The organism is Stenotrophomonas sp. YJH_SMC_65, assembly GCF_059369475.1.
In genome coordinates this window covers 281,431-395,760 of the sequence record NZ_JCAFSR010000003.1, presented here as the reverse complement: position 1 = coordinate 395,760, position 114,330 = coordinate 281,431, and the positions used below count along the sequence as shown (strand labels likewise).

Below are 114,330 nucleotides of genomic sequence, written 5' to 3'. Positions count from 1 at the left end.
GACCATGCAGGGGCACTACGACATGGTCGCCGACGATGGCACCGAATTTGCCGCGCCGGTCGCACCCTTCGTGCTGGCCGTGCCGCGTACCCTGCACTGACACGGAGGCCGAACGATGAGTGTGTGGGCGATCGGCGACCTGCAGGGCTGCTATGACGTCACCCAGCGATTGCTGGAGAAGATCCGCTTCGACCCGGCGCAGGACACCCTGTGGTTCTGCGGCGACCTGGTCAACCGCGGCGGGCAGTCGCTGGAAACGCTGCGGCTGGTGCACTCGCTGCGCGAGCACAGCGTGGTGGTGCTGGGCAACCATGATCTTTCGCTGCTGGCCGTCGGTTCGCGTACCGAAGAGGAACAGCGCAAGGTCAACCCGGACCTGCTGCGCATCGTGCAGGCCGAGGACCGCGACGAACTGCTGGACTGGCTGCGCCTGCAGAAGCTGGTGCACGTGGACCGCGAGCTGGGCTGGATGATGGTGCACGCCGGCCTGGCGCCGAAGTGGACCACGCAGATGGCCGAGAAGCATGCCGCCGAGGTCGAGGTGCAACTGCATGGCGCCGGCTACCGCAAGCTGTTCCGCAACATGTACGGCGACAAGCCGAGCTGGGCCCCGAACCTGTCCGGTTACGACCGCTCGCGCGCGATCATCAACGTGCTCACCCGCATGCGCTACTGCACCCCGCGGGGGCGCATCGGCATCGAGGACAAGGGCACGCCGGGCACGCAGGAACAGGGGCTGTATCCCTGGTTCGAAGTGCCCGGCCGGGTCGAGCGCGACCTCAAGGTCGTCTGCGGCCACTGGTCGGCGCTGGGCCTGACCATCACCCAGGGCGTGCACGCCATCGACACTGGCGCGGTCTGGGGCGGCAAGCTGACCGCGCTCCAGCTTGATACCGACGAGCTGCGCGTAGTGCAGGTTCCGGGCCGCGACGTACCGGCACCCGTGCCCAACGCCCGCCCGCCGGCGCGACCGGCGCACGAGCGCCCCGGCGCTGCGACGCAGGGCAAGGAACAGGGCGGCAACGCCGCTGCCACCCCGGGCAACCGTGGCCCACGCCGCCGTCGCCGTCGTGGTGGCGGAGGGGGCGGCGCGGGTGGCGGCACCCACAACAGTCCCCCGCCGCAGGCGTGACGCGGCGCGGCTGGGCACCAGGGACGGTGCTGCTGACGCTGGCCCTGGCCAGCGGCTGCCAGCCCGGCTCGCCGCCTGCTCCCACGGCTGCGGATGGTGCTGCACATGCGCCGACGCAGCCGCAGGCCCCTTCGCCGCCACTGGTGGCCGCAGCCCGCGCGCAGGTCGGCGTCACCACCCGTTACGATCCTGCTTACCAGGTACTGGCCTATCCTGGCGGCGACGTGCCACTGGATCGCGGCGTGTGCACGGACGTGGTGGTGCGCGCCCTGCGCGATCTGGGCCTGGACCTGCAGGCACGCGTGCATGAGGACATGCGCGGCAGTTTCAGTGCCTATCCGGCGATCTGGGGCCTGTCACGGCCGGACCGCAACATCGATCATCGTCGTGTACCGAACCTGATGCGCTGGTTCGAGCGCCAGGGCTGGCAGCAACCGATCACAGCCCTCGCCGCCGACTACGCGGCCGGCGACATCGTTGCCTGGAAGCTCAATGGCAACGGCCTGCTGCACGTGGGCATCGTTTCTGACCGGCGCCTGGCCAACGGCACACCGCTGGTGCTGCACAACATCGCGCGCGGCACGCGCGAAGAGAACCTGCTGCTCCAGCACGCGATCATCGGGCATTACCGGATGCCGTAGGCAATCCTGTAGAGCCGAGCCATGCTCGGCTCCGGGATGTGTCCGCGGAAAGCAGCCGAGCATGGCTCGGCTCTACAGGTGCGTTGCGATCAGCGGCGCACGTAGTGCACGAAGCGGAACGCGTAGGCGTGCCGTTCGTCGGCCGGGTGCGGCTCGCTGCTCACTTCCTGCCAGTCCTGCACGTCCACTTCGGGGAAATGGGTATCGGCGGGGACTTCGGCATCGACCCAGGTCAGGTACAGGTCACTGGCCTGGTCCAGCAACTGGTGGAAGATCTCGCCGCCGCCGATGATGCACAGCTCGCGGGCGCCCTCGCCTTCGGCAATCGCCTTCGCCTCGGCCAGCGACGCCACCGCACGCATGCCCTCGAACGGCACCTGGCCGCTGCGGGTCAGCACCAGGTTGGTCCGCCCCGGCAGCACGCGGCCGATGGACTCGGCCGTCTTGCGCCCCATCAGGATCGGCTTGCCCAGGGTGAGCGCCTTGAAGTGCTTGAAGTCATCCGGCAGGTGCCAGGGCATGACATTGCCCTGGCCGATGCCACGGTTGCGGTCCAGCGCCACGATCATCGACAGCTTCAGGGCGCTCATACCGCCACCGGCGCCTTGATCGCCGGGTGCGGGTCGTAGCCATCGATGCGGATGTCGTCGAACTGGAAGCCGAACAGGTCGGTCACCTCCGGGTTCAACCACAGCTTCGGCAGCGCGCGCGGTTCACGCGACAGCTGCTCGCGGGCCTGCTCGAAATGGTTCGAATACAGGTGCGCGTCACCCAGCGTATGCACGAAGTCGCCCACGCCCAGGCCGGTGGCCTGCGCCACCATGTGGGTCAGCAGCGCGTAGCTGGCGATGTTGAACGGAACGCCAAGGAAGATGTCACCGCTGCGCTGGTAGAGCTGGCAGCTGAGCTTGCCGTCCACCACGTAGAACTGGAACAGGTTGTGGCACGGCATCAGCGCCATCTGCGAAAGCTCGCCCACATTCCAGGCACTGACCACCAGCCGGCGCGAATCGGGGTTGCGCTTGATCTCGTCCACAAGCCACTGCATCTGGTCGATCTGGCGGCCGTCGGCGGTGGCCCAGCTGCGCCACTGCTTGCCGTAGACCGGGCCGAGGTCGCCGTTCTCGTCGGCCCACTCGTCCCAGATGCGCACCTGGTTGTCCTTCAGGTAGCCGATGTTGGTGTCGCCCTTCAGGAACCACAGCAGCTCGTGGATGATCGAGCGCAGGTGCAGTTTCTTGGTGGTGACCAGCGGAAAGCCTTCGGTGAGGTCGAAGCGCATCTGCCAGCCGAACACGCTGCGGGTGCCGGTACCGGTGCGATCACTCTTCTCGGCGCCGTGCTCGAGCACGTGCGCCAGCAGGTCCAGGTAGGGCTTCATGGCTTGCCCTCGGCAGCCACCGGCAACTGCGGCTGCAGCACCGGCGCGCGGCGCGACATCACCAGCAGCACCAGGCCGAAGGCGATCAGCGGCAGGCTGAGGATCTGGCCACGGGTCAGCCAGTCGAAGGCCACGTAGACGCCGTTGTCCGGCATGCGCACGAACTCCACCGCGAAGCGGAACAGGCCGTACATCAACGCGAACAGGCCACCCACCAGGTAGCGGTGGCGCGGCTTGGCCGACACCGCCCACAGCACCACGAACATCACCAGGCCTTCCAGGAACGCTTCATACAGCTGCGACGGATGGCGGGCGTACGGGTTCAATGCGCCGGTGGCGAACTGCGCCTGCAGCGTCGCGTGGTCGAGCTGGTTCAGCGGGGCCGGCAGGCCGGACGGGAACACCACGCCCCAGGTCCCGTCGGTGTACTTGCCCCACAGCTCGGCGCCGATGAAGTTGCCGATGCGCCCGAAGCCCAGGCCCAGTGGCACCAGCGGCGCCATGAAATCCATGGTGTCGAAGAAATGCAGCTTGTGCTTGCGCGACCACCACCAGCAGGCGCCCAGCACGCCCAGCAGGCCACCGTGGAAGCTCATGCCGCCGTCCCACACCTTGAACAGCAGCAGCGGGTTGTGCAGGAAATCGCCCAGCGCGTAGAACAGCATGTAGCCGATGCGCCCGCCCAGCACCACGCCGAGCATGGCGTAGAACAGCAGGTCGGAGAAGCCGTTGGCATCGACGCCCGGCAGGCGCCCCGCGGCAATGCGCGTGCGGCCCAGCAGCCACGCTGCGGTGAAGCCGAGCAGGTACATGATGCCGTACCAGTGCACCTTGATCGGCCCCAGCGAAAGGGCGATGGGGTCGATGTCGTGGAAATAGATCATGGAAAACGCCTGGCGGGAGTACGGGTATTTTAGCGTCCCTGCCCCGCCCGGGGCCGGGGCCGGCACGGGCGGAGGACCACGCCGCAGATCAGGGTTCAGTCCAGGATCTGCGGCGCGTCGGGCAACGCGTCATGCTCGGACCGCGTGGCGGCCGGAAAGTGCCCTTCGATCAGGCTGGAGACCTCGTCGATGGCATCCTGCAATGCCTCGACCGGATGGGCCCCGCGCAGGCCCTCGCGCAGGTGGGTGCAGACCCGCTGCCACTGCGCCGGGCTGACCCGGCCGTGCAGGCCACGGTCGGCAACGATCTCGATCGCGTGATCGGCCAGCAGCAGGTAGATCAGTACGCCGTTGTTGTGGGCGGTATCCCAGGTTCGCAGGCGCGCAAAGGCATGCTCGGCGGCCTGGCGCGGGGTCACCCTGTGCCACAGCGCACCCAGCGGCAGGTCCGCTTCCACCGCGAACATCACCTGCCCACCGTGGCGCTGCTCACCGGCCGCGATGGCCCCGGTGATCGCCTGCAATGTGGCCGGCGGGAAGGCACGCCGCACCGAGGGCGAGAATACATGGCGGAACAGACGTTGGATCATCACCAGCCTCCCGAAGCGCCACCGCCACCGGAACGGCCGCCGCCACCGCCCCAGCCACCACCACCACCGAATCCACCGCCCCCGCCGAAACCGCCTCCGCCGCCCCAGCCGCCACCGCCCCAACCGCCACCGCCGGCAAAGCGACCCGGGTGGCCGGACAGCATCGCCACGATCAGGCCGACCACGCCGGCCAGGCCACTGGCCAGCAGCGTGGAGGTGAACAGGAATGCTGCCAGCGCCGCACCCGCGCCGCCGAGCAGGCCGCGCAGCGGACGCGGCACGCGCGAGAAGACCCCGCGCAGGATGCTGCCGGCGAACACGCCGATGAACAGCGCCAGGAACCAGGTATCGCCACCACCACCGGGCTCGCGCCCGCGATGACCGCTGACCGGTGCCGGCAGCGGTTCGCCGTCGATCAGCTTGACCAGCACCGCCGTGGCATCGGTGATGCCGCCGGCATAGTCGCCGCTGCGGAAGCGCGGGACCAGGTATTCCTGGATGACCCGGTTGGCGATGGCATCGGGAATGGCGCCTTCAAGGCCGTAGCCCGGCTCGATGCGCACGCGCCGGTCATCCTTGGCCACCACCAGCAGCACGCCGTCATCCACGCCCTTGCGGCCGATCTGCCATTGGTCGAAGACCCGCGTGGTGTATTGCGCGATGTCCTCCGGCTGGGTGGTGGGCACCACCAGCACCTGCAGCTGGCTGCCTTTGCGCTGCTGCAGCTCGATCGCCTGCTGCACCAGCGCCTGCTTCTGCGTGGCGTCCAGCGTGCCGGTGGTATCGACCACCGGCGAGTCCAGCGCAGGAATCGGCGCCAGCGGCTGTGCCTGCGCTGCCAACGGCAGCCACAGCAGCAGGGCCAGCAGCGCAGTGGCCAGGCGCATCGGTCAATGGCCCGGCTGCGGCGCCGGCTGCTGCTGCGGCGCGTTGCCGAAATCGACCGCTGGCGCGTTGGAAATCTGCGCTTCGTTGTCCACCGTGAAGTTCGGCTTGGTCTTGTAGCCGAAGATCTTGGCGGTGATCACCTGGGGGAACGAACGGATGTAGGTGTTGTAGTCCTGCACCTGCTGGATGTAGCGGCCGCGCGCAACCGTGATGCGGTTTTCGGTGCCTTCCAGCTGGGCCTGCAGGTCGCGGAAGTTCTGGTCGGACTTCAGCACCGGGTAGTTCTCGGTGACCACCAGCAGCCGCGACAGTGCGCTGCCGAGTTCACCCTGGGCCTGCTGGAACTGCTTGAGCGAGGCTTCGTCGTCGGCGTTGACGTTGATCTGGCCGACGCGCGAACGGGCGTTGGTGACTTCGGTCAGCACGCGCTCTTCCTGGCTGGCAAAACCCTTCACCGTCTGCACCAGGTTGGGCACCAGATCGGCGCGGCGCTTGTACTGGTTGAGCACTTCGGACCAGCTGGCCTTGACCGCCTCATCCTTCTGCTGGATGGCGTTGTAGCCGCAGCCGGAGAGCAGGGAGGCCAGCAGCATCAGGGGCAGGACACGGGTGAACAGGCGCATGGCGGAGGTTCCGGGTGGGCTTGGCGCCGAGCATGCCACGGTCCGGGTGAAAGACCGGCCATCGGGCGCCGCCCCCTCCGCGGTGCTGTGTTTGCTGGATATCGGGGTTGGCCGGGAGGGTGGGTTGGCTGGGGGACGTCGTGAATACGTCCATGTAGGCTCGGTCGCGCCATCCATGGCGCTCACGCCCCCAGCCAACCCACCCTCCCGGCCACGGACAATTTCCTGCGCACCGCGGGAAGATCAAGAGAAAAATCAAAAGCAAAAGCCGGTTCTTCAGGCATTCGTGTCGACCAAGGTCGACACCTACCAGAGCGGGGCGCCGTTACGACAGATCGCGGGAATCTGTCGAAGGCGGGGTGGGTCCGGTTGAGGGGGCGTGAGCCGCATGGATGCGGCGACCGAGCTTACATGGACGTACTTGCAGCGTCCCCCTCAACCGGACCCACCCCGCCAACCCACGGAATGCAGGCTTTTGCCGTTGACGTTGATTCGGCGGGTGCAGGGCTGCAAGCCCTGCCGTAAACCCTCTCCCCTCAGCAGGCCTCAGCCACCGCGGTGCGGGGACGCCCCAGCCACGCCAGCAGCAGGCCCGATGCCGCCAGCAGGCCACCGGCCACCGGAATCGCGGCATAGCCCAGGCCCGAGCTGATCACCGCACCGCCCAGCGCCGCACCCACCGCATTGCCCAGGTTGAACGCACCGACGTTGATCGACGACGCCAGGCCCGGCGCCTCGCTGGCCGCCTGCATCACCCGGATCTGCAGCGGCGGTACGAGGGCGAAGGTCGCCGCGCCGAACAGCAGCACACCGAGGGCGGCGGTGGCGTGGCTCATGAAGGCCAGCGGCAGCACGAACATCAGCACCGCCAGGACGGCCAGCAGGATCCGTGTGGCGCCATCCAGCGACCAGTCGGCCATGCGCCCACCGATGCCGTTGCCGAGGGTGAAGCCGATACCGATCAGCGCCAGCGAGATCGCGATGAAGGTATTGGAGGCGCCGGTCAATTCGGTCAGCACCGGTGCGACGTAGGTATAGAGGGTGAACATGGCACCGGCGCCGAGCACGGTGGTGGCCATCGCCAGCAGCACCGGCGGCTGCAGGATCGCCTTCAGTTCGCGGCGCACGTCCGGGCGCGGCCCCGGTGCAGATGCCGGCAGCGCGAAGCCCAGCGCGGTGATTGCGATCAGGCCCAGCGCCGCAGTACCGGCGAAGGACAGGCGCCAGCCCAGCTGCTGGCCGACCCAGGTCGCCAGCGGCACGCCGCCGATGTTGGCGATGGTCAGGCCCATGAACATGGTGGCCACGGCGGCAGCCTGCTTTTCCTTCGGCACCAGGCTGGCGGCGACCACCGCACCGATGCCGAAGAAGGCACCGTGGTTGAGGCTGGTGACCAGGCGCGACAGCAGCAGCAGCCCGTAGTTCGGCGCCAGCGCGGACAGCAGGTTGCCGACCACGAAGATGGACATCAGCAGCATCAGCGCGGTGCGCTTGCCGAAACGGCCCATCAGCAGGGTCATCACCGGCGCGCCCAGCATCACGCCCACGGCGTAGGCGGTGATCAGCATGCCGGCGGTGGGGATCCCAACGCCCACGCCGTCGGCGATGACCGGCAACAGGCCCATCGGGGCAAATTCGGTGGTTCCAATGGCGAAGGCGCCAACGGCAAGCGCCAGCAAGGCGGCTCTGGAATTCATGGGGGGTTTCCTGGGGGGCGGGAATCGGGAGTGCGTAGCCTGCGCGCTTTGCTGCGCCGGATTAAGCCTCGGCCCGGGAAAACACTGTTGATCCTGATTCACAAGTGGAGGCCGGAACGCCGCCACAAGTGCAAAAACCGCAGCGCCGTTCGTTGTAGAGCCGCGCCCCACAACGCAGAACCCCCGGCCAGGCCGGGGGTTCTGGGTGGCACACGTGCCAATGGCGCGCTTACCAGTTGCCGGCGCCCGGCACGTTGTGTTCGCGGGCGCGGCGGCGCATCAGCAGGTTCAGCCACTCCACCAGCACCGAGAAGCCCATCGCGGCGTAGATGTAGGGCTTGGGCACGTGCACGTCCAGGCCGTCCAGGATCAGCACCGCACCGATCATCAGGATGAAGGCCAGGGCCAGCATCTTCACGGTCGGGTTGGCGTCGATGAAGCGGCCCAGCGGGTTGGCGGCCAGCAGCATCACCAGCACCGACAGCAGGATGGCCGCCACCATCACCGGGATGTGGTCGGCGATGCCGACGGCGGTGATCACCGAGTCAAGCGAGAACACGATGTCGATCACCGCGATCTGGGCGATCACGTAGCCGAACACGGCCGAGGCCTTGGTGGTGCTGGGGTCTTCGTCCTCGCCACCGCTGATCAGTTCCTTGATCTCCATGCAGCCCTTGATGATCAGGAACAGGCCACCAACGATCAGTACCAGGTCGCGGATGGAAATGCCCATGCCGGCCACGGTGAACAGGTTGGCCGCCATGTGCGCCAGGTAGGCCAGCGAGACCAGCAGGCCGATGCGGGTGATGCAGGCCACCGCGATGCCCAGCTTGCGTGCGAACGGACGACGCTCTTCCGGCAGCTTGCTGACCGCGATGGAAATGAACACCAGGTTGTCGATGCCGAGCACGATTTCCAGCGCGCTGAGCGTGAACAGGGTCACCCAGGCATTGGGGTCGGCGAGGAACTCAAAGGACATGGAAACTCTTCAAGGCAGTGGGGGAATGGGGTTTCAGCCGTAGCTGCCGGCCAGCGCGTGCGGAACCACGACCAGCGCCCAGCACAGCAGCACGTTCATCATCAGCACGAACACCGCTGCCGAGCCCATGTCCTTGGCGCGGCCAGCCAGCTCGTGGATCTCGCTGCCGTAGCGTTCGATCACCGCTTCGATGGCCGAGTTGGCAAGCTCCATCGCCAGCACCAGCAGCATCGAGCCGATCAGCAGCGCGCGTTCGACCGGGGTCTGGCCCAGCCAGATCGCGACCGGAGTCAGCATCACCAGCAGGTATACCTCCAGCCGGAACGAGGACTCGTGCAGCCAGGCGGCGCGCAGGCCCTGCCAGGACCAGCGGGCGGCCTGGAAGATGCGGCGCGGACCGCGGGGCATGTGGCCGAACTGATCAGCCACGGGTGGAACATCCAGCAACAGGGGCGCGGCGCAGCGACCGCTCAGACGCACGGCAGGAAATCATGGGTGCACAGGAATAGGCAGATGGCCGCCATTTTGCCACAAGGCCGCCAACCGCACCCCGCACCGGCCCGCTGAACGGCCTGCCAGGGGCAAGCACCGGGCTGGGCCGTGCTTCTATGATGGAGCTCCCCTTGCCTGCTGGAGCGCCTGATGTCCCGTCGCCGTACCTGCCTGCTGATGCTGGGCCTGCTGACTGCCGCACCGCTTGCCCAGGCCCTGAGCCCGGCCAGGCCGCCGCAGGTGCCCGAACAGGTCTCCAATGTGGCCTGGGCCGGCGACATGGCCCGCTTCGCCAGCGCCGACCAGGCCAACCCGCCGCCGCGTGGTGGCATCGAGTTCATCGGCAGCTCCTCGATCCGCTTCTGGGAGAGCCTGGCCACCGACTTCCCCGGCCAGCCGGTGTTCAACCGCGGCTTCGGCGGTTCGGAAGTGCGCGACAGCACCTGGTATGCCGGCCAGATCGTGGTGCCGTATGCGCCGTGCAAGGTGTTCTTCTACGCCGGTGACAACGACCTCAACAGCGGCCGCAGCGCCATGCAGGTGCGAGATGACGTGGTCGCCTTCGTGCAGCGCGTGCACCGCGACCTGCCGAAGACCAGGGTCGAGTACCTGTCGATCAAGCCGAGCCCGTCGCGTGCGCACCTGCTGCCGGCGATCAACGAAGCCAACGCGCTGATCAAGGCTGCGCTGGCCAGGCTGCCCAACACCGGCTTCACCGACATCTACACGCCGATGCTCGGCGCCGATGGACAGCCGGACGCGACGCTGTTCCGCGAGGACATGCTGCACATGACCCCGGCCGGCTATGCGATCTGGACCAAGGCGCTGGCGCCGAAGGTCAACTGCAACTGAGGCACTGTGGACGTCGGGCATGGCCCGGCGCTACCGCACCCCATCCACGCATGGCCTGGATCTACCGACATTTCAGCGGGATGGGGTCAGAGCCGGTTGCGCCGCAACGGGATCCGACCCCGGCAGGTCGCCGCGTTACCGGAAGACCACCGTGGCTTCGGTGCCCTTGCCCGGCTGGCTGGCCAGGCTGACCTTCCAGCCGAAGCGGTCGCACAGCCGGCGCACGATCGACAGGCCCAGGCCGGTGCCCTGCGGGCGGCTCGGCTCGGCGCGGTAGAAGGGTTCAAACGCGCGCGACAGCGCCTCGGCGGACATGCCGATGCCGGTGTCGCGCACCACCACCCGGTCATTGAGCACGTGCACGTCGATACGCCCTTCGTCGGTGTAGCTGCAGGCGTTGCGCACCAGGTTGCTGACCACCACCTGCAGCACCCGCGGCGGGGCGTGCAGGTGCACCGGGCCTTCGCTGTGCAGGTGCACTGACACCAGACGCGTACCCAGCAGTTCGTTGGCGTTGTCCACCTCGTAGCGGACGATGTCGTTGACGTCGAACAGCTCGATCTGGGGTTCGACGTCGGCCTCGCGGGCCAGGATCAGGAACGCGTCGATCACCGCTTCCATGTCACGGCCGGCGCGCTGGATGCGCTGCAGGCTGCGGCGCAGGCGCGGCTGCAGGGTTTCATCGCCCAGGGCCATGTCGCTGGCCACGCGGATGACGGTCAACGGCGTGCGCAGCTCGTGGCTCGCATCGCGGGTGAAATTGCGCTCGCGCGCCACATGCGCGCTGACCCGGTTGGCCAGCGAATGCAGCGCGGCCGCCAGCTGCCGGGTCTCGCCCTGCATGTCCGCGGGCAGCTTGTTCGGTTCCAGGTCGGCCGCCTCCGGGTGGCCCGGGTCCCAGCGCGAGACGCGCCGTGCCAACCAGTTCACCGGCGACACCAGGCGCTTGGAGGCCCGGTAGGTGACCCAGCTGGCGCCATACACCGCCAACAGGGTCAGCAGCACCGGCACGATGCCGAACCAGAACGCCAGCATCTCCGCACGCGAACGCAGGAACACCAGGTACAGGCGGCCGGCCGGACGCACATCGACCAGTACCAGCTGGTCATCCTTGGGCAGCTCGTGGAAACCGGGTTCCAGGTTGCGCAGGTTGGCCGGCAACGACAGCGCCGACTGCCCGCTTTCCAGCAGGTAGCCGCGGATGTTCTGGGTGTTGGGCGGTGGCTGCACCGGCGAGGCCTCGTGCAGCGTCCAGTAATAGGCCGCTTCCTCGCGCAGGGCGGCGCCGACCAGGCTGTGCTTGATCACCAGCGAAACCAGCCAGGCACCGAGCAGGATGCCCAGGCTGGCCAGGACTGCCTGCAGGATGAAGGCGATACGGATCTTGCGCGGCAGGCCGTGCGGCATTGCGGGGTCCCGGTCAGAGCGCTGCGATTATAGGCAGCGCGCTGCGCCGTAGTCGTGCACGGAGGATGACCGGCGGCAGTGCCGGCCGGTCATCCGTGCCCGGTGCGGGGTCGTTGCCCGGCCGGGCCTGATGCTGCACCGGCCTGGCCCCGATCAGGCCATCGGCTGGGCGATATCGGCAATGCGGTAACCGGCGCTCTGCACGGTGTGCAGCAGCGGACGGTCGAACGGCTTGTCGATGATCTTGCGCAGGTTGTACAGATGGCTGCGCAGGGTGTCCGAATCCGGCAGGCCATTGCCCCAGATCTCGCGTTCGATCTCCTGGCGGGTGACCACGCGCGGCGATTCGCGCATCAGGATGGTCAGCAGGCGCAGGCCGATCGGCGACAGCTGCAGTTCGGTACCGGCACGGGTGGCCCGCATGCTGACCGGATCGAGCACCAGGTCGGCGACCTTCAGCACTTCCGAACCCACCTGGCGGCGTTCACGGCGGATCAGCGCGCGCAGGCGGGCTTCCAGCTCCTGGATCGCGAACGGCTTGGTCAGGTAGTCATCGGCGCCGAAACCGAGGCCGGTGAGCTTGTCGTCCAGCGTGTCGCGTGCCGTGAGCATCAGCACCGGGGTGGACTTGCGCGCATCGTTGCGCAGGCGACGGCATACTTCGATGCCATCCAGGCGCGGCAACATGAGGTCGAGCACCACGACGTCATAGCTGTTCTCCGCCGCAAGGCGGTAGCCATCCAGGCCGTCCTGTGCATAGTCGACTTCGAAGCCGCGACCTTCCAGGTATTCCCCGATCATCTCGGAGATGTTGCGGTTGTCTTCGACCACCAGCACCAAGCCGGAGGTCTCCTTCGTCTGACGCATGTGATTCCCTCTAACTTCAGCTTTGTGAAACATGCCGGATCGACGGTGGACGCGATGTGAAGTTCCGTCAAGAGGGTTGTAAATCGTTCAGAGCAGGGGCCGCAGGAGTGGCCAGACGTTGTCCAGCACCCTCGATTGCGCCTGCGCCGTGGGGTGCAGGCCATCGGCCTGCATCATGCCCGGCTGCAGGGCCACGCCCTCCAGCAGGAACGGCAGCAGCGGCACCTTGTACTGCGTGGCCAGCGCCTTGTAGGCCGCCGCCAGGCGCTGGCGGTAAGCGGGCCCATAGTTGGGCGGCACGTCGATGCCCAGCAGCAGCACCCTGGCGCCGGCCTTCTGGCTGGCCTGTACCATCTTTTCCAGGTTGCCCTGCACCTGTGCCGGGGTCAGCCCGCGCAGCGCGTCGTTGCCGCCCAGCGCGATCACCACCACCGTCGGCTTTTCCTTCGCCAACAGGCCCGGCAGGCGGGTCAGCGCGCCGGCCGTGGTTTCCCCGCTCATGCTGGCATTGACGATGCGCGCCGGTGTTTTCGACTGTTGCCTGACCCGCTGCTGCAACAGGCTGACCCAGCCGGCGTCGGCAGGGATATTGTGGGCAGCACTGAGGCTGTCGCCGAGCACCAGCACCGTACCTGCCGGGTCTTTGGCTCCGGCCAGCCCAGGCAGCAGCAATCCCAGCAGCAGCACCATCATCGCGCCGGCTCGCCGGCTCCATCCCGTCTTGCGCATTGGAGTCTCCTCATCGACAGCCTGTCCCCCCGCAGCACGCCCGTCGCCATCGCCGTCGACCAGGTCGGCAAGTCCGTGCAGGGCCCGGAGGGTGAAGTCCACATACTGGACAACATCACCCTGACCGTCCATGAAGGCACCAGTGTGGCCATCGTCGGCGCTTCGGGGTCCGGCAAGACCACCCTGCTCGGCCTGCTGGCCGGACTGGACCTGCCCAGCCGCGGCCACGTCGCGCTGGCGGGCCAGAACCTGGGCGACCTGGATGAAGAAGCACGGGCCCAGCTGCGCGCGCGTGCGGTCGGCTTCGTGTTCCAGAGCTTCCACCTGCTGCCGGCGCTGACTGCCGCCGAGAATGTCGCGCTGCCGTTGGAACTGGCCGGACGCGAGGACCGCGCGCGGGTGGACGAGGTGCTGGCGCAGGTCGGCCTGGCCCATCGCGCCCGCCACTACCCGCGCCAGCTGTCCGGCGGCGAGCAGCAGCGCGTGGCGCTGGCACGTGCCTTCGTCACCCGCCCGCGCATCCTGTTCGCCGACGAACCGACCGGCTCGCTGGACCACGCCACCGGCCAGCACATCAGCGACCTGCTGTTCGAACTCAACGCCGGCAGCGGCACCACCCTGGTCCTGGTCACCCACGACCTGCGCCTGGCCCAGCGTTGCCAGTACATCCACCGCATCGATGACGGCCGCCTGCTGCCGGTCGAGCGTGGGGCACAGGCATGAACGTGCTGCGCCACGCGTGGCGCGCGCTGCGCCGCGAGGCGCTGGCCGGCGACCTGCTGACCGTGTTCGCCGCGCTGGTGCTGGGCGTGGCGGTGATGACTGCGGTGGGCACGCTGGTGAACCGGGTCAACCTGGCGCTGACCGGCAGCGCGGCGGAAATGCTCGGCGGCGACCTCGGCATCGCCGGGCGCGATGATCCGCCGCAGGCATTCGCCGACGAGGCGCAACAGCGCGGCCTGGCGCATACCCGCATCGCCAGCTTCGGCAGCGTGCTGTTCAACGGCGATGCCAGCCAGATGGCCAGCATCAAGGCGGTACAGGCGGGTTATCCGCTGCGCGGCACGCTGCGCGTCCGGGCCACGCCCGGCGGTGCGTTGATCGCCGATGCCGGCATGCCGCCCAAGGGCCAGGCCTATGCCGACCCACGCCTGCTGCAGGGGTTGGGGCTGAAGGCCGGCGATGACCTCGAGTTCGGCGCCGGCACGCTGCGCATCGCCGGCATCATCGAGGCCGAGCCGGACAGCGGTGGCGACCTGCTGACACTCTCGCCCACCCTGCTGGTCAACCGCGCTGATGTGGAGGGCACGGGCCTGCTCGGCCCGGGCAGCCGTATCAACTACCGGCTGATGTTCGCCGGCGCAGCGGAGCCGATCGCGGCGCTGCGCCAGTGGCTGCTGCCGCAGGTGAAAGGCCTGCGCCTGCTGAGCGTGGACGACACCCAGCGTGGCGTGCGCCAGGCATTCGATCTGGCCGGGCGCTTCCTCGGCCTGAGCGCGCTGCTGGCGGTACTGCTGGCCGGTGTGGCCACCGCGCTGGCGGCCAACCGCTTCGCCCTGCGTCGCATCGACCAGGTGGCGATCCTGCGCTGCCTGGGCGCACGCCAGCGCGACATCCTGCTGGGCCTGGCGCTGCAGCTGCTGATGCTGGCGGTGCCAGCCTGTGCGCTCGGCATCGGCCTGGGCATGGCCGCGCAGGAAGGCCTGGTGCAGGTGCTGGGCAGCCTGGTGCCGCAGCGCCTGCCGCTGCCGGAAGCGATGCCGGCGCTGACCGGTGCCGGCATCGGCCTGCTGCTGCTGTTCGGCTTCGGCCTGCCACCGCTGCTGCGCCTGCGCGGGGTGCCGCCGATGCGGGTGCTCAACCGTTCCTTCGCCGCCCTGCCGCCGGCGTCGCTGCTGGCCTATGTGGCGGCGCTGGCGGCCAGCCTGCTGCTGGCGGTGCAGGTCACCGGCGATCTGAAACTGGCGCTGTGGGTGCTGGGCGGCCTGGCCGCGCTGGCGCTGGCGGCCGGTGCGGTCGGCTTCGTGCTTCTGCAGCTGCTGCGCGGCCTGCAGCACCGCCTGCATGGCAACTGGCGGTTGGGCCTGGCCGCGCTGACCCGGCGCCGGCTGCTGGCGGTGATGCAGCTGGTGGGGCTGTCGCTGTCGCTGTGCGCGTTGTTGCTGCTGGCGGTGACCGGACCCGGCCTGCTGCAGCAGTGGCGCGAGCGCCTGCCTGCGGATACGCCGAACTACTTCCTGATCAACATCCAGCCCGAACAACGCGACGGTGTGCTGGCCGCATTGCGTGGACTGGGCGCCGGCGACGCCAGTATCGAGCCGATGGCGACCGGCCGCCTGATCGCGATCAACGGCAAGCCGCCGCTGCGCGTGGACCAGGCCGCCGCCGAGGGGAACGGCGCGAACAACGGCCCGCGCGAGGACGACGACGAGAACCGGCCGCTGAACTTCAGCTGGCGCAGCAGCTTCCCACCCGCCAATGCGCTGCTGGAGGGCCGCTTCTGGCAGGCCGGCAGCACCGCGGCGGAAGCCTCGGTGGAAACCGGCTGGGCGCGGCGCTACGGCGCGCACCTGGGTGATCGCATTACGATTTCCGTAGGCGAGCAGCAGCGCGAGTTCACCGTCACCAGCATCCGCAAGGCGGACTGGAACACGTTCCGCCCGAATTTCTTCGTGCTGTTGAACCCCAATGCGGTGGGCGATACCCCGCACAACCTGCTGTCGGCCTTCCATCTGCCGTCCGGCAACGCGGCCGGGCTGGGCGAGCTGGTGCGCGCGCAGCCGAACCTGTCGCTGCTGGACGTGGACGCGGTGATCTCGCAGGTGCGCGATGTGATGGAGCGCGTGGCGCAGGCAGTGCAGCTGGTGATGGTGTTCAGCCTGCTGGCCGGCGTGCTGGTGCTGCTGGCGGCGCTGCAGGCCACCGCCGGCGAGCGCCGCTACGACAGCGCGGTGCTGCGCACGCTGGGCGCGACCCGGCGCCAGCTGCGCGGCGCGGTGCTGGTGGAGTTCGGCGCGCTGGGCACGCTGGCGGCGTTGCTGGCGGTGGGCGCGGCCGCAGCGATCGGCGTGGCGGTGTCGCAGAAGGTGTTCGAGCTGCCCTTGCTGCCGCCGTGGCCGGGCCTGCTGATCGGCGGCGTGGTCGGCATCGGCTTGAGCCTGCTGGCGGGCTGGTGGGGTACGCGGGCGATCCTGCATACGCCGCCGGCATTGGCGCTGCGCGAGGCCTGAATCGGTTGCGCCTCCGGATGGCGTGCCGAGCAAGCCCGGCCCCCACCGGCAGCCGGTGAATGCGGTGCCGGGTACCCCCGGCACCTCTCTCCATCGCGGCGATCAGCCTTCCTTCGGCGCCTTTTCCACGTACTTGGCGAACACCTCGTCGATCTGCTTGTCCTTCACCTTTTTGCCGGACTGGATCGCTTCGGCCTGAGTGAACAGCGGAATGATCATCGCCATGCCATCGATCTTGGTCTTCAGGTGCACGCCCGGGGCCTGGCCGAGGAAGCCGTCCCAACGCTGGCGCACCTTGGCCCAGTAGCCGGCAGTGGCCTTCCAGTAGTCACGCGCCGGGGTGAAGTCGACCTCGGTGGTCTTCACGTAGTCGTTGAAGCCGAACTCGCGTGCGATCTCCACCTGGCTGCCGTCGGCGTTGCGCTGCACCTTGGTGTTGAACTGCTCGTGGGTCCAGCCATTGGGCGTGAGCGTGTGGCGGTTGACGACGGCCAGCGCGTTGTAGTCGCTGCGCTTGGTGTACTCACGGCGCGGCAACGGGCGCCAGCTGAGGTCGCTGGTCCAGCTCGGCACGTTGTTGGTGTAGGTCCATTTGCCGGTGCCGCAGTAGCGCGGTGCGTCGCTCACTTCGTACACGCACTGGGTCCAGGCGCCCTGGTTCGCCGCCGCGGGAATGCGGCGTACCTGCCAGGTCTGGTCGGCGCTGAACTCGAAACGGTTCGGTGCTTCGTAGACCCAGTCCTGGCGCCAGTGCTTGGTGATGTGGCCGCTCTTCTCGTCCAGCAGCAGGTGCTGCAGCACGATGCGCTTCGGCGTGTCCTCGACCACGATCACCAGTTCGTTGCCGCCGCTGCGCATCGCCGGGGCGCGCTCGTAGCCGGGCTTCAGCAGCACGGTCTCGTCGAATGCGAAATCGACGGTGTACTCGCCCTGCATGGCAAGGATGCTGTCGTGGTCGCGGGCGATGCCGGAGGGCTGCGCGCTGGCCACGCCGCTGGTGGCGAGCAGCAGCAGGACGCTGGCTGTCTGGAGCTTCATCGGGGTCTTCCTTCGGGGTTGCAGATGCAGTGAGAGGCCGTCCGTGGCCGACAGGCGTTCCATCGGGAAAGGGTTACAGCCGGATCAGCGGCAGGTCGCCGGGAACCCGCGGCGCCGAGCGACGTGCAGCATCGGCGCAGCAGCAATCGTCGATCGCCAGCTCGCCTTCGGCACCTTCCAGCCGCGCGATGCGACGCGCGGTGGCTGCGCCCAGCGAGGACAACGTCGACAGGCTTGCAGCCAGGGTGCGGCCGTCGTCGGCGGCATGCAGGCGCAGCGCGCACAGTCGCCAGCGCTGGCCACCGAGATGGCCGGCCAGGCGCCGCCACAGGCGTTCGCCGACACTGCCCTCGCTGTCATGCTCCGGGCCCGGCGGCAGCGCCGCGACCAGCCGGTCCCAGGCCAGGAAATCGCTGTCGGGCAACAGGTACAGCCGCCACACGCAGCGGCCGCGGGCATCGAGGAAGCACAGGCTTTCGCGCACGCCCTCGCTGTCCACGCCCTGGCAGGCATGCACGCGTACTGCCTGGCGCCAGCCACCGAGCTCGTTGCCGTCGGCGCGGTACAGGCACAACACGGTGCCGAGCGTGGCCAGCTGTGCCGGCGTCGGCCAGGCCGCGCTGCCCTGCGCGGCGATGGCGTCGTTCCTGCGTGCGGACAAGGCTCGGCTCATGAGGTCACCAGGAAACGGCAAGGCTGGCGGAGAGGGTGCGGCCCGGGCTGGTATAGCGGTCCAGCACGCGGCTACCCGGCGACAGCGTCGAACCCACGTTGGACCAGTCGATGTAACGCTTGTCGCCCAGGTTGAACACGCCGACGTTGAAGGTGGCGCCCGGGGCGAAGTTCCAGTGCGCCATCAGGTCGGCCACGCCGTAGCCGGCCGGGCGGTACACCGTGGCGGCGGTGACGCGGTCCTTGCGCTTGACGAAGGTACCGGCCAGTTCGACGCCCCAGGTGTCGGTGTCGTACATCAGGCCGACGGTGCCACGCAGCGGGTCGACCGAATCCAGCGGGGTGTCTTCGGTCCTGTTGTCGCCGCGCGACCAGGCCACCGAGCTGCGCAGCGCCCAGCCCTGCAGCGCCGGGCTGATCTGGCCGAAGTCGACGCCGGCCTTCATTTCGGCACCGTAGATGCGCGCATCCGCGATGTTGCGCGACTGGAACACCATCAGGCCCTGGGCGTTGGTGCCGACCAGCGACTGCGACTCGATGAAGTCCTTGTACTCGTTGTAGTAGCCGCTGAGGCTGACGTAGGCCGCTGGCGACAGGAAGCGCAGTCCCAGCTCCATGCCGTCACTGGTTTCCGGCTTCAGGTCCGGATTGGGAATGGCGGTGTAGCCGAAGGCGAAGTTGGTGAAGCCCAGGTTGACGTCGTTGTACGGCGGCGAGCGGAAGCCATGCGAATAGCCGGCAAACAGCGACCATTCGTCGGTGAAGCGATAGACCATGCCCAGCTTCGGCGAGACGCTGGTCTTGGTCAGCCTGGCCACCGCAACGCCGGGATTGTCTTCGGCGAAGATGCTGTCCACCTCCGGCTTCAGCTCGTAGCGGTCCACGCGCACGCCCGGCACCAGCGACAGCTTGCCGTTGGCCATGCGCATTTCGTCCTGTGCGTACAGGCTCAGCTCGGTGGTCTTGCTGATCGGGAAATCGCGCACCGGGAAGGCGTCGGGCAGGATGGTGGTGCTGGTCTGGCCATTGGCCAGCACCTGGTAGCCGTCGCGCTTCTGGCGGATCTCGGTATGCGCGCCCTCGAAACCGTAGGTCAGCGCGTGTTCGACGCTGCCGGTGCTGAACGCCTTGTTGAACTGCGCCTGCAGGCCGTAGACGCGCTGGTCGAAGTTGAACGCGCGGTGGCGGCGGCTGCGGTTGGCGCGGTCCTCATCGGTGATCTGGGTGGTTTCGCTGTGCTGGGTATACAGCTGCCAATGCAGGCTGTCGGCGAAGCCCTTGTCCAGCGCATCCATTTCATGGGCGAACGACACGCGGGTGCGGTTCTGCGTATCGCGCGCCTTCATGCCGGTGGTGGTGGTGCGGTCGATCGAGGACAGCACGTTGGTATCGGTGTTGTCTTCGTTGCCTTCCACGGTCAGCCGGAAGCGCTGGTCCTGGCTGGGTGCATAGACCAGCTTGGCCAGGCCACTGCGACCATCGCGGTCCTGCGGGTTGGGCGCGGTGCGGGTATTGTCGAGGCTGCGTACATCACCCTTGTTGCCGGTTTCCTGGCCCTGGCGATGGTTGATGTTGACCATGCCGCTCCAGTGTTCGCCGCCGAACGCGCTGGTCACGCCGCCGAGCAGGCCCTTCCACTCACCGTCGTAGCCGAACTTCAGGCCGACGTAGCTGTCCTTGCCATCCTTCAGATAATCGGCCGGATCCTTGGTGACGAAGGCGACCACACCCCCGAGCGCGTCGGACCCATACAGCGAGCTGGCCGGGCCGCGCACGATCTCCACGCGCTTGAGCGTATCCAGATCGGTGAAGTTGCGGTTGGCGTTGGAGAACGAGCCGATGTTGAAGCTGGTGGGCATGGCGATGCCGTCGGTCTGCACGCGCACGCGGTTGCCGTCCAGGCCACGGATGCGGATGCTGCCAAGGCCGAAGCGCGCGGCGCTGCGGCTGACCGACAGGCCCGGCTCGTAGCGCAGCAGATCCTTGATGTCCTGCACCAGGTGCCGGTCCATCTGCTCGCGGTCGATGACGTCCACGGTGGCCGCCACATCGCTCACCGCCCGCTCGGTGCGGGTGGCGGTGACCTGCACACGGTCGAATTCGCGCGCATCGGGCGCGGCGGTGGCCGCGGCAGCAGCATGGGCGGACAGCGGCAGGGCCATCCAGACGGCAAGGCAAAGGGCGGTAGGGCGGGTCATCGGGTTCGTTCGGTCAGGCAGGGGAACCCCCGGTTACCGGCACACCCGGAGGGTGCACGCGGTAGACCGAGGGGGAGAGAGCGGGAGCGGACGGGTCGCCCACCCTGCCGGCGCGGCCGGCAGGAGGGAGGGGGGCGGGCGACCAGGCCGCGATTACTTGGTCAGGATCAGCTTGTCGTTGCTGGTGTGCCGCAGGCGATAGAAGCGGTCGCCGTGCTGGATCAGGATTTCACGACGGCCCTTGAGCAGGGCTTCGCTGTCGATGACCTCTTCCGGCGGAACGACACGGACCGGACGATCGCGGAGGGTCAGCGTTTCGGGGCGCAGCAGTACAGGTTGAGCATTCATGAGCATCTGGACTCGTGCGAGGGACGAGTCAAATGATAATGATTCTCAGTTGACAATCAACAACCATTCTCAATTTGATTGATGAGATTAATGATCGAATTCTGAAATTCGATAGATCATGTCAATCAAATGGCGACGCAGCCGTGTAGAGTCGACTCTACCGAGGCCCCCGAGGCCCGGTCGGCCCCCGGGTTCAGGCGAAGGCGGCTTCGACGTCGGCCCAGCCGGCGGCGTCGACCTGCTCCAGCACCTCCAGCGCCTGCAGGTTCTGCAGCAGCTGGCTGACCCGGCTGGCACCGAGGATCACGCTGGAGACGTTCGGGTTGCGCAGGCACCAGGCGATGGCCAGCGTGGCCGGCGCCTGCCCCAGCGCACGCGCCACTTCGCTGAAGCGGCGCACCTGGGCCAGGCGGGCCTCGGCGTCGTCACCCAGCACCAGCGCCTGCAGCCATTCCATGCCCTCGCGGCCCAGCCGCGCATCGGCCGGAATGCCCTGGTCGTACTTGCCACTCAGCAGGCCCGAGGCCAGCGGCGAGAAGATGGTGGTGCCCAGGCCGGCACCGGCATACAGCGGCGCGTACTCGACCTCGACCCGTTCGCGGTGCAGCAGGTTGTACTGCGGCTGCTCCATCGACGGGCCCTGCAGGTTGCGCGCCTCGGCGATGTCCAGCGCCTGCTGGATCTGCACCGCCGACCACTCCGAGGTCCCCCAGTAGAGGATCTTGCCTTGCCGCACCAGGGTATCCATGGCATGCACGGTCTCGGCGACCGGCGCGTCCGGATCCGGGCGATGGCAGTAATAAAGGTCCAGGTAGTCCACCCGCAGGCGCTTGAGCGCCGCATGGCAGGCGTCGGTCACATGCTTGCGCGACAGGCCGCGCTGGGTCGGCCGTGGGTCCTTGGCGCTGCCGAAGAACACCTTGCTGGAGACGCAGATGCCGTCGCGCGGCAGGCGCAGGTCGGCGATCACATCGCCCATCACCTGTTCGGCGCGGCCGTTGGCATAGCCCTCGGCGTTGTCGAAGAAGTTGACGCCGTGGTCCCAGGCGGTGGCCACCAGGTTGCGGGCCTCGTCGCGCGGGATCTGGTCACCGAAGGTCACCCAGGCGCCGAAGGACAGGGCGGAAATCGGCAGGCCGGTGGAGCCCAGGCGACGGTATTGCATGCGAATCTCCTGCTGCGGGCCCGCATCCGGGCCGGGATCGAGCCCCATTCTACCTGCCGCCGCCGGCCGCAAGCCCTTGCCGTTGCTGGCCTGATCGGTACCGATAGATGCGCGCACGCTGCTTTTTCTTGCCCCGGCCCCTGCCCTGCACTAGGCTTCCCGTTTTTCGCGACGCCCCAGGGGAGTCACTCACATGGTCGAAGGTTTGGGCAGGATCGGCTTCGGCCTGTTCGGGTTGGCGGTGCTGATCGGCATCACCTGGTTGTTTTCCAACAACAAGCGTGCGGTTGACTGGAAGCTGGTTGCCACCGGTATCACCCTGCAGATCGCGTTCGCGGCGCTGGTGATCCTGGTGCCGGGCGGCCGCGACGTGTTCGATGCGCTGGGCAAGGGCTTCGTCAAGGTTCTCAGCTTCGTCAACGAAGGCTCGGGCTTCATCTTCGGCTCGTTGATGGACACCAAGAACTACGGCTTCATCTTCGCCTTCCAGGTGCTGCCGACCATCATCTTCTTCTCGGCGCTGATGGGGGTGATGTACCACCTCAACGTCATGCAGGCGATCGTGCGCGTGATGGCGTGGTCGATCACCAAGGTGATGCGCGTGTCCGGCGCGGAAACCACCAGCGTCTGCGCCAGCGTCTTCATCGGCCAGACCGAGGCGCCGCTGACCGTGCGCCCGTACATCGCCAGGATGACCCAGTCCGAGCTGCTGACCATGATGATCGGCGGCATGGCCCACATCGCCGGCGGCGTGCTGGCGGCCTATGTGGGCATGCTCGGCGGTGGCGACCCGGCGCAGCAGGCCTTCTACGCCAAGCACCTGCTGGCAGCGAGCATCATGGCCGCACCGGCCACCCTGGTCGTGGCCAAGCTGCTGATTCCGGAAACCGGCACCCCGCTGACCCGCGGCACGGTGAAGATGGAAGTCGAAAAGACCTCCAGCAACATCATCGACGCGGCCGCTGCCGGTGCCGGTGACGGCCTGAAGCTGGCGCTGAACATCGGCGCGATGCTGCTGGCCTTCATCGCCCTGATCGCGCTGCTGAACGCCCCGTTGACCTGGATCGGCGAGGTGACCGGCCTGGCCGCTGCCATCGGCAAGCCGACCAACCTGTCGACCATCTTCGGTTACGTGCTGGCCCCGATCGCCTGGGTGATCGGTACCCCGTGGGCTGATGCCACCACCGTCGGTTCGCTGATCGGCCAGAAGGTCGTGATCAACGAATTCGTCGCCTACACCGAACTGTCGCAGATCGTGAACGGCCAGGTGGCCGGCGTGAGCCTGTCCGAGGAAGGTCGCCTGATCGCCACCTACGCGCTGTGCGGCTTTGCCAACTTCAGCTCGATCGCGATCCAGATCGGCGGCATCGGCGGCCTGGCCCCGGAACGTCGCCACGACCTGGCCAAGTTCGGCCTGCGCGCGGTGTTGGGCGGTACCATTGCCACCTTCATGACGGCGACCATCGCCGGCGTGCTGACGCACTTCAGTTGAACCCTTGGTTGAGAAAAGATTCCCTATGAGCAGCAGTGTCGTTGTCGTCGGTTCCTTCAATGTCGATCACGTGTGGCGGTGTGAGTCGCTGCCGGCACCGGGTGCGACCATTGCCGGCCGCTACAGCACCGGCCCCGGGGGCAAGGGCTTCAACCAGGCGGTGGCGGCCTGCCGCGCCGGTGCCGACACGCACTTCGTGTGCGCGTTGGGCGATGACGCCGGTGGCGCCACCGCGCGTGAACTGGCTGCGCAGGATGGCTTCGCGCTGATCGCCGAGGCCAGCAGCGAACCGACCGGCACCGCGGGCATCTACGTGGACGCGCGTGGCCGCAACACCATCGTGATCGGCCCGGGTGCCAACGCCGCGCTGGGCACCGATTTCCTGCAACAGCAGCAGGCCCTGCTGACCCGCGCCAAGGTGGTGCTGGTGCAGCTGGAATCGCCGGTGCAGACCATCGAAGCGGCGCTGGCCACGGCCCGCGAGGCCGGTGTCACCACCGTGCTCAATACCGCACCGGCCGATGCGCCCTCGACCATCGGCCTGCTCAAGCTGGCCGATGTGATCACCCCGAACGAAACCGAGTTCGCTGCCCTGCTCGGCCGCCATGTCGGTGAGCGCGTGGATGCCAACGACGTCGCCGCGCTGGATGGCGCCAGCCTGCACGCGCTGTGCCGCAAGCTGGTCGGCAACGGCACCGTGGTGGTGACCCTGGGTTCGGTGGGCGTGTTCGTGTCGCATGCCGACGAGAACCTGCGCGGCGATACCCAGCCGTACTACCGCGTGGGTGCCGAACAGGTGCAGGCGATCGACACCACCGGTGCCGGTGACGCCTTCAACGGTGCGCTGGCCGCGTCGCTGGCGCAGGTGGCCGACGCCCCGTTCGCCCGCCACGTGCGCTTCGCCAACCAGTTCGCCGGCCGTTCGACCGAGAAGGAAGGCGCCGCTGCGGCGATGCCGCGCTTCACCCCGGCCGACGCTGAAGCCAGGTAATTCCACGCCACGCGTGGATGACAAGGCCCGGGTGTGCAGACACCCGGGCCATTCTTTTGCCCATTGCCCAGCCCCTGCGACCGCCTGTCGCATTGCCCACATCCTGCCCCTCGCCCACCATCCGCGCAGCTTCCTCGCACGGGCAGGACATGGACGGATTCCCCTGGCTGCTGGTCGCGGCCGCCGGCAGTGCCGTGGCGGCGCTGCTGCATATCGGCTGCATCGCCTTCGGCGCCGCGTGGTACAGGTACTTCGGTGCCGGCCAGCGCGTGGTCCGGCTGGCGCATGCGGGGCACTGGTGGCCACCGCTGATGACCGCCGGCATCACTGCCGTGCTGGTGGCCTGGACCCTGTACGCACTGGCCGCCGCGGGCTGGCATTCGCCGCTGCCGGCCAGCCGCCTGGTCCTGCCCGGCATCGCCGCGCTGCTGTTGCTGCGTGCCGCGATGGGCTTCGGCCTGGCGCTGTTCCGGCCGGGGTACAACGGCACGCGCTTCTGGGCGGTCAGCTCGCTGGTCTGCCTGGGCCTGGGGCTGGCCTTCGCGCTGGGTACCCGCCAGGCCTGGCAGAGCCTGGGGTAGCCGCCCACCATCGCCCGCCCGTGGGGGCGGCGGAAGCAACCGTCAAGCATCTGCTGATGCCGGTACGGCATGAGGTCGGTGCCGATCGGCCTGAACCGGACCGCGCGCGGCACGGCCGCACCGCCGCCCGCACCCTACAATGGGCGCATGCAGATCGGCCCGTACACCATTGCCCCCAACGTCGTGCTGGCACCCATGGCCGGCGTCACCGACAAGCCCTTCCGCCTGCTGTGCAAACGGCTGGGTGCGGGACTGGCCGCCTCGGAAATGACCATCAGCGACCCGCGCTTCTGGAACACGCGAAAGTCGATCCACCGCATGGACCATGACGGCGAGCCGGCCCCGATCAGCGTGCAGATCGCCGGCACCGAGCCGCAGCAGCTGGCCGAGGCCGCGCGCTACAACGTCGACCACGGCGCGCAGATCATCGACATCAACATGGGCTGCCCGGCCAAGAAGGTGTGCAACGCGTGGGCGGGCTCGGCGCTGATGCGCGACGAGCAGCTGGTGGCGCGCATCCTCGAAGCCGTGGTCAACGCAGTGGACGTGCCGGTCACGCTGAAGATCCGCACCGGTTGGGACTGCGACCATCGCAATGGCCCGGTGATCGCCCGCATCGCCGAGGCCAGCGGCATCGCCGCACTGGCCGTGCATGGCCGCACCCGCGACCAGCATTACACCGGCCAGGCCGAGTACGCCACCATCGGCGAGATCAAGGCTGCGCTGCGCATCCCGGTGATCGCCAACGGTGACATCGATTCACCGCAGAAGGCCGCCCACGTGCTGCAGCAGACCGGGGTGGATGCAGTGATGATCGGCCGCTCCGCGCAGGGCCGGCCGTGGATCTTCCGCGAAGTGGCGCACTACCTTGCCACCGGCGAGGAACTGCCACCGCCGTCGCTGGCGGAAGTGCGCGACATCCTGCTCGGCCACCTGCATGCGCTGCATGCGTTCTATGGCGAGCCGCAGGGCGTGCGCATCGCGCGCAAGCACCTGGGCTGGTATGCCAAGGACCGGCCGGAGAACGCCGCCTTCCGCGCCGTGGTCAACCGTGCCGAAGACCCGCAGGGCCAGATCGCGCTGACCACGGAATACTTCGACCGCCTGATCGCCGGGGAACCGGCGCTGTCTTCGGCCGCCTGACCGCCCCCGCCGCGTCGCAACGTCGAGCCTGCTCGACCGAATTGAACTCCGAGAGCCCGCCTCCATGACCCCGCCGATCTCCTCTCCGACCTACCTGCACGGATTTTCCGGCACCGAACAGCAGCGCCTGATGACCCAGGCCCGGCTGCTGGAATCGAGCATCTTCGGCCAGATCGACTACAGCGGCGCGCGGCGCCTGCTGGAAGTCGGCAGTGGCGTCGGTGCGCAGACCGAGATCCTGCTACGCCGCTTCCCCGAGCTGCACGTGACCGGCGTGGACCTGAGCGAAACGCAGCTGGCCACCGCGCGCGAGAACCTGGCGCGCACGCCGTGGTGCAGCGACCGATACACCCTGCAGCAGGCCGACGCCGGCGAGCTGCCGTTCGAGGCACGCAGCTTCGACTCGGCGTTCCTGTGCTGGGTGCTGGAACACGTGCCTTCACCGGCGCGGGTGCTGAGCGAAGTGCGCCGCGTGCTGGCACCGGGTTCGCCGGTCTACATCACCGAAGTGATGAATGCCTCGTTCCTGCTCGACCCGTACTCGCCGCACATCTGGCGCTACTGGATGGCCTTCAACGACTTCCAGTACGACCATGGCGGTGACCCGTTCGTCGGTGCAAAGCTGGGCAACCTGCTGCTGGCCGGCGGCTTCCGCGACGTGCACACCGAGATCAAGACCATCCACCTGGACAACCGCGAACCGGCGCGTCGCAAGACGATGATCGCGTTCTGGGAACAGCTCCTGCTGTCGGCCGCCGACCAGCTGCTGCAGGCCGGCTCGGTGGACGAGGAAACCGTGGAAGGCATGCGCCGCGAGTTCCGCCTGGTGCAGAACGACCCGAACGCCGTGTTCTTCTACTCGTTCGTCCAGGGCCGCGCCACGGTGTATTGATCCGGTGTTCTGCTGCCGATCGGGGCCGTAGAGCCACGCCATGCGTGGATCCAGTGATCAATGCACGGCGGTGTGGTCGGCCGCGCCCGGCGCCGCCGCCGGCTCCTGCCAGATCCGCTGCCACATCGCCGCCAGGCGGCGACCGGCGTCGGCACGCGCGGCGGGACTGCTGTAGTCCACCCGCACCTGCTTGGGAACGATCGCCCGCCACTGCCCGTCGGCCTGCCCGGCCACGACGAAGTTGAAGGTGTAGTCCGGCTCCAGCCCCATGCGCAGGTCACTCAGCACCAACCGGCCGTCAACCACCTGCGCACGCATGAAACCGCGGTTGAACCACGTCAGCTGCTGCACCGCCGGGATGGCCTGCGCTTCGCGCAAGGCCTGTACGTTGGACGCATGGCCTTCGAACCGCATCGGCCCGTGGTCGGCCACCAGCGAGCGGTCACCCACCACGTAGCCATTGGGCGTCATCGCCACCACCCGCCACAGCAGGGTGTTGAACGGCATCGGTACCGAGAAGCGCGGCGCATCGCCCAGGCCCATCGCGGCCAGGCTCTGCTGTGCGGCACGGTCGACCTGTGACTTGGCGATCAGGCCCCAGCCCAGGTAGCCACTGCTGAGCAGCAGGGCCACGCCCAGCACCCTGCCCGCCCAGGGCCGGGCGCGGCCGAACCAGGCCAGCACGCAGCCCAGCAGAAGCCACACCGTATACCCCGGGTCGATGATGAAGACACTGGATCCCATGGTCGGATGCGGGCGCAGCGGCCACCACAACTGGGTGCCATACACGGTGAACGCATCCAGCACCGGATGGGTGACCAGCGCCAGCTGGATCGCCCAGAACCAGCGCAGCGGTGACTGCGCGACGCGGCCATTGCCGAAGCGCTTGAACAGCCACCAGATCAATGCCGCCACCCATGGCAGTACCAGCAGCGAATGACTGAAACTGCGGTGCTCGATCATGTTCGCCACCGGATCGGCTGCGGTGAAACCGAGCCACAGCGCGTCGAGGTCCGGCAGGGTGCCAAGCGCGGCACCAGCGAGCAGGGCCGCACGGCGATGTCCGGGCGGGGCGATGGCAGCGGCGACGGCGCCACCGAGCACGATCTGGGTCAGGGAGTCCATGGGCCGATGCTAGCGGCTTGCGGGTGGTGCATGTAGAGCCGAGCCCATGCTCGGCTGCGCTTCGTTCTGCGCCACGTCAGCCGAGCATGGGCTCGGCTCTACAGTAGGACAGACGCGCGTTACGCCGCCTGCGACAACCGCGCGCCTGACAGTTCCACCAGGGTCTGGCCGTTGTGGTCGAGCAGGCGCAGCGCACCATCATGGTCCTCGGCCAGTGCGGTCAGGCTCTCCACCCAGTCGCCGTCGTTGGCGTAGACCAGGCCATCGCGTTCGACCAGCGCCGCGCGGTGGATGTGGCCGCAGACGATGCCATCCAGGCCGCGCCGGCGCACGTCGTCCAGCCCGGCCTGCACGAAGCGCTCGATGTAGCGTTCGGCGGCCCCGCTGCGCTTCTTCAGGAACTCCGACAGCGACCAGTAGCGCATGCCAAGCCGGCGCCGTACCGCGTTCAGCGCCTGGTTGCCGGTCAGGATGCGGTAGTACAGCCAGTCGCCGAACTTTTCCTGCAGGCCACCGAAATGGGTCACGCCGTCGTAGTCGTCGCCATGCGCGACCAGCAGCCGGCGGCCATCGGCGGTCACGTGGATGGCACGGCGGCGCACCTGCATGGCCGGCAACATCAGCCCGCACACCTGGCGCAGCGAGGCATCGTGGTTGCCGGGAATGTAGATGATCTCGGTCCCTGCACGGCGCAGCGCGTGCAGGGCCTGGATGACTTCGCTGTGCGACTGCCGCCAGTTGGCGCGGCGATGCGCCATCCACCACAGGTCGATGATGTCGCCGACCAGGTACAACCGCTCGCAGCGCAGCTGCGAGAGGAACCGCGCCAGTTCGGTGGCGTGGCAATGACGTGAGCCCAGGTGCACGTCGGAGACGAACACTGCGCGCCGGTGCGGCGACAGGTTCGCCAGCGTGCTCATGCCGGCGCACCCGCGTCGCGCAGGTAGCGTTTGCGCTTGTTCGGCCGGATCGCGCACAGGTCCACTTCGATCAGGCCGTCGATCGAATCGCTGAAGTCCGGGTCCACGCCGAAGGCGAGGAAGCGCGCGCCGCCGGGTTCGCACAGATCGGTGTACTGGCGGTACAGCGTCGGCACGCCGGTACCCAGTGCGGCCAGGTTGGCCTTGAGCACATCGAACGCGGCACCCGCATCCAGCTCGCCGAAACTTGGCGGTGCGGCGAAGTACTGGAAGGGGCGGTTCGATTCGGCCAGCCCGGCGGTTCCGCCGTAGTAGCGCTGGTAGTAGGCCACCAGCTGCTCGCGCGCATCGCGCGGCAGCGCTGCGCTGATCGAGACCGCGCCGAACAGGTAGCGGATGCCCGGCCGGCACTGCAGGTAGGCGCCGATGCCCTGCCACAGGTAGTCCAGGCTGCGGCTGCCCCAGTAATCGGGCACCACGAAGCTGCGGCCCAGCTCCAGGCCCTCGGCAATGTGGGTGATGGCATCGTCGGAATAGCGGAACAGCGACGCGCTGTAGAGCCCGGACAGGCCGTGCCGGGCCAGGGCCTGGGCGCCGCGCATGATGCGGTAGGCACCGGCAATGCGCTGCGCCGCCGCGTCCCAGATCACGATGTGCTCGTACTGCGGATCGTAGGCGTCCAGGTCGCGGCTGCGCCCGGTGCCCTCGCCCACCTGGCGGAAGGTCAGCTCGCGCAGGCGGCCCAGTTCCAGCAGCAGCGGTGAATCGGCGGTACAGGTCGCCAACAGGATCTGCTTGCCATCGGCGGTCTGGCCCAGCTGGGTGGCCGCAGCAATGCCGGCGGCGACCTGCGAAGGCGGCACCGGAGACGCCAATGGCTCGGGGCCTGCGCACGCAGCGGCATTGCCGGCCGCGCCGTTGCGGCCCAGCGCGTACAGCGCGCGGCGCACCGCCAGCAGCTGTGCGCCCGGGTCACCGCCCTTGCCCAGCTGCATCGGCTCGCCGATGCTCAGCCGCAGCGGGCGGCCACGACGGGCGAACATTTCGCGCGCCAGCAGCGCGGTGCCGGCCGGCTTGAACAGGGTCGAGGCGCCGTAGAACAGCGCCGAGTTGCGCGCTTCCACCCGCACCGGCAGCACCGGCGCAGCGGCCGCGCGGGCAAAGCGGACGAACCCGCGCTGCCAACGGCCATCGCGGATGCCGCGCAGCGACAGGCGCGAGACCTCGCCGGCCGGGAACACGATCACGCACTGCTCGGCGGCCAATGCTTCCTCCACCGCATGCAGGCTGCCGCGCCGGGCCTTGCCACCGAGGATGCGCACCGGCAGCAGCAGGTCCTGCAGCGGCGCGATCGCCCCCAGCAGATCGTTGGCCACGATCCGCACGTCGCGGCGGATACGGCCAACCGCGTCCAGCAGTGCGAGGGCATCCAGTGCCCCGGAGGGGTGGTTGGCGACGATCAGCAGGCGGCCGGTGGCCGGGATCCTGGCCAGCGCGGCCGGATCCACCTGGTACTGGCCGCCGATGAATTCCAGGCCGGCGGCGACGAAACCGAAGCCGCGCAGTCCTGAGCTGCGCTGCAGGAAGGCTTCGATCTGGTCCAGGCGCGACCAGCGCCCGACGCTGCGCAGCAGCGGCCGCGCCAGTTGGCCGCGACGGCCATGGAACCAATCGGGGAAACGTTGCTGGAGACGCTGTTCGAGTTCCTGCATGGCGGATCCACTGATGCCCGGCGGCCGGATTGGCCGACAGCCTGCGCCCGGCAGGCGGCAGCCAGATGGCGGTTTCGGGGCAGAACGATGACGGCCGGCCCGCCTTCGCGGCGAGGTCGCCGCCTGCGCGGTCGGGGCCGGCAGCCGTCCCGTCTGTTGTCACGCTGGTGGAACACTGGGCCTCAAGGCTGGGCCCCAATCCCCAAGGGACGGCCCCTCCAGGCCTACGCGGGCTTAACCACCGGCAACCGGCACAGGTTCACAATGCACAGGCGGCGCACCCCGTGTATCATGCGCGCCCATCTTTCCATCCGAATCAAGGGATATTACGCCTGATGTCCAGCTATCTCTTCACCTCCGAGTCGGTCTCCGAAGGCCATCCGGACAAGGTTGCCGACCAGATCTCCGATGCGGTGCTGGACGCGATCCTGACCCAGGACCAGCGCGCCCGCGTGGCCTGCGAGACCATGGTCAAGACCGGCGTTGCCATCGTGGCCGGTGAAATCACCACCAGCGCCTGGATCGACCTGGAAGCGCTGACCCGCAAGGTCATCACGGACATCGGCTACGACAGCTCCGACGTCGGTTTCGACGGCGCCACCTGCGGCGTGCTGAACCTGATCGGCAAGCAGTCGCCGCACATCGCCCAGGGCGTGGATCGCAAGAAGCCGGAAGAAATGGGCGCTGGCGACCAGGGCCTGATGTTCGGCTATGCCACCAACGAGACCGACAGCTACATGCCGGCCGCGATCCACCTGTCGCACCGCCTGGTCGAGCAGCAGGCCAAGATCCGCAAGAAGAAGAACTCGCCGCTGTCGTGGCTGCGTCCGGACGCCAAGAGCCAGGTCACCCTGCGCTATGAAAACGGCGTGGTCTCGGCCATCGACGCCGTGGTCCTGTCGACCCAGCACGCCCCCGGCATCAAGCAGAAGGACCTCATCGAGGCCGTCCGCGAAGAGATCATCAAGCCGGTGCTGCCGGCCAGGTGGCTGCACAAGGGCACCAAGTTCCACATCAACCCGACCGGCAAGTTCGAGATCGGTGGCCCGGTGGGCGACTGCGGCCTGACCGGCCGCAAGATCATCGTCGACACCTACGGCGGCTGGGCCCGTCACGGTGGTGGTGCCTTCTCCGGCAAGGACCCGTCCAAGGTCGACCGTTCGGCAGCCTACGCGGCCCGCTACGTCGCCAAGAACGTGGTGGCCGCCGGCCTGGCCGACCGTTGCGAAGTGCAGGTCTCCTACGCCATCGGCGTGGCTGAGCCGACCTCGATCTCGGTCACCACCTTCGGCACCGGCAAGATCAGCGACGACAAGATCGAGAAGCTGATCCGCAAGCACTTCGACCTGCGCCCGTACGGCATCATCAAGATGCTGGACCTGGTGCACCCGATGTACCAGCAGACCGCGGCCTACGGCCACTTCGGCCGCAAGCCGAAGGAGTTCAGCTACCTCAACGGCGAAGGCGAGACCGTCAACGCCACGGCCTTCTCCTGGGAGAAGACCGACCGCGCCGCCGCCCTGCGCGCCGATGCGAAGCTGAAGTAAGAAACACGAAGGGCCGCTCACGCGGCCCTTCTGCTTTCTGGTAGAGCCGGCCGCTGGCCGGCTTTTTCATGGCCTTCGGGAAACAATCGCGTGATTGCCGGCCAGCGGCCGGCACTACCCGGTTGCCGATACAATCGCCGCATGTCGACCGAACTGAAAACCCACCAGCTGTCCATGACCGTGCTGATGTCGCCGGAGATGGCCAATTTCTCCGGCAAGGTCCACGGCGGCGCCATCCTGCGCTTGCTCGACCAGGTTGCCTACGCCTGCGCCAGCCGTTACGCCGGCAGCTACGTGGTCACCCTGTCGGTGGACCAGGTGATGTTCCGCCAGCCGATCGCGGTGGGCGAGCTGGTCACCTTCCTGGCCTCGGTGAACCATACCGGCACCTCGTCGATGGAGATCGGCATCAAGGTGGTGGCCGAGGACATCCTCAAGCGCAGCGTGCGCCACGCCAACAGCTGCTTCTTCACCATGGTGGCCGTGGATGAGGAAGGCCGGCCGACGCCCGTCCCGCCCCTGCAGCCGGCGACGTCCGACGAGAAGCGCCGCCAGGCCGCCGCGCAGATCCGCCGCCAGCTGCGCCAGGAAATGGAACAGCGCCATCTGGAACTGCTGGCATCGAATCCGCCGTCACCGGAGGAATGAGGTAGTGCCGGCCGCTGGCCGGCAACCTCGCGCGCGCTGCCGGACATCATGAGGTTGCCGGCCAACGGCCGGCACTACCATTGCGAATTCGCCGGGCCATGCCCGGCGGATGCGGATCAACCGGTGTTCTGCACGCCCTGCGCAACACCGTTCACGCAGGCCACCAGCGCGCGCAGCAACCCGTCATCCTCGCGCCCGCTGGCCCGCCAGCGCTGCAACAGGTCCACCTGCAGCACGCTGATCGGATCGACGTAGGGATTGCGCAGGCGGATCGACAGCGCCAGCCGCGCATCGTGGTCGAGCAGCGTCCGCTGGTCCATCAGCGCCAGCAGCCAGTGCCGGGTGAGTTCCAGTTCGCGCTGCACCTGCGGGAAGAAGTGCCCGTGCCGTTCACCCGACAACAGCGAAAACTGCTCGGCGATGGTGATATCGCCCTTGGACAGCACCATCGCGATGTCGTCCAGGAAGGTGCGGAAGAACGGCCAGTCCCGCGCCATCTCGCGCAGGGTCTGTTCGTGGCCGGCAGCAACCGCCGCCTGCAGGCCACTGCCCACGCCGTACCAACCGGGAATCACCGCGCGCGCCTGGCTCCAGGCGAACACCCAGGGAATCGCACGCAGGTTGCCCAGCGCGGCGTCCTGGCCGAGCCGGCGCGATGGCCGCGAGCCCAGCGTCATGCGTTCGATCACGTCGATCGGCGTGGCGGTGCGGAAGTAGTCCATGAAACCGGCCTGGCCAACGAACGCGCGATACACCTCGCTGCTGGCCGATGCCACCGCGTCCATCACCGGTCGCCACTCATCCTCGCGCGGCTCGGCGGCACGCGGGCGCAGGCTGGCACGCAGCACCGCACCGGTGGCCTGCTCCAGCGAGCGCAGGGCCAGCGCACGGATGCCGTACTTGCGATGGATCACCTCGCCCTGCTCGGTCACCCGCAGGCGGCCATCGATGCTGCCGCGCGGCGATGCGTCCACCGCGTGCGTGGTCTTGCCGCCACCGCGGCTGATCGAGCCGCCACGGCCATGGAAGAAGGTCAGGCGGATGCCGGCCTCGGCCGCCACCTCCAGCAGCTCCACCTGTGCACGCTGCAGGCCCCAGCGCGATGCGGCGATGCCACCGTCCTTGCTGCTGTCCGAATAGCCCAGCATCACCATCTGCACGTCATCGCGCGCTTGCAGGTGCGCGCGATAGATCGGGTCGGCCAGCAGATCACGCAGGGTCGCGGTGCCGCGCTTGAGGTCCTCCACCGTCTCGAACAGCGGCGCGATATCCAGCGGTACTGATCCGTTCTCTTCCACCAGGCCGCCACGGCGCGCCAGCGCCAGCACCGCCAGCACGTCGCTGCGGTCATGTGCCATCGAGATGATGTAGCTGCCCAGTGCATCGCCACCATGCCGCGCACGGGCATCGGCCAGCGCGGCGAACACGGCGTCCAGTCGCCGGTTGCCTTCGTCGTCGCCCTTCGGCAACGGCGCGTCACCACTGGCATGCGGCGCCAGCAGGCGTGCGCGGCCCAAGGCATCCAGACCGTCCCACGCTGCGTCGCCGCCCAGCACCGTGGCCAGCGCGCGCGCGTGCACGCTCGATTCCTGGCGCACGTCCAACCGCGCCAGGTGGAAGCCGAAGGTCTTCACCCGCCACAGCAGGCGCTGCACGGCGAAGCCACCGGCATGTTCGCCGCGGTTGGCGCGCAGGCTGTCGAGGATCAGCTGCAGGTCGTCGATCAGTTCGTCCGGGCCGGCGTAGGCGCCCTCGCCATCGTCCAGCGTTGCCTGCAGGCGTGCGCGCATGCGGTCGTTGAGCAGGCGGTACGGCATGTCGGCATGGCGCGGGCGCGACTGCACCTGCGGCAGCAGCTGCTGGTAGTGCGCCACGCGCGCCTGCAGCGCCTCGCTCACGCCCACCCGCTCGGTGGACTGGCTGAGCAGGCTGGCCAGCTGCAGCAGTTCCTTCTGGTAGCGACCCAGCACGGCCTGCCGCTGCGCGTCCAGCGTAGTGCGGATGGTGTGGGCATCCACGTTCGGGTTGCCGTCCATGTCGCCGCCCACCCACGTACCGAAGCGCAGCAGGCGCGGCAGCGGCAGTTCTTCGCCGTAGGTATCGCGCAGCGCCTGCTGCAGCGATTCGTACAGCACCGGGATCACCCGGTACAGCACCTGCACCAGATAGAAGCCGACGTGCTCGCGCTCGTCATCGACGGTAGGCCGCACCGGCGAGGAATCGGTGGTCTGCCACGAAGCGGTCAGCGCCATGCGGAAGCGCGCAGCATCGGCGGCCGCTTCCCCCGGCGTGCGCTGGCCGTCGAGGTTGTCGACCAGGCTGGCCACCATCAGCTGCTCTTTCTCCAGCAGCGCGCGGCGCACCGCTTCGGTCGGGTGCGCGGTGAACACCGGTTCGATGTCGATGCGCGGCAGCCACTGCGCCAGCTCATCCAGGCCCACGCCCTGCGCCTTCAGATGCTGCAGCGCATCCTGCAGGCCGTCGGGCTGCGCCCCGGCGGTACCGGCACGCTGGTAATCACGGCGGCGGCGGATGCGATGCACGCGCTCGGCGATGTTGACCACCTGGAAGTAGGTGCTGAAGGCCCGCACCATGGTCTCGGCCTGCTGCGGCGTGCGCCCGGCCAGCCCTTCGGCCAGCTCCGACAGGGGCGCCTGGTTCTCGCGGCGGGCAATGGCGCGGGTGCGCACGTCCTCGACATCGTCGAGAAAAGCGGCCGAAACCTGTTCGACCAGCAGGTCACCGACCAGTGCGCCGAGCCGGCGCACGTCATCGCGAAGCGGAAGATCGGGGGAAGCAAACTCGATGCTGCTGCGGTACTCGTTCATCGGCGACGCACAGGCCTCGGTCAACAGATCCAGACCCCAAGCCTATCCCAGATCGGGCGTCGTGCTGCGATGCAAGAATGGTTTCATCTGCACGTATCCATGGCGGACGCAGCCGAGCATGGGCTCGGCTCTACAAGCGTCATGGCGCGTGACACCGTGTAGCGCCCGAGCCCATGCTCGGGCGGCGGCGCAGCCGCACAGGCGGCCGCTGTTGCAGCGGCCACCCTCATGCACGTATCAGCGCTTCTTCTTCGCCGTGCCCTGCTCGGCCGGGCCGATGGTCTGCTCCAGCCAGCGCTCGCTCTCGGCCAGCATGGTCATGATCGATTCGCGTGCGCGGTAGGCATGCGATTCGTTGGGCAGCATCACCAGCCGCGCGGTGCCACCCAGGCCCTTCACCGCCGCGAACATGCGCTCGCTCTGGATCGGGAACGTGCCGGAGTTGTTGTCGTCCACGCCGTGGATGAACAGGATCGGATCCTTGATCCTGTCGGCGTAATTGAACGGCGCCATCTTCTGGTAGACGTCCTGCGCCTGCCAGTAGTTGCGCTCCTCGGCCTGGAAGCCGAACGGCGTGAGCGTGCGGTTGTAGGCGCCGCTGCGCGCAATGCCCGCCTTGAACAGGCGGGTGTGTGCCAGCAGGTTGGCCGTCATGAACGCACCGTACGAATGGCCACCAATGGCGATGTGATCGCGGTCGGTCACGCCACGCCGCACCACTTCATCCACGGCCGCCTCCGCATTGGCCACCAGCTGTTCGATGTAGGTGTCGTTCGGCTCCTTGTCGCCCTCGCCGATGATCGGCATCGACGGGCTGGCCAGCACCACGTAACCCTTGGCCAGGAACGCCTGCGGACCCCAGTAGCTGACCGCATTGAAGCGATACGGCGAATCGGTCACCTGGCTGGCCGCGGCCGCGCTCTTGAACTCGCCCGGGTAGGCCCACATCAGCAGCGGGCGCGGGCCGTCGCGCTTCGGGTCGTATCCCGGCGGCAGCAGCAGGGTCGCGGTCAGGTCGACGCCGTCCTTGCGCTTGTAGCGGATCTGCTCCTTCTGCACACCCTTCAGCTGCGGCAGCGGATGCGCGAAATGGGTCAGCGCGCGCGGTGCGCTCCCAGCATCGACCAGCGACTGCACGTAGAAGTTGGCCGGCTCGTCCGGGCTCTCGCGGCTCAGCAGCAGCGAACTGCCCTGCTTGTCCAGCAATGCCACCGGCAGCGCATAGCTCGGTGCCTGCGAGTGGAACAGGCGCGTTGCCTTGCCCGTGGCGATGTCGAAGCGGTCCACGAACGGACGGTCGCCTTCCGGCGAAGCACCGGCGCCGGCCAGGTACAGGCTGCCGCCATCGGCGCTGGTCTGCAGCAGCGAACGGCCGCGCTCGTCGCTGGCCCGCAGCGGCCGGCCCGGATCGGCGTAGCGGTCCTGCGCATCGCGATCCCACAGCAGGCGCGGTTCGGCGCTGGCATTGTCCGGGGCGATCAGCCAGGTCTTGGTCCTGCGGGTCTTCCACCACGATTCGGTCAGCAGGGCCAGGTCGCCACGGCCCCAGCTGATACCGGCCAGGCGGCTGCCCAGCTGGGCCAGCGTCACCGGCGGTGTGTCGAACGGCGCGGCCTGCATCAGCACCGCATCGCGCACCTTGGCATCCCTGTTCGGGTCGCCACCATCCTGCGCTTCGGCCCAGACCAGGGTCGCGTCGGCATCACCACGCCAGCCGATGTCACGCACGCCGGTCACTTCGGCGTCGTTGCCGGTCGGCAGGCCTTCCACCAGCGGACGCACGGCGACGGTATGCACCAGCTTGCCGCTGGCACGGTCGATCACTTCAATGCGGCGCGGGAAACTGCTCACCGGCACCACGTAGGAATACGGGCGCTGCACCGGTTGGCGCAGCACGAAGCGGCCATCCGGCGACACGGAGAAGCCCATGAAGATCCCGGCCGCGCCGATCGGGCGGGTGCTGCCATCCAGGCTGACTTCCACCGGCTGTGTGGTGGCGTAGTAGTCGAACTGGCGCGCGTCAGCCTCGTTCTTCAGCAGGTCCTGGTAGGTACGGATCGACACCACGCCATCGCCCCGGCGGGTCTGCTGCACGGCCGGGCCGGTCGGGATGCCGTCGGTGGCCGGGGCCGCACCGAGGTTGGCCGGGCGGGTGAACACCACCAGCCCGCGGCTGTCCGGCAGCCACTGGTAACCGCTGCCGATCACCGTGTTCAAGCCGGCAACCAGGCGGCGGGCGCTGCCGGCGGCCACGTCCACCAGCCACAGTTCGTTGGCGCCGCTGGTGGCGTCGACCTGGTTGAAAGCGAGCCACTTCTGATCCGGAGACCACATCAGGCTGGCGATCGACAGCGTGGCCGGCAGGCCGCTGATCTGCCGTTCCTTGCCAACGGCCACGTTCATCAGCCACAGCTTCTCGCCGAAGCTGAAACGGCTGTCGGAGAACGTGCGCGGGTTGATGCGCAGGCCGGCCAGCTTCAGTTCCGGCTGCGCCACCACCCGGATCGACGGCAGCGACGGCATCTGCATCAACGCGGCCATGTCGCGGCGAGGCGACAGGTGCAGCGACGGCGCGCGCGGTGCGTCGACCACCGCCTGCAGCGCCGCCGAGGGCAGTTCGTAGCCATTGGCACCCTGCGCCTGTGCTGCAGCGGGCTGTGGGGCCAGCGCCCAGGCCAGCGGGGCCACGGCCAGCAGTCCCATCGACAGGACCAGGCCGGTCCAGCGCCGCGTACGGCGCGCGTGCATGCTCATCGTTCTACCTGCGTGATGCGTGAAAGCACCGACCTTAACAGGCCGTGCACGCGCCCCCATCTGCCGATGGTTGGGTCATCCGGATGTCATGCCGGGGCCGCGATATAATGGGGGTTCTCCCCTGCCGAGGGGCGCTGCGACCGGATCCGATGAGGCCCGGCCAGGCTCGGTAAGGTGGCTTTGTAACAACGGCGCCCGGCTAGATGCGAGCACCCGCTCGCCCACAACCGGAGCACACGAATGAACGCTGTTGCCAAGACCTTCTCCACCGAAGGTGATTACAAGATCCGCGACATCACGCTGGCCGACTGGGGCCGCAAGGAACTGGACATCGCCGAGCACGAAATGCCGGGCCTGATGTCGATCCGCCGCAAGTACCAGGCCGAGCTGCCGCTGAAGGGCGTGCGCGTGACCGGCTCGCTGCACATGACCATCCAGACAGCGGTGCTGATCGAGACCCTGAAGGACATCGGCGCCGACGTGCGCTGGGCCTCGTGCAACATCTTCTCGACCCAGGACCACGCGGCTGCCGCCATCGCCGCCACCGGCACCCCGGTGTTCGCCTGGAAGGGCGAGACCCTGGAAGAGTACTGGGACTGCACCCTGGACGCGCTGACCTTCACCCTGGCCGACGGCACCCTGACCGGCCCGGAACTGGTGGTGGACGACGGCGGTGACGTGACCCTGCTGATCCACAAGGGCTACGAACTGGAAAACGGCAGCGACTGGGTCAACACCGCGTCCGCCTCGCACGAAGAACAGGTCATCAAGAACCTGCTCAAGCGCGTTGCCAAGGAGCGCCCGGGTTACTGGGGCCGCGTGGTCAAGGACTGGAAGGGCGTCTCCGAAGAGACCACCACCGGCGTGCACCGCCTGTACCAGCTGGCCCAGGCCGGCACCCTGCTGATCCCGGCGATCAACGTCAACGACTCGGTCACCAAGAGCAAGTTCGACAACCTGTATGGCTGCCGCGAGTCGCTGGCCGACGGCCTGAAGCGCGCGATGGACGTGATGCTGGCCGGCAAGGTAGCCGTGGTCTGCGGCTACGGCGATGTCGGCAAGGGCTGCGCCGCGTCGCTGCGTGCCTACGGCGCGCGCGTGATCGTCACCGAGATCGACCCGATCTGCGCCCTGCAGGCGGCGATGGAAGGCTATGAAGTCAACACCATCGAATCGACCCTGGGCCGTGCCGACCTGTACGTCACCACCACCGGCAACCGCGACATCATCCGCATCGAGCACCTGAGCGCGATGAAGGACCAGGCCATTGTCTGCAACATCGGCCACTTCGACAACGAGATCCAGGTCGACGCACTGGTGTCCTTCGCCGGCATCAAGCATGTCAACATCAAGCCGCAGGTCGACAAGTACATCTTCCCGAACGGCAATGCGATCTTCCTGCTGGCCGAAGGCCGCCTGGTGAACCTGGGCTGCGCCACCGGCCACCCGAGCTTCGTGATGTCCAACAGCTTCGCCAACCAGACCCTGGCACAGATTGACCTGTGGGCGAACAAGGACAGCTACGAGAAGAAGGTGTACCTGCTGCCGAAGAAGCTGGACGAAGAAGTGGCTCGCCTGCACCTGGAAAAGATCGGCGTGAAGCTGACCACCCTGAGCCAGGAACAGGCCGACTACATCGGCGTGCCGGTGGAAGGCCCGTTCAAGCCGGACCACTACCGCTACTGATCGTGCGCGGTGCCGGCCAGCGGCCGGCACTACCGGCGCAGGCGGGGTCGGATCCCTTTCCGCAGGAAAGGGCGCTGACCCCGGCAACAGATGCAGACAGAACGGGCGCCTTCGGGCGCCCGTTCTGCGTTGCGTCGCCCCGCAGCAGATCCGCGCGCCCTGTCACAGTGCCCTAAGAAGCCGCTTGCTAGTCTCTATGCCCCCATGGACTGCCAACTGCAGGCCATGCGCCGGGACGCAGACAGCAAAGGACAGGACATGCCGCGCAACAATGACCGAGTGACCCGGGCGATGAAGCCCCTGATGATCCTGTGCTGGGTGGCCCTGCTGGCCGCCTGCAGCCCGCCTGGCAGCGATGCCGGTGCCAGCGCACCGGCAGCGAACACCGGCCAGGCAAGCACCGACGGCAAGGCAATCAGCACCCCGGCAGCGGCCACGGGCAGCAGCGCTGCCTGCGCCGAGGGGGCATCACAGGTGCAGACCCTGATCTGCAACGACCCCGCCCTGTTGCAGCAGGAAGCCGAGCTGGCCAAGGCTGAAGCCTCCGCACGCGACACCCTCGATGCCGCCGGCAAGGCCAAGCTGCAGGCCGAGCAGCAGCGCTGGATCCAGCATACGCGCGACCTGTGCGGTGACGCGCACTGCCTGCAACAGGTATTTGCCGATCGCCTCAAGGTGCTCTCGGCCACGCGCGACGGCCTGGTCGACCAGGACGCCTGCGAAGTGCCCGACGGCCAGCAGCAGTGCGTGGACCTGCTGGTGCTGCGCGACCCCAACAGCCAGTTGGCGAACTTCAACACGCTGCTGGGAGAAAACGGCCAGGAAGGCCGCCTGCTGGGCTGTACGGCCGCCACCAACGTGGGCGGTGGCCCCAACGCCGTGCTGGCGGCCAACTGCATCCAGGAAACCACCGCCGGCAAGCGCAACGTGCAGTTGTGCAGCAACCAGATGGTCGGCCAGTTCGCCCTCGTACCGGCATCGGCCGCCTACGGCACCCAGGCCGTCCGCCAGCTGCTCGGCTTTACGCAGCAGCACTGCGCCGGCTGACATCCGCTGGGTGCGCCCGGCGCTTTTTCCCACATTGAAGGACGATGACCATGGCAAAGGATTCCACCCTTACCCGCGAACAGCTGTCCACGCTGTTCCTCAACACGGAGCTGGGCGGCAACACCCGCCACCTGGACCACTTCTCATACGCGCAGAAAGGCGCAAGCACCTACTCGTTTGGACTGGTGCAGTTCGATGTCGGCGGCAATCCACAGGCCAGGCGTTTCCTGCGCGACAACGGCTTCACCGCCGCTGACATCGAACTGCTGTCCCAGCAGGGCGGATTGAGCACCCGGCAGCTGGCGGCGCTTGACGCCAAGTTGCAGGCCATTCCGCAGGCGAAGATGGACCAGCTCACCAACGACAAGCTGGACAGCGCCATCGAGCGCGTCGATGAAGCCATCGCCAAGGTGCGTGCCACCAACCCGGCCGCCGCCGATGCCATCGCGGCCAACCCCGAACTGCAGCTGGCCATGGCCGACTATGACAACCAGTTCGGCGGCATGGGCCCGCAGTTCATCAGCTATCTGGCCGGCAACGCGGAAAAGCTGCAGGGCGGTACGGTCCAGGCCGGCAATCCACCGACCCGCGGCGACGTGCAGAACTTCGTCGATGCCACCAAGTACGGCATCCAGTCGCCGGCCGCGGTGACCAGCCGCGATGAGCGCTTCGACCGGGCCATGACCCAGCTGGGCATCACCCCCACCCATGCCCCCTCGCACGGGTCGCCCGGCGCGCCCGGCGCGCCCGGCGGCAACGGCGTACTGGTCAGCGGCGCCAGGGGCGATGAGGTAAAAGCGATGCAGCAGAAGCTGGCCGACCTGGGCTATCTGGGCAAGGACGGCAAGCCACTGGTAGCCGATGGCGATTTCGGGCCCGGCACCCTGGAAGCGGTCAAGCAGTTCCAGCGTGAGCACCAGCTCACCGTCGATGGCAAGGTCGGTGCCACCACCCTGGGTGCGCTCGACAAGGCCATCGCGCAACAGCAACAGCAGGCCGCCGAACCGACCATGGCCACCCCCGGCCACGCCGACAACCCGCGTTACCAGCAGGTCGTGGAAAAGCTGGAAACGCTGGAAGAACAACGCCGCCAGGGTGGCCTGGCGCCACTGTTCAATGACCGCAGCCAGCTCGAGAACGCCGCAGGCCTGGTGGCTTACGAGTCCAAGCTGGCCGGCATGAGCCAGGTCGATACCGTGCTGGCGCGGCCGGACAACCAGGGCGTGTTCGCCGTGCAGGGCCAGCTTGGCGATCCCGCCATGCACCGCACTTACGTCGATCTGTCGCAGGCGGCGAACCACACGCTGCAGGACAGCACGCGGCATAGCCAGGCGCTGGACAACGAACTGTCGCAGCGACAGACCCAGGAACAGATTCAGACGCAGCAGTCGATGTCGCGCTGACGCGGGATGCCGACGATCACAGCCGGGACGGGCGCCTTCGGGGGCCCGTCCTGCGTTGATGCGCGAGTTTCGGTCAAGGCAATATCCCTACCTCGCGCTAGGATGCGCCCATGACCCCGGCCATCAACCTGCTCAAGCGCGAGAAGATCGCCCACACCGTGCGCAGCTACGTGCACGACGCCCACGCCGAATCGTATGGCGGCGAAGCCGTCGACAAGCTCGGCCTCGACCCGGCCCAGGTGTTCAAGACCCTGCTGGCCAGCACGGAAGCACACGAACTGCTGGTGGCGATCGTGCCGGTCGCCGGCCAGCTCGACCTGAAGGCGCTGGCCGAAGCCGCCGGCTGCAAGAAGTGCGAGATGGCCGCCGCCGATGCCGCACAGCGCGCCACCGGCTACCTGGTCGGTGGCATCAGCCCGCTGGGGCAGAAGAAGCGCCTGCGCACGTTCCTGGACACCAGTGCCGAAGCGCTGCCCGCGCTGCATGTCAGCGCCGGGCGCCGTGGCCTCGAGGTAGAACTGGCACCGGCCGATCTTCTGCGCCTCACCGCCGGCCACTACGCTGCCATCGGCAAGTCACGCTGATGCGCTGGCCGTGGTCTGCAGCGCCGGTACCCCGGCTCGACGATGCACAGGCCGACGTGCTGCTGCAGGACCTGCTGTCGCGCGATGCCACGCGCATCACCGATGCCGCACGCACGGTGGCACGGCTGTTCAGCACCGCGTCGTTGGACGCGTTGGTCGCACATGTGGATACGATCGAACGCAGCTGCGAGGGCATCGCCCTTGGCGGCATGCTGATCAGCAACCAGGCGCACCTGAAGGCGGCCCTGGAACGGCTGCGCTACTGGCGGGCGCGTGAGGGGTGCCTGTGCGCACTCTACCCTTCCTATGTGTTCTTCAACCCTGCACCGCTGCTGGAACAGGGCCACGTGCTGCTGCTCGGACGAGGCGAGGCCGAGGATGGCTGGGGTGAGTGCTACCGGGTGACGTGCACGTCCTGCACGCAGCCGTGGAGCGCCACCGAGCGTGAATACCACTACCCGTGGTGGGAGTGGAAGCGCCTCTGACAGTGATGCAGCCACGCACGGCGTGGCTCCGCTGCGGTACGTCCAGATCCATGCCATGCGTGGATGACGCTCACTCCACGAATTCATACCGCATCGGCATGCGCACGAGGGTCAACGCCGGCACCGTACCCTTCGCATCGGCAAGGCTGAAACGCCAGCCCTGCAGCTCCTCCGCTGCAGCGTCATCCAGCAACGCATGACCGCTGGAGGTCTCCACGATCACGGCCGCAACGCGCCCCCGCGCATCGACCAACGCCTTCAGCATGCTGCGGCCGGACAGCCCCTGCCGCATGGCCTCCACCGGATAGCGCGGCGACACGCCGTGTGGAGGCAGCCAGGGAATACCTTCACCCGCGAACAGATCCCGGTTGCTGCGTGCCGCGCAGGACGTCGGCAGGCGCAGCTGCAGGGATACCTGCACCTCATTCACGGTCACGTGCGCCGGCGCGGCGCAGGCATGCTGCACCAGCGCCTCCAGCATTCGTTGCTGCCGACGCAGCGCGTTGCCATTGGCCGCCGCCACTTCAATCACGCAGCGGCCGTCCTGCGGCTGCATCGACAGCGCGGTCACGCCCGCATCGCGCAGCCCGGGAAGGCGTGCCATGGGTTCGCAGGCCATCCCGGCAGAGGGCTTCGCGGCCAGTACCGGGGTGGCGGGCAGCGTGCCCGCCAGCAACATCAGGATCATCCTTGCCCAGACCGCCATGCCCCGCCCTCCTTGGGTTTGCCTGGCCCGATCATAGCGCGCGCCTGGGATCGGATCCCCTCCTCAGGGAAAGGCTTCGACCGGGGGCTCGAATGATCGGGTCAGAGCCCTGCGATGCGGGGATCCGACCCCGGCCGCCAGTTGGCGTTGTTCTCCCAGAACTCCACCGAGCGCCGGTAGGCCTCCTTGTCCAATGGCACGCCGGAACCGCCCTCCTCCACGCCCAGCGCATTGCGCATCATGGTGATCGGCGCCATCGGCACTTCTTCCGGTTCGGCGGTGTAGATGCAGCCGACGATGCCCCAGTCGGCTTCGATCGGTGAGCCTTCCCTGGCCAGCTGCTCGGCGTTGTACAGGATCACCACCAGGTAGTTCGCGCGCGGCGACTCCACGCCCTCGAACCAGCGCACCAGTACCGGCAGTTCCTCGCGGTTGCGCGCTTCGTAGCCGCTGCGCAGCTGGTGGCGGTTGGCCTCGGTGACCGGCACCGTCAGGCAGCGCGTGCTGGTCCAGTTCTCGTAGACGAACAACTTGCAGAACGGGGCGTAGCCGTCGAGCACCTTCAGCGGCGCGTGCGCATTGAGGTGTGCCTCGAACTGCTCGGCAGTGCAGTCCTGGATGGTATTGCCGCGTGGCACGCGCGGGAACAGGCGGGGACGGGCGAAATCGGTGAGGACGATGGACATGGCGCGGCGTGATCTGGGAATCCGCTGCACAGGGTAACCGCTGGCAGCACCTACAACGCCATCCGCTCGCGCAGCTCGCGTGCCTGCCGCCGCGATACCTCCACCTCGCTGCCATCATCCAGCGTCAGGTCATAGCCGTCGCCGATGCTGGGCGACACCCCACGGATACGGCGCAGGTTGACCAGTGTGTTGCGGTTGGCGCGGAAGAAAAGATCCGGCGGCAGACGTGCTTCCAGCGCGCTCAGGCTGCGGGTCAGCAGTGCGTTCTGGTCGCGGAACCACAGCCGCGTGTAGTTGCCATCCACCACCAGCCGACGGATCTCGGAGACTGCCACGAACCAGCAGCGTTCACCCTCGCGCACGAACACCTGGTCGTGCGCGCCCAGCGTGCCGCGCGATTCCGGCACGTCGGCCGCAACCGCCTCGCACTGCCGCGCCCGCTCGAGCGCTTCCAGCAGCCGCGGCGCCTCCACCGGCTTCACCAGGTAGTCCAGCGCGTTGGCCTGGAACGCACGCACCGCATAGGTGTCGTAGGCGGTGACGAAGACCACGGCCGGCACCGTGTCCAGGCCGTCCAGCACGTCGAAACCACTGCCGGAGGGCATCTGCACATCCAGCAGCACCAGGTCCGGTGCCAGCGTGGTGATCGCCTCGCGTGCGGCGGGCACGTCGTCGGCCTCGCCCACGCACTGCACCCACGGCAGCGCCGACAGCAGCGTGCGCAGCTCCTGCCGGGCCAGCCGTGCGTCATCGACGATCAACACGCGCAGCATGCCAGTCATTGCGGAATCTCCAGCAGGGCCTGCATGCGGTCACCGGCCGGTTGCAGCACGAATCGGCCACGCATGCCCAGCTGCGCACGCAGGTAGGCCAGGCCGACGCCATGGCCATGGGTGGGTTCGCTGCCGGTTGGAAGTGGATTGTCCACCTGCAACCGCAGCACGTCATTGTCCAGCGTGGCGCGGATCTGCACCTCGCCGCCGCCGGGTCGGCTGGCGATACCGTGCTTGATCGCGTTCTCCACCAGCAACTGCAACGCCATCGCCGGCAGCTGCGCCTGCGTGGCATCGGCATCGATCTGCTGCCGCACCTGCAGGCGCTGTTCGAAATGGACCGCCTCGATGGCCAGGTAATCATCGACCACCGCCAGTTCCTCGGCCAGCGTGACCTGCTCGCTGCGGTTGTGGGCGAGCGCCTGGCGCAGCGTGCGCGACAGGCGGGTGACCATGTCACGGGCCCGTTCCGGGTCTTCCAGGATCAGCGCACGCAGGTTGTTCAGCGCATTGAACATGAAATGCGGATTGAGCCGCGCACGCAGTGCGTCACGTTCCAGCGCACTGCGTTCGGCTTCGGCGCGCAGGCGTGCCAGCTCGCTGTAGCGTGCCCGCCGCAGGCCGTGCAGGCCCGCCCACAAACCGGTCCACACCAGCAGGAACAACGCGGTGTTCATCCAGTACAGCAGCACCGAAGACCACTGGTAATCCGCATGGCCGCCAGGCAGCTGCACCCAACCCAGCGCCAGCGCCGGCAGCAGCAGCGCCGCCGTTACCGCCTGTGCGACGCTGGCCCCGAGCACCACGCCGGCAGCCAGTTTCAGCACCAGGCTGCCCAGGCTGCCCTCCCACCAGCGCTGGCGCAGTGCAACCGAACGCAATGCGCCGCTGCACAGCCAGAGTGAGACCGCCACGCTGACGGTGATCAGCACGATGCCACTGAACACGATGCCGCCACCGATCCGCATGCCGACCCACAGCCCGTACAGCGCATAGCCGGCCCATGCCAGTGCATTGAGCGTCCAGAAACGGCGGGAAGGCGTGGTGGCGTCCATGCGGGCTCTCGGCGGTGGCAGGAGGGCGGACAAGGGTCAGGGATGCGCGGCGAGGAATCGCTGCACCTGTTCCTGCAACCAGCGCGGATCATCCCACATCAGGAAGTGGAAACCCTGCGCGCTCATCGCGATCTGCACGCCCTGCAGGTTCGCGTACTGGGCCTGGAACACCGCACGCGTGCCGTCCTCGGTGCCGCCCATCGGCTGGTAGCCGGCCCAGCTGCCGAGCACCAGCGTCGGCGCGGTGATCGAAGCGATGCTGTCGCGCAGGTCGGTGGTCATCAACGCATGCATCGCATCGGCCGTGGTCTGGCGGTCGCTGGCTTCGCCCCAGCGGCCCAGTTCGGCCTGGCGCCGCGGATCGCGGGTCATGCCCGGCAGGCCCGCCTTCAACTGCGCCTGCCATTGCGCGGCATCGGCGGCCAGCATGCCCTTGCGCAGCTGGTCGGCCATCGGCCGCACGCTGTCAGCGGTGGCACTCGGGTCGCGCGCCGCCGGCAGGAACGGCAGGGCATCGACCACCACCAGTGCGCTGATCGCCTTCGGCTCGGCCTGCGCCATCTGCAGGCCCAGCACGCCACCGAGGCTGTGGCCGACCACCACCACCGGCCCCAGGTGCTGGTCATGCAGGTAGGCCAGCAGCTGCCTGCGCATCGCCGGCAGGAAGCCGGCCGGGCGCGGGTCGGCCGCTGCCGCGCCAGCAAAGCCCGGCAACTGCACCAGGTGGCACTGCACGTCCTTCAGGGCCAGGCAGGTCTCGCGCCAGGCCTCGGCGCTGCTGTTGAGGCCGGGGATCATCAGCAGCGGTCGCCCCATGCCGACCACCTCGACCTGTACCTTGCCAGCGGTCGAGCCGGTGGCGGCATGCGCGGAACCGGAGCCGAGCACGGCCATCGCCATGCCGATCATCGCCAGCCGGGCCAGGGCCTTCATCGCGTACCAGAGTGCCAGGAAGATCTTCATCGTGTGCTCCTTCATCAGGTGGGGGGTGCCGGGATGGGAGCAGCGTGTGCCCGGCTACGGCAGCCAGGTTGCGATTCCGGAGCAACGGCCGCAGACCCGGGCAAACGGTCGCCGGCGGCGGACGGTGCCAGTCCATGCAGCCAACTAACATCCATCTTGATGAAGCGATATACTGACCCGCACCCGCCGCTGCCGCCCGTGCCATGACCGCCATCAGCTTCGAGTTCTATCCGCCCAAGACCGACGAACAGCGCAGCCAGCTGGACCGCGCCGCGGCCAGGCTGAAGGACTACGACCCCGAGTACGTGTCCTGTACCTTCGGCGCCGGTGGCTCGACCCTGAGCTATACCTCCGAGACCGTGCGCCACCTCAACCAGCACCACGGCTTCGAGGCTGCACCGCACCTGTCCTGTGTCGGCGGCACCCGCCAGGAAATCCGCGAACTGCTCAAGCTGTACCGCGCCATCGGCTGCCATCGCCTGGTCGCGCTGCGTGGCGACCTGCCCTCCGGCATGGGCTTCCCCGGTGACATGCGCTACGCCGCCGAGCTGATCGACTTCATCCGCGCCGAACACGGCACCGCCTTCCGCATCGAAGTCGGTGCCTATCCGGAGACCCATCCACAGGCCTCCGATGCACTGGCCGACCTGAAGCACTTCAAGGCCAAGATCGATGCCGGCGCCGACGCGGCGATCACCCAGTATTTCTACAACCCGGATGCGTACTTCCACTTCGTCGATGCCGTGCGCCGGCTCGGCGTGCAGGTGCCGATCACGCCCGGCATCATGCCGATCGCCAACTTCAGCCAGCTGCGCCGCTTCTCCGAGCAATGCGGTGCGGAGATCCCGCGCTGGATCAGCCGCAAGATGCAGGCCTATGGCGATGACGCCGAATCGGTGCGGGCGTTCGGTACCGAAGTGGTGGCCAAACTGTGCCAGCGCCTGATCGAGGGCGGCGCGCCGGGCCTGCACTTCTACACCTTGAACCTGGCCAAGCCGACCACGTCGGTGTTGAAGCTGCTGCACGGCTGAAAGCACGCCATGCCACCGCGATCGGCGCTACCCTGCGCCGATGAACCGGTTTTCCTTCCTGCTGTTGCTGCTGTCGTTGTGTTCGGTATCGAGCATTGTCCATGCGCAGTCCCCGCGCTTGAACCGCTGCACCGATGCGCAGGGGCAGAGCGTGTATACCGACCGCCCCTGCGACAGCGTTGGCGCCCGGTCGCGATTGCCACCGCCCGCGCCCACCGGCAGCACCCTGCCACGCGACACCCTGGGTGCGCGCTGCCCACGACGCCTGAGCGAGCTGGTGGAGGCACTGCGCACCGGCATCGTCAGCAACGATGTGAACCGGCTGTCCTCGCTGTACCTGTGGGGTGCGGTCTCCGATGCCGGCGCGCAGCGCATCCTCGGCCAGTTGGAATCCTTGGCACGGCGGCCACTGGTGGACGTGGTGCCGGTGTATCCGCCACAGGGGCTGGCGTCCTCGCAGGAAGAGGGTCAGAGCCCTGCGGCGCAGGAATCCGACCCTGAGCCGCCAGCGCCACGGCATCCGGTCGGCCTGCGCCTGGAGCAGACGCTGCCCGGCAGCGCGTCGCGAGCATCCACGGTGCTGGGATTGCGGCGGCAATACGGATGCTTCTGGATCACGTTGTGATCGGGAGGGGTCGGATCCCTTCCCAGCGGAAAGGGCTCCGACCCCGGATTGCCGCGATGGGGTCAGAGCCCTGCTGCGCAGGGATCTGACCCTGCATGCCGGCTCACGCCGGCCACAGCCCACGAATCGCAGCGATGCCCTGCCCGCCATGCCGACGCGCTTCGGCGATATGGCCGGCGGCCATGCCGCCCAACGCGTAGATCGGCAGCGATACCTGCGCGCGCAGCGCAGCGAAGGCCTCCCAGCCCAGCGGCACTGCCCCGGGATGGCTGGCCGTGGCCTGCACCGGGCCGAGCACCGCGAAGTCGCAGCCCAACTGCTGCGCCGCCTGCAGCTGCTCCAGGTCGTGGCAGGACGCGGCGACCAGCTGTCCTTCCGGCAAGGGCCGCTCCTGCAGGGCCAGCAACTGCTCGCTGCCCAGGTGCACGCCCACGCCCAGTGTGCGGGCCAACGCGACATCGCGGTTGAGCAGCCACTGCACGCCGCGACGATGCGCGCGCACGGCCTGTTCGATCATCGCCTGCCGTTGCGGATGCTCCGGCGGCAGGCGCAGCTGGATGCGCTGCTGGCCCGCCGCCACTGCCTGCTGCAGCCGTTCATGCCAGTGCTGCACGCCGCCGGCATCTTCGGCCGGCGCCGGCGTGATGAGGTAGCGATCCGGTTGGCGCAGTGCGGCCACCACCGGCAGGTCGGCCGGCGGCATGGAATAGCGGCCCAGCTTGTCCTGCGCCACCCAGGTGATCGCCTGGCCCTCGCGCCCGCGCGGTGTGCCCTTCCAGCTGCGCACGTGGCGCACTTCCAGGGTCAGGTGCTTGTCCGGATAGCGCTGCGGCACATCCATCAGCCAGGGCCCGACATCGGCCTCGATGCCCAGCTCTTCGCGCAGTTCACGCACCAGCGCCTGTTCGGAGGTCTCGCCGGATTCGCGCTTGCCGCCGGGGAACTCCCACAGGCCAGCCATGTCGCGGTTCTCGGTACGGCGGTTGAGCAGCACGCGGCCACGGGCGTCGGTGATGACGGCGGCCACGACATGGATCGATCGGGTGGGAGAAACCATGGGGCCAGCATGCCCAGAACAGGGCGGCCAGCGCAATCACGAATCCGCGCCGGATCGCCCGCGCCAAAGCAGAAGGCCCCGCTTGCGCGGGGCCTTCCGGGGTCAGCTCAGCTGGCCGTGGCAGTGCTTGTACTTCTTGCCACTGCCGCACGGGCACGGATCATTGCGGCCGATCTTCGGCTCGTCGCGCTGCAGCGTGGCCACGCCCTGCTGGGCGGCTTCGACCTGCGCGGCTTCCTCGTCGGCGCTGTAACCGCCGGCATCCTGGTGCTGGAACTGCGACTGGCTCAGGCGCGCCTGCGCCTGCTGGCGCTCGGCCGCTTCCAGCGCCTGCACTTCCTCGTCGCTGCGGATGCGCACGCGGGCCAGCAGGGTCACCACTTCGCGCTTGACGTTCTCCAGCATGTCCGAGAACAGCTCGAAGGCTTCCTTCTTGTATTCCTGCTTCGGCTGCTTCTGCGCGTAACCACGCAGGTAGATGCCCTGGCGCAGGTAATCCATGCGCGCCAGGTGCTCCTTCCAGCTCTGGTCCAGCACGGTCAGCATCACGTGCTTCTCCAGCGCGCGCATGGTTTCTTCGCCCAGGCCGGCTTCCTTCTCGGCGAAGTGCTGGTTGACGCGCTCCTGGACCTTGGTGGCGATGGCCTCAGCGTCCAGCTCTTCGTGTTCCTTGACCAGGTCGGTCAGCGACATCTGCAGGCCGAAGTCCGACTCCAGGGTCGCTTCCAGGCCGCGCAGGTCCCACTGCTCGTCGATCGAGTTCGGCGGCACGAAGCGCGCCACGATGTCGAAGATCACGTCGTCGCGGATGCCATCGACATTCGCCTTCACCGACTCGGCATCCAGCAGCTCGTCGCGCTGGGCGTAGATCACCTTGCGCTGGTCGTTGTTGACGTCGTCGAAGTCCAGCAGGTTCTTGCGGATGTCGAAGTTGTGGGCCTCGACCTTGCGCTGCGCCTTTTCGATCTGCCGGCTGACCAGGCGGTCCTCGATGACGTCGTCTTCCTTCATGCCCATCATGCGCATGGCCTTCTGCACCCAGTCGGAGGCGAAGATGCGCATCAGGTTGTCTTCCAGCGACAGGTAGAAGCGGGACGAACCCGGGTCACCCTGGCGGCCCGAACGGCCGCGCAGCTGGTTGTCGATACGACGCGATTCGTGGCGCTCGGTGCCGACGATGTGCAGGCCGCCCGCCGCCTTCACTGCCTCGTGGCGCTTCTGCCATTCGGCCTTGACCGCTGCCTTCTGCTCGTCGGTCGCGTCCTCGCCCAGGGCGTGGATCTCGGCTTCCAGCGAACCGCCCAGCACGATGTCGGTACCGCGGCCGGCCATGTTGGTGGCGATGGTCACTGCGCCCGGGCGGCCAGCGTTGGCGACGATGGTCGCTTCGCGGTCATGCTGCTTGGCGTTGAGCACTTCGTGCTTCACGCCGGCCTTGCTCAGGTGCTCGGACAGCATTTCCGAGGTTTCGATCGAGGTGGTACCCACCAGCACCGGCTGGCCGCGCTTGGCGCACTCTTCGATGTCGGCCAGCACCGCATTGAACTTGCCCTTGCGGTTGAGGAACACTTGGTCCGGGCTGTCCTTGCGGATGGTCGGGCGGTTGGTCGGGATCACCACCACTTCCAGGCCGTAGATGCTCTGGAATTCGAACGCTTCAGTGTCGGCCGTACCGGTCATGCCGGACAGCTTCTTGTACATGCGGAACAGGTTCTGGAAGGTGATGCTCGCCAGCGTCTGGTTTTCGCGCTGGACCGGCACGCCTTCCTTCGCTTCCACCGCTTGGTGCAGGCCGTCGGACCAGCGGCGGCCGGCCAGGGTACGGCCGGTGAACTCATCGACGATGACCACTTCGCCGTCGCGCACGATGTAGTCCACGTCACGCTGGTAGATCGCGTGCGCGCGCAGGGCGGCGTTGAGGTGGTGGACCACGGTCAGGTTCTGCGCCGCGTACAGGCCTTCGGTCTCGCCGTCGAGGATGCCGGCTTCAACCAGCAGCTGCTCGGCGTGCTCCATGCCCGCTTCGGACAGGTGCACCTGCTTGCCCTTCTCGTCGACCCAGAAATCGCCTTCGCCGTCTTCCGCTTCCTGCTTGACCAGGTGCGGCACGACGCGGTTGACGCGGATGTACAGCTCCGGGGAATCATCGGCCGGACCGGAGATGATCAGCGGGGTACGCGCTTCGTCGATCAGGATGGAGTCGACTTCGTCGACGATGGCGTAGTGCAGGCCGCGCTGGTAACGGTCGGCCTTGGACAGCGCCATGTTGTCGCGCAGGTAGTCGAAGCCGAATTCGTTGTTGGTGCCGTAGGTGATGTCGGCCGCGTAGGCCTCGCGCTTGTCGCTGTGCGGCATGCCCGGGTACACCACGCCCACGCTCAGGCCCAGCCAGTTGTACAGCTTGCCCATCTGCGCGGCGTCGCGGCGAGCCAGGTAGTCGTTCACGGTGACCACGTGCACGCCCTTGCCTTCCAGCGCGTTGAGGTACACCGGCAGGGTCGCCACCAGGGTCTTGCCTTCACCGGTGCGCATTTCTGCGATCTTGCCCAGGTGAAGCACCATGCCGCCGATCAGCTGCACGTCGTAGTGGCGCATGCCCAGCACGCGGCGGCCGGCTTCGCGGCAGACCGCGAACGCTTCCGGCAGCACCTTGTCCAGGGCTTCACCGCCGGCGATGCGCTGCTTGAACTCCGGCGTCTTGGCCTGAAGCTGCTCGTCGGAAAGCTTCTCGATCTCCGGCTCCAGCGCATTGATCTTGGCGACGATGCGGTTGAGCTGGCGCAGCTGTCGTTCGTTACGACTGCCAAATACGCGGGTAAGCAGGCTGTTGATCATTGAAGGAACCGGGTTGGATGGACACGACGCCCGGCCTCCCCCTTGGGATCCGTCCGCCGCAAACGAAACAGGGCGCCTGGCGCCCTGTCGATGGCAACACCCATTGTAGCTTGGGACGGGCGGCTGAGGTTTCAAGCGCCAATCCGGTCGCAATCGCCCCGGATTCGGCAAAGAAACACGGATGCGGGGTCGGACCCCTTTCGCCATGGCGAAAGGGCTCTGACCCCAGCCCTCAACCGAATCGGGTCAGAGCCCTTCCGCGGCGCGGAAGGAATCCGACCCGGGCATCAGCCGCGGCTGACGCGGCCGACCGGCGTGTTGCCGCCGTCGCCGAGGAACTTGCGCGGGTTGACCACGTTGCCGTTCTCCCACACCTCGAAGTGCACGTGGGCACCGGTCGAACGGCCGGTGGAACCGGCCTTCGCCACTTCCTGGCCGGCGCGGACCAGGTCACCGGCCTTCACCACCAGGCGCGAATTGTGCGCGTAGCGGGTGACATAGCCGTTACCGTGGTCGACATCGACGACGTTGCCATAGCCGCCCTTCACACCAGCGAAGCTGACCACGCCTTCGGCCACGGCCATCACCGGGTCACCGACCTTGGCGTGGAAGTCCATGCCCTTGTGGGTGGCGGCGCCGCGGCCGAACGGGTCGGCACGGGTGCCGAAGCCGGAGGTCACGTAGCTGTTGCGGATCGGCATGCGCGACGGCACGGCGTTCTGCTGCAGCTGGTGGTCGAACATCAGCGATTCCATCACCGACAACTGGCGGCCTGAAGCAGCGAAGCGCTGCTCCAGCACCTGTAAGTCGGCGTTGACGTCCTTGACCGGGATGTCGCTGGTCGGGCCGCCGGCGTCGCCGTCACCGAGGCCGGGGGTCTCGTTGAAGTCGAACTCGCCATCTTCCAGCTTGCCCATCTGGGTCAGCCGTTCGCCGAGGGCGTTCAGGCGGGTGGCCTGCGCCTGCAGCTCGCCGAGGCGGGCGGCCAGCGCGTTGACCTGGGTCTGCGCATCGCGCTTGACCTTGGCCAGCTCCGCATCCTGGCGCTCGACCTTGGCCTGCAGGCGCGAATCATTCAGCGCACTGGCGCCAATGCCGCCGGCAAGGCCGATAATGCAGCCTACCCCGAGCACGCTGCCCAGCAGGGCGCGGGGGCGGTCCTCGAAATAGAACCGCAAACGCGTGATCGGCGACGCCTTGGCCTGTCCTTCACGCGTTTTGATTACGATCTTTTTGAATGCCATCAGTGAGTTTTCATGTCTGAGCCGAAATCCAGCGTTCGCCCCGCGTCAGTGCCGAAACCGGCGCTGGATGCGGTAATGGCGGACAAAAGCGGGAACCCGCTGCGTCGGGCCTTGTGGCTCGACGCGCTGGACCGGCAGTTGCGCCCCCAGTTGCCGCCACCTCTGCGCAGCCGCTGCCGGCTGGCCAATGTGGACGGGGAACACCTCGTTTTTCTCGTCGGGTCCCCGGTCTGGCATGCCAAGTTGCGGCTTGCCGAAGCCCAGTTGCTCGACGCGGCCCGTTCCATCGGGCTGAAGGCCACCAGGGTGACCATCAAGACTGCGTCCACCACTCCCTCACGCTCCCCAGCGATCGACAACCGGAATGGCCCCCACGCAGTTTCAGCCGCCACGCACAAAGGGCTACGCGACGCCTTGGCTTGCCTGCAGGACGTTCCCTCGAAGCCGAAGAAGCGATCCTGATGGCAACGGAGCATCCGGCTCCGCTCCCCGTCGCGCGTGTCACCACGGCGTGAAACATTTCGGGGGCCGGGTCGCATCCTAGCGGCCATCCGGGGGCCTGTCGTTAGATTGAAGTTAAAACTTCGTTAAATTCAGGCTTCCGATCCAACAGGTTCACAAAACCGTGACCTTGAACCGGCCTTGACGCCTTTCAAGCACGCTGAATGCGTCGCAAGCGCCGGAAACAACGACGCCGCCCTGGAAGGCGGCGTTTTTATCTTGAAATTCAACGATCTACGGAATCAGGCGTAGGCCGGGGTGGCATATTCCACCGGATCCGGGGTGGTCGGCGAGTCGAAGCTGACCCATTCCCAGGCGCTGGCGTCGGCCATCAGGGCCCGCACCAGCTTGTTGTTGAGCGCGTGGCCGGACTTGAAGCCCTCGTAGGCGCCCAGCACCTGGCCACCGGCCAGGTAGAGGTCGCCAATGGCGTCAAGGATCTTGTGGCGCACGAACTCGTCGGCGTAGCGCAGGCCGTCTTCGTTGAGCACGCGGAACTCGTCCAGCACGATGGCGTTGTCCATCGAACCGCCCAGGCCCAGGTTGCGCTCGCGCATGTATTCCAGGTCGCGCATGAAACCGAAGGTGCGCGCGCGGGAGATTTCCTTGGTGTAGGCCAGCGTCGAGAACTCGATTTCCTGCCGCGACTGCTTGGCCGGGATCATCGGGTGGTCGAACTGGATGGTGAAGCCCAGCTTGTAGCCCTCGTACGGGGTGAAACGGGCCACCTTGTCGCCCTCGGTCACCTCCACGGTCTTGAGCACGCGGATGAAGCGCTTGGGCGCATCCTGTTCGATGATGCCCGCCGACTGCAGCAGGAACACGAACGGGCCGGCCGAACCGTCCATGATCGGCAGCTCGGCCGAGGACAGTTCGACGATGATGTTGTCCACACCCAGGCCGGCCAGCGCCGACATCAGGTGTTCGACGGTCTGGATCTTTGCGTCGTTGCAGGTCAGGCCGGTGCACAGGGTCACTTCGGTGACCAGTTCGGCCTTGGCCGGCACCTCCACGACCGGGTCCAGGTCCACGCGGCGGAACACGATGCCATGGTTGACCGGTGCCGGGCGCAGGGTCATGTAGACCTTGTCACCACTGTGCAGGCCAACGCCGGTGGCGCGGATCGTGTTCTTGAGGGTGCGTTGCTGGATCATGGGGGATGGACCGGAAGTGACACATTAGATTAACACGCGCACTCCCCTACCCCGGCTGAAACGCCAGTTGCAGCCACCGGCAGGATCCACCGGCACGCCGCTGGAAAGCGCGTGAAGCAGGGCGGCCGGGCCCATCCTGGCCCGGCGCCCGCGTTTTCAGGACATGGTGGCGCAACCCGGGGAGGACAACCCCGGGCCGCCCCGCTTAGTCCGCCTGGCGGCGCAGGAACGCCGGGATGTCCAGGTAATCGTTCGGCAGTTCCGCCGCCGCCGGGGCCGAAGCGGCCGGGGCCGAAGGGGCGGAGGCCGCTGCGGTATCGCTGCTGGCGCGACGCAGGCCCAGGCCCATGCCACCCACCGCCTTGGAGACGGCATCGCCGCCGTTGTCGAACTCGCCGAACTCCGGCTGGCCGGTGGTGGCGTTGCGGACCAGCTTGATCGGCGCACGCTCGCCCGGACGCTGGGTCTTGCTGGCCGAGACGCGGTTCAGGCCGGTGGCCACCACGGTCACGCGCACTTCGTCCTGCATGTCCGGATCGAGCACGGTGCCGACCACCACGGTGGCATCTTCGGAAGCGAAGCCATCGATGGTGCGGCCGATCTCGTCGAACTCGGCCATGGTGAAATCGGCGCCGGCGGTGATGTTGACCAGGATGCCGTTGGCACCAGCCAGGTTCACATCGTCCAGCAGCGGGTTCTGGATCGCCGATTCGGCAGCGGCCTGGGCGCGGTCATCGCCACGGGCGGTGCCGGTACCCATCATCGCCAGGCCCATTTCGGACATGACGGTGCGCACGTCGGCGAAGTCGACGTTGATCAGGCCCGGACGCACGATCAGGTCGGCGATGCCCTGCACGGCGCCCTGCAGCACGTCGTTGGCAGCGCGGAAGGCCTGGATCATGGTCGCGTTGCGACCCAGCACGGTGATCAGCTTCTCGTTCGGGATGGTGATCAGCGAGTCGCAGTGCTGGCTCAGTTCCTCGATGCCCTTCAGCGCCACCTGCATGCGGCGACGGCCTTCGAACGGGAACGGCTTGGTGACCACGGCCACGGTCAGGATGCCCATTTCCTTGGCCAGCTGTGCCACCACCGGCGCAGCGCCGGTACCGGTGCCGCCGCCCATGCCGGCGGTGATGAACACCATGTCGGCGCCCTGCAGCGCGTCCATGATGCGCTCACGGTCTTCCAGCGCGGCTTGGCGGCCGACTTCCGGGTTCGCGCCTGCGCCCAGGCCCTTGGTCACGTTGGTACCCAGCTGCAGCTGCAGCTTGGCACCACAATTCTTGATGGCCTGCGAGTCGGTGTTGGCAGTGATGAATTCCACGCCATCCACCGCCGAGTTGACCATGTGCGCCACGGCATTGCCGCCGCCGCCGCCCACGCCAACCACCTTGATCACCGCATTGGGTGCCATCTTTTCGATCAGTTCAAAATGCGCCATGTCCGTGTCCTCGTTGTATCCGCTTTGGCTGGCATGGGCATTCGGGCATCCTGCCGTCCTGCTGCATGCCGACGTTGCGGCTGTGTGGGTTGTGTGTAGCCGGTATTGCGTTGTGATGCGGGTACTGCGGGTGTTGCGCCCGGGCGAGGCCCGGGTTTACGGGTTCCGCGTCAGAACTCGCCGCGGAACCAGGTCTTGAGTTTCTTGAACATGCTTCCGGCGCGCCCGGTGGGCAGCGACGGCCGCCGCGGGTGCTCGATCTGGCTGCCCATCAGCAGCAGGCCCACGCCGGTGGCGTGTACCGGGTTGCCGACCACTTCGCCCAAGCCGGTGACGTGCTGCGGGATGCCCACGCGCACCGGCATCTGCAGCATTTCCTCGGCCAGTTCGACCACGCCTTCCATCTTCGACGCGCCACCGGTCAGCACCATGCCGGCGCGCACCAGCTCCTCGAAGCCGGAGCGGCGCAGTTCGGCCTGCACCATCTCGAAGATTTCCTCGTAGCGGCCCTGCACGGCCTGCGCCAGCGAATGGCGCGGCATGCGGCGCGGCGGGCGGTCGCCCACCGACGGCACCTGGATGCTCTCCTCGGCCGTGGCCAGCTGGGCCAGGGCGCAGGCATAGCGCACCTTGATCTGCTCGGCTTCCGGGGTCGGCGTGCGCAGCATGTGCGCGATGTCGTTGGTCACGTGGTCGCCGGCGATCGGCAGCGAGGCGGTGTGGCAGATCGCACCCTGCACGAACACCGCGATGTCGGTGGTGCCGGCGCCCATGTCGACCAGCACCACGCCCAGCTCGCGCTCGTCGGCGGTCAGCACCGCCACGCTGGAGGCCAGCGAGGACAGCACCAGGTCGTCCACCTGCAGGCCGCAGCGCTGCACGCACTTGCTGATGTTGGCCGCCGCCGACTGCGCGCACACCACCAGGTGCGCATGCACTTCCAGGCGCACGCCGGTCATGCCGACCGGGTTGCGGATGCCTTCCTGCGAATCGTCCAGCACGTACTCGCGCGGGATCGCGTGGAGGATCTTCTGGTCGGCCGGGATCGCCACCGCCTTGGCCGCGTCGAGCACGCGATCCAGGTCGCCCCAGGTCACTTCACCGTCGCGGATCGGCACGATGCCCGGCGAGTTCTTGCACTGCACGTGGTTGCCGGAAATCGAGGCGTACACCGAACGGATCTCGCAGCCGGCCATCAGCTCGGCTTCTTCCACCGCGCGCTGGATCGACTGCACGGTCGATTCGATGTCCACCACCACGCCGCGCTTCAGCCCGCGCGATTCGTGCGAGCCGATGCCGATCACTTCGATCGGGTTGCCCGGCGAATACTCGCCCACCAGCGCCACCACCTTGGAGGTGCCGATGTCCAGGCCAACGATCAGCGATTTGTCACCCTTGCGATTCATGTCCTTTCCTGCGTGCTTCTGGCCGGGGTCGCCGGCGTTTTCGCCGGCGTGGCCGGGGTACCCCAGCTCAGCGTGAAACCATTGGTGTAACGGAGGTCGGCGCGCTCGATCGGCGCGTCCTGACGGTTGAGCTGCGGCAGTACCTTGACGAAGCGCTGCATGCGCGAGCGCGCGTCGTCGCGGCCGACCACCACTTCGGTGCCGTTGCTCAGCACCAGCGACCAGCTGCCGCGTGCGTCCATCGTCACCCGGCGCACATCGACGCCGGCCGGTGCGAACAATGCACGCGAGTCGCTGTACAGCTTCATCACTTCCGCGGTCTGGCTGTCCGGGCCATCCAGCTCCGGCAGCGCCAGGTCGGACAGCTTCTTCGGCGTGGGGAACAGCTTGCCCTGCTCGGACACCAGGCGGTCGGTACCCCAGCGGGCGAACGGCTTGTGCTCGACCAGGGTCACTTCCAGCACGTCCGGCCACTGCTTGCGGACCTGCGCGCTTTCCACCCACGGCAGCTTCTCCAGGGCGTCCTGCGCGTCCTGCAGCTTGACCGCGAAGAAACCGGCGCGCGCATACGGCAGCAGCACCTGCTGCAGCTGTTCGGCCGGCACCCGCTTGAACTCACCATGCACGCGCAGCTTCGCCAGCGGCCAGCGCTCGGCGCCGACCCAGCCATTGACCACGGCCACCACCGGCAGTGCAACCACCGACAGCGCCAACAGCCAGACGAAGATGCGCAGCACCGCGTTCATGCGTGCGAGGCCTCCAAGGTCTGTTCCAGCACGCGCCACACCAGTTCCTCGAAACCGATGCCGGCCTGGCGGGCCGCCTTGGGCACCAGCGAATGGCTGGTCATGCCCGGCGCGGTGTTCACTTCCAGCAGGAAGAAACGGCCGCTGTCGCGATCGCGCATCACGTCCACGCGGCCCCAGCCACGGCACCCGGCGGCACGGAACGCGGCCAGCGCGATGCGCCGGATGTCCTCTTCGTCGCCACCGTCCAGGCCCGGACACAGGTACTGGGTGTCCTCGGCGATGTACTTGGCGTTGTAGTCGTACCACTGGCCCTTGGGCACGATGCGGATCGACGGCAGTGCGACGTCGCCAAGGATGGCCACGGTCAATTCGTCGCCGACCACCATCTGCTCCATCAGCAGCTGGCCGTCGTAGCGCGCAGCCAGGGCCACCGCTTCATCCAGCCCGGCGTCATCGGTGACCCGGCTGATGCCCACGCTGGAGCCTTCGTTGGCCGGCTTCACCACCACCGGCAGGCCGAGTTCGGCGGCATTGGCGTGCACGTCCTCGGCAGTGACCTTGCGGTACTGCGGGGTTGGCAGGCCCAGCGACAGCCACACCTGCTTGGTGCGGATCTTGTCCATGCTCAGCGCCGAACCCAGCACGTTCGAGCCGGTGTACGGCACGCCGAAGGCGTCCATCAGGCCCTGCACGATGCCGTCCTCACCGCCACCGTTGTGGCCGTGCAGGATGTTGAAGACGCGATCGATGCCACCGGCGGCGAGCGCGCTGGCGAGCGCCGGAATGCCGTCCACCGCGAACGCATCGACGCCACGCGACTGCAGGGCTTCGAGCACGTTGCGGCCCGAATCCAGCGACACCTCGCGTTCGCTGGAACTGCCGCCCAGCAGCACGGCGACGCGGCCGAACTCGGCCGGGTCGGTCACGCGCAGCGGCGGGAAGGTCAGCGTGCTCACGCCTGGCCCTCCCCCTTGAAACCTTCCACCGCGATATGGGTGGCCACGGCACCGATGTCGCCGGCGCCCATCATCAGCAGCAGGTCACCGTCCTGCAGCACGTCCGGCAGCACGCTGGCCAGCTCGGCGGCCTTGCCCACCACCACCGGCTCACTGCGGCCGCGCGCGCGGATGGCACGGGCCAGCGCGTGCGAGTCGGCGCCGGCAATCGGTTCTTCACCGGCCGGGTAGACCTCGCTCAGCACCAGCGCATCAACGCTCGACAGCACGGCGGCGAACTTGTCGAACTGGTCGCGGGTACGGCTGTAGCGGTGCGGCTGGAAGGCCACCACCAGGCGCTTGTCGGCCCAGCCACCACGAGCGGCGGCGAACACTGCCTCCAGCTCGCTCGGGTGATGGCCATAGTCGTCGATGATGCGGACCTTGGCGCCACTGGCGGTGGTCACCTCGCCCAGATCGTTGAAGCGACGGCCGACACCGGCGAAGCCCTCCAGCGCGCGTGCGATCGCGTCCGGGGCCACGCCCAGCTGCCAGCCCACCGCAGCGGCGGCCAGCGCGTTGAGCACGTTGTGCCTGCCCGGCAGCGCCAGCACCACTTCCTGGCTGGTGCCCTGCGGCAGGCGCAGGGTGAAGCGCATGCGCGACCCTTCCTGCACCACGTTCTCGGCGCGCACGTCGGCCTGCGGGCTCATGCCGTAGCTCATCACGTGGCGCGGGGTCCTGGCGGCCAGCGCGGCGACTTCCGGATCATCGATGCACAGTACCGCCAGGCCGTAGAACGGCAGGCGCTGCAGGAACTCGGCAAACGCCGCCTGCACGCGGGCGAAATCGTTGCCGTAGTTTTCCAGGTGGTCGGCATCGATGTTCGTGATGATCGACATCAGCGGGTTCAGGCGCAGGAAGCTGCCATCGCTTTCATCGGCCTCGGCCACCAGCCACTGCCCGCCACCCAGCTTGGCGTTGGCACCGGCGGCCAGCAGCTGGCCACCGATCACGAACGTCGGGTCCAGGCCACCTTCGCTCAGCACCGCAGCGGTCAGGCTGGTGGTGGTGGTCTTGCCATGGGTACCGGCCACGGCGATGCCGCGGCGGAAGCGCATCAGCTCGGCCAGCATCGCCGCACGCGGCATGATCGGAATGCGCTGGCTGCGTGCTTCCATCAGTTCCGGGTTGTCTTCGCGGATGGCACTGGAGACCACCACGCAGTCGGTGCCCAGCACGTTGGCCGCGGAGTGGCCGCGCATGATGCGCGCACCCAGGCTGGCCAGGCGGCGGGTCGCCACGTTGTCGGCGTTGTCCGAGCCGGACACTTCATAGCCCAGCGTCAGCATCACTTCGGCGATACCGCTCATGCCGGTGCCGCCGATGCCGACGAAATGCACGCGCGGGAACGCGCGCACCAGGTCGTTGGTGTCGTGCAGGCGGCGGATCATGCGCGGCCTCGCGCAGGGCAGGCGCGGTGGCATGCCTTCTTCATACAGCTTCCTCGAGAATGATATCGGCGATGCGCTCGGCGGCATCGACCTTGGCCAGGGCACGCGCGGCTTGCGCCATCTGCATGCGGCGGGCGGGATTTTCGGACAGATCGCGCAGCAGTGCGGCAATGCCGTCGGCCAGCGTTCCGTCCTGCTTCAGCAACACCGCCGCGCCGCGCTCGACCAGGTACTCCGCGTTGCGGGTCTGGTGATCGTCGACGGCAGCGGGGAATGGCACCAGCACGCTGCCGACACCGACCGCGCACAGCTCGGCAAGCGTGGACGCGCCGGCGCGGCAGACAACCAGGTCAGCCCAGGCAAAGGCTTCGGCCATGTCGGCGATGAACGGCGTGATTTCCGCCTGCACACCGGCCTTGGCGTAAGCCTCCACCGCTTCGGCATGCATCTTCTCGCCGCTCTGGTGGCGCACCTGCACCGGCAGGCCGGCGCCCAGCGCGGCAATCGCCTGCGGCACGCCGGTATTGAGGGCACGCGCGCCCTGGCTGCCGCCCACCACCAGCACCCGCAGCGGGCCCTGCCGGTCGGCGAAGCGCTGTTCCGGCGGCGCGATGGCAGCGATTTCCGCGCGCACCGGGTTACCGACGAACTCCTCGCCCTTGGCGAAGGTGCCCGGGAAACCGGTCAGCAGGCGACGCGCATAACGCGACAGGATGCGGTTGGTGAGGCCCGGCGCACGGTTCTGCTCATGCACGATCAGCGGCAGGCCATGCAGGCGCGTGGCCATGCCACCGGGGCCGGAGGCAAAGCCACCGAAGGCGACCACCGCGCGCGGCTGGCGCTGGCGGATGATGAGCCCGGCCGCGCGCAGCGCGCGCATCAGCCGCCACGGCGCCGCCAGCAGGGCCAGCTTGCCCTTGCCGCGCAGGCCAGTGATGGCCAGCGTATCGATGGCGATGTCGTGCTGCGGCACCAGGCGGGTTTCCATCGCACCGTCGGCGCCCATCCAGGTCACCGGCACGCCGCGCTGGCGCAGCACGCGGGCCACGGCCAGGCCGGGGAAGATGTGACCGCCGGTGCCTCCGGCCAGGATCATCACCGGGCGCCCACTCTCGGTGGCTGCACTCATGACAGCCTCCCGAAGGTCGGTTCGATGCGCGACTGCAGGCGGCTGGTGCCACGTGCGGCGCTCGCTGCAGCGGACGCGGGTGCGACCGGCTCGGCACGCATCGGCACGCTGGCGTCCACCGCTGCGGCGGGCTTGTCCATCGGTTCGGCCGCGGCGTCTTCGGCGCCACCGATGCGCACGGCCTGGCGGCGCTCGGCGCGCTTGAGTTCATACGACACGCGCAGCAGCAGGCCCATCGCCACGCAGGTCATCAGCACCGACGAACCGCCGGAGGAGATCAGCGGCAGGGTCAGGCCCTTGGTCGGCAGGATGCCCAGGTTCACGCCGATCGAGACGAAGGTCTGCATGCTGATCCACAGGCCGATGCCGAAGGCGATGTAGCCGGAGAAGTGGCGCTTCATTTCCACGCAGCGCATGCCCAGCCAGAAGGTACGGCCGACCAGCAGCGCATACAGCGCCACGATCACGCAGGTACCCAGGAAACCGAATTCCTCGGCGGTGACCGAGAAGATGAAGTCGGTGTGCGCTTCGGGCAGGTAGTACAGCTTCTGCACGGAGTTGCCCAGGCCGACGCCGGTCCATTCACCACGGCCCACCGCCATCAGCGCGTTGGACAGCTGGTAGCCGTCGCCCTGCTGGTCGGCCCACGGGTCCAGGAAGGAGGTGATGCGGCGCATGCGGTACGGCTCGATGATCGCCAGCGCGCTCATGCCGACCAGGCCGATGATCACCGGCATCGACATGCGCGGCATGTTCACCCCGCCCAGCACCAGCATGCCGGCGGTGATCGCCAGCAGCAGGGTCGAGGAACCGAAGTCCGGCTGCAGCAGCAGCAGCACCACCAGCGCACCGGCCACGCCCAGCGGCTTGAGCATTGCCGGCCAGGTCGCATTGACCTCGTCGCGGAAACGCACCAGGTAGCTCGACAGCCAGACGATGTAGAGCACTTTCACCGCTTCGACCGTCTGGAACTTGGAAATGCCCAGGTTGATCCAGCGGCGCGCACCGTTGACCGTGCTGCCCAGTCCCGGTGCGAACACCGCCAGCAGCAGTACGAAGCAGCCCAGCAGCAGCATCTGGTTGTACTGCTCGATCGACTTCAGCTCGGTGCGGGCGGCAATGACCGCCAGCACGATACCCACCGCCAGGAAGATCAGGTGGCGGTTGAGGTAATAGAACGGGCTGCTCATCAGCGCGATCGAGCTGGAGGCCACCATCACCACGCCGACACCGGTGAGCGCGATGATCGCGCCCAGCAGCCACTTGTCGTAGCTGCCTTCGATGGCTTCAAGGCGTGTTGCCTGGCGGGACAGGTCGTTCATCTCAGCGCACCTTCAACGTGGCCAGGCCGATCAGCACGAGCACGACGGAGATGATCCAGAAACGCACGATCACGCGCGGCTCCGGCCAGCCCTTCAGTTCGAAATGGTGGTGGATCGGCGCCATGCGGAACACGCGCTTGCCGGTCAGCTTGAACGAGGCGACCTGGATCATCACCGACAGCGTTTCGATGACGAACACGCCGCCCATGATCACCAGCACCAGCTCCTGGCGGGTGATCACCGCGATCGTGCCCAGCACCGCACCCAGTGCCAGTGCGCCGATGTCGCCCATGAAGACCATGGCCGGGTAGGTGTTGAACCAGAGGAAGCCCAGGCCCGCGCCGGCGATGGCCGCACAGATGATGACCAGCTCGCCGGCGCCCGGGATCTGCGGGATCTGCAGGTAGTTGGCGAACACCACGTTGCCCGAGGCATAGGCGAACACGCCCAGCGCGCAGGCCACCAGCACGGTCGGCATGATCGCCAGGCCGTCCAGGCCGTCGGTCAGGTTCACCGCGTTGGAGAAACCGACGATCCAGAAGTAGGCGATGGCCACGAAGCCGATGCCGGCCAGCGGCAGCGCGACCGACTTGAACATCGGGATGTAGAAGGTCAGCGCCGCCGGCACGTCGGCCGTGTAGAACAGGAACAGGCCCGCAGCCAGGCCGAAGATCGACTGCAGCAGGTACTTCCAGCGCGACTTCAGGCCGTTCGGGTCACGGCGGACGATCTTGATCCAGTCGTCATACCAGCCGATGGCGCCGAAGCACAGCATCACCGCCAGCACCAGCCACACGTAGCGGTTGCGCAGGTCGGCCCACATCAGCACCGACAGGGTGATGGTGAGCAGGATCAGCGAACCGCCCATGGTCGGCGTGCCGGCCTTGGAGAAATGGGTCTGCGGACCGTCCTTGCGGATCGGCTGGCCGCCCTTGAACTGGGCAAGCTTGCGGATCATCGCCGGGCCCAGCCACAGCGACAGGAACAGGGCCGTCAGCGCGGCAAGGATGGCGCGGAACGTCTGGTAGTTGAACAGCCCGAACAGGCTCTCCAACTGCTGCAACCATCGAGCCAGTTCATACAACATGCGGGGATTCCTCTCCTTGCGCCAGCAGCGCTTTGACAATCGTGTCCATGGCGCTGCCACGGGAACCCTTGACCAGGCAGCGCACGCCGGCGTGCAGCTCGTCCTTCAGCGCCTGCGACAGCGCGTCGTGGGTGGCGAAATGGCGGCCGCCTTCGCCGAAGGCGGAGGCGGCAGCGGCGCTGAGCGGGCCCAGTGCATACAGGCGCTTCAGGCCGGCAGCACGTGCGCGGATGCCGGCCTGCGCATGCAGCGCTTCCGCGTCCGGGCCCAGCTCGCGCATGTCGCCCAGCACCAGCCAGCCCTCTTCCGGCGCCGCGGCCAGGGCATCGATGGCTGCGGCCAGCGACCCGGGGTTGGCGTTGTAGCTGTCATCCACCAGCACCGCGCCATTGCGCAGCTGATGGGCGATCTGGCGACCCGGCACCGGCTGCGCTTCGGCCAGGCCGGCGGCAATCAGCGCCAGATCGACACCGGCGGCCAGCGCCAGGCTGGCGGCGGCCAGCGCATTGCTGACGTTGTGGCGACCCGGCAGGCCCAGCACCACGCGGGCTTCGCCGGCCGGTGCGACCAGAGTGAACTGGCTGCCCTGCGCACCGGCGCGGATATCGCGCGCGGTCACGTCCGCCGAGTGTTCCAGGCCATAGCGCAGCACGCGGCAACGCGCCGGGGTGCTGATGAAATGCTGTTCGAACCAGCGGCCATAGGCATCGTCGGCGTTGATCACCGCCACGCCATCGGCCGGCAGCGCGGCGTAGATCGCGCCCTTGGTCACCGCCACGCCGAGCAGGCTGCCCATACGTTCCAGGTGCGCCGGGGCGATGTTGTTGACCAGCGCATAACGCGGGCGGGCGATCTCGGTCAGGTAGGCGATGTCGCCCGGCTTGCCGGCGCCCATCTCGTAGACGGCGTAGTCGGCATCTTCCGGCGCATCGATCACCGCCAGCGGCAGGCCGATCTCGTTGTTGCGGTTGCCCGGGTTGGCGTAGACCACCTTGTGCGCGTGCTGGGCCACTTGCTGCAGGATCGACAGCAGCAGGCTCTTCACGCTGGTCTTGCCATTGCTGCCGGTGATCGCGAACACCTCGGTGCCACGGTCACGCTGCATGCCGGTGGCGATCTTCGCCAGCGCCAGTTCGCTGTCGGCCACCAGCACCTGCGGCAGTTCGACCGGCAGCAGGTGCTCGACCAGCAGCGCACTGGCACCGCGCGCCTGCGCGTCGGCCGCGAAGTCATGGCCGTCGAAACGCTCGCCGCGCAGCGCCACATACAGACTGCCCGGACCGAGATTGCGGGTGTCATTGCTGACCGCATCGATGGCCACGTCGTCGCCGTGGATCTCGCCGCCGGCCCAGTGTGCGATCAGCGAAAGCAGGGTGCGCTTCATGCGGCGCCCTCCCCGGCCTGCGCGCTGAGCACACCGGCCTTGGCCGCCAGTGCAGCGGCGGCCACTTCGGTGTCGTCGAAGTCATGGCGCACGCCATTCACTTCCTGGTACGGCTCGTGGCCCTTGCCTGCGATCAGGATGATGTCGCCTGCACCGGCACGCTTCACCGCCAGGCCGATCGCACGCGCGCGGCTGCGCTGCACGGTCACGGCATCGGCGTTCTGGAAGCCGGCCAGGATGTCGGCCACGATCACGTCGCCATCCTCGCCACGCGGGTTGTCGTCGGTGACGATGACCTGGTTGGCCAGGCGCTCGGCAATCGCCGCCATCTGCGGGCGCTTGCCGGTGTCGCGCTCGCCGCCGCAGCCGAACACGCAGAACAGCGTGCCCTGCAGGTGCCCGTGGAGGCTGTCCAGCGCCTGTTCCAGCGCATCCGGGGTGTGCGCGTAGTCGACCACCACCGTCGGCAGTCCGTCTTCACCGCCCAAGCGGTTCATGCGGCCGCGGATCGGCTGCAGCGCCGACAGCACTTCGGCGATACGCGGCAGCGGCTGGCCCTGCGCGTGCAGGGTACCGGCCACGGCCAGCAGGTTGTCCACGTTGAAGCGGCCCAGCAGCGGCGACTGCACCGCCGCGCGCTGGCCGTCGATGACCAGCTCGAAGGCGATGCCACGACCGTCCAGCTGCAGTGCCTCGGCGCGCACGCTGGCGTCAGTGGCACCACGCGAGCTCAGCCCGATCGCCTGCACGCCGGCCGGCAGGCCCGCGAACAGCTGCCGGCCGAAGGCATCGTCCAGATTGATCACCGAGGCCTTCAGGCCCGGGCGATGGAACAGCCGCGCCTTGGCCGCCCCGTAGCTGGCCATGTCACCGTGGTAGTCCAGATGGTCGCGGGTGAGGTTGGTGAACACCGCCACGTCGTAGTGCACGGCGTCCACGCGGCCCTGGTCCAGCGCATGCGAGCTGACTTCCATCGCCACCGCGCGCGCACCGGCGTCGCGCAGCTGGGCCAGCAACGCATGCATCTGCAGCACCAGCGGCGTGGTGAAGCCGGTCGGCTCGACCGCACCATAAAGTCCGGCACCCAGCGTGCCGATACTGCCACTGGGCGTTCCGAGCAGATGCCAGGCCTGGGCCAGCAGCTGCACGGTGGAGGTCTTGCCGTTGGTGCCGGTCACGCCGACCATCGCCATCGCCCGCGATGGCGCGCCATGGAACTGGTCGGCCATCGCGCCCATGCGCGCGCGCAGGCCCGGCACGGCGATCGCATCAGCCGGGGCCGGCAGATCGGCCGGTGCCGGCGGTTCGAACAGGATGGCACTGGCACCGGCAGCGCGCGCCTGCTCGACAAAGCCCAGGCCATGCGCGCCGAAACCGGCGATGGCGACGAAGGCGTTACCGGGGCGCACGGCACGGCTGTCCAGCACCAGGCCGGTCAGAACGGGATCATGACCCGCCAGGGCCACGTCCGGAAGCAACTGCGAAAGCAACATCGAAGGACTCATTGCGTGCCTCCCGTAGCGGGCGGCGTCTGGGCTTGCGCGCTTGGCAGCGCAGCGTCGAATTCAGCGGCGGCATCGACCGGCAGCGCGGTCTCGGCCGGCGGCGCAGGCAGGATCGAGGCCGAATGGCCGACCTTGCCCGACTGCTGTGCGGCCAGCCACGACTGCAGGTCGTCCAGCGGCACGTCCATCAGGCGCAGGGTGCCTTCCATCACGTTGTGGTAGACCGGCGCCGACACCAGGCCGCCGTAGAACTTGCCGGCCTGCGGGTCGTTGATGACGATGACGGTGGCGAAACGCGGGTTGGTGGCCGGCACCACGCCGGCGAACAGCGCGTTGTAATGGCCGCGCTCATAACCGCCCGGGCCGGCCTTGCGCGCGGTGCCGGTCTTGCCGGCCACGCGGTAACCCAGCACCGCCGCCTGCTTGGCGCCGCCCTGGGTGACCACCGTTTCCATCATCGCCACCACCTGCCGGGCGACGTTCTCGTCGATGATCTGCTGGCCTTCATTGCGCTGGCCCTTGACGAAGGTCGGCGCGATCAGGCGCCCGCCGTTGGCCAGCGCCGAGTACGCGGTGGCAATCTGCAGCGGCGTGACCGACAGGCCGTAGCCATAGGACATGGTGGTCTTGGTGGTACCCGACCAGCGTGCCGGACGCATCACCACGCCGGCCGATTCACCCGGGAAACCGCTGTGCGGCGCCGAGCCATAGCCGAAGCGGCGCACGCCGTCGTAGAAGGTCTGGTCCGGCATCTTCGCCGCAACCTTGGCCGCACCCACGTTCGAACTGCGGGTGATCACGCCGGTCACGTTGAGCACACCGTTGTTGCGCGGCACGTCGCGGATGGTGAAGCGGCCCAGGGTCATGTAGCCCGGGTTGGTGTCGATGATGGTGTCCTTGGTCACCGCACCGGCCTGCAGCGCGGTGGCGATGGTCAGCGGCTTCATCGTCGAACCCGGCTCGACCAGGTCGGTCACCGCGCGGTTGCGGCGCGTATCGGGGATCGCGCCGGTCAGCGAGTTCGGGTTGTAGGTCGGCAGGTTGACCATGGCCAGGATCTCGCCGGTGGTCACGTCCATGATCACCATCGAACCACCGGCCGCCTTGTTGGCCACCAGCGCGTTGCGCAGTTCCTTGAAGGCCAGGTACTGGATGCGGCGGTCGATGCTGAGGGTCAGGTCCTTGCCCGGCTCGGCGGCGCGCAGCAGATCGCTTTCGACGGTCTCGCCCTTGCGGTTGCGGATCACCCGCTTGGCACCGGCCTTGCCGCGCAGCCATTCGTCGAACGCCAGTTCCAGGCCTTCCTGGCCGCGGTCGTCGATGTTGGTGAAGCCCAGCACGTGCGCCATCGCTTCGCCCTGTGGGTAGAAGCGGCGGAACTCGCGCTGCGCGGCCACGCCCGGAATCTTCAGCGCGACCACCTTCTCTGCCTCGTCCGGATTGATCCGGCGGCGCAGGTACATGAATTCCTTGTCCGACTTCTGCGACAGGCGGCTGCTCAGCTCATCCACCGACATGCCGACCGCCTGGGCCAGCTCCGGGATGCGCTCGGGCGAACGCAGCAGGTCCTGCGGGTTGACCCAGATCGAGGCGACCGGGGTGGACACCGCCAGCGGCTCGCCGTTGCGGTCGGTGATCATGCCGCGCGAGGTCTTGATCGGCAGCTCGCGCAGGTAGCGGGCCTCGCCCTGGCGCTGGTAGAAATCGCTGTTGATGATCTGCACGTAGGCCGCGCGACCCACCAGCGACACCGAGCACAGGCCAAGCGCCAGCGCGACCCAGCGCAGGCGCTGGCGCAGGTTGAAGGCGTTGCGCGGGCGGTTGCGGCCGGTCTTGCTCATGGGCGCACCACCACGATGTCAGCGGCCTCGGGGAACTTCATGCCCAGCTTCTCGCGGGCAATGCGGTCCACGCGGTTGGCTTCGGCCAGGGTGGCCTGTTCCAGCTGCAGGCGGCCGAACTCAAGGTTGATGTCATCGCGCTTGCGCTCGGCACGCGACAGCTCAATGAAGGTCTGCCGGTGGCGGTGGCGCACGAACACCACGCCGATCGCCGAGGCGACGGTGCAGGCCAGCAGGATGATCAGCAGCAGCCGGCTCATGCATCGCCCCCCCGCTTCTGTGCCACGCGCAGCACGGCGCTGCGGGCACGCGGGTTGGCGGCCAGCTCTTCGTCCGTGGCCTTGATGGCGCCGCCGATCAGGTCCAGCGTCGGCACGAACGCAACCGCCTCGGGCAGCCGGCGGTTGGCCGGCGGCGCCTTGGCCAGGCGGTTCATGTACTGCTTGACGATGCGGTCTTCCAGCGAGTGGAAGCTGATCACCGCCAGGCGGCCACCGGGCTTGAGCCGTTCCACCGCCGCATCGAGCCCGGCTTCCAGATCGGCCAGCTCGCGGTTGATGTGGATGCGGATGGCCTGGAAGCTGCGCGTGGCCGGGTGGATCTTGTCCTTCCCACGCGGCATCACCGAGGCGATCAGCTCGGCCAGTTCGGCGGTGCGGGAGAACGGCTGCTTCTCGCGGCGGGCCACGATGGCGCGGGCGATGCGCCGGCTCTGGCGCTCTTCGCCGTAGGTCCACAGCACATCAGCGATCTCGCGCTCTTCGACGCGGTTGATCCACTGCGCGGCGCTTTCACCGCTGTCCGGATCCATGCGCATGTCCAGCGGGCCGTCCTTGCCGAAGCTGAAGCCACGTTCGGCCACGTCCAGCTGCGGCGACGACACGCCGAGGTCGAACAGCACGCCGTCCAGGCCTTCGGCCGTCGCGTCCCACTGCAGCAGCTGGGCGAAGCTGCCCCGGAAAATGGACACGCGCGGGTCCGGCGCGAAATCGCGCTCGGCAACGGCGATGGCTTCCGGATCCTTGTCCATGACCAGCAGGCGCCCCTCGGGACCGAGCTGGGTGAGCACGCCACGTGCATGACCGCCACGACCGAACGTGCCATCCAGATAACGTCCGTTTTCGATCACCCTCAGGCCTTCAAGGACCTGGGTGTACAGGACCGGCAGGTGCACCGCCGGCGACTGCGACACCGGAAGGTGACCGGCCTGCGCTTCTGGGCGCATCCGGGCACCCCGGCTCACAACTTCAGGTCGAGCAACCCATCACCCAGATCCTCGTCAGACAACGTCTGCTGGATCAGGGCCCGATGCGCCTGCTCGCTCCACAATTCGAACTTGTCGCCCATACCGAGCAATACCGCCTTCTTCTCAATGCCCACCGCACCGCGGTGGCTGGCGGGGATGCTGATGCGACCGTTGCCGTCCAGTTCCAGATGGGCGGCCGAGCCGACCAGCTTCTGCTGCAACAGGCGCACGACGCGCTGGGTGTTGGGCTTGGACATCACATCGTCGCGGACCCGCTCCCATTCCGACTCTGCATACAGCCACAGGCAGCCGGCTTCGAACGGGTTGTAGGTCAGCACGAGACGGTTGTTGCTGGCGCGCGCGACGAGGTCGCGGTAAGCGGTGGGAACCGCCATGCGCCCTTTGTCGTCAACTGTGATGGCCGTCTCGCCCTGGAACACGACGCCTGCACCTTGTCCTTCGCCCGGTGAAACATTGAACCACGAAAACCCACAAAACACCCGGATTTCCCTCTGATGCCCACCTTAGCAGCGGGCCGAGGGTTGTCAACAACTTTTCAGCGGGGAAATCGCCAGCCGCATCAATGGCTTGCAACAACCTTTAGAGAATTGTTCAAGGCTTATCCACAAGTTGCTGATCCGTCTCAATTTTTGAGATTGAACGGAAGTTCAGGGGCGTGGAGAGGGCGTGAAACATCGGCCGCGCATTCATCCGGAACGGGCCGGAAACGGCGCCGGACTGCGCAAACCGTGCACAATGAGGCCATGTGCCTGCTCGCTCTTGGCTGGATGCACCACCCGCGCTGGCGGCTGGTGATGACCGGCAACCGTGATGAGTTCCACGCCCGCCCGACGGCGGCGCTGGCCCCCTGGCAGGATGAGACGTCCGTCATCGGCGGGCGCGATCTGCGCTCCGGCGGTGGCTGGGCCGGGGTTGGCGCCTCGGGCCGGATGGCGGTGGTCACCAACGTCCGCGACCCGCTGGCGGCCCAGACCGGCCCGTCGCGGGGCGCGCTGGTGGCCGACTTCCTGCGCGGCCGCGACCCGGCCGCTGTGCATATCGACCGATTGGCGACCGTGGCTGGCGCCTATGCCCCGTTCAATCTGTTGCTGGCCGATAGCGACAGCCTGGAGTACCTCGGCAACCATCCCGCCGAACGGCAGACCCTCGGCCCGGGCGTGCACGGCATGTCCAACGGCGCGCTGGACGCGCCCTGGCCGAAGACCCGGCGGCTGATGGCGGCCCTTGAAGCCTGGCTGCAAAAGGACGGGGTCAGATCCCTTTCGCACGGCGAAAGGGATCTGACCCCGGACCTGACCCCACTCTGGAATGCCCTGGCCGACGAACACCGCCCTGCCGACAGCGACCTGCCCGACACCGGCATCGGCCTGGAACGCGAGCGCTGGCTGAGCCCGGCCTTCATCCGTGGCGATGACTACGGCACCCGCGCCAGCACCGTGCTGCTGATCGACGCCGACGGCCATGGCGAGATCCACGAACGCCGCTTCGGCCCGCAGGGCGCTCCCAGCGGCCAGAGCCACGTCATTTTCTGACCCGGTCATGACGGCCCTTGGCCGGATGCTCTTGGCGGGGGGGGGTAGTGCCGGCCGCTAGCCGGCAACCTCTGGATCTTCGGATGCAGCATGAAGTTGCCGGCCAGCGGCCGGCACTACCCGCAGCGTGCTGTCGCGATCCACGCGACGGCAGTCGTCATCGCAGCGGGCCTGAAACGTCATTCAGCTTCCAGCCGCGACCACGATCCGTCCGTGCCACAGGGGTTTCAGCATCACAGCCATCCGACTGTGCCCTTTTCGCAATCGGCACTGTGTCTATAAATGTCGCCCCTGACCTCCCAGGGTGATCGCGCCCGGCACCTCGCCGCGCCATCGACCGCAACCCCAAGGAGGCCCCATGCGTCGCATTCTCATCCTGTTCGCCACCCACCTGCTTGCTCTCGGCCTGGGCTTCGGCCTGGGCATCTATCTGCTGCCGATCCTGATCGCCCCCGATGACCCGCCGGTCACGCAGGTGCAGGCCGCGATGAACGACGCCACCTATCGCACCACCTTCCGTCGCGACCTCACAGGCAGCGACGCGGTGCACTGGGCCGAAGGCAAGGTCAGCGTCAGCGCCACCCAGGTTGCCTTCGACGGCAAGATGGGACCGGGCCCGGACTACAAGGTCTACCTGGTCCGCGACTTCGTCGACAACAAGGCCGACTTCCTGAAGATCAAGGCGCAGGCCCAGCGCATCGGCGAGGTGAAGACCTTCAACCGCTTCCTGGTGGATGTGCCCGCGAACGTGGACGTGGACGACTACACCACGGTGGTGGTGTGGTGCGAGCGCTTCTCGCAGTTCATTTCCGCCGGGCAGTACCGCACGCCGGGCTGAGGACAGCATGGGGTCGGATCCCTTTCCTCCGGAAAGGGATCCGACCCCGCAATCACGGTAGCTCCACGCCATGCGTGGAAGAAGAAGGAGGCGGAGCCGGCCGATAAGCCGGGTTCTGTCGTGGACAGTCATTCCTCTAGGCATTACGTCACCGCAACGCTCAAGCAACCTACCCGGATCCAACGCGGGCCGCGCCAAAGGATCCCTATTTGGTCTTGCTCCAGGTGGGGTTTGCCGTGCCGGTCTGTTGCCAGACTCGCGGTGCGCTCTTACCGCACCATTTCACCCTTACCGGCCTTCCGAAGAAGACGTAGGCGGTATCTTTCTGTTGCACTTTCCGTCGGCTTGCGCCGCCCAGGCGTTACCTGGCACCTTGCCCTATGGAGCCCGGACTTTCCTCGGCACCCCCGAAGGGATGACGCGACTGTCTGGCCGGCTCCGCCAGCGCATATTCTAGCGTACGCAGGTCCTTCCTGCCGTGCTGATCGCGGCGTCCGGTTCATCCATCCACGCATGGCGTGGATCTACTGCAGTAGCGCCACGCCATGCGTGGCTGCAGCAATCCATCAACTACCGTACAACGCCTTGCGCGGCGCGCCGGTCAGTTCCGCGGCCAGTTTGGCGGCGGTGGACGGTGGCAGGTGCTCGCTCAGCTTCGCGTAGACGCGGCGGCCATGTGCCAGCTGCGCTTGTTCGTCATCACCCGCGCCCTGCACCATCACCACGAACTCGCCCTTGCGCTGGTTGTCGTCGGCCTCGACCTTCGCCAGCAGGCCCGCCAGGTCACCATCGAGCACGGTCTCGAACAGCTTGGTCAGCTCGCGGGCCAGCACCGCCGGGCGTTCGCCACCGAAGATCGCCGCCATGTCGGCCAGCGATTCGGCGATGCGGTGCGAGGATTCGTAGAACACCATCGTGCGCACTTCGCCGGCCAGCGCCTGCAGGCGGTCGCGGCGGCCGCTGGCCTTGGCCGGCAGGAAGCCCTCGAAACTGAAACGGTCGCTGGGCAGGCCGGCCACGCTCAGCGCGGCGATGGCGGCACAGGCACCGGGCACCGGGCTGACCTTGATGCCCGCCGCGCGCGCGGCACGCACCAGGCGGAACCCGGGGTCACTGACCAGCGGGGTACCGGCATCGCTGACCAGCGCCAGCGACTCGCCGGCCTGCAGGCGCGAGACCAGGCGCTGCGCCAGGGCCTCTTCATTGTGTTCGTGCAGGGCCACCAGTGGTTGCTGGATGCCAAAATGGGACAGCAGCTGGCCACTGCGGCGGGTGTCCTCGGCACAGATGGCCGCCACCGAACGCAGCACCTCCTGCGCGCGCGGGCTCAGATCGGCCAGGTTGCCGATCGGGGTGGCGACGACGTACAGGGTTGGGACACTCATTTCAGCGGTACTCACGGGGCAAGGGTAGAATCGTAGCGTGTACCCGGCCAAGGCCGCTGCCCTCATCGCATGGACCCGATCATGAACAAGCCCGCCGCACGGTTCTCCGCCCTGTCGTTGTCGCTGATGCTGCTGGCCGGTTGTGCCACCACCAGCCTGACCAGCACCCCCGATTCGCCGGCCCAGGGCCAGGCGCTGGCGCTGATCGAACAGGGCAAGCCGCGCGACGCCGCACTGCAGCTGGAAGGCCTGGCCGCCACGCTGCGTGGCGGTGCCCGCAGCAACGCACTGGCCGATGCGGCCTGGGCCTGGCATCTGGCCGGTGACAGTGCCCGCGCGCGCAGCCTGCTGGGCCAGCTCACCGCCCGCCAGCTGTCCGGCGCCAGCCTGCAGCGCTACCAGCTGACCGGTGCCGAGCTGGCGCTGGCCGACAAGCAGCCGGCGCAGGCGCTGGCCCTGCTGAAGGATCATGCCGACAGCGTTGCGGTCGGCCTGCGCACCCGCTGGCTGCTGGCCCGCGCCCAGGCCCTGCAGGGCACCGGCGATGCCTTCGGTGCCGCCAACGAGCGCGCCCGTGCCCATGCCGGCCTGACCGGCAGCGCGCGCAGCGAGAACCAGGCCGCCATCGCCGGCCTGCTCGGCACCCTCGACGACGCCACCCTGCGCAGCCGTGCCGCCGCGCTGCCTGCCAACGACCCGCTGTACAACTTCGCCGGCCGTGCGCTGATCGCGCGCGGCCTGCCGCTGCCGCGCCCGTTCGACCGCGATGGCGCGGCCCAGTTCGACACCAGCAAGCGCCCGCCGGCGATGAGCGACGGTTACCGCCCGCCGGCCAAGCTGGCCGTGCTGCTGCCGCTCAGCGGCCGCCTGGCCACCGCCGCGCAGCCGGTGCGCGATGGCCTGTTGAGCGCCTACTACGGTGAAAGCCGCCGCCGCCCGGACATCAACTTCTTCGACACCGCCGGCACCCCGGCCGGTGCCCTCGCCGCCTATGACAAGGCGGTCGCCTCCGGTGCCGACTTCGTGGTCGGACCGCTGGGCCGCGACGAAGTGGACGCCGTGTACGGCCGCCAGCAGCTGCAGGTGCCGGTGCTGGCCCTGAACCGTGGCAAGGACGCACCGCCGGCCGGCAGCGCCGGTTTCTCGCTGGCACCGGAAGACGACGGCATCGTCGCCGCCGAATACCTGCGTGGCCGCGAACGCAACCGCGCACTGGTGATCAGCAGCAATGACGACACCGGCCGCCGTTCCGCCGCCGCCTTCGCGCAGCGCTTCGCACAGCGCGGTGGGCAGGTGGTGGCCACCTTCAACGTCAGCGATGCCGTTGGCGATGTCGGCGCGCAGGTGCGCAATGCCGGCCAGGTCGATGCGGTGTTCCTCGCCGTGCGTGCACCGCAGGCCCGCCTGCTGGCGCCGCAGCTGGCGCTGGCCGGTGCCGGTGGCGCCACCCGCGTCGGCACCTCGCAGCTGACCGTCGGCAGCGGCAAGGTGGAAGAAGACGTGGCCCTGGACGGCATCGTCTACCCGAATGAAGCCTGGAACGTGCGCAGCGTGTCCGGCCTGCCCTCGGCCAGCCAGGTGGCCAGCACCCTGCCGAGCGCACGCGGTGCGGCCGGCCGCCTGTTCGCCTTCGGCGCCGACGCCTGGAAGATCACCGCCTATCTGGACAAGCTGTCCAACGAAGGCGGCCTGGACGGTGCCACCGGCACCCTGTTCCTGGACAGCAACGGGAACATCCTGCGCCAGCCGGCATGGTCGACCTTCAATGGCGGCCGGCCGATGCCGATCGTCGGTGGTCGCTGAGCGCAGCCAACGTGGCTCGGCGGTGGAAGCCGCCGCCGAGCAGCATCTGCAACAGGCCGGACTGCAGCCGCGCGCGCGCAACGTGCGTTATCGCGGCGGTGAACTGGACCTGGTGATGGACGATGCCGGCATCGTGGTGTTCGTGGAGGTGCGCTATCGCGCGCGATCAGAGTACGGTGGCGGTGCCGCTTCAGTCGATGCGCGCAAATGCCGGCGCCTGGCGCATGCCGCGCAGCTGTACCTGCAGGACCACCCCGCGCTGGCCAATGCGCCCTGCCGCTTCGACGTGGTGGAAGCCAGTGGCGAACCGCCGCAGCTGCATTGGCTGCGTGACGCATTCCGGCTGGATGATTGCTGATGTGTACTGTCCGCCTTGGTAGAAGCCGACCTTGGTCGGCGCGTCTGTGCCAACCAAGGTTGGCCCCCGCCAGAGCGCAGCCTGGCCGGCACTACCATGGTGCGTGACTGATGCCTTCGATCATCACCCATGCCGCCGTGCCGCTGGCGCTGTGGTGCGCCGCTGATCGTGGCCGCATCCCGCCGCGCCTGCTGGTTGCAGGCGTGATCGCCGCGATGCTGCCCGATGCCGATGTACTGGCCTTTGCGCTGCACATTCCCTATGCGGATGCCTTCGGCCATCGCGGTGCCAGCCATTCGCTGCTGTTTGCCGGCGTGCTGGCGGCATTGGCGGCGGCGTTGGCGTTCTTTGGTAGTCGCCGACCTTGGTCGGCGCAGCACAGCTCCGGTAGTCGCCGACCTTGGTCGGCGGTTTCGTGCCAACCAAGGTTGGCACCTACCAAGGCAGGGCCAACGGTGGCATCGACCGTACAAGCCGCTGTATTCGTCTTCGTCTGCGCCGCCAGCCATCCACTGCTGGATGCGATGACCTCCGGCGGCCTCGGCGTCGCACTGGCCTGGCCGTGGAGCGAACACCGCTTCTTCGCACCGTGGCGACCGATCCGCGTTTCACCCTTCGCCCCACAGTTCTTCAGCGCACGCGGCGTGGCTACCCTGCTCTCCGAACTGCGCTGGGTGTGGCTGCCACTGGCCGGCGCCGTTGTCGCCTGGAAACTGATCCAACCCGCTCCTGCTGCCTCTCGAGATCCGTCATGAGTCCTGCCCTGCCTGCTGCCCTGGTCGCCGAACTGTCCACCCTGCTGGGCGCGGAGGGCTGGCGCATGGATGACAGCGCGCTGGAGGCCAACGCGCAGGACAATTCATGGCGCCGCCAGCGTCCGGCAGCCGTGGCGCTGCCCGCCGACGTCGAACAGGTTCAGGCACTGGTACATGCCTGTCGCGCGCATGGCGTGGCGCTGGTCGCGCGCGGCGCCGGCACCGGAACTACCGGTGCAGCCGTCCCGCAGCCGGGCAGCATCGTGCTGTCGTTCACCCGCATGGACCGCATCATCGAGATCCGCACCGGTGATCGCTGCGCGGTCGTGCAGCCCGGCGTGCTCAATGGCACCCTGCAGCAGGCACTGGCCCCGCATGGCCTGTTCTGGGCGCCGGATCCTTCCAGCGCCGAGATCTGCAGCATCGGCGGCAACCTCGCTTGCAATGCCGGCGGCCCGCGCGCGGTGAAGTACGGCACCAGCCGCGACAACGTGCTGGGCCTGGTGGCGGTGACCGGCACCGGCGAGGTGATCCGCTGCGGTGGTGCCTACACCAAGGACGCCACCGGCTACGACCTCACCCATCTGCTGGTGGGCAGCGAAGGCACGCTGGCACTGATCGTGGAAGCCACGCTGAAGCTGACCCCGTTGCCGGTCAGCCAGGCCGGGCTGCGCGTGCTGTACCGCGATGCCGATGCTGCTGCGGCCGCCGTGTCGCGGTTGATGTCGCAGCCGGTGGTACCCACCCGCCTGGAATTCATGGACGCGCGCAGCCTGGAGCTGCTGCGGCTCAATGGTGCTGACGTGCCGGAGGCCGGTGCGATGCTGCTGGTCGAGGCCGATGGTGACCACGACACCCTGCCCTATCTGCTGCAGGCCCTGGCCAGCGCCGCCGAAGGCGACGGCATGATCGAACTGGACGTGGCGATGGAAGGCCGCGCACGCGACCAGCTGTGGGCGGCGCGCAAGGCGCTGTCGCCTGCGCTGCGCAGTGTGGCGCCGGGCAAGATCAATGAAGATGTAGTGGTCCCGGTGTCGCGCATTCCGGAGCTGGTGGCCGGCGTGCAGGCGCTGGCACGTGACTACACGCTGACCATCGTCACCTTCGGCCATGCCGGCAACGGCAACCTGCACGTCAACATCCTCTACCACCCGGACGATGCCGACGAGAACACGCGCGCGCATGCCGCGCTGCCAAGGATCTTCGAGCTGACGCTGGCATTGGGCGGCACGTTGTCGGGCGAACACGGCATCGGCCTGGCCAAGCGCGATTTCATGGCGCAGGCCTTCACCCCGGAAACACTGGCAACGATGCGCGCGATCAAGGCCGCGCTGGACCCGGACGGCATCCTCAACCCCGGTAAGGTGCTGCCGCCGGCATAGACTGCGCGCACTCCTTCGCGCTCCTGTAGAGCCGAGCCATGCTCGGCTCCTCTTCGACCAGATCGCGATGACGCCCGCGCTGTGCGCGCAAGCCGAGCGTGGGCTCGGCTCTACACCGTCTTGTCGGCTGCGATATCGATCAGGGTCTGCCGGAAACTGGGCAGCAGCACGCGGTTGCCATGCCCGCTCAGGTGATCATTGTCGAAGAACAATGGTTCGCCGTCTTCCACCGCCGAACAGGCCTGCGGCCCACACAGCAGCGGCAGCGGATCCCACAGGGTGAGCGATGGATGGTGCGCTGCCAGCTCGGCCAGCAACGCCATCTGCGGCGCCCGCAGCATTTCCAGATCCGCACGCGGCATGCTCAGACCGCCGGCACACGCCGGATTGCGGCGGTTGAACCAGTCTGAACAGCGGTACGCACCGGCCTTGAACAGCGGCAGCGGTGCGTCGATCACCACCTGTACGCCCAGCTTCTGCAAACGCCCCAGCACGCGTTCGGCTTCGTCGCGTGCAGCCTGTGCATGCGCGGGCGTGCGCTCGGCCAGCAGCTGTCGATAGATCTGCTGTGCATCCTGCCGCTGCCAGTCGAACCCACGCAGTTCCGGCATGCGCAAGGCCGCCAGCAGCACGATGTCACCCGGGCGCGCCTCGCGTTCGATGGTCGACAGCGTGTCTTCAATGAAGTCCTGGCAGTCGGCCGGGCTGGCCCGCAGCAGGTTGACGAAGCTGCAGCCGCCGCGATCCTGCTGGCGCACCTCCATGCCGGTCTGCCGCGCGACCATGCTGGTCATGGTGCGATACGCCGCCGCATGCGAGTCGCCGGCCACGAACAGGCGCCGCCCTTCAAGCGCCGGCGCACTCACCGGTTCCAGCGGGCGCCACGCCGGGTAGCGACGCGCCTGCCATGCGTAGCCGTTGCGGGTGACGCTGAGCGAGACCTGCTCGTGGTACTCGACCGTGGCCCAGGCGCCGGCACCGCACAGCGCCACCAGCGGAAACGCCATCGCCAGCACCTTGGCCGGTGCCAGCCGCAGCAGCGGCGCCGCACTGCGCAGCGGGCGCTCGATGAAGTGGTAGGACGCGGCAGACACCGCCAGCAGCAGCACCGGATACAGCCACAACGCGACGCCATGCAGGCCATACGTCCAGCGCAGCAGCACCAGCAGCGGCCAATGCCACAGGTACAGCGAATAGGACAGCCGGCCCAGATAGGCCAGCGGTGCGCAGCCCAGCGCACGGGCGATGCGCGATGACCCCGCTGTCGACACGCCCGCCAACAGCAGCAGGGTACCGGCCACGGTGGCCAGCACGCCCGGTACCGGCATCGCCAGCTGCGGGGCGATCAGCACACCCGCGGCCAGCAGCGCCAGGCCCGCCGCGGCAGCCGCGTCGCTGCCCTGGCGTGGCGTACGTTTATGCATCCACTGGTAGAGCAGCGCACCTGCGGCCAGCTCCCAGAACCGCGCCGGCAGCAGATAGAACGCCGACGCCGGCGCCGATCGCGCCTGCCAGCCCGCCCACGCCAGCGACAGCATGGTGAGCGCCGGCAACAGCCAACGCGCCCCCGGCCAGCGCTCACGCCCGCGCAGCCACACGAAGAACAACAGCGGGAAGACCAGGTAGAACTGCTCTTCCACACCCAGCGTCCAGGTATGCAGGAACGGATTGAGTTCAGCGCCGGGCGAGAAGTAATCGTCCTGCTGGCCGGCCAGCACGATGTTGCTGAAACCGACCAGCGCGGCCCAGCCGGTCTGGTCGAACTGCTCATTGCGCCACGCGCGGGGAATGAACAGTGCCGACAGTACGAAAGTGGCCATCAGCATCACCAGCAGCGCCGGCAACAGGCGCAGCACGCGACGCCGGTAGAAATCGAGCAGCATCGCACCCAGCGATGCTTGGGCGCGCGAGGCCAGCGACTGGCTGATCACGAAGCCGGATACCACGAAGAACAGGTCCACACCGGTGAAGCCGCCGGGCAGCCACGTCGCGTTGGTGTGGAAAAGGACGACGGCCAGCACCGCCAGTGCACGCAGGCCATCGATGGCGGCGTTGTGGGAACGTTCGGGAGAGGACACGCGGGCAACCGGCAGAAGACAGGGCGGCAGCATCGCCACCGTTTGCGCAGTCATTCAATGGACAATCGCGACAGACGTGGACAACGTTCAGGTCCAGCCCCGGATCGGCGCGGTTGTAGAGCCGAGCCATGCTCGGCTGCCCTTCGTCCAGATTGCAGTGAGCCGAGCATAGGCTCGGCTCCACAGCAGCAACTGGGGGTCAGAGCCCATTGCCTTGCCAATGGGATCCGACCCCGCCGCAGGCGCGCTTACCAGGCCATGCGCAGGCCCAGCTGGCCGCCTACGTTGCGGTAGCCATGATCGCCGCGCTGCACGCTCATGCCACCCCACGCACGCCAACGCTGGCCCAGCCTCAGCTCGGCACCGGCCTGCACTTCATAGCGGTTGCGCGGCACGTCCGCACCCAGCGTGTCGCCGTTGAACTGCAACGTACTGGTGCCGCTGCCACGCAGCCAGTTCACGCCCAGGTACGGCTGCACGGTGTTGCCGGCGGCCGTGCCATGGCCGAACACACGCACGCCCAGGCGCCCGCTAAGGCCACCGGCGTCGGCATGGTCGACCACCGTACCGTTGCTCTCCACGTGGCGATCGGCGCGGAAATCGACATGGCTCAGCTGCAGTTGTGGCTGCACATACAGTGCGCTGGCGGTGTCCTGCCACACATTGAATGTGTAGCCGGACTCCAGTGACGCAGTGGCCATGCGCGAGTCGTAGTGCTCCGGCGCCAGGCCGATGCCCTGCACGCGGTTATCGAAGCGGCCGTACTGCAGGGCTGCATCCACATACGCGCCCCGCGTGCCGTCCGCTTCCTGCATCCAGGTGCCGTACACACCCACGGCGCTGCCACGCACCCGGCCCTTGGCGCTGTAACCGGTCAGATCGGACATTACGCTGCTGTCGGCGCGGCCGCTGCCCAGCATCACACCGGCAACCGCGTTGCCACGCTGCAGCAGGTCAGTGCCGATCTGCAACATCGAGGTGTTGCCATCAATCGACAGCTGGCCGCCGACCGCGCTGAAATCCGCCTGCTGCCGACCCACGCGTGCCCAGGCCTGGCGCTCGCTGCCCATCGAACGCGCGCCATTGCGCTCGTGCATGCGGTGCGCGAACAGGTTGATTGCCGCCGACTGGTTGGCCAGGTATGCCCCCGCTTCCGGGCGCAGCACCGGTGGCGGCAGGATCGGATCGCCCGGATCGCCCGGATCGATCGGATCGATCGGATCGATCGGATCAGTCGGATCGGTTGGATCCGGATCCGGATCCGGGCCCGGATCGACCACGCACCCCGGTGCGGCCGGGTTGTCCTGGCAGATATCGAACCACTGCGAACGCAGGTACCAGTTGCCATCGGAAGGATCGGCCAGGCCGCCCTGGAACAGGAAGTACTCGTACGATCCGCCCACCGCGCGGCCGCTCAGCGTGTAACTCGCCAGCGATGCACCGTCGATCTCGATCAGCGCGATGCCATCCACGGTAGGTGCGCCTACGCCACCGATGTTCTTCACCGCGATCAGCGCGTCGCCGGAGCTGTCGCCGCGCACGTGCAGGCGGTCCATCGCGCTGTCATCGCCGGCCAGCGTGCCCTGGAACAGGAACGTCGCCCCTGCGCTGTGCAGGTCGCCGTCCACGGTGAGCGTATTGAAACGGCCGCTGCCGTCGGACAAGGCCACGCCACTGTTGAGTACCTGCAACTCGCCCACCGTGGCATCACCGGTCAGCGTCCACTGGCTGCCGTTCTCGATCGCCATCGTCTGCACCAGATCCGACGAACCCTGCCAGAGCGAACCATCGGCCAGCCGTACATGCACGTCCGACTGTGGCGGCAGCCCAGCGTCCTCGTCCTCCGGGGTGATGGCGATGTCACCGTCCATCCGCGAGCGGCCCTCCAGCACCACATCGAAGCGCCCGGCCACTGCGGCATCCAGTGCCAAGGCGATGCCATTGCCGCCCGATACCACCGCACCGTTGGACAATGTCAGGCCCGGGTCGCGGCTGCTGCGCACCCACACACCACCATGCTGGACGCTCACCAGCGAGCCGCCGTCGATACGCATCCGACCGTTGTCATTGATCACCGCCGCCCACGCGCCCTCGCCTTCGGTGCGTACATGGGTGTTGTTCAAAGCGATCTGCCCAGCACCACCGGCAATGACACCGTGCGAGGATCGGCCGACGGTCTGCAAGCGGCTGTCGACCAGCGTGACGGTCCCGCCGGTGCGCGCAATCGCCGCAGCAGACCCATCACCTTCGGTCAGCACCTGGGTATCGACCGCCTCGATCCCGGGCTGCCGCCCCGCGCCGCCCTGCGCATACAGACCATGGGCAGAGTGCCCCCCTGTACGCAGGTTGGTACTGAAAAGCTGCGCCCTGCCGCCTCGTGCATCAAGGCCGAGCCCACCGTCTCCCTGGGCCACCACTGAAGACTCACTCAGCACCAGCGTGGAATCGTTCGGCATCCAGATGGCGGTACCTGCAGACGTTGCAAGCGAGCTGCGCTCCACTGTCACGACGTTGCCTCGGCCATTGATATCCAATGCGACCAGCTCGCTGCGGACACTGCTGTCACGCAGGTTCACGCTGCCATTGTCCATCAGCCTCAGTCCCGTATTGCCGGACAGCTCGCTGCTCTGCACGTCCAGCGCACCACCTGACTGATCGACGGCGCGACCATGGGCGCCCTGCACGCTGATGCGGCTGTCGGAAACGTTTACGCTGCCTCCCATCGCCGGACCGACGGCGGCGTCACCGCGCATGTCGATGTCCACACCCTTCATCACCAGGCGCGCGCCGCGATGCGCCGTTGCGGCCACACCCGAATGACCCACGCGTCCAATGCTCGCGTCCTGCAGGACGACCTCGGCCGTGCCGGTCGCCAGGACACCATTGCCCGCGTCACCCGCCATGTCGATGTGGACCCCATCCAGCGTTGCTGTGCCCGCATTCGCATACAGACCGTAAGTACCGTAGCGGTTCACCTGCAACTGAGCGCCCTGAACCTGCAGCGTGCCCCCCATCAACCGCAGCGCATCGCCGCCAGTGCTGCGGACCTGCACGTTTCTCAGCACGGCATCCGCGCCCTGCACCTGTACCCCGTGGGCGCTGTTGCCGCGTGTCTCGATCACTACATCGGCGGCCTCCAGCCGGGCGCCCGTAGCAACTGACGCGCCTGCTGCGGAGATGCCGGTGGTGCTCACCGATGCGCCCTGCAACGAGATCAGGCTGCCGGTACCTTCGGCGTGCGCAGCGTGCGCTCCGCGTCCTTCGGTGGAGAGGTTGACCGGCCCTGTCGGAAGAATGCGGCCGCCGTTGACTGCGTAGAAGGCATGCCCCGACGGGTCGCCCGGCAGCACCGGCTCAGTGGTGTGGTAATCGCCTTCGGCGGGCATCTGGTCGTCGCCGTCGGCCACGATCTGCTGGGCCGAGGCGGGAATGCTTGCAAGCAGTGCAATGGCGAGGGCGGCGGCCAGCGCATGGTGGCGTGGGGTGGGTGTGTGCATGGGGTTGCTCCTGAAAGGAGGCGCCATGCTCGTCATCTCCGTTCACTGCCTCCATCGAATCACTTGCAACTCACCTGCGACAGGCTGTCGCAGTGCTGGCTGAAAGCTGAAGGCGCTACCGGTGTTCAGTGTGCTTTACAACTTTTTGCATGGGTTCGGCCGGGCTGCGCACAGAGACTGGCGCCAGTCCGGTAGAGACACTTGACTTCGCAATTGCCCGCCCTTCACGCCATCTTCACAGAGATGAAGGATATACGGCACGTCGTCTGAATGCGGTTGCGTCGTGTCGCGTCTCTTCCCCTTCTTCGACACAAGGATCCCCCATGAAGCGCACCGCCACCGCCTCCCATCCTCCGACGCCGCGCCTGTTGTTCCGCAGCCTGCTGCTGGCACTGGCATCCCTTCCCTCCGGCGTCGCCCTGGCCGGTGATCTCGATGGCCAGACTGCGGAGGTCGGTGCTGGGGATCCGGTCGAAGCGTGGACGTTGAAGAACGGCTCGCTGCTGACCGTGAATGACGGCGCAACCCACAATCTGACCGCTGCTGACTCGACCGTGGTGCTGTCCAACACTAGTGTGGATGCGACGACGGCGGGCCCCGCTGTGCGCCTCTCCGGCGCCTCGGTCCTGGCGGCTCGATCGACGCAATTCAACGGTGGCGTCCATCTTGTCGACAGCAGCACCGCCTGGATCGAAGACAGCCAGATCTCCGTCGCGGCGGGAGCGGGCGTGCATCCCGGCATTGCCAGCGTAGGCATCGACCTCTCTCCTGCTGGGGGTGCCTTCCCACAGAACGCGTTCGCAACGGTGCGCAACAGCACCATCCGTGTCGAGGATGCGCCCGGTACACCTGATATCAACAGCGGGCTGGGCGTACGTCTGATGGGGGGCACGATCCATCTGGAAGGCTCCCGCATCGACGCCGACAACATGGCCGCACTGCTGGCGCCCTCAGCGGCTGGCCAGCCCCCGATCGAACTTCGTGTTGACCACTCCGTGCTCCAGTCCCGTCGCGGCGCCGCAATCCGCGTCGCACCGCGCGCGCCGGATGCCGAGTACCAGATCACCGTCGCGAACGGGTCACAACTTGTCGCAGGCGACGGGAATCTGCTGCTGATGAGTTCGTGGACCGGCAACCCTGTCGCCGCCGACAGTCGTGTCAGCTTCACAGTGGACGACGCGCGGCTGATCGGTGATGTCAGGCTCGATACGGCAACGGTTGCCAACGGCACGATCAACGTAACCCTGCGCAACAAGGCGCAGATCGACGGCCGCTTCCTCAACGTCACTTCGGCCAGCATCGACAGCGACAGCACCTGGCTGATGACCGGCGACAGCAATGTCGGCCACCTGGCGCTGGGCAACACCGGCACGGTGGCGCTGGGCAATGGCAGTACGTTCAACACGCTCACCGTGGATACCTTCGACGGGGCCGGTGGCACCCTGCTGTTCAACACCCAGCTGGGCGACGACAGTTCGGCCACCGACAAGCTGATCATCAAGGGCGACGCCAACGGCCAGGCCAACGTGCGTGTGCTCAATGCCGGCGGCGCAGGCGCCAAGACCGACAAGGGCATCGAGCTGATCCGTGTGGGCGGTGCGTCCAATGCGCAGTTCGACCTGCAGGGCCGCGCGGTGGGTGGGCAGTACGAGTACTTCCTGTTCAAGGACGCGACCAACGGCGGCTGGTACCTGCGCTCGGAACTTGCCGGGGCGCCGGATCCGTGTGTGATCGACCCGACGCTGCCGGAGTGTAAGCCGGTCGATCCGGTGGACCCGGTGGACCCGGTGGACCCGGTGGACCCGGTGGACCCGGTGGATCCGGTCGATCCGGTCGATCCGATCGACCCCACGCCGGTGTTGCGCCCGGAAGCCGGCGCGTACCTGGCCAACCAATTCGCGATGGACCAGCTGCTGCGCCATGGCTGGCGCGACCGTCAGGGCGGCAACACCTCCGCCATTGATGGCGTGCGTGGCTGGGCCCGCGTGGACGCTACACAGAGCAAGCTGTCGGCGGTGGAAGACCAGCTGGACCTGCGCGTGGACCGCTCGCGCCTGCAGCTGGGTGCGGACATCGGCGTGTTCGACAACGGCCAGGGCCGCGTGGGCCTGATGGGCACGCTGGCCAGGTCCGACGCCACCTCGCGTTCGCAGCTGACCGGCTACAGTGCACGCGGCAAGATCAACGGCGGCGCGCTGGGCGTGTACGGCAACTGGAGCAACGATGCACTGTATGTGGATGCCAGCGTGCAGCGCGGCCAGTTCCGCAACCGCGTGCAGGGCGAAGGCCTGGCCGAGGAACGCTACGACTCGGACATCTGGCAGAGCTCGCTGGAAGCCGGCTACCGCATTGGCATCGGCCAGATCGGCAGCACCGCGCTGAGCCTGCAGCCGGAACTACAGCTGACCTACACCGACGCCAACACCGATCGCCACGAAGAAGCCAACGGCACGGTGGTGCGCAGCCTGGGCGACAACGGCCTGTCCGGCCGCGTGGGCCTGCGCCTGCAGGGTGAAGGCCGCAGTGCCGCCGGTGCGTCGGTCAGCCCGTATGTGGTGGCCAACTGGTACCGCGATGGCGCCAGCAACGGCATGGCGTTCGATGATGAAGCGCTGAAGGCCAGCGTGCCGCGCAACCGCTACGAGTTGAATGCCGGTGCGCGCGTGGACTTCCGTTCCGGGCTGAGTGCGTGGGGTGGCTTCGGCGTGATGCGCGGTGACCATGGTTACCGCGAGGCGACGGCGAACCTGAGCATGTCGTACAAGTGGTGAGGTAGAAGCGCGTTCTGCTTTCTGTAGAGCCGAGCCATGCTCGGCTGCTTCTCGATGAGATTGTGATGAGCCGAGCGTCGGCTCGGCTCTACACGAATGTCGCGATTGCCACGCTGTGGCGTGCGCCGCACGATTGCAACGCTTTCGAACTTTCCAACAATTCTCATTGGCGGCACTGGCGCTTCATGCAAATCATGTAGCGCCACCGACCACGGGTGGCACGGGCTTCCAATCCCGTTCGGTTAATGTCGTTTACGCTTGCCTGCCGGCGTCGCCCTTTCCTTGTTGGGTGGCGTCGGCAGGCATTCTGTCCGCGCACCTATGGCGGGCGGTGCGTGGGGGCCTCGTGCCCGCCGGCGTTTGACGACGTTAGCCACCGGTATTGGAACCACGCACCGTCCGCCACCCTCGCTGTTAAGCAGGGTGGCCCCTTGCCGCTTGCACAAGGACGCCGCCATGACCGCTTCCCCTTACCCGCACCTGTTCGCCACCCTGGGCGAGGCCGCCACGCGCCTGCCCGATGACCTGGCCCGCACGCTGGAAGACACCTTCGTTGCGCTGCAGACCGGTAACAGCCCTGGCGCCATCACCCTGCAGGCCTGCCTGCAGTACATCCGCCAGGGCGATGCCGCCGATGGCCAGCCGTGGCCCGGCAGCAACCGCACACCCGGGCAGCGTTTGGCCTTGGCTCGAATCGACCGCGCCAATGCGGGGCTGAGTTTCCTGCTGGAATTGCTGCACGCCACCGAACGTGTGCGCGTGGACGGTGACGTCGATCAGCAGATGGGCGACGGCGCGCGCGAAGGGCTGTTGCTGGCCTGCCGTGGGCTGGCCGAGTATGTGGATGTGCAGTTGCGAGCAGCGTAAGCACCCAACAAGGAGAAGTGCGGGGTAGCGCTCAGTTCAGTTGCACGCTGCACGCAATTGCAACGATTCCGATGGCTCATCATCACAGGAGCACCAATAGTGCGCACTTCTTTCAGGGAGTGCCCGGATGCACAAGATGATGATTCCGCTTACCCGCTATGCCCAGTTCAGCGGGCGCGCCAGCCGCGGTGAGTTCTGGTGGTTCCAGTTGTTCGTCGTGATCTTGTTGATACCGTCGAATGTGCTGGGCTTCATTGCTGGCTACACCGGTTCAAGCACGCTGGCACTGATATCGACGGGCGTGGGCGCGTTGGTGTGGCTGGCGATCATCGTGCCGATGATTGCAGTGACCGTGCGCCGCCTGCATGACACCGACCGTTCAGGCTGGTGGTACCTGCTGATGCTGGTGCCGATTGTGGGCCTGGTGGTGCTGGTGTTCCTGCTGCTACCCGGCACGCCGGGCAACAACCGCTTCGATACAGCGGTTCCGCACGTGTAACCCCCCCGCGTTGGTGGGTGTCGACCTTGGTCGACCCGCTGTTGGCACGGGCGGCTGACACATCCGTGCCAACCAAGGTTGGCACCTACCAGAGCAACACCGAGGTATTCCCGCCTGGGTAGGTGTCGACCTTGGTCGACACGCTGTTGGCAGGGGCGGCTGACGCGTTCGTGCCAACCAAGGTTGGCACCTACCAGAGCAACACCGAGGTATTCCCGCCTGGGTAGGTGTCGACCTTGGTCGACACGCTGGTTGGCACGGCGCGTCTGACGCATTCGTGCCAACCAAGGTTGGCACCTGCCAGAGCAACATCGAGGTGTTCCCGCCTGGGTAGGTGTCGACCTTGGTCGACACGCTGTTGGCACGCGCGACTGACACATCCGTGCCAACCAAGGTTGGCACCTACCAGAGCGCACCAATGCGCCTACGCTTTGGTAGGTGTCGACCTTGGTCGACACGGAGTTGCCACGCGCGGCTGACACATTCGTGCCAACCAGGGTTGGCACCTACCAGAGCAACATCGATCTGACCCCACACCGGAAGCTTGGCACCCAGCAGTGCAGTACCGCTGCGGCTACGCGAAGTGCTGGTAACCGCCGTCGGCGGCTTCGCCATCCACATGCACGCCCTGCCCTTCGGCAATCCGACCGATGCGGGTGAGCGGCACGTCCAGCGATTCGGCGAGGTAGTGCAGTGCGTCGCGCTGGTCGGCGGCGGCGGTGAAGCACAGTTCGTAGTCGTCGCCCCCGCGCAGTGCGCAGTCGCGCGCAGTGTCGCGGCCGAGCAGCTCACGCAGCGCGTGCGAGATCGGCAGCGAATCGGCATCCACATGCGCGGCCACGTTGCTACGCGTGGCGATATGACCGAGGTCGGCCAGCAGGCCGTCGGACACATCCACCGCCGCGTGCGCGAAGGCCCGCAGGCGCAGGCCCAGGGTCACGCGCGGCGTCGGCCGCAGCAGGCGCAGGCGCAGGCTTTCGTAGTCGGCCAGCAGCGTGGCGGTGGCGATGCTCAACGCACCTTGTTGCCACAGGCGCAGCGCGCCGGCGGCATCGCCCAGCGTGCCACTGATCCAGATGTCATCGCCTGCCTGTGCGCGGTCGCGCCGCAGGGCCTGGCCACGCCCGACCTGACCCATCGCGGTCACCGACAGCGACAGCGGACCGCGCGTGGTGTCGCCACCGATCAGCGCGATGTCGTGCTGGTCGGCCAGGGCGAAGAAGCCATCGGCAAAGGCCTCGATCCAATCTTTAGACGCTTCCGGCAGGGACAGTGCCAGCGTGCACCACGCCGGGCGCGCGCCCATCGCGGCCAGGTCCGACAGGTTGACCGCCAGGGTCTTCCAGCCGATGTCGAAGGCAGGCGTCTCAACCGGAAAGTGCACGCCGCTGTTGAGCGTATCGGCGGTGACCACCAGTTGCTCGTTGGCACGCGGCTGCAGCAGCGCGGCGTCGTCACCGATGCCGAGCAGGATGTCGTCGCGCTCGAGGGTGCGGGCGCGGATGCGGTCGATGAGGGCGAATTCGGCCAAGGACATGGGGCGTTCTGCTTTTTTGTAGAGCCGAGCCATGCTCGGCTGCAGTTCGATCACGCGCCGCATTGCCGAACGCAACCGTGCGCTGCACGGTGAGCCGAGCATGGCTCGGCTCTACAGAAATCGGGTCAGTGACCCGATTCGACCTTGCGCCATTCCACGGCGGCACGATCCAGCACGCCGTTGACGTAGGTGTGGCCGTGTTCGGAACCGAAGCGCTTGGCCGATTCGATCGCTTCGTTGATCACCACGCGGTATGGCACGTCCAGGCGGTAGCGCAGCTCGTAGGCGGCCAGGCGCAGCACCGCGCGTTCGATCGCGTCCACTTCCTCGATGCCACGGTCCAGGTACGGGCCGAGCGCTTCGTCGATGTCGCGGCGGTTGTCGAGCACGCCGTGCAGCAGCGCCTCGAAGTACGCTAGGTCGGCGATTTCACGGGCCTGCTCGTGGGCGAACTGGGCGATCAGCGACTGTGCGTTGCCGCCGGAGATCTGCCAGGCGTAGATGGCCTGCACGGCACGACGGCGGGCGCGCGAGCGCAGCACCGGATCGACGCCATCGCGGCGGACGGGTTTACCGGAGGGCTTGCCCTGGGTGTTCTTGTTCATGGCAGTTGCTCCAGCAGATTGACCATTTCCAGTGCGGCGAGTGCGACTTCCTCGCCCTTGTTGCCGTGGCTGCCGCCTGCGCGCGCCTCGGCGTCTTCAACGCGTTCCACCGCCAGCACGCCGTTCAGCACCGGCACGCCGAAATCCAGCTGCACGCGCATCAGGCCTTCGGCGCAGCGGTCGGCCACGTGTTCGTAGTGGCGGGTGTCGCCACGGATCACGCAGCCCAGGGTGAGGATGGCGGCGTGTTCATGGGCGGCGGCCAGGCGCGCGGCCACCAGCGGCAGTTCCCAGGCACCCGGCACGCGGATCACGTCGATGTTGGCTTCGGTGATGCCGTTGCCGGCCAGGCTCAGGCGCGCGCCTGCGACCAGCGCGTCGGTGATGCGGGCGTTCCAGCGGCTGGCCAGGATGGCGAAGCGCGCCGACTCGGGAGTGCGAAGATCGCCTTCGTAGTGGCTCATATGCGGCTTGGGGACTCGATAAGGGGGTAATTCTAGCGTGGATGGGCCCCGGCCGTGGCTGGCGGGGGCCCGCAGGGTGTGCCGACCAACGGTCGGCACCCACCGGTGGCATGGGGCCGGCACCCACCGGTAGTGCCGGCGGCTGGCCGGCAATCCCCCATTACAGGGTGACCGTCTCCACCACTTCCAGGCCGTAACCGGCCAGGCCAACCTGGCGGCGCGGGGTGCCCAGCACCCGCAGCTTGCCCAGGCCCAGGTCAGACAGGATCTGTGCGCCGGCACCGTTGCGGCGCCACTGGCCCACATCCTTGTCCTTGCCCGGCACCACCGGCGCCGGCTGCTGGCGCAGGCGGGCCAGCAGGGCTTCGCCATCGCGCGGGGCCGACAGCACCACCATCACGCCAGCGCCCTCGGCATCGATCGCGCGCAGGGCATCGGTGGCCGCCACGCCGAAGTCGTCGCGGCGCCAGTGCAGCAGGTCGGCCAGCGGGTTTTCCACCTGCACGCGCACCAGGGTCGGGGTGTCCGCATCCGGCGTGCCACGAACCAGCGCGAAGTGCAGGTCGTGGGCGATGCGGTCGCGGTAGGTCACCAGCTTGAACGGACCGAATTCGGTGTCGATCTCGCGCTCGTCCACGCGCTCGACGGTCTTTTCGGTGGCCAGGCGGTAGGCGATCAGATCGGCGATGGAGCCCATCTTCAGGCCGTGCTCGCGGGCGAACACTTCAAGCTCCGGGCGGCGCGCCATGCTGCCATCCGGGTTCAGGATCTCCACCAGCACGCCGGCCGGTTCCAGCCCGGCGAGCATGGCCAGGTCGACGCCGGCTTCGGTGTGGCCGGCGCGGGTCAGCACGCCGCCCGGCTGGGCGATCAGCGGGAAGATGTGGCCCGGCTGGTGCAGGTCCGACGGCTTGGCATTGGGCTTTACCGCGGTGCGGATGGTATGCGCGCGGTCATGCGCCGAAATGCCGGTGGTGACGCCCTCGGCGGCCTCAATGCTGACCGTGAAGTTGGTCTGGAACTGGGCGGTATTGGCCTGCACCATCGGCGCCAGGCCGAGGTCGGCGGCGCGGCTGCGGGTCAGCGGCAGGCACACCAGGCCGCGGCCGTGGGTGACCATGAAGTTGATGTCCGACGGCTTGACCAGCTCGGCGGCCATGATCAGGTCGCCTTCGTTCTCGCGGTCTTCGTCATCGACGATGACCACCATGCGGCCCAGGCGGATGTCTTCCAGGATTTCCGGAATCGGGGCGAAGTTCATGCTGCGTCTCCCTGTGGGTGCTGACCGTTGCTCGGCACACCCATCAATCGCTCGACGTAACGGGCCACCAGATCGATTTCCAGATTGACCGCGCTGCCCACGCCGGTGGCGGAGAAGGCGGTGTTGGCCACGGTGTGCGGGATCAGGGCGACTTCGAAGCCTTCGTCGTCCACTTCGTTGACGGTGAGGCTGACGCCGTCCACGCAGATCGAGCCCTTCTTGGCGATATAGCGGCGCAGCGAGGCCGGCGCGGCGAAACGCCAGCGCTGGGCGCGCGCGTCTTCATGGATGGACAGCACCTGGCCGAGGCCGTCGACGTGGCCGCTGACCAGATGGCCGCCGAGGCGGTCGGTCGGGCGCATGGCGCGCTCCAGGTTGATGACCGCGCCCTCGCCCAGCTGGCCCAGCGTGGTCAGGCCCAGGGTCTCGGTGGAGGCATCGGCCTGGAAGCTGCTGGCGTCGAACGCGATGACGGTGAGGCAGACACCGTTGATGGCAATGCTCTCGCCCATCTGCACGTTGTCGAACGGCAGATTCCCGACGTTGAAGGTGAAGCGGACATCGCCGCCGATGGATTCGCGTGCGGCCAGACGGCCGACGCCTTCGATGATTCCAGTAAACAAGTAACGTTCTCCGCGAAAAGTGAGCGAAAAACGCCGCAAGGCAAACAGGCGGGCGCAGGGCCGCGAAGGCCCTGTGGCACCGTCTTCTTTCATCCGGACTATGACCGTCGGCTCCGGCATTGGACCGGATCTGCTGACCCCCGGCCGTGGGCCGGGGCGCTCGCGGGCTCGTGCTTGCGCACCTACCGCCGGTGGGGAATTGCACCCCGCCCTGAAGACGTTTGTGTACCGGCGAACCGGCGTGGCTAGTGTACCAGCCCGTGCTGAACGGGGTGGGGATGACCGGGGTCGGATCCCTTTCCGCAGGCAAGGGCTCTGGCCCCGGCCCTCTCGAAATCGCTACGGGTCAGAGCCGTTTCCCGACGGAAAACGGATCTGACCCCGATCCAGGCCCGCTCGCACTCTGATGACCGGGGTCGGATCCCTTTCCGCAGGAAAGGGCTCTGACCCCGGGTCCCCTCGAAATCGCGGAGGGGTCAGAGCCGTTTTCCGACGGAAAACGGATCCGACCCCGATGCAGGCCCGCTCGCATTCTGATGACCGGGGTCGGATCCCTTTCCGCAGGAAAGGGCTCTGACCCCGGGTCCCTCGAAATCGCGAGGGGTCAGAGCCGTTTTCCGACGGAAAACGGATCCGACCCCGATGCAGGCCGGCTCGCACTCTGATGGCCGGGGTCGGATCCCTTTCCGCAGAAAAGGGCTCTGACCCCGGCCAAGCCAGACCAGCTTGTGACGGCCGTCTCTCGCATTTTGTAAAACTTTCATTAAAATCCGCAGCGGACGACATGAGGTCGCCACGGGCAGCCGCGAGGGCAGGCCCGCCAATGGACTGAAATTCACAGGAATTCCCATGCGCAAGATCCTGATCGTGGCCGCCCTGCTGGCCGCTGCTCCGTTCTCGGCTTCGGCCGACGCCCTGAGCTACACCTACGTGGAAGGTGGCTGGACCCAGGTCCAGGTTGACGACAACGTGCTGGACGACCCGAAGGTCGACGGTGGCTACCTGCGCGGCTCGGTCGCGCTGGCCGAGCAGGTCTACGTGTTCGGTGGCTGGTCGCGCACCAGCAAGACCCGCCACTACGGCGAAGACTCGCTGAAGCTGGAACTGAACCAGCCGGAGCTGGGTATCGGCTACCACATGCCGTGGACCGACCGCCTGGACTTCACCGCCGATGCCGCCTGGGTGCGCCAGAACGCCGAATCGACCCTGCGCTACGACGGCGTGCGTTACCACGGCAAGGACCACACCAACCTGGGCCGCGTCACCATGGGTATCCGCGGCAAGCCGTCGCGCATGACCGAAGCCTGGGCCAAGGCCGGTTACATGGATGGCGGCAACAACTACAAGGGCACCTGGGTCGGTACCGTCGGCGGCCAGGTCAACTTCACCAAGACCTGGGGTGTAGTGGGCGAGATCGCCGGCTACCGCGACGTCACCCAGTACTCGGTCGGCGTCCGCGCCAGCTTCTGATTTACCGATCGCTCCTCGTCGTGCGATCGAACGGGCCCCGCAAGGGGCCCGTTTTTTTTGGGCCCGCGCGCGTCGGCAGGCGGCCACAGGCACCAACGGGCCTGCGCAAAGATGCGCTACGCTTGCGCGCCTCTGGAACAGGAAACACCGTCATGAAGACTCCCTTGCGTACCCTGCTGGCCAGCGCCCTGCTGGCGGCCCCGCTGCTGGCCGGCGCCGCCCCGGCCACACTGACGCCCGAACAGGCTTTCGACCTGTACGCACGCGTGCTGCTGGAAGATGACGCCGTGGCGACCCGCGCGCTCAACGATGCACTGAAGCCGGCGTTCGAAGGCCAGGACGCGGTGACCCCGAACCCGGGTGCGCTGGCCAAGGCGCTGGCCGATCCGTGGCAGGTCGTGCTTGCCAGCACCGGCGCAAAGGCCGACGCGGCCGCCAGCGAAGCGCTGTATGCCAAGGCCCTGCGTGATTCGAAGTGCCGCGCCAGCAAGAGCGTGATTGAAGACAACGAGTACGTGGAAGACCAGAAGCTGGCGCGCATCACTTTCAGCTGCCAGGTGCCCGACCTCGGCAAGGTGCGCCCGCTGTTCGCCGCCAGCCTTGCAGCCGACGCCAGCCCGGCCGCGCGCAGGCAGTTCACCGACGCCTACACCCAGGCGCTGCAGAGCGGTGCGCGCGTGCCGGTCAGCGGCACCTTCACCCTGTACCCGGCCAAGGACAACGGCTACTGGTACAGCGGCAACTTCGACGATCTGGTGGGTACCGTGACCGGCGCGCTGGCACCGTTCGAGGACTGGATGCAGGACGCGCAGGCGGCCAGCGCACCGAAGGTGACCGGCGTACCCGGCTGTGACCTGCTGCTGCAGCAGCACCGCGCCTGCGTGGCGAAGATCGCGCCGGACCAGATCAGTGGCGTGGATGCCATGACCGAGGAACTGAAGGCCAAGGCGAAGGTGAAGTCAGCCGAAGACATGACGCAGGAATGCAAGGCACTGCGCCCGATCGCCGAGATGATGTGGACCGACGAATGCGCGTGAGCGGGATGTAACGCCGAGCCTACGCGCTGCCCAGCGTTGCCGACGGCAAGGGCAACTGCATTTTCAGAACCCTTGCATGGCCCTGCGCGGCCTGCATGGTCAATGCTGTTGCCCTCTTCCACCAGGGCAACCGCATGAAACACCGTATGACGTCGACCGCGCTCATGTTGCTGGCGCTGATGGTGTGCTGGCAGGCCGAGGCGTCCAGGTTCAAAGCCACGAAGATCATCGTCGTCCAACCCTCGGTCGCCTTCGAGTCAACGCAGCTGAGCGACAGGCACCTGGATGCGTGGATGAGTGAGGATGATCACTGCCGCGACTTCCTGATGTACCACGACCAGTGTGCCGTGCTGGTACTGCCGGATGAGTACGACGACGGTTTTACGCGTCGCCAGTTGCGGTTCAAGGCGAGGCAACTGCCGGGCGAGGCGCTCGGCGCGTACTGCCGCGACCTGCATGTGCTGTGGAAGCAGCAATGGAAAGGCCAATGCCCCGTTGGCGAAGAAGACGACGAAGCGGCCTGACGCCATGGGCGTAGCCCCCTGCCCTGCGTCATTCCTTCATGGGCGCAGCAGCAGCCTGTTGTCCTCGCCGACCTGGCGCTGGTCAACCACGCGCAGGCGACGCTGCTGGTCCATGGCATCGATGCCGAGGCCAGCCAGCAGCGGGCGGCCGTTGTCGCCCAGCAGCGTGGGCGCCTGATAGAGCAGAAGCTCATCGACCCAGCCAGCGCGCAGCAGCGCACCGGACAGCGTCGCGCCGGCTTCGGTGTGCACTTCGTTGATGCCGCGCTCGGCCAGCAGCGCCAGCACCGCGCCCAGGTCCAACCGCCCCTCTGCGCTGGGCACGCTGGCGAATTCGGCGTCGGCCGCGTCCGGTGCGCTCACCGCCGCAGCGTGCAGGTACAGCGTCGGTGCCCCGCCCTCGCGCACGCGGCTGCATTCGAGCGAGCGCAGGCGCGAATCCAGCACCACACGCAGTGGTGCCATCACTTCGGTATCGGCCAGGCGCACGGTCAGCATCGGGTCGTCGGCCAGCACCGTGTCGGCGCCGGTCAGGATCGCACCGGCGCGCGCGCGCCAGTGCTGCACGTCCTCGCGCGCGGCCGGCCCGGTGATCCACTTGGAACTGCCATCGGCCATCGCGGTACGGCCATCCAGGCTGGCGGCCAGCTTCACCCGCAACCACGGCCGATTGCGCTCCACGCGCGACAGGAAGCCCTTGTTGAGCTCGCGCGCCTGCACCGCCATCAGCCCTTCGGCGACGTCGATGCCGGCATTGCGCAGCAGATCGAACCCACCGCCATCGACCTTCGGGAATGGATCACGCATCGCCGCGACCACGCGCGACACGCCAGCTTCGATCAAGGCCAGCGCACACGGTGGCGTGCGCCCGTAGTGGGCGCAGGGTTCCAGGGTGACGTAGGCGGTGGCACCGCGTGCTTCGCCGCCGGCCTCGCGCAGGGCGAACACTTCCGCATGCGGGCCACCGGCGCGCTGGTGCCAGCCCTGCCCGACCACGCGTTCGCCGTGGGCGATCACGCAGCCGACCATCGGATTGGGGCGGGTGGTATAGGCGGCACGCTCGGCCAGGCGCAGCGCGTTGGCCATGTGCAGGTGGTCGAGGACGGAGAACGAAGTGGTCATGCAGCCATGGTAACGCCGCCGGTGTTGATCCATGCCGTCAGTGCCAACCAACGGTTGGCACCCACCAGTGAATGCGGCCACCGGTGCCCACCAAGGTTGGCACCCCCAAGGCAGAGGCAGTCAGCCCTTCTTCTTCTTGGTCAGGGCGATCACATCGCCCAGCAGCTGCAGCTGTTCGGTACTGGACGGCAGGTCGCGCTCGAGCTTCTCGATCTCCTCGCGGAAATCGGCCACGTCCTCGAAGCTGCGGTAGACCGAAGCGAAGCGCACGTAGCCGACATGATCGAGCTTGCGCAGTTCGTTCATCACGAACTCGCCGACCTTGATCGAGGGCACTTCGCGCTCGCCGCTGATGCGCAGCTGGTGAACCACCGCACGCACCGCTGCTTCGATCTTGTCTTCGGCCACCGCACGCTTCTGCAGCGCGCGGTCGAAGCCAGCGCGGACCTTGCGCTGGTCGAACGCCTCGCGCGTGCCATCGCTCTTGACGATGGCCGGCAGCTTCAGTTCGACCGTTTCCAGGGTGCTGAAGCGCTCGCCGCAGGCTTCACATTCACGCCGACGACGGATCGTCGCGCCGTCTTCAGAGACGCGCGAGTCGATGACCCGGGTATCGGCATGTTGGCAGAAGGGGCAGTGCATGGAACGCCTGGCTCAGGAAAGTACCTATTGCCACGGTCATGGCAGCGTCGCAAAGGTACCTGAGAAAGGGCGCAGCGGCAAATGCTGTCTGCGCGGAAGTACCTGCATTTCGGCCAACCAGAGCGTCCAGTGAGGTCAGCAGGACCAGACGTTCAACCAGGTGCCGACGGCACCGGGGCCGCGCGTGCCCAGCGCAGCCACGCCAGGTGCCCGGCCATCACCAGCAGCGGCGGGCCGAACCCAAGGAAGGCCAGGGTCGAGATTTCCCCATGCTTGAAGGTGAAGTACAACGCGGCGGCGACCACGGCCAACGCGGCCAGCACCCCCAGCGCAAGGCCGACCCAGGCGACAACCGGTGATTGGCGCAGGCCGGCAACACCGCGCCACAGGAACAGGCCGCTCAGCCACAACCACGACAGCAGGCCGATGATTCCAGCCGACGACCACAGCAGCAACCACGTGTGCTCGTCGCCCGTCAGGTACTTGCCGTCCCATACGACCATCAGCCCCAGCACGGCACCCGTGCCGCCTGCCGCCACGGTGGGCAGGCCCACCAGCAGGCCGGCGATCGCCATCCAGCGTTTGTGCAGACGCTCATCCATGCGTTCGATTTCCTTCCATGGGCCACGTCATGCGCGGCGTTTGATCCACACCAGCATCGCAGCCGGCACCAGCATCGACGGGCCCAGCAGCAACAAGCCGATGCCTTCGGCATGCACGGCGATGCCCCACCACAGCGCCAGCCCCAGCGGGAGCAAGGCGGCGAGACCGCCCGCCAGCAGCATCCACCACCAGAGGCGGTGCACGTGCAGCCCGGCACGCCCCTGCAGCAGAAAACCCGCGCTGAGCCACAACCAGGCCAGGCAACCGGCAATGCCGGCCAGGCCCCACAGCGGCATCACCGTCACCGAGGCCAGCGTGCCATGACCGAACTGGCCCAGCCCCATCAGCAGCAGCATCGTCGCCGCCGCGCCGCCCATCACCAGGCTGGGCAGGCCAAACAGCACCGCCAGCGCGGTGTACAGGTACTTGAGGTGGCGCTCATCCACGCGGGCCTACTCCTCTGATCGCGCCGGGCCGGATGGCTCGCCCAGGGCGTCAGCACGCAGCCGCAGGAGGATCAACGTACCGGTGGGCACCAACAGGGACGGCCCGGCGAACAGCCCGCTGAGCACGGACGAACCCAGCTCGGCGAAGTAATACAGCGCCATCGCCAGCAGGGGCAGGCCTGCCAGCACGCCCAGGCCCAACAGCAGCCACCAGCGGCGTGATGCCATGTGCAGCCCGCGTGAACCATCGCGCAGCCAGACGATGCTGAGTGCGACCCAGGCCACGAGGCCGGCGATCCCGCACGATCCCCACGCGAGCATGCCGGCGGCAAACCACAGGTTGTCCGCGTCCAGCGAGACCAGCCCGATCACCCCCATGACCACGGCGATGCAGGCGCCGGCACCGCCGAAGAACAGGCTGGGCAGGCCGAACAGCACCGCCAGTGCGATGTACAGGTACTTGAGGCGGCGCTCATCCATGCGCGGGATTCCTGATGACGGGGTCAGAGCCCTTCCCTGCGGGAAGGGATCCGACCCCTGCGTCGATCCGGAAGGCGGGGTCGGATCCCTTTCCGCCAGGAAAGGGCTCTGCCCCCACTCTCCGATCAGCCGTAGACCGGGTACTTGCGGCACTGCGCGCTGACGGCGTCGCGCACGCGGGCGATGACCGCGTCATCGTTCGGTGCGTCGAGCACGTCGGCGATCCAGTTGGCCAGATCCACGCAGTCCTGTTCGACGTAGCCACGGGTGGTCACCGCCGGCGTACCCAGGCGCAGGCCCGAGGTCACGAACGGCGAACGCGGGTCGTTCGGCACCGAGTTCTTGTTGACGGTGATGTGGGCCTTGCCCAGCGCGGCTTCCGCGTCCTTGCCGGACACGTCCTTGCCGATCATGTCCACCAGCATCAGGTGGTTCTGGGTGCCGCCGGAGACGATCTTGTAGCCACGCGCGATCAGCGTATTGGCCATCGCCTGGGCGTTCTTCACCACCTGCTGCTGGTAGGCCTTGAAGCCCGGCTCCAGCGCTTCCTTGAAGGCCACGGCCTTGCCGGCGATGACGTGCATCAGCGGACCGCCCTGGATGCCCGGGAACACGATCGACTGCAGCTTCTTGACCAGGTCTTCGTCGGCGCCCTTGGCGATGATGATGCCGCCGCGCGGGCCGCGCAGGGTCTTGTGGGTGGTCGAGGTGACCACGTGGGCGTGTTCCAGCGGGCTCGGGTAGACGCCTGCGGCGACCAGGCCGGCGACGTGGGCCATGTCGACGAACAGGTAGGCGCCGACCTTGTCGGCGATGGCGCGGAAGCGTGCCCAGTCGATCACCTGCGAGTAGGCCGAGAAGCCGGCCACGACCATCTTCGGCTTGTGCTCCAGGGCCAGGCGCTCGACTTCGTCATAGTCGATCAGGCCCTGGTCGTTGACGCCGTACTGCACGGCGTTGAACAGCTTGCCCGAGGCATTGACCTTGGCGCCGTGGGTGAGGTGGCCACCGTGGGCCAGGCTCATGCCGAGGATGGTGTCACCCGGCTGCAGCAGGGCGAAGTACACGGCCTGGTTGGCCTGCGAACCGCTGTGCGGCTGCACGTTGGCATAGTCCGCATCGAACAGCTGCTTCAGGCGGTCGATCGCCAGCTGCTCGGCGATGTCCACGTATTCGCAGCCACCGTAGTAGCGCTTGCCCGGGTAGCCTTCGGCGTACTTGTTGGTCAGCTGGCTGCCCTGGGCTTCCATCACCGCCGGGCTGGTGTAGTTCTCGCTGGCGATCAGCTCGACGTGGTCTTCCTGGCGCTGGGTCTCAGCGGCGATGGCCTTGGCCAGTTCGGGATCGTAGGATTCGATGCGGACGTCACGCGGGAACATCGGGTACTCCAGCAGGCAGGGAAAAGGGGTACGGCTCAGCCCTCGATTGTAGCTCCGCACTGGCCCGCTGGGGCCGAAACGGACGGGGCCGGCATCCCCGAAGGAATCCGGCCCCGTATGGTTTCGATCGATAGTTGTGGGGTCAGAGCCCTTTCCGTTGGAAAGGGATCCGACCCCGGCCGCGATCCTCAGCGACTGAGCACGTACTGGGCGATCACACCGGTGGCGATGGCCACCAGCAGCATGTTGCCGCGATCATCCCGTATCCACTGATGGCCGTACGGCGGGCGGCGCAGGTTGTAGCGCGGGTAGTCGTTCACCACGTAGACCGGGCCGCGGTAGTAGTCGCGGTAGCGGTGGCCGACCTTCCAGCCATAGCCCGGGCCATAGGCCGGGCGATAGACCACGCGCGGCGGTGCAGGGCGGTAGTAGCGATCATGGTCACGGTGCCAGTCGCGGCGGTCGCGTTCCCAGTCGCGCCGGGCCTCGCGGCGGTCGCGCTCCCAGTCGCGGCGGTCCTGGCGCCACTCACGGCGATCCTCGCGCCACTCGCGGCGGTCGTGGTCGCGGCGATGGTCGTTGTCGGCGAAGGCCGGGGTCACGGCGCCCAGCGCCAGCACAGAGGCCACGGCGCCGGCCATTACTCGATTGATGCGCATGTCAGACCTCTGCTTGGGTGGGTGGTGAGCCCATATTGCGCAACCGATCTGAACCGTTTCCGGCTGGAAACGCTTCCCGCTGCAGGACTGTGACGGAGTATTCAGGCCACGGCCAGCCTGCACGGCTCCGGCCGGGCGCGGGCCGGAACCGGTTCCGGCTATAATTGGCGGTATTCCATTCCAGTCTGTGCCCGCTGCCGCAACGGGATGTTCCCGTGACGGGTCGGGCGCAGGGCCGCGCCTACGGAGACCGCATGTCCTCGCAATACATCTACACCATGAACCGCGTGTCCAAGGTGGTCCCGCCCAAGCGGCAGATCATCAAGGACATTTCCCTGTCCTTCTTCCCGGGCGCGAAGATCGGCCTGCTGGGCCTGAACGGCGCCGGCAAGTCCACCGTGCTGAAGATCATGGCCGGCGTGGACACCGATTTCGAGGGTGAAGCCCGCCCGCAGCCCGGCATCAAGGTCGGTTACCTGGCGCAGGAACCGGAACTGGACCCGAACAAGACCGTGCGCGAGTCGGTCGAGGAAGGCGTGGGCGAAGTGCTGCAGGCCCAGGCCGCGCTGGAGGCGGTGTACGCCGCCTACGCCGAGGAAGGCGCCGACTTCGACGCGCTGGCCAAGGAACAGGAGCGCCTGGAGGCGATCCTGGCCGCTGGCGACGCGCATACCCTGGAAAACCAGCTGGACGTGGCTGCCGATGCGCTGCGCCTGCCGCCGTGGGATGCCAAGATCGCCAACCTGTCCGGCGGTGAAAAGCGCCGCGTCGCACTGTGCCGCCTGCTGCTGCAGAAGCCGGACATGCTGCTGCTCGACGAACCGACCAACCACCTCGACGCCGAGTCGGTGGAATGGCTGGAACAGTTCCTGGCGCGCTATACCGGCACCGTGGTGGCCGTCACCCACGATCGCTACTTCCTGGACAACGCCGCCGAGTGGATCCTGGAACTGGACCGCGGCCGCGGCATTCCGTGGAAGGGCAACTACACCGAATGGCTGGTGCAGAAGGATGAGCGCCTGAAGCAGGAAGAGAACCAGGAAAAGGCCCGCCAGAAGGCGATCCAGAAGGAACTGGAGTGGTCGCGCCAGAACGCCAAGGGCGGCCGCTCCAAGGGCAAGGCCCGTCTGGCCCGCCTGGAAGAGCTGCAGTCGCAGGATTACCAGAAGCGCAACGAGACCAACGAAATCTTCATCCCGCCGGGCGAGCGCCTGGGCAACATGGTGATGGAGTTCAAGAACGTCTCCAAGAAGTTCGGCGACCGCCTGCTGATCGACAACCTGTCGATGCTGATTCCGCCGGGCGCGATCGTCGGCATCATCGGCCCGAACGGCGCCGGCAAGTCGACGCTGTTCAAGATGATCACCGGCCAGGAGAAGCCGGATTCGGGCGAGATCGTGATCGGCCCGACCGTGCAGCTGTCCTACGTGGACCAGAGCCGCGACAAGCTGGAAGGCAACCACAACGTCTTCCAGGAAATCGCCGGTGGCCTGGACATCCTCAACATCAACGGCATCGAGATCCAGTCGCGCGCCTACATCGGCCGCTTCAACTTCAAGGGCCAGGACCAGCAGAAGATGGTCGGCTCGCTGTCCGGTGGTGAGCGTGGCCGCCTGCACATGGCCAAGACCCTGCTGCAGGGCGGCAACGTGCTGCTGCTCGACGAACCGTCCAACGACCTGGACATCGAAACGCTGCGTGCGCTGGAAGACGCGCTGCTGGAGTTCCCGGGCAACACCTTCGTGATCTCGCACGACCGCTGGTTCCTGGACCGCATCGCCACGCACATCATCGCTTTCGAAGGCGACTCGCACGTGGAGTTCTTCCAGGGCAACTACCGCGAGTACGAGGAAGACAAGAAGCGTCGCATGGGCGACGATGCCGCGCCGAAGCGCCTGCGCTTCAAGGCGCTGAAGTAAGAAAGGAAGAACGGCCGCGCTCTGCGCGGCCGTTCTGCATTCGGGTAGGTCACGACCGTTGGTCGTGACACCTTATTGTTGCGAGACGCCCCATGTCCCTGTTCGAACGCCTGTTCCAGCTGCAGCAGCACGGCACCACCGTGCGCACCGAGCTGCTGGCCGGTGTCACCACCTTCCTGACGATGTCCTACATCGTCTTCGTCAACCCGGAAATCCTCGGCACCACCGGCATGGATGCGGGTGCGGTGTTCGTGGCCACCTGCCTGGCCGCTGCGCTGGGTTCGGCGGTGATGGCGCTGGCGGCCAACTTCCCGGTCGGCATGGCACCGGGCATGGGCCTGAACGCGTTCTTCGCCTTCACCGTGGTCGGTGCCGCCGGCCTGCCGTGGCAGCAGGCACTGGGCGCGGTATTCATCTCCGGCCTGGTGTTCCTGGTGCTGTCGCTGACCGGTGTGCGGGCGTGGCTGGTGTCGGGCATTCCTTCGTCGCTGCGCTCGGCGATCGTGGCCGGCATCGGCCTGTTCCTGGCGATCATCGCGCTGCAGAAGTCCGGCGTGATCGTCGGCAATGAAGACACGCTGGTAGCGCTGGGCCCGTTGAATACGGCGCCGCCGCTGCTGGCACTGGCCGGCTTCCTGCTGATCGCGGTGCTGGAAGCGCGCCGTATCCGTGGCGCGATCCTGATCGGGATCCTGGCGGTGACCGGCGCGGGCTGGGCATTGGGCGACGTGCAATACCAGGGCCTGGTCTCGCTGCCGCCGAGCCTGGCGCCGACCTTCCTGCAGCTGGACCTGCCGGGCCTGCTGCACCACAACGGTGGCGCGCCGATCGCCGTGTTGCTGCAGGTGGTGCTGGTGTTCGTGCTGGTGGAAGTGTTCGATGCCACCGGCACCCTGTATGGCGTGGTCGGTCGCGCCGGACTGCTGAAGCTGCCGGGCGCGCAGAAGCGTTTCGGCCGCGCCCTGCTGGCCGACAGCACGGCGATCGTGGCCGGTTCGCTGCTGGGCACCAGCAGCACTACCGCGTTCGCTGAAAGCGCCTCGGGCGTGCAGGTGGGCGGCCGCACCGGCCTGACTGCACTGGTGGTGTCGGCACTGTTCCTGGCCGCACTGCTGTTCTCGCCGCTGGCGGCGATGGTGCCCGGCTATGCCACCGCACCGGCGCTGCTGTTCGTGGCCGGCCTGATGCTGCGCGAGCTGGTGGACGTGGACTGGAGCGACCTGACCGAATCGGTGCCGGCCGCACTGTGTGCCCTGGCGATGCCGTTCACCTACTCCATCGCGAATGGCCTGGCGTTTGGCTTCATCGCGTATGCGGCGCTGAAGGCCGGCACCGGCCGCTGGCGCGAAGTGCATCCGGCGGTGTGGCTGGTGGCGGTGCTGTTCGCGCTGCGCTACGCGTTGGAATAATCGGGGCGCGATGCCGGCCAGCGGCCGGCACTACCGGATGGTGATTCACCTGCCACCCGGGGCACGATGCCGGCCAGCGGCCGGCACCACCCGGCGCGGGGTTCACCTCCCACCCACGGTGCTCTGGGATGATGCGGCCATGGTTCGGCCCGACCTTCCCACGGATCCGTCTTCGCCGTTGCGCCGCCGGTTGCTGCGCGCGGCAGTGCTGGCGCCGTTGGCCGCTACGCTCGCCACCCTGCCCGGCTGTTCGCTGCCGGTGCAGGTGGATGGCACCTTCCTGCAGCCCTGGCGCAGCCATCTGCAGTGGGGCCCGGCCGACTGGCAACGTTCGTTGAAGCTTGCCCACGCGCTGGGCTGCCGGCAGCTGGTGCTGCAGTGGACCGGCATCGTCGGTGGCAGCGATGGCGACTGGTCGCTGCCGGACAGCAACCTGCAGCAGCTGTTCACCGCGGCCAGCGAGAACGACATCCGCATCCGCGTTGGCCTGCCCTTCCAGCAACGCTGGTGGCAGGCCATCGGCGCCGACGACGCCACGCTGCAGGCGTTCCTGGCCGACAGCCTGGCGCACGCGCGCAGCTGGTTGGCACAGGCGCCGTGGGCGCAGCAGCCCGCCTTCGGCGGCTGGTACCTGCCCTACGAACTGGAGCAGTTCCACTGGGCCGATCCGGCCCGCCAGCAATGGCTGGCGCAGTGGCTGCACGGGCTGGCGCAGGCCGCCAGCGCGCGCGGCGGTGACTGTGCGATCTCCTGCTACTTCAGCCGCCTGCAGACCGACGGCGACCTGGTCGCGCTGTGGCAGGCGGTGCTGGCACGGGCCGCGCTGCGGCCGATGGTGCAGGACGGCGTGGGGGTGGCCGGCGCCGGCAACGTGCAGCAGCTGCAACCGCTGCTCGGCCATTTCCGGGCACAGGGCATCGGGTTCGATGCGATCGTCGAACTGTTCCGCGAACTGCCCGGCAGCCCCGTCGACGGCAGCGCGTTCAAGGGCGAAACCGCAGATGCCGCGCGCATCCAGCGGCAGCTGGCGTGGGCGCACGACAGCGGTGCGCAGCACGTGCTGGTCTATGCACTGGAGCCGTGGCTGACCCAGGACACGCCGCAGGCCGCGGCGCTGCGACGACGTTGGGGCCTGCCTCAGTAGGAGAGGATGGCGGTGGCGAACAGGCCCTTGGCGCGCTGCGTATCACCGCCGCCGATCGCGAAGCGGTACTGCACGGTCAGGTCCAGGTAGGAACGCGGCGTGTTGTAGTGGTCTTCGCGGAACCAGTAGCGCACGCCCACGCCCGGCCCTGCGCCGAGTGACCAGCTACGCCGCGTATCGTTGAGTGCGAACGACTGCGCCGGGAACAGCGGGTAGCGGATGTCGCGCACGCGCGAGCGCTGGTCCAGCCAGTCCGCCCCCACCACCACATACGGCGTGACCACCCAGTGGGTCTGCCCGGCACCAAAGCGGAAGCTGCGGCCGGCACGCAGTTCACCGGCAGCGAACCACTGTTCGCGATGCAGGCGCCCGTTGGCATCGCCCACCCGGCGCACCGGCGTGCCATTGGCATCGAGTGCGTCGAGGGTGAAATGCGCGCTGTTGTCATCCCACGTGTAACCGCCCTGCGCGTAGCCACTGACCATCCACCACTGATTCACGTCGGTGCGCAGGTCGGTGCCGTGGTAATAGCCGTAGGTCAGGTAGGACATCCAGCCACCGGAACCGCTGGCCAGGCGGTAGCGGGCCAGTGTGCTGGCTTCCAGTGGCGGGTTGCGGGCCAGCTGCAGGCTGCATTGCACGGCCGCCGAAGCGGGGTAGACATCGCCCGTGCGGGTGGCGCTGCCGAGGAACTGGCGACGCTCGATGCCGGCGCTCAGGCCGGTCTGGCCGAAGGCGTAGCGCAGGCCGAACGAGGCTATGGTGGACGGCCAGCCGGTGGTGGAACGCGAGCGGCTGAGCCGTTCGGCGCGCGCGCGTGCATCGGGCGTCGATTCGCCGGTGCACGGGTCCACGGCGCGGATCGACTCGTAGGTGCCACCCTCGTCGTACAGGGTGTTGAGCAGCCGCGCGTAAAGCTCCAGCGTGCCGTGCTGGTCATTGAAAGCCGGCGGGCGCCAGAACGCTTCAAGCGTGCTGAACACCGAATCACCCGGCGTACTGATCGCCGCGCCGCCGACATTGGTCGCCGCCTGGCGCGCGCCACGGAAGCCGGCCGAGGCGATCACGCCCCACTCGCGCGAATAGTTGGCGATGGCATTGCGCACGTTGTGGCGCTGGTGCGCATCCAGTGGCAGCTCACCGGCATCGGCACGATCAATGGCCGTCCGCAGCAGGGTCACCGCCTGCGGGTGATCGCCGTTGGCCGCGCTGGCGTAGGCCTGGTCAAGCACCACGCCCTTTGGTGCCCTGCCGGTGGCCTCGGCGGCACGGAAGTCGGCCAGTGCGCGCGCCGGCTCGTGCGCCTTCTGGTTGAGGTAGCCGCGCTGCATCAGCGCCTCCGCATCGTCAGGGCGCTGTGCCAGCGCCGCATCCAGGCGCTGCCGTGCTTCGTCCTGCTGCCTGCGGTTGCCTGCCGCCAGCGTGGTGGTCAGCAGCCCCTGCAGGCTCGCGTCGTCCGGTGCGAGCTGCACGGCCTGCCGCGCCTCGCCGATGGCCTCGGCATAGTCCCGGCGCGCGTAGGCCGCGTAGGCACGCTGTGCGGCACCACCGTCGCCCTGCAGGTCGGCCGGCATCAACTCGCAACGGTTGCCGCTGTCGCCAGACTGGCAGTGCTGGAACGGCGCCGGATAGGTCTGCGCGCTCAAACGCGGACGCTCGCGACTGGAACGGACCGCCTTGGCGCGCTGCTCGATGCCCTGCTGCAGCAGCTGCTGCGCGCGTGCATCGCTGGCATCTGCTGGCAATGCCGCGCGCAGCGGCGCCAGCAGTGCAGCCGCACGTGCGCGATCCCCAGCGGCCAGGGCCGCATCCACCGCCAGCAGGCGCACGTTGCGCTGCTGCGTCGCTGAGCCCGGCATGGCAAGCGCGGCGTCGAAGTCCTCGTTGGCGAGCAGGCTGTTGCCCTGGCGCTGGCGCAGGTAGCCGCGCATCACCCGCGCATTGAGATCCTGGCCGTCGGCCTGCAACGCCTGGTCGGCACTGCGCTCGGCGTCGGCCAGCTGCCCCTGCTGCAGCTGCGCGGTAATCAGCAGCAACCGGTACGTCGCCACCTCCGGTGCCAGCTCGACAGCGGCACGTGCCTGCGCAACGGCCGCCGCATCATCCTGCGTGGACAGCGACCGGTACGCCTGCTGGGCCTGCAGCAGCGCGCGCTGTCGATCCAGCGCCACGCGCTGTGCGCGCAATGCCTCGACATTCGGCGCGCCCAGCTGCAGCGCGGTGGCAATGGCGGCGTCGGCCTGTTCGGGCTGCTGCTGTGCCTCCAGCGCGGCCACCCACAGCATCGCCCAGGCGCCCTGCGTTGGCTGCTGCCGGAAGGCCTGCTCGGCCTTGCTGGCTGCCTCTCCCATCCGCCCGGCGTCATAGGCGGCGTAGGCCTCGGTGGCCAGCGCGTAGGCCTGCTGCCTGGCGCGGTCTGCGCCGCTGCCAGCCACGCGCGGTGGGGAGGGTGCACGCCCGCTCCTGGCATCCGGGGGCGTGCTGCGCGCAGCGGTGGCAGCGGCCAGCGCCGGCAACGCCGGATCCTTCAACCCCGCATCCAGTGCACGACGTGCCTGCTGCTGGGCCTCGGCACCCCGCCCCAGTTTCTGCAGCGCATAGATCTGCAACAGGCGCAGCCGCACCACGTCCGGGCGCAGCCGGATCGCTTCGGTGGACTGCCGGTAAGCCGCCGGGTAGTCACCGCGCTCATAGGCGGCAAACGCCTGCTCGGCGACGCGGTAGGCCGCACCGGACAACGGCAGTGCTGCATCGGCCTGGGCCAGCACCGGCGCGGCCGCCGTGGCCAGTGCCACGGCAATGACGGAGGACAGCAGCGTGGTCTTCATGCCGGCAAGGCTCCGGGAGGCGGCGACTGCAGCGCGGCCGCACGCCGGCGCTGTTCCTGCATGGCCTGGGCCACGGCGTCTTCGGTGGTGATGCCCTGCTTGACCAGGTAATCGCCGATGCGGCCGTCGCGCTGCGGCTTGTACGCGTCCAATGCGATCTCGAAGCGCGCGTGGTCGATCAGGCGCATCTCCACCAGCAGGTCGCCCAGCAGGGGCACGTTGTCCAGCTGCCAGTGCCGGTCGCCGCCGATCAGGCGCAGGCCTGCGTTGATTTCGCTTTCGCGGGCAATGCTCTGTTCGATGTGCTCGCTGCGGGTTTCCTGCTTCAGCAGCGCCAACGCTTCTTCGGGCAATGGGCTGGCCACGGCCAGCCGCAGGGTGCCCTGCTGGCGCGGTGGCAGCGGCAACATGCGCCATTGCACGCAGGCATCGGCACTGACCGGGAAGTGGCAGGCGCGCAGGTAGTCCACGTCGATCACCGCACGAGGCAGGTCGCCCTGGAAGGCGATCGCCTCGGCCAGCGTTTCATCATCCAGCCACCCCTGGGTGAGCAGGATGCGGCCCAGTGGCTGCTGCCGGCCGGCGTGCTGCTGGTCCAGCGCCTGCTGCAGGCGCTCCGGCTCCACCGCCTGCCAGGTGGTCAACAGCTCGCCGAGCTGCTTGCGCGTCTGCACCAGCTGCGCCGCATCCGGGAAGTCGTGCATGGTCTTGTCCCAGACCATGCGCTTGCCGAACAGCAGGTAAGCCAGGAACACCTTCCACGCACGCGCGGTGGCCATGAAATTGATCATGTTGCCGACCACCATCCGCGGGATCGACATCAAGGCATGCTCCCAGCCGTACAGCCGGTTGACGAAGTAGAAGCGCTGCACGACGCGGGTGGCCAGCGCTGCGGTGGTCAGCAGCGCGACGTTCATCTGCCAGGTACCGGCCTGGAACACGCTGGGAAACTGCATCGTCCACACCCCGGACATCTTCAGCAGCCAGAACAGCAGCAGCTGCAGGAAGATGAGGTAGGCAATGATGCTGACGAACGAGGTGATGATGCCCTTGCGGTCGCGCGCCAGCAGGTACTTGGTGGCCAGCGAGCCACGCCAGCCCAGCGACTCCCAGCTCTGCAGGCCGATGCCCAGCACCCAGCGCGCCTTCTGCCGGTACGAGGCACGGAAGTTGTCGGGGAAGTACTCGCGCACGCACAGCGCCATCTGCTGGGTGCGCTCGCGCACCGGCCCCCAGCCGAACCAGGACGGGCGACGCACGCGGAACTGCACCGGGAAGCGGGCGAAGATCGACTGCATGCCCATCGCCGCCAACCGCGCACCGACGTCATAGTCCTCGGTGAGGCTGTCGGTGTTGAAGGGCTGGTTGCCGGTCTGCGCGCTCAGCGCCAGCAGCGCGCGCCGCGAGAAGCAGGTACCGACGCCCGCCGATGGCACCATGCCGGAAACACTTTCACGCACGACCAGATCCTTGGCGTGCCATTCGGCGAATTCGTCCATGTAGACACCGGCAACCAGCTCATACCACTCGCGGTCCAGCGAGGTGACCGGCAGCTGGATCATGTCCTTGCGCGGCAGCAGGTAGTTGTAGAAGCGCAGTTCCATCGGATGCAGCACGTCCTCGCTATCGTGCAGGATCACCCCGGCGAACTCGATGTCGTGGCGCTTCTCGTAGTCGAAGATCGCCAGGATCAGCCAGTTCAGGCAGTCGGCCTTGCTGGTCGGCCCGTCGTGCGGCACTTCCACGCGGCGCAGGCGCTTGTAGCGGCGACGCATGCGCTCGACCTCATCGATGGTCTGCTGGTCGTTGGGATAGGTGCCGACGAACACGACGTACTCGCGGTAATCGAGCACGTTGATCATGTTCTCCACCATCTGCGCGATGACGTCGTACTCCATCCACGCCGGCACCATGATCGCCAGCGGCTGCTGCGGGCGCTGCAGCAGGTCGTCCTGGGTCAGCGGCCGGTAGGCATCGCGGCGCTTGATCGTGAGCGCGCGCCAGCTCTCGCGTACCCAGTACCAGACATCGATGAACAGGTCATCGAGGCTGGAGATCAGGATCAGCACGGCCACCGCAGCCGCCGTGGTTTCCAGGGCGGCGTAGTAGTTGGCCAGCTGGATGTTCCAGAACAGACCGTCCACGGTGGATCAGTGCCCTGTGTTGGCGGACTTGCGGCGACGCACCTGGGTGACGCGGGCGGCCAGCAGCGCGAACACGATCACGCCGACCAGCAGCAGCAGCCAGACCATGTGCCGTTCCCACTTCGATTGCGGGTTGCCGTCCTGCGCGATACGCGTGCCGTAGGGATCCTGGCGGTCGAATTCGCGCACGGCATCACTGCCGTCGAGCACGGCGAGATCGCCCCGCAGCAAACGGAATGGGGCGCCGAACGGCGGTGACTGCGCACCGAGGTCGCTGTAAACAACGCCCAGCTGGCCACCGGACGACCCCACCTGCACCACCGCGGCACGATCCAGCCCGCTCACATCCAACAGCGGTTGCGGCTTGCCGCCGATCAGCAGGTGGCCATCCTTCAGGCCGGCCACATCGACACCGGATGGCGCCACGCCGAACGCCAGCCACGGCGCGCCCGGGCTGACCACGGCACCGGCTTCGACCACCTTCAGTTCCGATGCCTCCGGCGATGCGCCCACTGCGCTGGTCACCGCGATGACCTTGCCCAGCGAGGCCGGCGCATCCTGCAGCCAGGTGCCGGGCACGAACACCTGGTTGCCGCGCGACAGCTGGCTGCTGGCACCCACGAAGTCACTGCCCAGCGAACGCTTGGCCAGGGTCAGGTGGCTGCTGGGCAGGATCGAGACCGGATAGCCCGTGGCCGGATCGTGGCAGTAGGGACGCGCCGGCTGGCGCAGGAAGCTGACACGGATCTGGTTGCGTGCCGACAGCGCGTAGGCCGGCACCTTGGCCACCAGCCGTTGCGGCTGGCCGTTGGCCGACAGCACCTTGCCACCCAGCAGGTAATCGTTGAGGTAGATCGTGGCGACCGCGCCCTGCCCGGCCGCGTTGGGGGCCGCCGAGACATCGATCACCACCTGCTCGGGCAGGCGGCCATCGGCCGACAGTGCGCCGAGGTCGAAGCTGGCGCTGCGGTCGGCGCGGGTCACCACATCCATGGTGCCAGCGATGTTGCCGAGCCGGCTCAGCAGTACCTGGTCACCGTCCAGTCTGGGCGTGCCCGCTGCGCTGACCTGCAGGCTGCGGCCCAGTGCATAGCTGCGCCACTGCTCGGCGAGCAGCCCGGCGACCTTGCCCGCCGCCGCCGGGTCGACCACCAGCGTCGGACGCCCGGCCACGGCCACCACGCTGACCGACGCGTTGGCGGCGGGCTCTTCCAGGCCGCCCATGTCGGTACCGCGCCACGCGGCGAACGCGGTGCCCGCATCGGCCCCTGCCGCGCCGACCTGTACGGCCAGCGCATCCAGCGCCGCACGCACGCCGGCGCGCAGTGCATCGCTGCCGATCATCACATCGGCGGCCAACGGCCCGCTGTCGCGCAATGACAGCAGCGCGCCGACTTCGGCCAGATCCCTGATCGCATGCGCGCGCTCACCCGTGGCCAGCGCGGCGTAGGCCGGCACGCCCTGCAGGCTGGCCGGGATGCTGATACCGGCCAGGTCAACGCTGTCACCGACCTTGGGCAGGGCCACCACCTGCACCTGTTTGCCCCCGGCCTGCAACGCGGTACCGATGCGCCAGGCCGCATCGTAGGCCGTTGCCTGCAGCGCCTTGCCATCCACCAGCAGGCGCACCCGCGGTGGCAGCGCCCCCCACGCCTTGGCAACGGTATCCACGGCGCGGCCGTCGAAGCGGTAGCTGAAACGCGAGTCCGGCGACAGCCGCAGCACATTGGCCGGCGCGCTCTGGTCGGCGCACTGGTAATCGGACACGATCGACCACCAGCCGACGCCGACCCGTACGAAGCCGCTCTGGCGGGGTTCGCCATCGATGGCCAGCAGCTGGCTGGCATCGCCCTGGGCATCGGTGATCGAACGCGCCGCGATCGGGTCGCCATCGACCGACCACAGGCCCGAGGTGCGCCCGGCGTGGCCGCGCACGTAGCGCCCATCCAGCTGCAGCTGCGCGTCGCGGGTGGCCACACCGGCCGGCACCGGCAGGTAGACCTCGCGCTGGCTCTCCTGCCCGCTCAGCACCAGTGGCTGGCGGAAACCGAGTTCGCGCAGGGTCATCTGCCGGTTCACCGTGCTGTCGCTGCTCCATTCGGTGAACTGGCCGGCGACGCTGTCGGCGGCATGGGCACTGCCAACCACGCCCGACAGGACGAACGCAGCGGCGGATGCAAACAGGGAAGAGCGGCCGGTCTGGGTCATGGCGTCACTTCGCGTGGATGGGGTGGACGGCGCCGCTGCTGCGGACGCCGGGCGAGAATTCGGGAAGGGGCGCACCGCGCAGGGCGGCGACGATGCGGGCGCTGGCGCGGCCATCCCCGTACGGGCTGGCATCGGGGTCGAAGCGGGCCGGCTGCGGGGGGCGTGCCAACACCGCGTTGACCGCATCGACGATGCGCGAGGGCGTGGTGCCGACCAGCGTGACCACACCGGCTTCGACCGCCTCCGGCCGTTCGGTGACA

At 67.8% G+C, this 114,330-nt stretch carries 98 protein-coding genes, 1 other RNA gene, 2 pseudogenes and 2 riboswitches (2 of these 103 cut by a window edge); of the genes and pseudogenes, 36 read left to right on the top strand and 65 right to left on the bottom strand.

Annotated features, from left to right (window positions below):
- The 3 genes in view from apaG to AC5P7A_RS07730 are tightly spaced (at most 15 nt apart) and all read left to right on the top strand, a layout consistent with a single transcriptional unit that may run on beyond the window.
- On the top strand, nt 1–100 hold the 3' end of the coding sequence (gene apaG / locus AC5P7A_RS07740) for a Co2+/Mg2+ efflux facilitator ApaG/CorD (RefSeq protein ID WP_008268668.1). It extends 284 nt beyond the left edge of the window; only the last 100 of its 384 coding nucleotides appear in the window; the start codon falls outside the window, past its left edge; the stop codon is at nt 98–100.
- Between the two features lie 15 nt (nt 101–115).
- Complete coding sequence (locus AC5P7A_RS07735) at nt 116–1,132, top strand: symmetrical bis(5'-nucleosyl)-tetraphosphatase (protein WP_014645985.1); 1,017 nt, start codon at nt 116–118, stop codon at nt 1,130–1,132.
- A complete protein-coding gene (locus tag AC5P7A_RS07730; RefSeq protein WP_495220011.1) occupies nt 1,129–1,773 on the top strand; it encodes a DUF1287 domain-containing protein in 645 nt (214 codons plus the stop codon). Before AC5P7A_RS07735 ends, AC5P7A_RS07730 begins: the two co-directional genes overlap by 4 nt.
- 89 nt (nt 1,774–1,862) lie before the next feature.
- Here AC5P7A_RS07730 and AC5P7A_RS07725 read toward each other — a convergent pair whose 3' ends face one another.
- The 9 genes from AC5P7A_RS07725 to AC5P7A_RS07685 all read right to left on the bottom strand — a co-directional run bounded on the left by AC5P7A_RS07725 (nt 1,863) and on the right by AC5P7A_RS07685 (nt 9,244).
- Nucleotides 1,863–2,354 (bottom strand): dihydrofolate reductase, encoded by a 492-nt coding sequence (locus AC5P7A_RS07725; RefSeq protein ID WP_495220026.1) that lies wholly within the window; start codon nt 2,352–2,354, stop codon nt 1,863–1,865.
- A 5-nt stretch (nt 2,355–2,359) separates the two neighbouring features.
- Complete coding sequence (locus tag AC5P7A_RS07720) at nt 2,360–3,154, bottom strand: thymidylate synthase (RefSeq protein WP_075077063.1); 795 nt, start codon at nt 3,152–3,154, stop codon at nt 2,360–2,362.
- Complete coding sequence (gene lgt / locus AC5P7A_RS07715; RefSeq protein WP_046428907.1) at nt 3,151–4,038, bottom strand: prolipoprotein diacylglyceryl transferase; 888 nt, start codon at nt 4,036–4,038, stop codon at nt 3,151–3,153. The genes AC5P7A_RS07720 and lgt overlap by 4 nt, the downstream gene beginning before the upstream one ends.
- A gap of 95 nt (nt 4,039–4,133) precedes the next feature.
- On the bottom strand, nt 4,134–4,628 hold the full coding sequence (locus tag AC5P7A_RS07710) for a TPM domain-containing protein (RefSeq protein WP_262094084.1): 495 nt from the start codon (nt 4,626–4,628) through the stop codon (nt 4,134–4,136).
- The gene (locus AC5P7A_RS07705; RefSeq protein ID WP_180886897.1) at nt 4,628–5,515 is read right to left on the bottom strand and encodes a TPM domain-containing protein; all 888 of its coding nucleotides are present in this window, start codon (nt 5,513–5,515) and stop codon (nt 4,628–4,630) included. The genes AC5P7A_RS07710 and AC5P7A_RS07705 overlap by 1 nt, the downstream gene beginning before the upstream one ends.
- A 3-nt stretch (nt 5,516–5,518) precedes the next feature.
- Nucleotides 5,519–6,139, bottom strand: coding sequence for a LemA family protein (locus tag AC5P7A_RS07700; RefSeq protein WP_005415338.1), 621 nt, complete (start codon nt 6,137–6,139; stop codon nt 5,519–5,521).
- Nucleotides 6,140–6,675: 536 nt separating this feature from the next.
- A complete protein-coding gene (locus tag AC5P7A_RS07695; RefSeq protein WP_014645977.1) occupies nt 6,676–7,836 on the bottom strand; it encodes an MFS transporter in 1,161 nt (386 codons plus the stop codon).
- 229 nt (nt 7,837–8,065) lie between these two features.
- Nucleotides 8,066–8,815 (bottom strand): TerC family protein, encoded by a 750-nt coding sequence (locus tag AC5P7A_RS07690; RefSeq protein ID WP_005408127.1) that lies wholly within the window; start codon nt 8,813–8,815, stop codon nt 8,066–8,068.
- Nucleotides 8,816–8,848: 33 nt separating this feature from the next.
- Nucleotides 8,849–9,244 (bottom strand): diacylglycerol kinase, encoded by a 396-nt coding sequence (locus AC5P7A_RS07685; RefSeq protein ID WP_014036025.1) that lies wholly within the window; start codon nt 9,242–9,244, stop codon nt 8,849–8,851.
- Nucleotides 9,245–9,457: 213 nt separating this feature from the next.
- On the opposite strand from AC5P7A_RS07685, the gene AC5P7A_RS07680 reads away from it, so the two are divergent.
- Nucleotides 9,458–10,159 (top strand): SGNH/GDSL hydrolase family protein, encoded by a 702-nt coding sequence (locus AC5P7A_RS07680; RefSeq protein ID WP_014645976.1) that lies wholly within the window; start codon nt 9,458–9,460, stop codon nt 10,157–10,159.
- A 135-nt stretch (nt 10,160–10,294) separates the two neighbouring features.
- On the opposite strand, the gene AC5P7A_RS07675 is transcribed toward AC5P7A_RS07680, so the two are convergent.
- The 3 genes from AC5P7A_RS07675 to AC5P7A_RS07665 all read right to left on the bottom strand — a co-directional run bounded on the left by AC5P7A_RS07675 (nt 10,295) and on the right by AC5P7A_RS07665 (nt 13,162).
- Nucleotides 10,295–11,566, bottom strand: a complete 1,272-nt coding sequence (locus AC5P7A_RS07675) for an ATP-binding protein (RefSeq protein WP_164077288.1) — start codon at nt 11,564–11,566, stop codon at nt 10,295–10,297.
- Between the two features lie 153 nt (nt 11,567–11,719).
- Nucleotides 11,720–12,433 carry a response regulator transcription factor gene (locus AC5P7A_RS07670; protein WP_002811889.1) on the bottom strand — a complete coding sequence of 238 codons (714 nt, stop codon included), beginning with the start codon at nt 12,431–12,433 and terminating at the stop codon, nt 11,720–11,722.
- An 87-nt stretch (nt 12,434–12,520) separates the two neighbouring features.
- Nucleotides 12,521–13,162: an arylesterase gene (locus tag AC5P7A_RS07665; RefSeq protein WP_032956728.1), complete on the bottom strand. Its 642-nt coding sequence runs from the start codon at nt 13,160–13,162 to the stop codon at nt 12,521–12,523.
- A 75-nt stretch (nt 13,163–13,237) separates the two neighbouring features.
- Here AC5P7A_RS07665 and AC5P7A_RS07660 point away from each other — a divergent pair, with 75 nt between their 5' ends.
- Together AC5P7A_RS07660 and AC5P7A_RS07655 are read left to right on the top strand one after the other, a co-directional pair.
- Entirely contained in the window at nt 13,238–13,885 is a 648-nt protein-coding gene (locus AC5P7A_RS07660) for an ABC transporter ATP-binding protein (RefSeq protein ID WP_075076551.1), read from the top strand.
- On the top strand, nt 13,882–16,392 hold the full coding sequence (locus AC5P7A_RS07655) for an ABC transporter permease (RefSeq protein ID WP_049440166.1): 2,511 nt from the start codon (nt 13,882–13,884) through the stop codon (nt 16,390–16,392). The genes AC5P7A_RS07660 and AC5P7A_RS07655 overlap by 4 nt, the downstream gene beginning before the upstream one ends.
- A 102-nt stretch (nt 16,393–16,494) precedes the next feature.
- Here the strand turns inward: AC5P7A_RS07655 and AC5P7A_RS07650 are convergent, their stop codons facing one another.
- From AC5P7A_RS07650 to AC5P7A_RS07630, 5 genes are all read right to left on the bottom strand, one after another.
- Nucleotides 16,495–17,430, bottom strand: a complete 936-nt coding sequence (locus AC5P7A_RS07650; protein ID WP_197605433.1) for a DUF6607 family protein — start codon at nt 17,428–17,430, stop codon at nt 16,495–16,497.
- A 73-nt stretch (nt 17,431–17,503) separates the two neighbouring features.
- On the bottom strand, nt 17,504–18,103 hold the full coding sequence (locus AC5P7A_RS07645) for a hemin transporter (protein ID WP_032956720.1): 600 nt from the start codon (nt 18,101–18,103) through the stop codon (nt 17,504–17,506).
- A 4-nt stretch (nt 18,104–18,107) separates the two neighbouring features.
- Entirely contained in the window at nt 18,108–20,300 is a 2,193-nt protein-coding gene (locus AC5P7A_RS07640) for a TonB-dependent hemoglobin/transferrin/lactoferrin family receptor (RefSeq protein ID WP_495220010.1), read from the bottom strand.
- Between the two features lie 153 nt (nt 20,301–20,453).
- Nucleotides 20,454–20,648, bottom strand: a complete 195-nt coding sequence (hemP, locus tag AC5P7A_RS07635) for a hemin uptake protein HemP (RefSeq protein WP_005412278.1) — start codon at nt 20,646–20,648, stop codon at nt 20,454–20,456.
- A gap of 193 nt (nt 20,649–20,841) precedes the next feature.
- On the bottom strand, nt 20,842–21,813 hold the full coding sequence (locus AC5P7A_RS07630; protein WP_495220009.1) for an aldo/keto reductase: 972 nt from the start codon (nt 21,811–21,813) through the stop codon (nt 20,842–20,844).
- Nucleotides 21,814–22,006: 193 nt separating this feature from the next.
- Here AC5P7A_RS07630 and AC5P7A_RS07625 point away from each other — a divergent pair, with 193 nt between their 5' ends.
- The 5 genes from AC5P7A_RS07625 (at nt 22,007) to AC5P7A_RS07605 (ending at nt 26,912) form a co-directional block, all read left to right on the top strand.
- The gene (locus AC5P7A_RS07625; protein WP_014645968.1) at nt 22,007–23,305 is read left to right on the top strand and encodes a NupC/NupG family nucleoside CNT transporter; all 1,299 of its coding nucleotides are present in this window, start codon (nt 22,007–22,009) and stop codon (nt 23,303–23,305) included.
- Nucleotides 23,306–23,330: 25 nt separating this feature from the next.
- The gene (locus AC5P7A_RS07620; RefSeq protein ID WP_014645967.1) at nt 23,331–24,296 is read left to right on the top strand and encodes a ribokinase; all 966 of its coding nucleotides are present in this window, start codon (nt 23,331–23,333) and stop codon (nt 24,294–24,296) included.
- A 149-nt stretch (nt 24,297–24,445) separates the two neighbouring features.
- Complete coding sequence (locus tag AC5P7A_RS07615; protein ID WP_049406097.1) at nt 24,446–24,877, top strand: hypothetical protein; 432 nt, start codon at nt 24,446–24,448, stop codon at nt 24,875–24,877.
- Between the two features lie 147 nt (nt 24,878–25,024).
- Entirely contained in the window at nt 25,025–26,020 is a 996-nt protein-coding gene (gene dusB, locus AC5P7A_RS07610) for a tRNA dihydrouridine synthase DusB (protein WP_046428891.1), read from the top strand.
- A 64-nt stretch (nt 26,021–26,084) separates the two neighbouring features.
- Complete coding sequence (locus AC5P7A_RS07605) at nt 26,085–26,912, top strand: class I SAM-dependent methyltransferase (RefSeq protein WP_005415318.1); 828 nt, start codon at nt 26,085–26,087, stop codon at nt 26,910–26,912.
- Nucleotides 26,913–26,969: 57 nt separating this feature from the next.
- Here AC5P7A_RS07605 and AC5P7A_RS07600 read toward each other — a convergent pair whose 3' ends face one another.
- The 3 genes from AC5P7A_RS07600 to olsF form a co-directional block, all read right to left on the bottom strand.
- Nucleotides 26,970–28,037 (bottom strand): metal-dependent hydrolase, encoded by a 1,068-nt coding sequence (locus tag AC5P7A_RS07600; protein WP_049440175.1) that lies wholly within the window; start codon nt 28,035–28,037, stop codon nt 26,970–26,972.
- Nucleotides 28,038–28,156: 119 nt separating this feature from the next.
- Nucleotides 28,157–28,957 (bottom strand): UDP-2,3-diacylglucosamine diphosphatase, encoded by an 801-nt coding sequence (locus AC5P7A_RS07595; RefSeq protein ID WP_495220008.1) that lies wholly within the window; start codon nt 28,955–28,957, stop codon nt 28,157–28,159.
- Entirely contained in the window at nt 28,954–30,669 is a 1,716-nt protein-coding gene (gene olsF / locus AC5P7A_RS07590; protein ID WP_014645963.1) for a bifunctional ornithine lipid synthase OlsF, read from the bottom strand. Before olsF ends, AC5P7A_RS07595 begins: the two co-directional genes overlap by 4 nt.
- Before the next feature lie 335 nt (nt 30,670–31,004).
- On the opposite strand from olsF, the gene metK reads away from it, so the two are divergent.
- Both metK and AC5P7A_RS07580 read left to right on the top strand, forming a co-directional pair.
- Entirely contained in the window at nt 31,005–32,216 is a 1,212-nt protein-coding gene (metK, locus tag AC5P7A_RS07585) for a methionine adenosyltransferase (protein ID WP_495220007.1), read from the top strand.
- Between the two features lie 141 nt (nt 32,217–32,357).
- Nucleotides 32,358–32,864, top strand: a complete 507-nt coding sequence (locus AC5P7A_RS07580; RefSeq protein WP_010481883.1) for an acyl-CoA thioesterase — start codon at nt 32,358–32,360, stop codon at nt 32,862–32,864.
- 116 nt (nt 32,865–32,980) lie between these two features.
- Here AC5P7A_RS07580 and ppc read toward each other — a convergent pair whose 3' ends face one another.
- Both ppc and AC5P7A_RS07570 read right to left on the bottom strand, forming a co-directional pair.
- On the bottom strand, nt 32,981–35,692 hold the full coding sequence (gene ppc, locus AC5P7A_RS07575; RefSeq protein ID WP_329857992.1) for a phosphoenolpyruvate carboxylase: 2,712 nt from the start codon (nt 35,690–35,692) through the stop codon (nt 32,981–32,983).
- Nucleotides 35,693–35,929: 237 nt separating this feature from the next.
- Entirely contained in the window at nt 35,930–38,446 is a 2,517-nt protein-coding gene (locus AC5P7A_RS07570; protein ID WP_495220006.1) for a S9 family peptidase, read from the bottom strand.
- A gap of 120 nt (nt 38,447–38,566) precedes the next feature.
- Nucleotides 38,567–38,650, top strand: a riboswitch (S-adenosyl-L-homocysteine riboswitch).
- 36 nt (nt 38,651–38,686) lie between these two features.
- Between AC5P7A_RS07570 and ahcY the strand changes: the two genes are divergently transcribed.
- From ahcY to AC5P7A_RS07545, 5 genes are all read left to right on the top strand, one after another.
- Nucleotides 38,687–40,132 carry an adenosylhomocysteinase gene (gene ahcY, locus AC5P7A_RS07565; RefSeq protein WP_014645960.1) on the top strand — a complete coding sequence of 482 codons (1,446 nt, stop codon included), beginning with the start codon at nt 38,687–38,689 and terminating at the stop codon, nt 40,130–40,132.
- A gap of 258 nt (nt 40,133–40,390) precedes the next feature.
- Nucleotides 40,391–41,179, top strand: a complete 789-nt coding sequence (locus tag AC5P7A_RS07560; protein ID WP_495220005.1) for a lysozyme inhibitor LprI family protein — start codon at nt 40,391–40,393, stop codon at nt 41,177–41,179.
- Nucleotides 41,180–41,229: 50 nt separating this feature from the next.
- Complete coding sequence (locus AC5P7A_RS07555) at nt 41,230–42,582, top strand: peptidoglycan-binding protein (protein ID WP_495220004.1); 1,353 nt, start codon at nt 41,230–41,232, stop codon at nt 42,580–42,582.
- 110 nt (nt 42,583–42,692) lie between these two features.
- The gene (gene ybaK / locus AC5P7A_RS07550; RefSeq protein WP_053494932.1) at nt 42,693–43,166 is read left to right on the top strand and encodes a Cys-tRNA(Pro) deacylase; all 474 of its coding nucleotides are present in this window, start codon (nt 42,693–42,695) and stop codon (nt 43,164–43,166) included.
- Entirely contained in the window at nt 43,166–43,651 is a 486-nt protein-coding gene (locus tag AC5P7A_RS07545; protein ID WP_032956702.1) for a hypothetical protein, read from the top strand. The genes ybaK and AC5P7A_RS07545 overlap by 1 nt, the downstream gene beginning before the upstream one ends.
- A 70-nt stretch (nt 43,652–43,721) precedes the next feature.
- On the opposite strand, the gene AC5P7A_RS07540 is transcribed toward AC5P7A_RS07545, so the two are convergent.
- The 5 genes from AC5P7A_RS07540 to AC5P7A_RS07520 form a co-directional block, all read right to left on the bottom strand.
- On the bottom strand, nt 43,722–44,357 hold the full coding sequence (locus AC5P7A_RS07540; RefSeq protein WP_227864286.1) for an energy transducer TonB: 636 nt from the start codon (nt 44,355–44,357) through the stop codon (nt 43,722–43,724).
- 101 nt (nt 44,358–44,458) lie between these two features.
- A complete protein-coding gene (locus AC5P7A_RS07535; protein WP_014645954.1) occupies nt 44,459–45,043 on the bottom strand; it encodes a DUF3228 family protein in 585 nt (194 codons plus the stop codon).
- A 50-nt stretch (nt 45,044–45,093) separates the two neighbouring features.
- Nucleotides 45,094–45,825 (bottom strand): LytR/AlgR family response regulator transcription factor, encoded by a 732-nt coding sequence (locus AC5P7A_RS07530; protein ID WP_014645953.1) that lies wholly within the window; start codon nt 45,823–45,825, stop codon nt 45,094–45,096.
- Nucleotides 45,822–46,871: a sensor histidine kinase gene (locus AC5P7A_RS07525; RefSeq protein WP_014645952.1), complete on the bottom strand. Its 1,050-nt coding sequence runs from the start codon at nt 46,869–46,871 to the stop codon at nt 45,822–45,824. Before AC5P7A_RS07525 ends, AC5P7A_RS07530 begins: the two co-directional genes overlap by 4 nt.
- A gap of 36 nt (nt 46,872–46,907) precedes the next feature.
- Nucleotides 46,908–47,834 (bottom strand): alpha/beta fold hydrolase, encoded by a 927-nt coding sequence (locus AC5P7A_RS07520; protein WP_227864285.1) that lies wholly within the window; start codon nt 47,832–47,834, stop codon nt 46,908–46,910.
- 203 nt (nt 47,835–48,037) lie between these two features.
- Here AC5P7A_RS07520 and metF point away from each other — a divergent pair, with 203 nt between their 5' ends.
- Entirely contained in the window at nt 48,038–48,865 is an 828-nt protein-coding gene (gene metF / locus AC5P7A_RS07515; RefSeq protein ID WP_014645950.1) for a methylenetetrahydrofolate reductase [NAD(P)H], read from the top strand.
- A gap of 40 nt (nt 48,866–48,905) precedes the next feature.
- Nucleotides 48,906–49,490, top strand: a complete 585-nt coding sequence (locus tag AC5P7A_RS07510) for a DUF4124 domain-containing protein (protein WP_046428829.1) — start codon at nt 48,906–48,908, stop codon at nt 49,488–49,490.
- Between the two features lie 103 nt (nt 49,491–49,593).
- On the opposite strand, the gene AC5P7A_RS07505 is transcribed toward AC5P7A_RS07510, so the two are convergent.
- The 3 genes from AC5P7A_RS07505 to AC5P7A_RS07495 form a co-directional block, all read right to left on the bottom strand.
- On the bottom strand, nt 49,594–50,547 hold the full coding sequence (locus tag AC5P7A_RS07505) for a Nudix family hydrolase (RefSeq protein WP_049406070.1): 954 nt from the start codon (nt 50,545–50,547) through the stop codon (nt 49,594–49,596).
- A 102-nt stretch (nt 50,548–50,649) separates the two neighbouring features.
- Entirely contained in the window at nt 50,650–53,382 is a 2,733-nt protein-coding gene (gene secA / locus AC5P7A_RS07500) for a preprotein translocase subunit SecA (protein WP_014645947.1), read from the bottom strand.
- A gap of 287 nt (nt 53,383–53,669) precedes the next feature.
- On the bottom strand, nt 53,670–54,626 hold the full coding sequence (locus AC5P7A_RS07495) for a M23 family metallopeptidase (RefSeq protein WP_014645946.1): 957 nt from the start codon (nt 54,624–54,626) through the stop codon (nt 53,670–53,672).
- Between the two features lie 12 nt (nt 54,627–54,638).
- Between AC5P7A_RS07495 and AC5P7A_RS07490 the strand changes: the two genes are divergently transcribed.
- Nucleotides 54,639–55,088 (top strand): DciA family protein, encoded by a 450-nt coding sequence (locus AC5P7A_RS07490; RefSeq protein WP_227864284.1) that lies wholly within the window; start codon nt 54,639–54,641, stop codon nt 55,086–55,088.
- Between the two features lie 281 nt (nt 55,089–55,369).
- Here AC5P7A_RS07490 and lpxC read toward each other — a convergent pair whose 3' ends face one another.
- From lpxC to mraZ, 15 genes and pseudogenes are all read right to left on the bottom strand, one after another.
- On the bottom strand, nt 55,370–56,281 hold the full coding sequence (gene lpxC, locus AC5P7A_RS07485; RefSeq protein ID WP_049440195.1) for a UDP-3-O-acyl-N-acetylglucosamine deacetylase: 912 nt from the start codon (nt 56,279–56,281) through the stop codon (nt 55,370–55,372).
- A 205-nt stretch (nt 56,282–56,486) separates the two neighbouring features.
- Nucleotides 56,487–57,722: a cell division protein FtsZ gene (gene ftsZ, locus AC5P7A_RS07480; RefSeq protein ID WP_005415297.1), complete on the bottom strand. Its 1,236-nt coding sequence runs from the start codon at nt 57,720–57,722 to the stop codon at nt 56,487–56,489.
- A gap of 170 nt (nt 57,723–57,892) precedes the next feature.
- Nucleotides 57,893–59,128: a cell division protein FtsA gene (gene ftsA, locus AC5P7A_RS07475; RefSeq protein WP_005408083.1), complete on the bottom strand. Its 1,236-nt coding sequence runs from the start codon at nt 59,126–59,128 to the stop codon at nt 57,893–57,895.
- A 68-nt stretch (nt 59,129–59,196) separates the two neighbouring features.
- A pseudogene (locus tag AC5P7A_RS07470) lies at nt 59,197–59,874 on the bottom strand (cell division protein FtsQ/DivIB); the annotation flags it as partial.
- Entirely contained in the window at nt 59,871–60,833 is a 963-nt protein-coding gene (locus tag AC5P7A_RS07465; RefSeq protein ID WP_014645943.1) for a D-alanine--D-alanine ligase, read from the bottom strand. The gene AC5P7A_RS07465 and the pseudogene AC5P7A_RS07470, both read right to left, overlap by 4 nt.
- The gene (gene murC / locus AC5P7A_RS07460) at nt 60,830–62,266 is read right to left on the bottom strand and encodes a UDP-N-acetylmuramate--L-alanine ligase (protein ID WP_014645942.1); all 1,437 of its coding nucleotides are present in this window, start codon (nt 62,264–62,266) and stop codon (nt 60,830–60,832) included. The genes AC5P7A_RS07465 and murC overlap by 4 nt, the downstream gene beginning before the upstream one ends.
- 40 nt (nt 62,267–62,306) lie before the next feature.
- Entirely contained in the window at nt 62,307–63,395 is a 1,089-nt protein-coding gene (murG, locus tag AC5P7A_RS07455) for an undecaprenyldiphospho-muramoylpentapeptide beta-N-acetylglucosaminyltransferase (RefSeq protein ID WP_049406067.1), read from the bottom strand.
- Nucleotides 63,392–64,717, bottom strand: a complete 1,326-nt coding sequence (gene ftsW, locus AC5P7A_RS07450; protein ID WP_014645940.1) for a putative lipid II flippase FtsW — start codon at nt 64,715–64,717, stop codon at nt 63,392–63,394. Before ftsW ends, murG begins: the two co-directional genes overlap by 4 nt.
- 1 nt (nt 64,718) lies before the next feature.
- A complete protein-coding gene (gene mraY, locus AC5P7A_RS07445) occupies nt 64,719–65,804 on the bottom strand; it encodes a phospho-N-acetylmuramoyl-pentapeptide-transferase (protein ID WP_004154219.1) in 1,086 nt (361 codons plus the stop codon).
- Nucleotides 65,794–67,188 (bottom strand): UDP-N-acetylmuramoyl-tripeptide--D-alanyl-D-alanine ligase, encoded by a 1,395-nt coding sequence (locus AC5P7A_RS07440; RefSeq protein WP_197605455.1) that lies wholly within the window; start codon nt 67,186–67,188, stop codon nt 65,794–65,796. The genes mraY and AC5P7A_RS07440 overlap by 11 nt, the downstream gene beginning before the upstream one ends.
- Nucleotides 67,185–68,693, bottom strand: coding sequence for a UDP-N-acetylmuramoyl-L-alanyl-D-glutamate--2,6-diaminopimelate ligase (locus AC5P7A_RS07435; RefSeq protein WP_346601726.1), 1,509 nt, complete (start codon nt 68,691–68,693; stop codon nt 67,185–67,187). The genes AC5P7A_RS07440 and AC5P7A_RS07435 overlap by 4 nt, the downstream gene beginning before the upstream one ends.
- Entirely contained in the window at nt 68,690–70,534 is a 1,845-nt protein-coding gene (locus AC5P7A_RS07430; RefSeq protein ID WP_014645937.1) for a peptidoglycan D,D-transpeptidase FtsI family protein, read from the bottom strand. The genes AC5P7A_RS07435 and AC5P7A_RS07430 overlap by 4 nt, the downstream gene beginning before the upstream one ends.
- Complete coding sequence (gene ftsL / locus AC5P7A_RS07425) at nt 70,531–70,794, bottom strand: cell division protein FtsL (RefSeq protein WP_005415286.1); 264 nt, start codon at nt 70,792–70,794, stop codon at nt 70,531–70,533. The genes AC5P7A_RS07430 and ftsL overlap by 4 nt, the downstream gene beginning before the upstream one ends.
- Nucleotides 70,791–71,759 carry a 16S rRNA (cytosine(1402)-N(4))-methyltransferase RsmH gene (gene rsmH, locus AC5P7A_RS07420; RefSeq protein ID WP_014645936.1) on the bottom strand — a complete coding sequence of 323 codons (969 nt, stop codon included), beginning with the start codon at nt 71,757–71,759 and terminating at the stop codon, nt 70,791–70,793. Before rsmH ends, ftsL begins: the two co-directional genes overlap by 4 nt.
- A 14-nt stretch (nt 71,760–71,773) precedes the next feature.
- Nucleotides 71,774–72,220 (bottom strand): division/cell wall cluster transcriptional repressor MraZ, encoded by a 447-nt coding sequence (gene mraZ / locus AC5P7A_RS07415; RefSeq protein ID WP_004143635.1) that lies wholly within the window; start codon nt 72,218–72,220, stop codon nt 71,774–71,776.
- 324 nt (nt 72,221–72,544) lie between these two features.
- Here mraZ and AC5P7A_RS07410 point away from each other — a divergent pair, with 324 nt between their 5' ends.
- Nucleotides 72,545–73,333, top strand: coding sequence for an NRDE family protein (locus AC5P7A_RS07410; RefSeq protein WP_049440203.1), 789 nt, complete (start codon nt 72,545–72,547; stop codon nt 73,331–73,333).
- A gap of 358 nt (nt 73,334–73,691) precedes the next feature.
- Complete coding sequence (locus AC5P7A_RS07405; protein ID WP_495220003.1) at nt 73,692–74,171, top strand: DM13 domain-containing protein; 480 nt, start codon at nt 73,692–73,694, stop codon at nt 74,169–74,171.
- Between the two features lie 88 nt (nt 74,172–74,259).
- On the opposite strand, the gene rnpB is transcribed toward AC5P7A_RS07405, so the two are convergent.
- Both rnpB and rsmI read right to left on the bottom strand, forming a co-directional pair.
- An RNA gene (gene rnpB / locus AC5P7A_RS07400) (RNase P RNA component class A) lies at nt 74,260–74,611 on the bottom strand.
- A 126-nt stretch (nt 74,612–74,737) separates the two neighbouring features.
- Nucleotides 74,738–75,556: a 16S rRNA (cytidine(1402)-2'-O)-methyltransferase gene (gene rsmI / locus AC5P7A_RS07395; protein WP_014645933.1), complete on the bottom strand. Its 819-nt coding sequence runs from the start codon at nt 75,554–75,556 to the stop codon at nt 74,738–74,740.
- 81 nt (nt 75,557–75,637) lie between these two features.
- Here rsmI and AC5P7A_RS07390 point away from each other — a divergent pair, with 81 nt between their 5' ends.
- The 4 genes from AC5P7A_RS07390 to AC5P7A_RS07375 all read left to right on the top strand — a co-directional run bounded on the left by AC5P7A_RS07390 (nt 75,638) and on the right by AC5P7A_RS07375 (nt 79,854).
- Nucleotides 75,638–77,359 (top strand): penicillin-binding protein activator, encoded by a 1,722-nt coding sequence (locus AC5P7A_RS07390; protein ID WP_032956659.1) that lies wholly within the window; start codon nt 75,638–75,640, stop codon nt 77,357–77,359.
- Nucleotides 77,349–77,717, top strand: coding sequence for a YraN family protein (locus AC5P7A_RS07385; RefSeq protein ID WP_041864068.1), 369 nt, complete (start codon nt 77,349–77,351; stop codon nt 77,715–77,717). Before AC5P7A_RS07390 ends, AC5P7A_RS07385 begins: the two co-directional genes overlap by 11 nt.
- 110 nt (nt 77,718–77,827) lie before the next feature.
- Nucleotides 77,828–78,472: a metal-dependent hydrolase gene (locus tag AC5P7A_RS07380; protein WP_049440207.1), complete on the top strand. Its 645-nt coding sequence runs from the start codon at nt 77,828–77,830 to the stop codon at nt 78,470–78,472.
- Nucleotides 78,469–79,854 (top strand): FAD-binding oxidoreductase, encoded by a 1,386-nt coding sequence (locus tag AC5P7A_RS07375; RefSeq protein WP_495220002.1) that lies wholly within the window; start codon nt 78,469–78,471, stop codon nt 79,852–79,854. The genes AC5P7A_RS07380 and AC5P7A_RS07375 overlap by 4 nt, the downstream gene beginning before the upstream one ends.
- Nucleotides 79,855–79,964: 110 nt before the next feature.
- Here the strand turns inward: AC5P7A_RS07375 and AC5P7A_RS07370 are convergent, their stop codons facing one another.
- Both AC5P7A_RS07370 and AC5P7A_RS07365 read right to left on the bottom strand, forming a co-directional pair.
- Entirely contained in the window at nt 79,965–81,986 is a 2,022-nt protein-coding gene (locus tag AC5P7A_RS07370; RefSeq protein WP_495220001.1) for an acyltransferase family protein, read from the bottom strand.
- A 194-nt stretch (nt 81,987–82,180) separates the two neighbouring features.
- Entirely contained in the window at nt 82,181–85,429 is a 3,249-nt protein-coding gene (locus AC5P7A_RS07365) for an autotransporter family protein (protein WP_495220000.1), read from the bottom strand.
- 323 nt (nt 85,430–85,752) lie between these two features.
- Between AC5P7A_RS07365 and AC5P7A_RS07360 the strand changes: the two genes are divergently transcribed.
- From AC5P7A_RS07360 to AC5P7A_RS07350, 3 genes are all read left to right on the top strand, one after another.
- Nucleotides 85,753–88,200, top strand: coding sequence for an autotransporter family protein (locus AC5P7A_RS07360; RefSeq protein WP_495219999.1), 2,448 nt, complete (start codon nt 85,753–85,755; stop codon nt 88,198–88,200).
- Between the two features lie 456 nt (nt 88,201–88,656).
- Nucleotides 88,657–89,067 carry a hypothetical protein gene (locus AC5P7A_RS07355; RefSeq protein ID WP_495219998.1) on the top strand — a complete coding sequence of 137 codons (411 nt, stop codon included), beginning with the start codon at nt 88,657–88,659 and terminating at the stop codon, nt 89,065–89,067.
- 127 nt (nt 89,068–89,194) lie between these two features.
- Nucleotides 89,195–89,566 (top strand): DUF805 domain-containing protein, encoded by a 372-nt coding sequence (locus AC5P7A_RS07350; RefSeq protein WP_495219997.1) that lies wholly within the window; start codon nt 89,195–89,197, stop codon nt 89,564–89,566.
- 574 nt (nt 89,567–90,140) lie between these two features.
- Here the strand turns inward: AC5P7A_RS07350 and thiL are convergent.
- From thiL to AC5P7A_RS07325, 5 genes are all read right to left on the bottom strand, one after another.
- Nucleotides 90,141–91,103 (bottom strand): thiamine-phosphate kinase, encoded by a 963-nt coding sequence (gene thiL, locus AC5P7A_RS07345; RefSeq protein WP_495219996.1) that lies wholly within the window; start codon nt 91,101–91,103, stop codon nt 90,141–90,143.
- Between the two features lie 125 nt (nt 91,104–91,228).
- Nucleotides 91,229–91,708 carry a transcription antitermination factor NusB gene (gene nusB / locus AC5P7A_RS07340; protein ID WP_005408062.1) on the bottom strand — a complete coding sequence of 160 codons (480 nt, stop codon included), beginning with the start codon at nt 91,706–91,708 and terminating at the stop codon, nt 91,229–91,231.
- Nucleotides 91,705–92,172, bottom strand: coding sequence for a 6,7-dimethyl-8-ribityllumazine synthase (ribH, locus tag AC5P7A_RS07335; RefSeq protein ID WP_005415267.1), 468 nt, complete (start codon nt 92,170–92,172; stop codon nt 91,705–91,707). Before ribH ends, nusB begins: the two co-directional genes overlap by 4 nt.
- Before the next feature lie 160 nt (nt 92,173–92,332).
- Nucleotides 92,333–93,433 carry a 3,4-dihydroxy-2-butanone-4-phosphate synthase gene (gene ribB, locus AC5P7A_RS07330; protein WP_014645922.1) on the bottom strand — a complete coding sequence of 367 codons (1,101 nt, stop codon included), beginning with the start codon at nt 93,431–93,433 and terminating at the stop codon, nt 92,333–92,335.
- Nucleotides 93,430–94,056: a riboflavin synthase gene (locus AC5P7A_RS07325; RefSeq protein ID WP_049442184.1), complete on the bottom strand. Its 627-nt coding sequence runs from the start codon at nt 94,054–94,056 to the stop codon at nt 93,430–93,432. The genes ribB and AC5P7A_RS07325 overlap by 4 nt, the downstream gene beginning before the upstream one ends.
- Nucleotides 94,057–94,133: 77 nt before the next feature.
- Nucleotides 94,134–94,279, bottom strand: a riboswitch (FMN riboswitch).
- A 626-nt stretch (nt 94,280–94,905) separates the two neighbouring features.
- Between AC5P7A_RS07325 and AC5P7A_RS07320 the strand changes: the two genes are divergently transcribed.
- The 3 genes from AC5P7A_RS07320 to AC5P7A_RS07310 all read left to right on the top strand — a co-directional run bounded on the left by AC5P7A_RS07320 (nt 94,906) and on the right by AC5P7A_RS07310 (nt 97,087).
- Entirely contained in the window at nt 94,906–95,526 is a 621-nt protein-coding gene (locus AC5P7A_RS07320) for a hypothetical protein (protein ID WP_014645920.1), read from the top strand.
- 152 nt (nt 95,527–95,678) lie between these two features.
- Nucleotides 95,679–96,563 carry a hypothetical protein gene (locus AC5P7A_RS07315; RefSeq protein WP_014645919.1) on the top strand — a complete coding sequence of 295 codons (885 nt, stop codon included), beginning with the start codon at nt 95,679–95,681 and terminating at the stop codon, nt 96,561–96,563.
- Between the two features lie 146 nt (nt 96,564–96,709).
- A complete protein-coding gene (locus AC5P7A_RS07310; protein WP_014645918.1) occupies nt 96,710–97,087 on the top strand; it encodes a hypothetical protein in 378 nt (125 codons plus the stop codon).
- A gap of 36 nt (nt 97,088–97,123) precedes the next feature.
- Here AC5P7A_RS07310 and ribD read toward each other — a convergent pair whose 3' ends face one another.
- The 7 genes from ribD to AC5P7A_RS07275 all read right to left on the bottom strand — a co-directional run bounded on the left by ribD (nt 97,124) and on the right by AC5P7A_RS07275 (nt 102,418).
- Nucleotides 97,124–98,209, bottom strand: a complete 1,086-nt coding sequence (gene ribD, locus AC5P7A_RS07305) for a bifunctional diaminohydroxyphosphoribosylaminopyrimidine deaminase/5-amino-6-(5-phosphoribosylamino)uracil reductase RibD (RefSeq protein ID WP_049442182.1) — start codon at nt 98,207–98,209, stop codon at nt 97,124–97,126.
- A gap of 120 nt (nt 98,210–98,329) precedes the next feature.
- Nucleotides 98,330–98,851 carry a transcriptional regulator NrdR gene (gene nrdR, locus AC5P7A_RS07300; protein ID WP_010481984.1) on the bottom strand — a complete coding sequence of 174 codons (522 nt, stop codon included), beginning with the start codon at nt 98,849–98,851 and terminating at the stop codon, nt 98,330–98,332.
- A 152-nt stretch (nt 98,852–99,003) separates the two neighbouring features.
- Entirely contained in the window at nt 99,004–99,453 is a 450-nt protein-coding gene (locus tag AC5P7A_RS07295; RefSeq protein WP_032962449.1) for a hypothetical protein, read from the bottom strand.
- A gap of 27 nt (nt 99,454–99,480) precedes the next feature.
- Entirely contained in the window at nt 99,481–99,900 is a 420-nt protein-coding gene (locus AC5P7A_RS07290) for a hypothetical protein (protein ID WP_049442181.1), read from the bottom strand.
- 6 nt (nt 99,901–99,906) lie between these two features.
- Complete coding sequence (locus AC5P7A_RS07285; protein ID WP_049442180.1) at nt 99,907–100,380, bottom strand: hypothetical protein; 474 nt, start codon at nt 100,378–100,380, stop codon at nt 99,907–99,909.
- Nucleotides 100,381–100,505: 125 nt separating this feature from the next.
- Nucleotides 100,506–101,759, bottom strand: coding sequence for a serine hydroxymethyltransferase (glyA, locus tag AC5P7A_RS07280; RefSeq protein WP_014645914.1), 1,254 nt, complete (start codon nt 101,757–101,759; stop codon nt 100,506–100,508).
- 188 nt (nt 101,760–101,947) lie between these two features.
- Nucleotides 101,948–102,418 carry an RcnB family protein gene (locus AC5P7A_RS07275; RefSeq protein ID WP_049408719.1) on the bottom strand — a complete coding sequence of 157 codons (471 nt, stop codon included), beginning with the start codon at nt 102,416–102,418 and terminating at the stop codon, nt 101,948–101,950.
- Between the two features lie 254 nt (nt 102,419–102,672).
- Between AC5P7A_RS07275 and ettA the strand changes: the two genes are divergently transcribed.
- The 3 genes from ettA (at nt 102,673) to AC5P7A_RS07260 (ending at nt 106,890) form a co-directional block, all read left to right on the top strand.
- A complete protein-coding gene (gene ettA / locus AC5P7A_RS07270) occupies nt 102,673–104,337 on the top strand; it encodes an energy-dependent translational throttle protein EttA (RefSeq protein ID WP_005415249.1) in 1,665 nt (554 codons plus the stop codon).
- 92 nt (nt 104,338–104,429) lie between these two features.
- Nucleotides 104,430–105,746, top strand: coding sequence for an NCS2 family permease (locus AC5P7A_RS07265; RefSeq protein ID WP_032962452.1), 1,317 nt, complete (start codon nt 104,430–104,432; stop codon nt 105,744–105,746).
- Between the two features lie 139 nt (nt 105,747–105,885).
- Complete coding sequence (locus AC5P7A_RS07260) at nt 105,886–106,890, top strand: DUF4434 domain-containing protein (RefSeq protein ID WP_495219995.1); 1,005 nt, start codon at nt 105,886–105,888, stop codon at nt 106,888–106,890.
- Here AC5P7A_RS07260 and AC5P7A_RS07255 read toward each other — a convergent pair.
- From AC5P7A_RS07255 to wecB, 4 genes and pseudogenes are all read right to left on the bottom strand, one after another.
- Entirely contained in the window at nt 106,884–109,718 is a 2,835-nt protein-coding gene (locus AC5P7A_RS07255; protein ID WP_495219994.1) for an NfrA family protein, read from the bottom strand. The two genes, AC5P7A_RS07260 and AC5P7A_RS07255, sit on opposite strands and share 7 nt — an antisense overlap.
- On the bottom strand, nt 109,715–111,862 hold the full coding sequence (locus tag AC5P7A_RS07250) for a glycosyl transferase family protein (RefSeq protein WP_197606345.1): 2,148 nt from the start codon (nt 111,860–111,862) through the stop codon (nt 109,715–109,717). The genes AC5P7A_RS07255 and AC5P7A_RS07250 overlap by 4 nt, the downstream gene beginning before the upstream one ends.
- A gap of 6 nt (nt 111,863–111,868) precedes the next feature.
- A complete protein-coding gene (locus AC5P7A_RS07245; protein ID WP_495219993.1) occupies nt 111,869–114,070 on the bottom strand; it encodes a hypothetical protein in 2,202 nt (733 codons plus the stop codon).
- Nucleotides 114,067–114,330 (bottom strand): annotated as a pseudogene (gene wecB, locus AC5P7A_RS07240) (non-hydrolyzing UDP-N-acetylglucosamine 2-epimerase); it runs 920 nt beyond the window's last position. The gene AC5P7A_RS07245 and the pseudogene wecB overlap by 4 nt, the downstream one beginning before the upstream one ends.

Coding starts and splice junctions, on each gene's coding strand:
- AC5P7A_RS07545 (WP_032956702.1), top strand. CDS start 43,166: ATGCGCTGGCCGTGGTCTGCAGCGCCGGTACCCCGGCTCGACGATGCA.
- metK (WP_495220007.1), top strand. CDS start 31,005: ATGTCCAGCTATCTCTTCACCTCCGAGTCGGTCTCCGAAGGCCATCCG.
- AC5P7A_RS07430 (WP_014645937.1), bottom strand. CDS start 70,534: ATGAGCAAGACCGGCCGCAACCGCCCGCGCAACGCCTTCAACCTGCGC.
- AC5P7A_RS07555 (WP_495220004.1), top strand. CDS start 41,230: ATGGCAAAGGATTCCACCCTTACCCGCGAACAGCTGTCCACGCTGTTC.
- metF (WP_014645950.1), top strand. CDS start 48,038: ATGACCGCCATCAGCTTCGAGTTCTATCCGCCCAAGACCGACGAACAG.
- AC5P7A_RS07525 (WP_014645952.1), bottom strand. CDS start 46,871: ATGGACGCCACCACGCCTTCCCGCCGTTTCTGGACGCTCAATGCACTG.
- AC5P7A_RS07620 (WP_014645967.1), top strand. CDS start 23,331: ATGAGCAGCAGTGTCGTTGTCGTCGGTTCCTTCAATGTCGATCACGTG.
- AC5P7A_RS07410 (WP_049440203.1), top strand. CDS start 72,545: ATGTGCCTGCTCGCTCTTGGCTGGATGCACCACCCGCGCTGGCGGCTG.
- AC5P7A_RS07600 (WP_049440175.1), bottom strand. CDS start 28,037: ATGGACTCCCTGACCCAGATCGTGCTCGGTGGCGCCGTCGCCGCTGCC.
- ftsW (WP_014645940.1), bottom strand. CDS start 64,717: ATGAACGACCTGTCCCGCCAGGCAACACGCCTTGAAGCCATCGAAGGC.
- AC5P7A_RS07405 (WP_495220003.1), top strand. CDS start 73,692: ATGCGTCGCATTCTCATCCTGTTCGCCACCCACCTGCTTGCTCTCGGC.
- AC5P7A_RS07700 (WP_005415338.1), bottom strand. CDS start 6,139: ATGCGCCTGTTCACCCGTGTCCTGCCCCTGATGCTGCTGGCCTCCCTG.
- ribB (WP_014645922.1), bottom strand. CDS start 93,433: ATGAACTTCGCCCCGATTCCGGAAATCCTGGAAGACATCCGCCTGGGC.
- AC5P7A_RS07520 (WP_227864285.1), bottom strand. CDS start 47,834: ATGAAGATCTTCCTGGCACTCTGGTACGCGATGAAGGCCCTGGCCCGG.
- AC5P7A_RS07255 (WP_495219994.1), bottom strand. CDS start 109,718: ATGAAGACCACGCTGCTGTCCTCCGTCATTGCCGTGGCACTGGCCACG.
- AC5P7A_RS07265 (WP_032962452.1), top strand. CDS start 104,430: ATGTCCCTGTTCGAACGCCTGTTCCAGCTGCAGCAGCACGGCACCACC.
- AC5P7A_RS07595 (WP_495220008.1), bottom strand. CDS start 28,957: ATGAGCACGCTGGCGAACCTGTCGCCGCACCGGCGCGCAGTGTTCGTC.
- AC5P7A_RS07735 (WP_014645985.1), top strand. CDS start 116: ATGAGTGTGTGGGCGATCGGCGACCTGCAGGGCTGCTATGACGTCACC.
- AC5P7A_RS07615 (WP_049406097.1), top strand. CDS start 24,446: ATGGACGGATTCCCCTGGCTGCTGGTCGCGGCCGCCGGCAGTGCCGTG.
- AC5P7A_RS07540 (WP_227864286.1), bottom strand. CDS start 44,357: ATGGCGGTCTGGGCAAGGATGATCCTGATGTTGCTGGCGGGCACGCTG.
- AC5P7A_RS07295 (WP_032962449.1), bottom strand. CDS start 99,453: ATGGATGAGCGTCTGCACAAACGCTGGATGGCGATCGCCGGCCTGCTG.
- ftsL (WP_005415286.1), bottom strand. CDS start 70,794: ATGAGCCGGCTGCTGCTGATCATCCTGCTGGCCTGCACCGTCGCCTCG.
- AC5P7A_RS07680 (WP_014645976.1), top strand. CDS start 9,458: ATGTCCCGTCGCCGTACCTGCCTGCTGATGCTGGGCCTGCTGACTGCC.
- AC5P7A_RS07245 (WP_495219993.1), bottom strand. CDS start 114,070: ATGACCCAGACCGGCCGCTCTTCCCTGTTTGCATCCGCCGCTGCGTTC.
- AC5P7A_RS07580 (WP_010481883.1), top strand. CDS start 32,358: ATGTCGACCGAACTGAAAACCCACCAGCTGTCCATGACCGTGCTGATG.
- AC5P7A_RS07640 (WP_495220010.1), bottom strand. CDS start 20,300: ATGACCCGCCCTACCGCCCTTTGCCTTGCCGTCTGGATGGCCCTGCCG.
- AC5P7A_RS07390 (WP_032956659.1), top strand. CDS start 75,638: ATGAACAAGCCCGCCGCACGGTTCTCCGCCCTGTCGTTGTCGCTGATG.
- AC5P7A_RS07655 (WP_049440166.1), top strand. CDS start 13,882: ATGAACGTGCTGCGCCACGCGTGGCGCGCGCTGCGCCGCGAGGCGCTG.
- secA (WP_014645947.1), bottom strand. CDS start 53,382: ATGATCAACAGCCTGCTTACCCGCGTATTTGGCAGTCGTAACGAACGA.
- ppc (WP_329857992.1), bottom strand. CDS start 35,692: ATGAACGAGTACCGCAGCAGCATCGAGTTTGCTTCCCCCGATCTTCCG.
- glyA (WP_014645914.1), bottom strand. CDS start 101,759: ATGTTCCCGCGTGACGTCCGCATCGAATCCTACGATCCCGAACTGGCC.
- AC5P7A_RS07605 (WP_005415318.1), top strand. CDS start 26,085: ATGACCCCGCCGATCTCCTCTCCGACCTACCTGCACGGATTTTCCGGC.
- ribH (WP_005415267.1), bottom strand. CDS start 92,172: ATGAGCCACTACGAAGGCGATCTTCGCACTCCCGAGTCGGCGCGCTTC.
- lpxC (WP_049440195.1), bottom strand. CDS start 56,281: ATGATCCAGCAACGCACCCTCAAGAACACGATCCGCGCCACCGGCGTT.
- AC5P7A_RS07375 (WP_495220002.1), top strand. CDS start 78,469: ATGAGTCCTGCCCTGCCTGCTGCCCTGGTCGCCGAACTGTCCACCCTG.
- AC5P7A_RS07495 (WP_014645946.1), bottom strand. CDS start 54,626: ATGGCATTCAAAAAGATCGTAATCAAAACGCGTGAAGGACAGGCCAAG.
- AC5P7A_RS07440 (WP_197605455.1), bottom strand. CDS start 67,188: ATGAAGCGCACCCTGCTTTCGCTGATCGCACACTGGGCCGGCGGCGAG.
- dusB (WP_046428891.1), top strand. CDS start 25,025: ATGCAGATCGGCCCGTACACCATTGCCCCCAACGTCGTGCTGGCACCC.
- hemP (WP_005412278.1), bottom strand. CDS start 20,648: ATGAATGCTCAACCTGTACTGCTGCGCCCCGAAACGCTGACCCTCCGC.
- AC5P7A_RS07650 (WP_197605433.1), bottom strand. CDS start 17,430: ATGAAGCTCCAGACAGCCAGCGTCCTGCTGCTGCTCGCCACCAGCGGC.
- rsmH (WP_014645936.1), bottom strand. CDS start 71,759: ATGCGCCCAGAAGCGCAGGCCGGTCACCTTCCGGTGTCGCAGTCGCCG.
- AC5P7A_RS07560 (WP_495220005.1), top strand. CDS start 40,391: ATGCCGCGCAACAATGACCGAGTGACCCGGGCGATGAAGCCCCTGATG.
- AC5P7A_RS07690 (WP_005408127.1), bottom strand. CDS start 8,815: ATGTCCTTTGAGTTCCTCGCCGACCCCAATGCCTGGGTGACCCTGTTC.
- AC5P7A_RS07310 (WP_014645918.1), top strand. CDS start 96,710: ATGACGTCGACCGCGCTCATGTTGCTGGCGCTGATGGTGTGCTGGCAG.
- AC5P7A_RS07360 (WP_495219999.1), top strand. CDS start 85,753: ATGAAGCGCACCGCCACCGCCTCCCATCCTCCGACGCCGCGCCTGTTG.
- AC5P7A_RS07510 (WP_046428829.1), top strand. CDS start 48,906: ATGAACCGGTTTTCCTTCCTGCTGTTGCTGCTGTCGTTGTGTTCGGTA.
- AC5P7A_RS07535 (WP_014645954.1), bottom strand. CDS start 45,043: ATGTCCATCGTCCTCACCGATTTCGCCCGTCCCCGCCTGTTCCCGCGC.
- AC5P7A_RS07260 (WP_495219995.1), top strand. CDS start 105,886: ATGGTTCGGCCCGACCTTCCCACGGATCCGTCTTCGCCGTTGCGCCGC.
- AC5P7A_RS07435 (WP_346601726.1), bottom strand. CDS start 68,693: ATGAGTCCTTCGATGTTGCTTTCGCAGTTGCTTCCGGACGTGGCCCTG.
- murG (WP_049406067.1), bottom strand. CDS start 63,395: ATGAGTGCAGCCACCGAGAGTGGGCGCCCGGTGATGATCCTGGCCGGA.
- ahcY (WP_014645960.1), top strand. CDS start 38,687: ATGAACGCTGTTGCCAAGACCTTCTCCACCGAAGGTGATTACAAGATC.
- ybaK (WP_053494932.1), top strand. CDS start 42,693: ATGACCCCGGCCATCAACCTGCTCAAGCGCGAGAAGATCGCCCACACC.
- AC5P7A_RS07490 (WP_227864284.1), top strand. CDS start 54,639: ATGTCTGAGCCGAAATCCAGCGTTCGCCCCGCGTCAGTGCCGAAACCG.
- AC5P7A_RS07670 (WP_002811889.1), bottom strand. CDS start 12,433: ATGCGTCAGACGAAGGAGACCTCCGGCTTGGTGCTGGTGGTCGAAGAC.
- AC5P7A_RS07285 (WP_049442180.1), bottom strand. CDS start 100,380: ATGGATGAGCGCCGCCTCAAGTACCTGTACATCGCACTGGCGGTGCTG.
- ettA (WP_005415249.1), top strand. CDS start 102,673: ATGTCCTCGCAATACATCTACACCATGAACCGCGTGTCCAAGGTGGTC.
- AC5P7A_RS07695 (WP_014645977.1), bottom strand. CDS start 7,836: ATGAATTCCAGAGCCGCCTTGCTGGCGCTTGCCGTTGGCGCCTTCGCC.
- AC5P7A_RS07645 (WP_032956720.1), bottom strand. CDS start 18,103: ATGAGCCGAGCCTTGTCCGCACGCAGGAACGACGCCATCGCCGCGCAG.
- thiL (WP_495219996.1), bottom strand. CDS start 91,103: ATGTCCTTGGCCGAATTCGCCCTCATCGACCGCATCCGCGCCCGCACC.
- AC5P7A_RS07665 (WP_032956728.1), bottom strand. CDS start 13,162: ATGCGCAAGACGGGATGGAGCCGGCGAGCCGGCGCGATGATGGTGCTG.
- AC5P7A_RS07370 (WP_495220001.1), bottom strand. CDS start 81,986: ATGACTGCGCAAACGGTGGCGATGCTGCCGCCCTGTCTTCTGCCGGTT.
- AC5P7A_RS07710 (WP_262094084.1), bottom strand. CDS start 4,628: ATGATCCAACGTCTGTTCCGCCATGTATTCTCGCCCTCGGTGCGGCGT.
- AC5P7A_RS07350 (WP_495219997.1), top strand. CDS start 89,195: ATGCACAAGATGATGATTCCGCTTACCCGCTATGCCCAGTTCAGCGGG.
- nrdR (WP_010481984.1), bottom strand. CDS start 98,851: ATGCACTGCCCCTTCTGCCAACATGCCGATACCCGGGTCATCGACTCG.
- AC5P7A_RS07320 (WP_014645920.1), top strand. CDS start 94,906: ATGCGCAAGATCCTGATCGTGGCCGCCCTGCTGGCCGCTGCTCCGTTC.
- AC5P7A_RS07720 (WP_075077063.1), bottom strand. CDS start 3,154: ATGAAGCCCTACCTGGACCTGCTGGCGCACGTGCTCGAGCACGGCGCC.
- nusB (WP_005408062.1), bottom strand. CDS start 91,708: ATGAACAAGAACACCCAGGGCAAGCCCTCCGGTAAACCCGTCCGCCGC.
- AC5P7A_RS07315 (WP_014645919.1), top strand. CDS start 95,679: ATGAAGACTCCCTTGCGTACCCTGCTGGCCAGCGCCCTGCTGGCGGCC.
- olsF (WP_014645963.1), bottom strand. CDS start 30,669: ATGCAGGAACTCGAACAGCGTCTCCAGCAACGTTTCCCCGATTGGTTC.
- AC5P7A_RS07365 (WP_495220000.1), bottom strand. CDS start 85,429: ATGCACACACCCACCCCACGCCACCATGCGCTGGCCGCCGCCCTCGCC.
- AC5P7A_RS07570 (WP_495220006.1), bottom strand. CDS start 38,446: ATGAGCATGCACGCGCGCCGTACGCGGCGCTGGACCGGCCTGGTCCTG.
- AC5P7A_RS07630 (WP_495220009.1), bottom strand. CDS start 21,813: ATGCAATACCGTCGCCTGGGCTCCACCGGCCTGCCGATTTCCGCCCTG.
- rsmI (WP_014645933.1), bottom strand. CDS start 75,556: ATGAGTGTCCCAACCCTGTACGTCGTCGCCACCCCGATCGGCAACCTG.
- AC5P7A_RS07355 (WP_495219998.1), top strand. CDS start 88,657: ATGACCGCTTCCCCTTACCCGCACCTGTTCGCCACCCTGGGCGAGGCC.
- ftsZ (WP_005415297.1), bottom strand. CDS start 57,722: ATGGCGCATTTTGAACTGATCGAAAAGATGGCACCCAATGCGGTGATC.
- ribD (WP_049442182.1), bottom strand. CDS start 98,209: ATGACCACTTCGTTCTCCGTCCTCGACCACCTGCACATGGCCAACGCG.
- AC5P7A_RS07675 (WP_164077288.1), bottom strand. CDS start 11,566: ATGCCGCACGGCCTGCCGCGCAAGATCCGTATCGCCTTCATCCTGCAG.
- lgt (WP_046428907.1), bottom strand. CDS start 4,038: ATGATCTATTTCCACGACATCGACCCCATCGCCCTTTCGCTGGGGCCG.
- ftsA (WP_005408083.1), bottom strand. CDS start 59,128: ATGAATCGCAAGGGTGACAAATCGCTGATCGTTGGCCTGGACATCGGC.
- AC5P7A_RS07380 (WP_049440207.1), top strand. CDS start 77,828: ATGCCTTCGATCATCACCCATGCCGCCGTGCCGCTGGCGCTGTGGTGC.
- AC5P7A_RS07275 (WP_049408719.1), bottom strand. CDS start 102,418: ATGCGCATCAATCGAGTAATGGCCGGCGCCGTGGCCTCTGTGCTGGCG.
- AC5P7A_RS07625 (WP_014645968.1), top strand. CDS start 22,007: ATGGTCGAAGGTTTGGGCAGGATCGGCTTCGGCCTGTTCGGGTTGGCG.
- AC5P7A_RS07705 (WP_180886897.1), bottom strand. CDS start 5,515: ATGCGCCTGGCCACTGCGCTGCTGGCCCTGCTGCTGTGGCTGCCGTTG.
- mraY (WP_004154219.1), bottom strand. CDS start 65,804: ATGTTGTATGAACTGGCTCGATGGTTGCAGCAGTTGGAGAGCCTGTTC.
- AC5P7A_RS07505 (WP_049406070.1), bottom strand. CDS start 50,547: ATGGTTTCTCCCACCCGATCGATCCATGTCGTGGCCGCCGTCATCACC.
- AC5P7A_RS07530 (WP_014645953.1), bottom strand. CDS start 45,825: ATGACTGGCATGCTGCGCGTGTTGATCGTCGATGACGCACGGCTGGCC.
- murC (WP_014645942.1), bottom strand. CDS start 62,266: ATGATCCGCCGCCTGCACGACACCAACGACCTGGTGCGCGCGTTCCCG.